General features: G+C 56.3%; 118 protein-coding genes, 1 tRNA gene and 1 other RNA gene (2 of these 120 cut by a window edge). 63 read left to right on the plus strand and 57 right to left on the minus strand.

Going from position 1 to position 115,021, the window contains the following annotated elements:
• A protein-coding gene (locus tag HY751_08235) for a transporter (protein MBI4666381.1) crosses the window boundary here: on the minus strand, nt 1-232 show its 5' end (the start). It extends 1,076 nt beyond the left edge of the window; 232 of the gene's 1,308 nt are visible here — the first part of the coding sequence; it begins with the start codon at nt 230-232; its stop codon lies beyond the left edge, outside the window.
• A gap of 421 nt (nt 233-653) precedes the next feature.
• Entirely contained in the window at nt 654-1,088 is a 435-nt protein-coding gene (locus tag HY751_08240; GenBank protein ID MBI4666382.1) for a hypothetical protein, read from the minus strand.
• A 135-nt stretch (nt 1,089-1,223) separates the two neighbouring features.
• Between HY751_08240 and HY751_08245 the strand changes: the two genes are divergently transcribed.
• The 5 genes from HY751_08245 (at nt 1,224) to HY751_08265 (ending at nt 4,602) form a co-directional block, all read left to right on the plus strand.
• Nucleotides 1,224-1,472 carry a hypothetical protein gene (locus HY751_08245; GenBank protein MBI4666383.1) on the plus strand — a complete coding sequence of 83 codons (249 nt, stop codon included), beginning with the start codon at nt 1,224-1,226 and terminating at the stop codon, nt 1,470-1,472.
• Between the two features lies 1 nt (nt 1,473).
• Nucleotides 1,474-2,346: a lipoyl synthase gene (lipA, locus tag HY751_08250; GenBank protein MBI4666384.1), complete on the plus strand. Its 873-nt coding sequence runs from the start codon at nt 1,474-1,476 to the stop codon at nt 2,344-2,346.
• A gap of 49 nt (nt 2,347-2,395) precedes the next feature.
• A complete protein-coding gene (locus HY751_08255) occupies nt 2,396-2,596 on the plus strand; it encodes a zinc ribbon domain-containing protein (GenBank protein ID MBI4666385.1) in 201 nt (66 codons plus the stop codon).
• A 418-nt stretch (nt 2,597-3,014) separates the two neighbouring features.
• A complete protein-coding gene (locus HY751_08260) occupies nt 3,015-3,971 on the plus strand; it encodes a histone deacetylase (GenBank protein ID MBI4666386.1) in 957 nt (318 codons plus the stop codon).
• A 400-nt stretch (nt 3,972-4,371) separates the two neighbouring features.
• Nucleotides 4,372-4,602: a hypothetical protein gene (locus HY751_08265; protein ID MBI4666387.1), complete on the plus strand. Its 231-nt coding sequence runs from the start codon at nt 4,372-4,374 to the stop codon at nt 4,600-4,602.
• A gap of 24 nt (nt 4,603-4,626) precedes the next feature.
• Here HY751_08265 and HY751_08270 read toward each other — a convergent pair whose 3' ends face one another.
• From HY751_08270 to HY751_08330, 13 genes are all read right to left on the minus strand, one after another.
• The gene (locus HY751_08270) at nt 4,627-5,193 is read right to left on the minus strand and encodes a hypothetical protein (protein MBI4666388.1); all 567 of its coding nucleotides are present in this window, start codon (nt 5,191-5,193) and stop codon (nt 4,627-4,629) included.
• Nucleotides 5,190-7,613, minus strand: a complete 2,424-nt coding sequence (locus tag HY751_08275; protein MBI4666389.1) for a homocysteine S-methyltransferase family protein — start codon at nt 7,611-7,613, stop codon at nt 5,190-5,192. The genes HY751_08270 and HY751_08275 overlap by 4 nt, the downstream gene beginning before the upstream one ends.
• A gap of 130 nt (nt 7,614-7,743) precedes the next feature.
• Nucleotides 7,744-8,133 (minus strand): hypothetical protein, encoded by a 390-nt coding sequence (locus HY751_08280; protein ID MBI4666390.1) that lies wholly within the window; start codon nt 8,131-8,133, stop codon nt 7,744-7,746.
• Nucleotides 8,134-8,278: 145 nt separating this feature from the next.
• Nucleotides 8,279-9,376, minus strand: coding sequence for a polysaccharide pyruvyl transferase family protein (locus tag HY751_08285; protein ID MBI4666391.1), 1,098 nt, complete (start codon nt 9,374-9,376; stop codon nt 8,279-8,281).
• 37 nt (nt 9,377-9,413) lie between these two features.
• Nucleotides 9,414-10,331 carry a DUF115 domain-containing protein gene (locus tag HY751_08290; protein ID MBI4666392.1) on the minus strand — a complete coding sequence of 306 codons (918 nt, stop codon included), beginning with the start codon at nt 10,329-10,331 and terminating at the stop codon, nt 9,414-9,416.
• Nucleotides 10,332-10,337: 6 nt separating this feature from the next.
• The gene (locus tag HY751_08295) at nt 10,338-11,738 is read right to left on the minus strand and encodes a GGDEF domain-containing protein (protein ID MBI4666393.1); all 1,401 of its coding nucleotides are present in this window, start codon (nt 11,736-11,738) and stop codon (nt 10,338-10,340) included.
• A 66-nt stretch (nt 11,739-11,804) separates the two neighbouring features.
• Nucleotides 11,805-13,385 (minus strand): D-aminoacylase, encoded by a 1,581-nt coding sequence (locus HY751_08300; GenBank protein ID MBI4666394.1) that lies wholly within the window; start codon nt 13,383-13,385, stop codon nt 11,805-11,807.
• A gap of 2 nt (nt 13,386-13,387) precedes the next feature.
• The gene (locus HY751_08305; GenBank protein MBI4666395.1) at nt 13,388-15,541 is read right to left on the minus strand and encodes a transglycosylase SLT domain-containing protein; all 2,154 of its coding nucleotides are present in this window, start codon (nt 15,539-15,541) and stop codon (nt 13,388-13,390) included.
• Nucleotides 15,495-16,472 (minus strand): tRNA (adenosine(37)-N6)-dimethylallyltransferase MiaA, encoded by a 978-nt coding sequence (gene miaA, locus HY751_08310; GenBank protein MBI4666396.1) that lies wholly within the window; start codon nt 16,470-16,472, stop codon nt 15,495-15,497. The genes HY751_08305 and miaA overlap by 47 nt, the downstream gene beginning before the upstream one ends.
• A 15-nt stretch (nt 16,473-16,487) precedes the next feature.
• A complete protein-coding gene (locus tag HY751_08315; protein MBI4666397.1) occupies nt 16,488-17,195 on the minus strand; it encodes a methyltransferase in 708 nt (235 codons plus the stop codon).
• Between the two features lie 101 nt (nt 17,196-17,296).
• The gene (locus HY751_08320) at nt 17,297-17,791 is read right to left on the minus strand and encodes a flagellar protein FlaG (protein MBI4666398.1); all 495 of its coding nucleotides are present in this window, start codon (nt 17,789-17,791) and stop codon (nt 17,297-17,299) included.
• A gap of 422 nt (nt 17,792-18,213) precedes the next feature.
• Nucleotides 18,214-18,459, minus strand: a complete 246-nt coding sequence (locus HY751_08325; GenBank protein ID MBI4666399.1) for a hypothetical protein — start codon at nt 18,457-18,459, stop codon at nt 18,214-18,216.
• A 328-nt stretch (nt 18,460-18,787) separates the two neighbouring features.
• The gene (locus tag HY751_08330; GenBank protein ID MBI4666400.1) at nt 18,788-19,930 is read right to left on the minus strand and encodes a DegT/DnrJ/EryC1/StrS aminotransferase family protein; all 1,143 of its coding nucleotides are present in this window, start codon (nt 19,928-19,930) and stop codon (nt 18,788-18,790) included.
• Nucleotides 19,931-19,969: 39 nt separating this feature from the next.
• On the opposite strand from HY751_08330, the gene HY751_08335 reads away from it, so the two are divergent.
• From HY751_08335 to folE, 14 genes are all read left to right on the plus strand, one after another.
• Complete coding sequence (locus tag HY751_08335) at nt 19,970-20,770, plus strand: alpha/beta hydrolase (GenBank protein MBI4666401.1); 801 nt, start codon at nt 19,970-19,972, stop codon at nt 20,768-20,770.
• A gap of 6 nt (nt 20,771-20,776) precedes the next feature.
• Nucleotides 20,777-21,595: a methyltransferase domain-containing protein gene (locus tag HY751_08340; protein MBI4666402.1), complete on the plus strand. Its 819-nt coding sequence runs from the start codon at nt 20,777-20,779 to the stop codon at nt 21,593-21,595.
• A gap of 2 nt (nt 21,596-21,597) precedes the next feature.
• Nucleotides 21,598-23,679: an adenosylmethionine--8-amino-7-oxononanoate transaminase gene (gene bioA / locus HY751_08345; protein MBI4666403.1), complete on the plus strand. Its 2,082-nt coding sequence runs from the start codon at nt 21,598-21,600 to the stop codon at nt 23,677-23,679.
• A gap of 3 nt (nt 23,680-23,682) precedes the next feature.
• Nucleotides 23,683-24,129, plus strand: a complete 447-nt coding sequence (gene ruvX / locus HY751_08350; protein MBI4666404.1) for a Holliday junction resolvase RuvX — start codon at nt 23,683-23,685, stop codon at nt 24,127-24,129.
• Nucleotides 24,126-25,109 (plus strand): endolytic transglycosylase MltG, encoded by a 984-nt coding sequence (gene mltG, locus HY751_08355; protein MBI4666405.1) that lies wholly within the window; start codon nt 24,126-24,128, stop codon nt 25,107-25,109. Before ruvX ends, mltG begins: the two co-directional genes overlap by 4 nt.
• Before the next feature lie 46 nt (nt 25,110-25,155).
• Nucleotides 25,156-26,286: a fused response regulator/phosphatase gene (locus tag HY751_08360; protein ID MBI4666406.1), complete on the plus strand. Its 1,131-nt coding sequence runs from the start codon at nt 25,156-25,158 to the stop codon at nt 26,284-26,286.
• Complete coding sequence (locus tag HY751_08365) at nt 26,283-27,206, plus strand: P1 family peptidase (GenBank protein MBI4666407.1); 924 nt, start codon at nt 26,283-26,285, stop codon at nt 27,204-27,206. The genes HY751_08360 and HY751_08365 overlap by 4 nt, the downstream gene beginning before the upstream one ends.
• Nucleotides 27,207-27,285: 79 nt before the next feature.
• Nucleotides 27,286-28,236: a glycosyltransferase family 2 protein gene (locus tag HY751_08370; protein ID MBI4666408.1), complete on the plus strand. Its 951-nt coding sequence runs from the start codon at nt 27,286-27,288 to the stop codon at nt 28,234-28,236.
• Between the two features lie 33 nt (nt 28,237-28,269).
• Nucleotides 28,270-29,505 carry a flippase gene (locus tag HY751_08375; protein MBI4666409.1) on the plus strand — a complete coding sequence of 412 codons (1,236 nt, stop codon included), beginning with the start codon at nt 28,270-28,272 and terminating at the stop codon, nt 29,503-29,505.
• A complete protein-coding gene (locus tag HY751_08380) occupies nt 29,502-30,041 on the plus strand; it encodes a methyltransferase domain-containing protein (protein MBI4666410.1) in 540 nt (179 codons plus the stop codon). Before HY751_08375 ends, HY751_08380 begins: the two co-directional genes overlap by 4 nt.
• Nucleotides 30,042-30,239: 198 nt before the next feature.
• A complete protein-coding gene (locus tag HY751_08385; GenBank protein ID MBI4666411.1) occupies nt 30,240-31,298 on the plus strand; it encodes a glycosyltransferase family 4 protein in 1,059 nt (352 codons plus the stop codon).
• Nucleotides 31,299-31,312: 14 nt separating this feature from the next.
• Nucleotides 31,313-32,377: an exo-alpha-sialidase gene (locus tag HY751_08390; protein MBI4666412.1), complete on the plus strand. Its 1,065-nt coding sequence runs from the start codon at nt 31,313-31,315 to the stop codon at nt 32,375-32,377.
• A 127-nt stretch (nt 32,378-32,504) separates the two neighbouring features.
• Nucleotides 32,505-32,798, plus strand: a complete 294-nt coding sequence (locus HY751_08395) for an HU family DNA-binding protein (protein MBI4666413.1) — start codon at nt 32,505-32,507, stop codon at nt 32,796-32,798.
• Nucleotides 32,799-32,924: 126 nt separating this feature from the next.
• Nucleotides 32,925-33,470 (plus strand): GTP cyclohydrolase I FolE, encoded by a 546-nt coding sequence (gene folE / locus HY751_08400; protein ID MBI4666414.1) that lies wholly within the window; start codon nt 32,925-32,927, stop codon nt 33,468-33,470.
• A gap of 44 nt (nt 33,471-33,514) precedes the next feature.
• Here the strand turns inward: folE and HY751_08405 are convergent, their stop codons facing one another.
• From HY751_08405 to HY751_08420, 4 genes are all read right to left on the minus strand, one after another.
• Nucleotides 33,515-34,003, minus strand: a complete 489-nt coding sequence (locus tag HY751_08405) for a hypothetical protein (protein MBI4666415.1) — start codon at nt 34,001-34,003, stop codon at nt 33,515-33,517.
• A 44-nt stretch (nt 34,004-34,047) separates the two neighbouring features.
• Nucleotides 34,048-34,749 carry a cytochrome b N-terminal domain-containing protein gene (locus tag HY751_08410; GenBank protein MBI4666416.1) on the minus strand — a complete coding sequence of 234 codons (702 nt, stop codon included), beginning with the start codon at nt 34,747-34,749 and terminating at the stop codon, nt 34,048-34,050.
• A gap of 8 nt (nt 34,750-34,757) precedes the next feature.
• Nucleotides 34,758-35,099: a Rieske 2Fe-2S domain-containing protein gene (locus HY751_08415; GenBank protein MBI4666417.1), complete on the minus strand. Its 342-nt coding sequence runs from the start codon at nt 35,097-35,099 to the stop codon at nt 34,758-34,760.
• 146 nt (nt 35,100-35,245) lie between these two features.
• Entirely contained in the window at nt 35,246-36,436 is a 1,191-nt protein-coding gene (locus HY751_08420; protein MBI4666418.1) for a hypothetical protein, read from the minus strand.
• Between the two features lie 193 nt (nt 36,437-36,629).
• Between HY751_08420 and metG the strand changes: the two genes are divergently transcribed.
• Nucleotides 36,630-38,669 carry a methionine--tRNA ligase gene (metG, locus tag HY751_08425; GenBank protein ID MBI4666419.1) on the plus strand — a complete coding sequence of 680 codons (2,040 nt, stop codon included), beginning with the start codon at nt 36,630-36,632 and terminating at the stop codon, nt 38,667-38,669.
• A 311-nt stretch (nt 38,670-38,980) separates the two neighbouring features.
• Here the strand turns inward: metG and HY751_08430 are convergent, their stop codons facing one another.
• Together HY751_08430 and HY751_08435 are read right to left on the minus strand one after the other, a co-directional pair.
• Nucleotides 38,981-40,240, minus strand: a complete 1,260-nt coding sequence (locus HY751_08430; GenBank protein MBI4666420.1) for an adenosylhomocysteinase — start codon at nt 40,238-40,240, stop codon at nt 38,981-38,983.
• A gap of 41 nt (nt 40,241-40,281) precedes the next feature.
• Nucleotides 40,282-41,454 carry a methionine adenosyltransferase gene (locus tag HY751_08435; GenBank protein MBI4666421.1) on the minus strand — a complete coding sequence of 391 codons (1,173 nt, stop codon included), beginning with the start codon at nt 41,452-41,454 and terminating at the stop codon, nt 40,282-40,284.
• Between the two features lie 492 nt (nt 41,455-41,946).
• Between HY751_08435 and HY751_08440 the strand changes: the two genes are divergently transcribed.
• Entirely contained in the window at nt 41,947-42,366 is a 420-nt protein-coding gene (locus HY751_08440) for a cytochrome c-type biogenesis protein CcmH (GenBank protein ID MBI4666422.1), read from the plus strand.
• 5 nt (nt 42,367-42,371) lie between these two features.
• Nucleotides 42,372-42,791, plus strand: a complete 420-nt coding sequence (locus HY751_08445) for a hypothetical protein (GenBank protein ID MBI4666423.1) — start codon at nt 42,372-42,374, stop codon at nt 42,789-42,791.
• A 15-nt stretch (nt 42,792-42,806) separates the two neighbouring features.
• Here the strand turns inward: HY751_08445 and HY751_08450 are convergent, their stop codons facing one another.
• The 3 genes from HY751_08450 to HY751_08460 are packed head-to-tail and all read right to left on the minus strand — an operon-like array spanning nt 42,807 to nt 44,534.
• Entirely contained in the window at nt 42,807-43,298 is a 492-nt protein-coding gene (locus HY751_08450; protein MBI4666424.1) for a hypothetical protein, read from the minus strand.
• Nucleotides 43,299-43,308: 10 nt separating this feature from the next.
• Nucleotides 43,309-43,977: a Crp/Fnr family transcriptional regulator gene (locus HY751_08455; GenBank protein MBI4666425.1), complete on the minus strand. Its 669-nt coding sequence runs from the start codon at nt 43,975-43,977 to the stop codon at nt 43,309-43,311.
• Nucleotides 43,978-44,030: 53 nt separating this feature from the next.
• Nucleotides 44,031-44,534: a CarD family transcriptional regulator gene (locus HY751_08460; GenBank protein ID MBI4666426.1), complete on the minus strand. Its 504-nt coding sequence runs from the start codon at nt 44,532-44,534 to the stop codon at nt 44,031-44,033.
• Between the two features lie 159 nt (nt 44,535-44,693).
• Between HY751_08460 and HY751_08465 the strand changes: the two genes are divergently transcribed.
• Both HY751_08465 and HY751_08470 read left to right on the plus strand, forming a co-directional pair.
• Entirely contained in the window at nt 44,694-45,548 is an 855-nt protein-coding gene (locus HY751_08465; protein MBI4666427.1) for a 50S ribosomal protein L11 methyltransferase, read from the plus strand.
• Nucleotides 45,549-45,551: 3 nt separating this feature from the next.
• Nucleotides 45,552-46,238, plus strand: coding sequence for an LON peptidase substrate-binding domain-containing protein (locus HY751_08470; GenBank protein ID MBI4666428.1), 687 nt, complete (start codon nt 45,552-45,554; stop codon nt 46,236-46,238).
• Between the two features lie 5 nt (nt 46,239-46,243).
• Here HY751_08470 and HY751_08475 read toward each other — a convergent pair whose 3' ends face one another.
• Nucleotides 46,244-46,612 carry a hypothetical protein gene (locus HY751_08475; protein ID MBI4666429.1) on the minus strand — a complete coding sequence of 123 codons (369 nt, stop codon included), beginning with the start codon at nt 46,610-46,612 and terminating at the stop codon, nt 46,244-46,246.
• Between the two features lie 197 nt (nt 46,613-46,809).
• Between HY751_08475 and HY751_08480 the strand changes: the two genes are divergently transcribed.
• Nucleotides 46,810-47,400: a peroxiredoxin gene (locus HY751_08480; GenBank protein MBI4666430.1), complete on the plus strand. Its 591-nt coding sequence runs from the start codon at nt 46,810-46,812 to the stop codon at nt 47,398-47,400.
• Nucleotides 47,401-47,529: 129 nt separating this feature from the next.
• On the plus strand, nt 47,530-48,378 hold the full coding sequence (locus HY751_08485) for a deoxyribonuclease IV (protein MBI4666431.1): 849 nt from the start codon (nt 47,530-47,532) through the stop codon (nt 48,376-48,378).
• Between the two features lie 20 nt (nt 48,379-48,398).
• Here the strand turns inward: HY751_08485 and recN are convergent, their stop codons facing one another.
• From recN to xerD, 16 genes are all read right to left on the minus strand, one after another.
• Nucleotides 48,399-50,102, minus strand: a complete 1,704-nt coding sequence (gene recN, locus HY751_08490; protein ID MBI4666432.1) for a DNA repair protein RecN — start codon at nt 50,100-50,102, stop codon at nt 48,399-48,401.
• Nucleotides 50,102-51,178 (minus strand): GGDEF domain-containing protein, encoded by a 1,077-nt coding sequence (locus tag HY751_08495; protein MBI4666433.1) that lies wholly within the window; start codon nt 51,176-51,178, stop codon nt 50,102-50,104. The genes recN and HY751_08495 overlap by 1 nt, the downstream gene beginning before the upstream one ends.
• The gene (locus HY751_08500) at nt 51,165-52,040 is read right to left on the minus strand and encodes an NAD(+)/NADH kinase (protein ID MBI4666434.1); all 876 of its coding nucleotides are present in this window, start codon (nt 52,038-52,040) and stop codon (nt 51,165-51,167) included. The genes HY751_08495 and HY751_08500 overlap by 14 nt, the downstream gene beginning before the upstream one ends.
• Nucleotides 52,041-52,142: 102 nt before the next feature.
• Nucleotides 52,143-53,222, minus strand: a complete 1,080-nt coding sequence (gene selD / locus HY751_08505) for a selenide, water dikinase SelD (GenBank protein MBI4666435.1) — start codon at nt 53,220-53,222, stop codon at nt 52,143-52,145.
• Between the two features lie 101 nt (nt 53,223-53,323).
• Nucleotides 53,324-54,721, minus strand: a complete 1,398-nt coding sequence (locus HY751_08510; protein MBI4666436.1) for a TolC family outer membrane protein — start codon at nt 54,719-54,721, stop codon at nt 53,324-53,326.
• 6 nt (nt 54,722-54,727) lie between these two features.
• Nucleotides 54,728-57,793 carry an efflux RND transporter permease subunit gene (locus HY751_08515; protein MBI4666437.1) on the minus strand — a complete coding sequence of 1,022 codons (3,066 nt, stop codon included), beginning with the start codon at nt 57,791-57,793 and terminating at the stop codon, nt 54,728-54,730.
• A gap of 1 nt (nt 57,794) precedes the next feature.
• The gene (locus tag HY751_08520) at nt 57,795-58,904 is read right to left on the minus strand and encodes an efflux RND transporter periplasmic adaptor subunit (protein MBI4666438.1); all 1,110 of its coding nucleotides are present in this window, start codon (nt 58,902-58,904) and stop codon (nt 57,795-57,797) included.
• Nucleotides 58,901-59,620, minus strand: a complete 720-nt coding sequence (locus HY751_08525) for a TetR/AcrR family transcriptional regulator (protein MBI4666439.1) — start codon at nt 59,618-59,620, stop codon at nt 58,901-58,903. Before HY751_08525 ends, HY751_08520 begins: the two co-directional genes overlap by 4 nt.
• 104 nt (nt 59,621-59,724) lie before the next feature.
• Entirely contained in the window at nt 59,725-60,192 is a 468-nt protein-coding gene (locus HY751_08530) for a hypothetical protein (protein ID MBI4666440.1), read from the minus strand.
• Between the two features lie 156 nt (nt 60,193-60,348).
• Nucleotides 60,349-60,906: a hypothetical protein gene (locus HY751_08535; protein MBI4666441.1), complete on the minus strand. Its 558-nt coding sequence runs from the start codon at nt 60,904-60,906 to the stop codon at nt 60,349-60,351.
• A gap of 133 nt (nt 60,907-61,039) precedes the next feature.
• Nucleotides 61,040-61,540 (minus strand): hypothetical protein, encoded by a 501-nt coding sequence (locus HY751_08540; GenBank protein ID MBI4666442.1) that lies wholly within the window; start codon nt 61,538-61,540, stop codon nt 61,040-61,042.
• Nucleotides 61,533-62,423: a ParA family protein gene (locus HY751_08545; protein MBI4666443.1), complete on the minus strand. Its 891-nt coding sequence runs from the start codon at nt 62,421-62,423 to the stop codon at nt 61,533-61,535. Before HY751_08545 ends, HY751_08540 begins: the two co-directional genes overlap by 8 nt.
• Nucleotides 62,424-62,600: 177 nt before the next feature.
• Nucleotides 62,601-63,896, minus strand: a complete 1,296-nt coding sequence (locus HY751_08550; protein ID MBI4666444.1) for a class I SAM-dependent RNA methyltransferase — start codon at nt 63,894-63,896, stop codon at nt 62,601-62,603.
• 14 nt (nt 63,897-63,910) lie between these two features.
• A complete protein-coding gene (locus HY751_08555; GenBank protein MBI4666445.1) occupies nt 63,911-64,420 on the minus strand; it encodes an N-acetyltransferase in 510 nt (169 codons plus the stop codon).
• A complete protein-coding gene (locus HY751_08560; GenBank protein ID MBI4666446.1) occupies nt 64,420-64,728 on the minus strand; it encodes a hypothetical protein in 309 nt (102 codons plus the stop codon). The genes HY751_08555 and HY751_08560 overlap by 1 nt, the downstream gene beginning before the upstream one ends.
• A 50-nt stretch (nt 64,729-64,778) precedes the next feature.
• Nucleotides 64,779-65,684 (minus strand): site-specific tyrosine recombinase XerD, encoded by a 906-nt coding sequence (gene xerD, locus HY751_08565; protein MBI4666447.1) that lies wholly within the window; start codon nt 65,682-65,684, stop codon nt 64,779-64,781.
• 118 nt (nt 65,685-65,802) lie between these two features.
• Between xerD and HY751_08570 the strand changes: the two genes are divergently transcribed.
• The 20 genes from HY751_08570 (at nt 65,803) to HY751_08665 (ending at nt 82,884) form a co-directional block, all read left to right on the plus strand.
• The gene (locus HY751_08570) at nt 65,803-66,804 is read left to right on the plus strand and encodes an ABC transporter substrate-binding protein (GenBank protein MBI4666448.1); all 1,002 of its coding nucleotides are present in this window, start codon (nt 65,803-65,805) and stop codon (nt 66,802-66,804) included.
• Complete coding sequence (locus tag HY751_08575; GenBank protein MBI4666449.1) at nt 66,801-68,654, plus strand: PAS domain-containing protein; 1,854 nt, start codon at nt 66,801-66,803, stop codon at nt 68,652-68,654. Before HY751_08570 ends, HY751_08575 begins: the two co-directional genes overlap by 4 nt.
• Before the next feature lie 51 nt (nt 68,655-68,705).
• Nucleotides 68,706-69,155, plus strand: coding sequence for a response regulator (locus HY751_08580; GenBank protein MBI4666450.1), 450 nt, complete (start codon nt 68,706-68,708; stop codon nt 69,153-69,155).
• Between the two features lie 146 nt (nt 69,156-69,301).
• Entirely contained in the window at nt 69,302-70,093 is a 792-nt protein-coding gene (locus HY751_08585; protein ID MBI4666451.1) for a hypothetical protein, read from the plus strand.
• Nucleotides 70,094-70,355: 262 nt separating this feature from the next.
• Nucleotides 70,356-70,716, plus strand: a transfer-messenger RNA (tmRNA) gene (gene ssrA / locus HY751_08590).
• 117 nt (nt 70,717-70,833) lie between these two features.
• Entirely contained in the window at nt 70,834-71,124 is a 291-nt protein-coding gene (locus HY751_08595; GenBank protein ID MBI4666452.1) for a type II toxin-antitoxin system RelE/ParE family toxin, read from the plus strand.
• A gap of 13 nt (nt 71,125-71,137) precedes the next feature.
• On the plus strand, nt 71,138-71,434 hold the full coding sequence (locus tag HY751_08600) for a HigA family addiction module antidote protein (GenBank protein ID MBI4666453.1): 297 nt from the start codon (nt 71,138-71,140) through the stop codon (nt 71,432-71,434).
• Between the two features lie 531 nt (nt 71,435-71,965).
• Complete coding sequence (locus HY751_08605) at nt 71,966-72,307, plus strand: hypothetical protein (protein MBI4666454.1); 342 nt, start codon at nt 71,966-71,968, stop codon at nt 72,305-72,307.
• A 522-nt stretch (nt 72,308-72,829) separates the two neighbouring features.
• Nucleotides 72,830-73,336: an SRPBCC domain-containing protein gene (locus HY751_08610; protein ID MBI4666455.1), complete on the plus strand. Its 507-nt coding sequence runs from the start codon at nt 72,830-72,832 to the stop codon at nt 73,334-73,336.
• 112 nt (nt 73,337-73,448) lie between these two features.
• Complete coding sequence (locus tag HY751_08615; protein ID MBI4666456.1) at nt 73,449-73,961, plus strand: dihydrofolate reductase; 513 nt, start codon at nt 73,449-73,451, stop codon at nt 73,959-73,961.
• 49 nt (nt 73,962-74,010) lie between these two features.
• Nucleotides 74,011-75,063: a flavodoxin-dependent (E)-4-hydroxy-3-methylbut-2-enyl-diphosphate synthase gene (gene ispG / locus HY751_08620; protein ID MBI4666457.1), complete on the plus strand. Its 1,053-nt coding sequence runs from the start codon at nt 74,011-74,013 to the stop codon at nt 75,061-75,063.
• Between the two features lie 23 nt (nt 75,064-75,086).
• On the plus strand, nt 75,087-75,335 hold the full coding sequence (locus HY751_08625) for a type II toxin-antitoxin system RelE/ParE family toxin (GenBank protein ID MBI4666458.1): 249 nt from the start codon (nt 75,087-75,089) through the stop codon (nt 75,333-75,335).
• 11 nt (nt 75,336-75,346) lie between these two features.
• Complete coding sequence (locus HY751_08630) at nt 75,347-75,544, plus strand: type II toxin-antitoxin system Phd/YefM family antitoxin (GenBank protein MBI4666459.1); 198 nt, start codon at nt 75,347-75,349, stop codon at nt 75,542-75,544.
• A 92-nt stretch (nt 75,545-75,636) separates the two neighbouring features.
• The gene (locus HY751_08635) at nt 75,637-75,882 is read left to right on the plus strand and encodes a DUF4926 domain-containing protein (GenBank protein MBI4666460.1); all 246 of its coding nucleotides are present in this window, start codon (nt 75,637-75,639) and stop codon (nt 75,880-75,882) included.
• Nucleotides 75,883-75,919: 37 nt separating this feature from the next.
• The gene (locus HY751_08640; GenBank protein MBI4666461.1) at nt 75,920-77,887 is read left to right on the plus strand and encodes a DUF262 domain-containing protein; all 1,968 of its coding nucleotides are present in this window, start codon (nt 75,920-75,922) and stop codon (nt 77,885-77,887) included.
• A gap of 126 nt (nt 77,888-78,013) precedes the next feature.
• Nucleotides 78,014-78,154 (plus strand): hypothetical protein, encoded by a 141-nt coding sequence (locus HY751_08645; protein MBI4666462.1) that lies wholly within the window; start codon nt 78,014-78,016, stop codon nt 78,152-78,154.
• A 211-nt stretch (nt 78,155-78,365) separates the two neighbouring features.
• Nucleotides 78,366-79,640 (plus strand): phosphoribosylamine--glycine ligase, encoded by a 1,275-nt coding sequence (purD, locus tag HY751_08650; protein ID MBI4666463.1) that lies wholly within the window; start codon nt 78,366-78,368, stop codon nt 79,638-79,640.
• Entirely contained in the window at nt 79,637-81,148 is a 1,512-nt protein-coding gene (locus HY751_08655; protein MBI4666464.1) for an ABC transporter substrate-binding protein, read from the plus strand. The genes purD and HY751_08655 overlap by 4 nt, the downstream gene beginning before the upstream one ends.
• Nucleotides 81,149-82,069 (plus strand): ABC transporter permease, encoded by a 921-nt coding sequence (locus HY751_08660; GenBank protein MBI4666465.1) that lies wholly within the window; start codon nt 81,149-81,151, stop codon nt 82,067-82,069. It begins immediately after the preceding gene.
• A complete protein-coding gene (locus HY751_08665; GenBank protein ID MBI4666466.1) occupies nt 82,066-82,884 on the plus strand; it encodes an ABC transporter permease in 819 nt (272 codons plus the stop codon). The genes HY751_08660 and HY751_08665 overlap by 4 nt, the downstream gene beginning before the upstream one ends.
• Here HY751_08665 and HY751_08670 read toward each other — a convergent pair whose 3' ends face one another.
• On the minus strand, nt 82,885-84,000 hold the full coding sequence (locus tag HY751_08670) for a hypothetical protein (protein MBI4666467.1): 1,116 nt from the start codon (nt 83,998-84,000) through the stop codon (nt 82,885-82,887). It abuts the gene before it with no gap.
• A 138-nt stretch (nt 84,001-84,138) separates the two neighbouring features.
• On the opposite strand from HY751_08670, the gene HY751_08675 reads away from it, so the two are divergent.
• Together HY751_08675 and HY751_08680 are read left to right on the plus strand one after the other, a co-directional pair.
• Entirely contained in the window at nt 84,139-85,821 is a 1,683-nt protein-coding gene (locus tag HY751_08675; GenBank protein MBI4666468.1) for a hypothetical protein, read from the plus strand.
• A gap of 21 nt (nt 85,822-85,842) precedes the next feature.
• On the plus strand, nt 85,843-86,313 hold the full coding sequence (locus HY751_08680) for a cyclic nucleotide-binding domain-containing protein (GenBank protein ID MBI4666469.1): 471 nt from the start codon (nt 85,843-85,845) through the stop codon (nt 86,311-86,313).
• Nucleotides 86,314-86,333: 20 nt separating this feature from the next.
• Here HY751_08680 and HY751_08685 read toward each other — a convergent pair whose 3' ends face one another.
• The 7 genes from HY751_08685 to HY751_08715 all read right to left on the minus strand — a co-directional run bounded on the left by HY751_08685 (nt 86,334) and on the right by HY751_08715 (nt 91,231).
• Entirely contained in the window at nt 86,334-86,624 is a 291-nt protein-coding gene (locus HY751_08685; protein ID MBI4666470.1) for a HEPN domain-containing protein, read from the minus strand.
• Nucleotides 86,625-86,709: 85 nt separating this feature from the next.
• On the minus strand, nt 86,710-87,039 hold the full coding sequence (locus HY751_08690) for a nucleotidyltransferase domain-containing protein (protein ID MBI4666471.1): 330 nt from the start codon (nt 87,037-87,039) through the stop codon (nt 86,710-86,712).
• Between the two features lie 123 nt (nt 87,040-87,162).
• Nucleotides 87,163-88,467, minus strand: a complete 1,305-nt coding sequence (locus tag HY751_08695; GenBank protein MBI4666472.1) for a homoserine dehydrogenase — start codon at nt 88,465-88,467, stop codon at nt 87,163-87,165.
• Nucleotides 88,468-88,472: 5 nt separating this feature from the next.
• On the minus strand, nt 88,473-89,684 hold the full coding sequence (gene alaC, locus HY751_08700; protein MBI4666473.1) for an alanine transaminase: 1,212 nt from the start codon (nt 89,682-89,684) through the stop codon (nt 88,473-88,475).
• 259 nt (nt 89,685-89,943) lie between these two features.
• Nucleotides 89,944-90,216, minus strand: coding sequence for a helix-turn-helix transcriptional regulator (locus tag HY751_08705; protein MBI4666474.1), 273 nt, complete (start codon nt 90,214-90,216; stop codon nt 89,944-89,946).
• A 51-nt stretch (nt 90,217-90,267) separates the two neighbouring features.
• Nucleotides 90,268-90,343: transfer RNA gene (locus tag HY751_08710), tRNA-Val, on the minus strand.
• 129 nt (nt 90,344-90,472) lie between these two features.
• Complete coding sequence (locus HY751_08715; GenBank protein ID MBI4666475.1) at nt 90,473-91,231, minus strand: hypothetical protein; 759 nt, start codon at nt 91,229-91,231, stop codon at nt 90,473-90,475.
• A 125-nt stretch (nt 91,232-91,356) separates the two neighbouring features.
• Between HY751_08715 and HY751_08720 the strand changes: the two genes are divergently transcribed.
• From HY751_08720 to HY751_08750, 7 genes are all read left to right on the plus strand, one after another.
• Nucleotides 91,357-92,130: a thiazole synthase gene (locus HY751_08720; GenBank protein MBI4666476.1), complete on the plus strand. Its 774-nt coding sequence runs from the start codon at nt 91,357-91,359 to the stop codon at nt 92,128-92,130.
• A gap of 4 nt (nt 92,131-92,134) precedes the next feature.
• Nucleotides 92,135-93,292 carry a 2-iminoacetate synthase ThiH gene (thiH, locus tag HY751_08725; protein MBI4666477.1) on the plus strand — a complete coding sequence of 386 codons (1,158 nt, stop codon included), beginning with the start codon at nt 92,135-92,137 and terminating at the stop codon, nt 93,290-93,292.
• Nucleotide 93,293: 1 nt separating this feature from the next.
• Nucleotides 93,294-93,491 (plus strand): sulfur carrier protein ThiS, encoded by a 198-nt coding sequence (thiS, locus tag HY751_08730; GenBank protein MBI4666478.1) that lies wholly within the window; start codon nt 93,294-93,296, stop codon nt 93,489-93,491.
• Nucleotides 93,492-93,506: 15 nt separating this feature from the next.
• Nucleotides 93,507-94,139 (plus strand): thiamine phosphate synthase, encoded by a 633-nt coding sequence (gene thiE, locus HY751_08735; GenBank protein MBI4666479.1) that lies wholly within the window; start codon nt 93,507-93,509, stop codon nt 94,137-94,139.
• Between the two features lie 215 nt (nt 94,140-94,354).
• Entirely contained in the window at nt 94,355-94,711 is a 357-nt protein-coding gene (locus tag HY751_08740) for a hypothetical protein (GenBank protein MBI4666480.1), read from the plus strand.
• Between the two features lie 3 nt (nt 94,712-94,714).
• Nucleotides 94,715-95,185, plus strand: a complete 471-nt coding sequence (locus HY751_08745; protein MBI4666481.1) for an FxsA family protein — start codon at nt 94,715-94,717, stop codon at nt 95,183-95,185.
• A 2-nt stretch (nt 95,186-95,187) separates the two neighbouring features.
• Entirely contained in the window at nt 95,188-95,571 is a 384-nt protein-coding gene (locus HY751_08750) for a CbiX/SirB N-terminal domain-containing protein (GenBank protein MBI4666482.1), read from the plus strand.
• 7 nt (nt 95,572-95,578) lie between these two features.
• Here HY751_08750 and HY751_08755 read toward each other — a convergent pair whose 3' ends face one another.
• Nucleotides 95,579-96,997 carry an ATP-binding protein gene (locus tag HY751_08755; GenBank protein ID MBI4666483.1) on the minus strand — a complete coding sequence of 473 codons (1,419 nt, stop codon included), beginning with the start codon at nt 96,995-96,997 and terminating at the stop codon, nt 95,579-95,581.
• Nucleotides 96,998-97,300: 303 nt separating this feature from the next.
• Between HY751_08755 and HY751_08760 the strand changes: the two genes are divergently transcribed.
• From HY751_08760 to HY751_08780, 5 genes are read left to right on the plus strand one after another with little or no spacing between them, the layout of a single operon-like run.
• On the plus strand, nt 97,301-98,272 hold the full coding sequence (locus HY751_08760) for a glycosyltransferase family 4 protein (GenBank protein MBI4666484.1): 972 nt from the start codon (nt 97,301-97,303) through the stop codon (nt 98,270-98,272).
• Between the two features lie 13 nt (nt 98,273-98,285).
• On the plus strand, nt 98,286-100,169 hold the full coding sequence (locus HY751_08765) for a motility associated factor glycosyltransferase family protein (protein ID MBI4666485.1): 1,884 nt from the start codon (nt 98,286-98,288) through the stop codon (nt 100,167-100,169).
• Nucleotides 100,166-101,956 (plus strand): glycosyltransferase, encoded by a 1,791-nt coding sequence (locus HY751_08770; GenBank protein MBI4666486.1) that lies wholly within the window; start codon nt 100,166-100,168, stop codon nt 101,954-101,956. The genes HY751_08765 and HY751_08770 overlap by 4 nt, the downstream gene beginning before the upstream one ends.
• A gap of 3 nt (nt 101,957-101,959) precedes the next feature.
• Nucleotides 101,960-103,693, plus strand: coding sequence for a glycosyltransferase family 9 protein (locus HY751_08775; protein ID MBI4666487.1), 1,734 nt, complete (start codon nt 101,960-101,962; stop codon nt 103,691-103,693).
• A gap of 8 nt (nt 103,694-103,701) precedes the next feature.
• Nucleotides 103,702-104,388, plus strand: coding sequence for a PKD domain-containing protein (locus tag HY751_08780; GenBank protein MBI4666488.1), 687 nt, complete (start codon nt 103,702-103,704; stop codon nt 104,386-104,388).
• A 649-nt stretch (nt 104,389-105,037) separates the two neighbouring features.
• Here the strand turns inward: HY751_08780 and HY751_08785 are convergent.
• The 3 genes from HY751_08785 to tilS form a co-directional block, all read right to left on the minus strand.
• Nucleotides 105,038-106,867, minus strand: coding sequence for an ATP citrate lyase (locus HY751_08785; protein ID MBI4666489.1), 1,830 nt, complete (start codon nt 106,865-106,867; stop codon nt 105,038-105,040).
• 4 nt (nt 106,868-106,871) lie between these two features.
• On the minus strand, nt 106,872-108,077 hold the full coding sequence (locus HY751_08790; protein MBI4666490.1) for an ATP citrate lyase: 1,206 nt from the start codon (nt 108,075-108,077) through the stop codon (nt 106,872-106,874).
• Between the two features lie 302 nt (nt 108,078-108,379).
• A complete protein-coding gene (tilS, locus tag HY751_08795; protein MBI4666491.1) occupies nt 108,380-109,726 on the minus strand; it encodes a tRNA lysidine(34) synthetase TilS in 1,347 nt (448 codons plus the stop codon).
• 315 nt (nt 109,727-110,041) lie between these two features.
• On the opposite strand from tilS, the gene HY751_08800 reads away from it, so the two are divergent.
• Entirely contained in the window at nt 110,042-110,629 is a 588-nt protein-coding gene (locus HY751_08800) for a nitroreductase family protein (protein ID MBI4666492.1), read from the plus strand.
• Between the two features lie 21 nt (nt 110,630-110,650).
• Here the strand turns inward: HY751_08800 and HY751_08805 are convergent, their stop codons facing one another.
• Both HY751_08805 and HY751_08810 read right to left on the minus strand, forming a co-directional pair.
• Nucleotides 110,651-111,346 carry a DUF2461 domain-containing protein gene (locus HY751_08805; GenBank protein ID MBI4666493.1) on the minus strand — a complete coding sequence of 232 codons (696 nt, stop codon included), beginning with the start codon at nt 111,344-111,346 and terminating at the stop codon, nt 110,651-110,653.
• Between the two features lie 74 nt (nt 111,347-111,420).
• The gene (locus tag HY751_08810; protein MBI4666494.1) at nt 111,421-112,140 is read right to left on the minus strand and encodes a CsgG/HfaB family protein; all 720 of its coding nucleotides are present in this window, start codon (nt 112,138-112,140) and stop codon (nt 111,421-111,423) included.
• A gap of 175 nt (nt 112,141-112,315) precedes the next feature.
• Between HY751_08810 and rpsT the strand changes: the two genes are divergently transcribed.
• Entirely contained in the window at nt 112,316-112,582 is a 267-nt protein-coding gene (gene rpsT, locus HY751_08815) for a 30S ribosomal protein S20 (protein ID MBI4666495.1), read from the plus strand.
• Nucleotides 112,583-112,657: 75 nt separating this feature from the next.
• On the opposite strand, the gene holA is transcribed toward rpsT, so the two are convergent.
• Together holA and HY751_08825 are read right to left on the minus strand one after the other, a co-directional pair.
• On the minus strand, nt 112,658-113,701 hold the full coding sequence (gene holA / locus HY751_08820) for a DNA polymerase III subunit delta (GenBank protein MBI4666496.1): 1,044 nt from the start codon (nt 113,699-113,701) through the stop codon (nt 112,658-112,660).
• Nucleotides 113,702-113,713: 12 nt separating this feature from the next.
• Nucleotides 113,714-114,442 (minus strand): metallophosphoesterase family protein, encoded by a 729-nt coding sequence (locus HY751_08825; GenBank protein MBI4666497.1) that lies wholly within the window; start codon nt 114,440-114,442, stop codon nt 113,714-113,716.
• Between the two features lie 160 nt (nt 114,443-114,602).
• On the opposite strand from HY751_08825, the gene HY751_08830 reads away from it, so the two are divergent.
• A protein-coding gene (locus tag HY751_08830) for a hypothetical protein (GenBank protein MBI4666498.1) crosses the window boundary here: on the plus strand, nt 114,603-115,021 show its 5' portion. The gene runs 169 nt beyond the window's last position; only the first 419 of its 588 coding nucleotides appear in the window; its start codon is at nt 114,603-114,605; its stop codon lies off the right edge, out of view.

Consider the following 115,021-nt stretch of genomic DNA (forward strand, 5'->3'; position numbering starts at 1 on the left):
CGGTTCTCGGGTCGATAAACTGCATACCCACCTTGGCGGAGTACCCGCCCAGGTCCGTCATGGCGGCGGGATTGTAATAAACCGCGGCGGCGTCATTCACCGACGCTGTAATGGCATGAGCCTGGCCCTGACCGCCGTTGTCCGTTTCCACCAGGCGGAAGCCCGAGGCGTGGGCGGAAAATGGGGTAGTGGCGAAGATAAATGTCGCTAACGCTCCAACCAGTCGTTTCATATGGACATCCCTTTTAAAAAGAGGCGAGTTACCCAGTGTTTACTTTTGAATTTTTATCAGTTTTGGTTGGGCGCGTCAATACACAACTGGCCTTGACTTGTTTGGTTTGTCTGTTAATTTAAAGAGGCGCGGGGCGGGGGAGCCCCGCGCCTTGGGGTGTTCTTCCTGAAAGGGGGTTTCAGGAAGGAGGGAACTTGTGAATGAGCCGTCTGGCCCGTCCCGGAAATTTCTATCGCGCTATTGGTCCCCGCAAAAAGGGGATGGCGATGACAGTGCGTTTCCGGGTTTTCCAGAGAGGCTTTGCCGCCGGGGTCTCGAAGGACCTGTAAAGGTGAAGCCAAGATACAGCTTTGGCGCGCCTTTATTGTCACTCGGGAGGCGATAACCAGCCGCGAAGCCGCCCTGGAAAAGGGACGACGGCTTAAAGGGCTATCGGAGGGGGTGTGCCGGGTTTGGCCGCGCCGCTGATAACCAGTTCGGCTTCCGTAAAAGCGGAACCTGCGGCCTGGCCCATGTCAGGCATTTCGTATGATACGGGGATGAACAGTAATTCCCCCCCGTTCAATGTAAGATCGGTTTGCTCCAGCCCGTTGCCAACACAACAATGAAACGTGTGGGTTCTCGACCCGGCATGGCAGATGTTCATCCCGCAGGGGGTGGCAGTGGAATCCGCCCCGTATTCATTTATGTAATCCTGCCCGCCATCCATCGCCACCATCTCGGCGGAGCCTGAATCGGGGTTTACTATACGCTCCAACCCGCAGATAATGTCTGCAGGAGACGCAGGTATAGCGGCCCGGGATATGGCCGGGAAGGTTATGATGAGCGAAATTGTTACAAGAAGTATGCGAATCATTTTGAAATCAATTTTACATGGTTTTGATGCTGGATTCCAGACAAAGGCTCAATGTTTCTACAATTATTTTATAATGCCACACGTTAGCCCATTTAATACAACAAGATACACCACCATAAAACCTGGTATAAAAAAATGGAACTAGACATGCAAACGGCGAAAATCCTTACAACCCTGGTGGTTGGAGGGGTGGCCACGCTTATTATGTCCCTATTCTGGGGGCCTCTTTCCAAGGTCTCGGAACGCTTCTTTAAAGACCCGGAAAAAGGTTTTAAAAAACTGGTTATTGGCGGGATAGCCTTGTGGGTTATAGTTGGAATCATTATGTCCATTGCAGTGATGCTAAGGTTTCTGGGGGTCATTCCCGTGGAGAAAGCTTTATAAAATGACCATCAAGCCAGCCTGGCTCCACAAGCAATCTGCCATTAGATATCAAACATCCTCCGCCGGGCAGGTTTTGAGGCAATGGTCGCTCCATACCGTTTGTGAGGAGGCCAGGTGCCCCAATAAGGGGGAATGTTTCCAGAACAAAGTGGCCACGATCATGATATTGGGCTCCACCTGTTCCCGCGCCTGCCGGTTTTGCTCCGTCACGCCGGGGAGGGATCTGCCCGCCCCGGACCATGATGAGCCGGAACGGGTGGCGCAAGCGGCGTTGAACCTGGGGCTGTCCCATGTGGTAATAACCTCCGTCACCCGGGACGACCTGCCGGACGGGGGAGCATCCCATTTCGCCCAGACCATTTCCGCGGTGCGCCAAAAACTGCCCGGCGCCACGGTGGAAGTCCTCACCCCGGATTTCCAGGGGAACACGGACGCCATCGAAACGGTGATCGCCGCCGGGCCGGATGTGTTCAACCACAACGTGGAAACCGTGCCAGCGCTATACGCCAAAGTGCGTCCCCAGGCAAACTATCCAAGGTCTTTGGCCTTTTTAGCCCATATAAAAAACATGGCCCCCGACATGCTGACTAAAAGCGGAATCATGGTGGGGCTGGGTGAAACTTTCGAACAGGTGGTAAAGGTGATGGAAGAGCTGGCCGGTATCGGGCTGGACATGATGACCATAGGCCAATACCTGCAACCCACCCGCCGCAACCTGGAAGTGGCCGGATACATTGAACCCGGGTTGTTCGAGGAATACGCCCGGGCGGGTGAAAACCTGGGCATACGGAAAGTTTTCGCCGGGCCTTATGTGCGTTCCTCATACCAGGCCGGGGAGGCGCTCTTGAAAACCCGGTTAGAACCTGTTGAATAAGAACCGCATCTAAATAAAGAACTGATAGTTATAAGGCGCAAAACTGCTTATGCCAATGTACGAATATGTCTGCAAATCCTGCGGACACACGTTTGAAAAGCTTACTCCGCTGGCGCTGGCCCACGCCGCCCAGGATTGCCCCAAATGCGGTAAACCTGCGGGGGAGAGGGTGATGTCCGCCCCAAGCCTGGGCCACTCGGCCACAGGATCATCTTCAGGCCACTCCTGCGGCTCGTCCCGGTTTGGTTGAGCCCATTGATCTTGAAACCCGTGGGGTTTCTTTAAATCAAAGCTGTGGAGTTGTAAAACAATCATGTCCTGGGGCGATTTCCTTGTAGCCGGGATTTTTGTGGTCCTGATATTCCTGGTCAATTCCGGCGGCGGGGGTGGCTGAAGCCCAAAAAGCGGATGCTGACGCCGGCCGGGGGCCGGTTTGTTAAAATACATTGAGTTTGGCGCCGTAATCACCGGCGCCGTTTTTTAGGTAGTGTCTCAGTTTGAAAGTGCAGGGGAGATTCTTCACTTACGCTCAGAATGACAATATAAAAGCCGTTGATAACATTGTCATCCTGGGCGAAGCGCCAGCGAAGTGAAGGATCTGTCTATTATTTGAGATTCAAACTGAGACACCACCGTTTTTTAGCGACCGGGAGAAGGGACGAATACCCATGGGTTCCACGGCCATTTTTTACGACCCCGTCTTTCTCTCGCACGACACCGGCCCGGGCCATCCGGAAAACCCAAAACGGCTTGAGGCCATCGTAAACCGGCTGTCCAACGCCCCGTTCCATCAAAACCTCACCTGGATAAAACCGGAACCCGCCACCCCCACCGACGCGGAGCTTGTCCATTCCGTCCCATACGTCCGGGGGCTGGAGGAGTCTATCCTGCGCGGCGTGACTTATCTGGATGCGGACACGGTGGTGTGTCACGACTCCTGGGAGGCGGCGCTGATGGCCGCCGGGGCTGTGACAGGGGCGGTAAAAGATGTGGCCGAAGGGCGTTTCTCCAACGCGTTCTGCGCCGTGCGGCCGCCGGGGCATCACGCCGAGCGTTCCAGGGCCATGGGGTTCTGCCTGCTCAACAACGTGGCCATCGGGGCCCGTTACGCCATTCAAAAGCTGGGCATGAGAAAAGCCGCCATCGTGGATTTCGACGTGCATCACGGCAACGGGACGCAGGACATTTTTTACGACGACCCGTCGGTTCTCTACATATCCCTCCATATGTGGCCCCATTATCCCGGCACCGGATTGGCGTCGGATCTGGGCGAAGGCGCGGCCATTGGGACAAACCTGAACTTCCCCATGAACGCCGGGGCGGGGGACGCGGACTATCTAAATATCTTCGATGGCGCCATCATCCCGGCCTTACGCGCCTTCGGGCCGGAAATAATCCTTGTGTCCGCCGGGTTTGACGGCCACCGGGAAGACCCTTTGGGCGGGCTTGAGCTTACCGAAAAGGGCTATGCGGCCATGACTTCGAGGATATGCGGCCTGGCCTGGGAACTGGGGCATGGCAGGGTGGTTTCGGCCCTTGAAGGGGGGTACAACCTTTCCGCTCTGGCCCGGAGCGTGGAGGCGCATGTGGGTGAACTGGTTCGGGCCGCCCGGATAAAGAAATAATCCATACCCCCCCCTGAACGCCACCAGTTGACTTGAAACGGTTCATGACATATTCTTAATAGTAGGAAAGTGGGGATTATTGTTATGCCCACAGTAGATACTGTAAGAGAAGCGCCCCCGGCAAGACGGGTGCGGGAACGGCCTCCTCCCCGAGAGGAAGCTCCACCGCCTCCGCCACCAGAGGAAAATGCGCCTCCTCCGCCTCGTGAAGCGCCTCCTCCTCCCAGGGAGGAAGCCCCGCCGCCTAACAGGCCGGTGGCCGAAAAAGAGGTGGGAGGAACTGTAAACGTGGAAATTTGATTATTGGGTTTCCCGTTTAAAGGGGACGGGTTTTTTTGCTCTTTAATCTACTTATATAACTCGTTAAATTTCAATCGGCAATCCTACGGAAGGGAATATCATGGCTAATGTCATTAAAGTGAAAACTCCGTCTTTAAAAACTCTGGCCTCTCCCCCGGCCATGTCTAAAAGCAAATTGAACGCCATTGTGGACAGTTCCAGGGCAAAGGCGATTGCCAAGCCGAAAATCCCCGCCAAGGCCACGCAGGATATGAACCCGGCGGAAATAAACCCGGTAAAAGCTGGAGCCTCCGCATCCAGTTCGGGCGGGAAGATCAGCGCAAAAGGGTAACAGGCTATTTAAGGCAGGTGGTGGTCAGCGGAGCATTTGCACCGCCGGGGCCACGTGGGTTACCTGGAACCGGAAAGCGTAAGCGCGCCATTCGTCTTTCACTTTAACCGGCAAATCCACCCCCAGGGTTTTCCCTTTATTATCGTAAGCCTCTTCGTCTTTCAGGTTGAAAAGGGGGTAGACGTACCAGGTCCACTCCTCCAGTTTCTCCACGTTCTTCACCGGGGCCATGAAACTTATCATGGTTTTGCCCGGCTCCACGGTGGTGGGGGTTGGGTCTTGCCCCCGGGAGGAGAAAAGGGATTTGTTGTCCGCCAATGAGTGTTTCACCCCGTCCACATTTACGAACACGGCCCTGCCCCAATCGAAAACCAGCGGCTTGTCCGTAAGGTTTCTCACTTCGAAATGGATCTTCTTTTCATCTATCCAGAAGTTTATTTCCATGGCGTCGTCCATGAACGACCTGTCGGACGAGGGTTTTGGGGCAGTCATGGTGTAAACGTTCTGGTAACGGTACGCCGAGATGTCCGCGCAGGAGGCGGTAAACAGCGCCACCGGCGCCGCCATGGCAATCATGATCCAGCGTTTCATCTGACTATCCCCCGGATTTTGTCCATGAGCCCCTCGGTGACCGGCACCACATCCCCTACGTCTTTGCCATAAGCGTCGGCCCCTATCTCTTCGGCAAATGTGTGGGTGACCACCGCGCCTCCCACCATTACCTTATAGGGTAACGAGCTTTTCCTGATTTCGTCCACCACCACTTTCATCTGCATCATGGTGGTGGTCATAAGCGCCGACAGGCCGATGATGTCGGCGTTGTTGGCCCGGGCGGCGTTCATTATATCCTCGGCGGGCACGTTGCGCCCCAGGTCAATCACGTTGAACCCGAAGTTCTGGAGCATGATGACGCAAACGTTCTTGCCGATGTCGTGGATATCCCCCTTCACCGTGGCGAAAACTATTGTGCCTTTGCCCTGCCCCGCGCTCCGCTCTTTCAGGATGGGATCCAGCACCGCCACGCCCCGTTTCATGGTGTCGGCGGCGGCCACCAGGTGGGGGATGAATTTTTTGCGCTGGGCGAACAGATCACCCAAATGGCGGATGGCCGGGGTCATCACGTCCACAAACAGGTCCATGGCGTCGACCCCTTCGGTCAACGCCTGTCTGGTGAGGCCTTCGATGGAGTCCTTATCCCCCTCCACAATCGCTTCATTTATTTTTTGCGCGGTGGTTTTCGGAGCCGCAGGCTCCCCGGCGGCTTTTTGCCTGTCTGGCTCCGCCTTGTCCTGCATCATGTCTATGTAAACCCTGCAACCCGGGTCCCGCCCGCTGAACAGCGAAGCGGCGGCCACGGTTTTCCCCATCTCCTCGTCATAAGGGTTTACGATAGCCGCGTCCATCCCGGCGCCCATGCACATGGCCAGGAATGCGTTGTTTATTGATTTGCGCTGGGGCAGGCCGAACGACACGTTTGAGACCCCCGCCATGGCCGGGCATCCGAAAACCCGGTGGATTTCGCTTATAGTGGTAAGGGTTTGTCGGGCTCCCTCCTGCATGGCGGACACCACCAGGGCCAGACAGTCGAATATAACCCTGTCCTTGGGAATCCCATGGTCTTCCAGATGGCGCAAAATCTTTTCGGCTATCTTCAGCCGGTCCACCGCCCGCTCCGGAATAAAATCCGCCGCCAGCAGGGCCACCACAGACGCGCCGTAGCGTTTTATTATGGGCGTTATCTCCTCCAGCCGCTCCCGCTCACCGTTGATGGAGTTCACCAGCGCCCGGCCCGGATAAACCTTGAGCCCCGCCTCTATGGCCGATGCGTAAGAGCTGTCTATCACCAGAGGCAGGGGCGTTACGTTCTGCACCGCCACCACCGCTTTTTCCATCATGGCCGCCTCGTTGATGAGCGGCACCCCAACGTTCACGTCCAGCGCCATGGCGCCGTTCTCGAACTGTTTGCGCGCGTCGCCCACCACCATGTCCATACGGCCTTCCTTGATGGACTCGGCGAAGGCTTTACGGCCGGTGGGGTTTATCTTCTCGCCGATCTTCACGAAAGGCTGGCCCTCTCCGGCGAAAACGGTCATCATCCGGCTGGAGAACGCCATGCCCTGCCCGCCGCCGTCCCTCGACTTGGGTTTTACGCCTTTGAGCGATTGCGCTATCAGCCTGATATAGTCCGGCGTGGTGCCGCAACAACCGCCCACGATGTTGGCCCCGGCGTCCACGAACGGCTTTGCGAAAGATGCCACTTTTTCCATGGGCATTTCAAACACCGTTTTGCCGCCCCGGTTCACCGGCAGGCCCGCGTTGGGCTGGGCGGCCACGGCGCGCCCGGTGGCGGCGGCCAGAAGCTCCACCACCTCCACCATGGCCTCGGGCCCGGTGGAGCAGTTGACGGCGATTATCTCCACCCCCAGCGCGTCCAGCGTGACTGCGGCGGTGACAGGATCGGTCCCCGTATCCGTCAGCCCGTCGCCGGTAAATGTCATGGAGGCCATCAGCGGAACGCTACCCCGCACGTCGTTGGCGGCGATAACGGCGGCCTTCATCTCCATAAGGTCGAACATGGTCTCGATGACAATAAGGTCCACCCCGGCTTGCACCAGGGCGCTTATCTGCTCCCGGAATATGGCCACCCCTTCATCGAAGGTTATTTCGCCCGCCGGGGCCATGATGCCCCCCACCGGCCCCACATCGCCAGCAATAAAACAATTGGGCGCGGCCCTGCGCGCAATGCCCACCGCCGCGTGGTTTAACTCTTTCACCCGGTTCTGGGCTCCATACTCACCCAGCCTCAACCGCGACGCTCCGAAGGTGTTGGTAAGGATGATGTCCGACCCGGCGTTGGCGTATTCCCTGTGGACCTCGGCGATGGCGCCGGGATTTTCGGTGTTCCAAAGGTCCGGCGCGTATCCGGCCGGCAGGTTCCTGTTCTGGAGCAAGGCCCCCATGGAGCCGTCCAGTATCAGTATCCTCTTTTTAATTTCGTCAATCAGCGCCATGTGTCCTGTAATGGAATCGCCAGCCTTCAGGCTGGCGGGGTTGATTTTCGTGAATGGCTATTATAACCGCTGGAAAACGCCGGGTCATGCGGAATCAGCCCGGCCGACTCGGCAAAGTTTTCTTAAAGGCTCACCTTTTAATCACTACGTCCGCTCCGTCTCCAGACTGCCGCTTCAAGATTAACTGGGCTATCTCGCGGACAAAGGCGCATTCGCACATGGCGTCACAGCGCGCAAGCTGTTTTTCGTCCACGCAATACCGGGGGCAATCAGGGCCGAGGGTTTTGCGTTCGGTATATCTCACGCCTGTGTAAAGGTCGTTGAAGTCATTCACCTCAAAGGCCAAAGTTGAATGACAACCATCCGCCCCATGGGTGATAAAGAACATCCCGTATTCCAGGCGCTCAAAATCGGCCTTGTACCCATTGAGCTTAAGAGAGGTGTCGTTAAGAAAATCGTCCCTCGACTGCCAGACTTGTCCGCATGTCGAACAGACCTTGAACGCTTTTTTAGTGTCCATTACCCGGCTTCCTTATTTTCCCGTCAATGACGCTAGAATTTTTCCGTTAAAAACCCCAACTTCGCTTTCCTGCCCTTGCTTTCAGCGCTGGATAACTTCTTGCCGGATTATATCCGATGAAATGGGTAAAGTGGCAAGACAGGCATTAAGAAACGCCGGAAAAGATTTGTCCCGCCGCGTCCATCAGCCTGGCTCTGTAAATGCGCCTGAATGCCGACAGCCGCTCCACTATCTCCTCCCGCCGGGCTACTGCCCTGGCGGTCAATTCCACCACACGCCCGGCCAAATCCGGGTCTCCGGTGGACAGCGTATAATCCATGGAGTCTGTCGAAGCGGCGAAATCGAAACATTTCGCCCGGTACGCCAGACCCACAAAAGGCGCGCCCGCCGTGGCCGCCAGTACCTGGGCGTGGAGCTTGCGCCCGATAACCGCCACGCTTTTGGACATCAGCCCCGCCACCCTGGAGGCCGGGCCCACCGTTTCATCCACCTCCACCTGGGCGCCTTGCGCCGAAAGCTCTTGCGCCCAGCGTTCATGAAGCTGGTTGTCCCTGGGTATCATCGGGAACAGGAGCAAGGCATATTCTCCCGCCAACCGGCGCAGGGCTTCAAAAAACCTTTCCGCCTGTACCAGTCCATCGCCGCCGCCATACCCTGCGCCCTCGTTGTCTATAACGCCCCAGTTGACCATCAGGACGGGCCTGCCTGCATGGAATATGGGGTGGTCCGCCGAGCGCTCAGGTTCCACAAGAAAACCGGGGTCTCCCGCTATACGCGCCCGGATAAACGATGGGTGAATGAGGGTAAGGATATCTCTTGTAACAGGGCCGCGCACGAAAATGCCCGTGGCGTTATCCACGGCGGTTTTCAACAGCTCCACATTAACCGCCCCGATGGACGCGTCTTCTAGCCTGTCGCCATTGGCGATGCTCATTGCCGTGTTTTCGGAAGCGCCGTCTATACCCGATCCCCAGAAATAAACAGGCTTGCCCTGTTTCCCGGCCTCCACGGCCACGGTTAGGTAGAAATCGTAGGTTAGAAGCGAGCCGCCGCCAACCACCACCGCGTCCGCGCCAGCCACGTTCTCCACTATGAACCGGCGCTGGTCCGTCCCGGCGCGATCGGGAACCAATGGCATGACCTCCACACCGCCACGGTTATTTGCGATAGAGGCGAATTCTTCCAGGCACAGGTCGTCCCCCAGGTTGGAAAACCCGAGGTATGAGGTGTAAAGAATCCGCATTTGCGTTACCCTTCGCGCGCTTTTCCCGTGGAAAAGCTCATTTGCGTTTTTTCTGCAGGGCTTTTTTTACCTGCCATTCGATGTTCTTTTTCTCCCCGGCGAACCGGGCCGCCCATTCCGCCAGCGGAACGATATTACAGTTTTTCGTGACAATACCCCCCTCGGTGCAGTTATAGAACCTGGCGGGGCCTTCGTCACGTTTGAGATTCGTGAACGCCCACTCCATCCACTGTTTGGTCACGTGGAAATTCTTCCTGGTGGGCATGTTCCGTCCGAATATGTCCGAGTCTGTCACCATCTCGCCGGAGTCCTGCCCGGCCACGCCCGCGCTGTTTCCATATATGGTTCCACCGGCGTATGACGGAGTGTTCGCCGGGAAACAAAGGTCTTGCCCAATAAAGGCCACCTGCGGCGCGCCCATGCGAAACGCCAGGTCCAGCCCCACGGACAGCACCGACCCGCCGGGTATGAGGTATCCCGCCGCCGGCTCCATTTGGGCGATCCTTGTGAGGGCGGGAATGTCCGGCGCGAACTTGTTGTAGAACATCACATCGCCTTTCCACTGGCCCAGCGCCTTGGGATGGGCGATGGTTGGCGCCACTAATATGCGGCGCGATGTGTCCACCCCGTGGAAAAAATGGCCGATGTCCTCCTGCGGATCGAGAGTCACGGTAAGGGTGGGTGGAACCCCCTGCATTTCCAGCGCGCGATGTATGGTGTCCACCGCGATGATTATCACCCGGCCATGAAGGGCGTCCAGCCAATGGATGTTCTTGTCCAGCGACGGCCCCGCGCCCACCACCAGCGCCGGAATCCCGGTAAACCGGCCGAACAGCCGGGACACCCCGGGCGACCTGGCTATGACAGGTTTTATATTTTGGTAGTTCCCCATCCACAACCGCTCGAAGTTGTGGATGGTGGCGGTTTTGACTTCGTAGATCCGCTCCAGATCCATCGGCGGTCAGGAATCCTGGAGGGTTACCACCCTGTTGCGCCCCTGCCGCTTGGCCTCGTACAGGCCCTTGTCGGCCTTTTGAATCAGGCTTTCGGGCGAGTCGCCGGGTTTAAATTCCGCCACGCCGAACGACGCGGTAACGCTTATGGTTTTGGCCTGGCCCTCGCTTTTAAGGACAAACTCGTGGGCGTGCAAAGCCTCCCGGATGTTATCCGCCGCTTTCACCCCGGCGTCCAGCGCCGTTTTATAGGCTATAACGGCGAACTCCTCCCCGCCGTAACGCGCCACGGTATCGGCGGCCCGCACGGTTTCCTTGCCAACCGCGGCCACGGTGGCCAGCACCTTATCCCCCACCTGGTGGCCATAGGTGTCGTTGAATTTCTTGAAATGGTCAATATCGAACATGATCAGGCAGAAAGGCTCCTGGTAACGACTATAAGCCCCCGCCGCCTCTTTAAGTTTTTCATCGAAATAAGCGCGGTTGTAAACCTTGGTCAGATGGTCCACAAACCGGGCGCTCCGGGCCATTTCCAGCTCCACCTCCAGCTTGGCTATGCGCTCGGCGGACTCCAAAAGCTTCTTCTCCGAATCCGCCAGCCGTACCCGCGTGGCGGCGTTCTCCTTCTGGATGCTCATGGTCTCGCTGATGATGGCCCGCTGTATCTTCTTTATTTCGTCTATGCTTTCTGCGGCGGCCACCTGGCGGGAATAACTTTCCAGTTTCACGCCGAAGGTCTCGCTGGAGATGGCCAGGGATTTAAGCTGGTTCGTCAGGGCGCTGATGACCTTCTTTAACTCCTCCCGCTCCCGCCCCACTACAACAGACTCGTTGCTCTTGTTGATGAAGAAGTTATAAAGCGAGTGGCTCAGGCTCTCCACATCGGGGGATCTCAAGTCGGCGTATTTCCTGTCCCGGAGCGTGCTTAGGGTTTCGTAGAAAGGCTCCTTCTCGTCCGCCAGCACCAGCACACCCTTGGAGAAACAATCTATCAGCGCCATATATGGCGTCATCAGTTCCCGCGTCATCTCCTCCACGTCGCCCGCCATCGCGGACTGGCCGCCGGTAGCGCCCTGCTCGCCCTTGGAGAAAAGCGAGCCCAGGCTGGAGAGGAACCCGCCGCCTCCGGCTCCCCCAGGCGCGCCTTTGGCTCCCCCTTTTTCCCGGATGAAATAATCCACATGTTTTATCAGGGCGGCGTATTCCTTGTTGATTTGCTGGATCTGGAACAGGTTGTTGGCGCCCTTGATGCGCTGGAGCAGAACGTCCATCGCCTTGTCCAGGGTTTCGTTTTCTTTAACGTGGCCGCGGACCTGGCTGATCAAGGCGCCGGACAGCGTCTTGTAACCCTCTATCACCTGCTGGAGGATTTCGGCTTTTTCGCGGTATCGCTGGAGAAGCTCACTCATGCTTAAATCCCGTTTTCAATATTGGGAGCGCCTGTTCGGCCGGTTAAGGATTATATCACCACGACGTTATGCGGTTATCACCCGGCCCGGGCGCCGCTCGGTGGGCGCTCCGTCCAGCACCGCGAAAACCCCGTTCACCATGACATGGGCGATTCCGGAGGGATAGGCCAGCGGCTGGGAGTAAGTGGAGTTGTCGCCGATGGTTTCCGGGTTGAACGCCACGATGTCGGCGAAATAACCCTCTTTCAATTTGCCCCGGCCCGCGATCCCGAAAAATTCGCAGGCTTGCGCGGAGGTTTTCCGCACAGCCTCGGGAATGCTGACAAGTTTCTTCTCAAACACGTATTCCCGGAAAAACCTGGGGAACGAGCCGAAGGTGCGTGGATGGGGTTTACCCAGGGCCAGCGGCCCGTCCACAGCCCGGGCGCCCGCGTCGGAACCCACCACCACCCATGGCTTGCCAAGGATTCTTGAAAGGTTGTCTTCACTCATGCAGAAATATATGGCCTCCACATCGGTTTTCTCTTCCAAAAGAAGGTCGAACACGAATTCCAGCGGCTCTTTGCCCCTTTTAACGGCGCCTTCGGCCACGGTGAGCCCTTCGATATCCTTGTTTTTCTCCGTCACCACCTGCGACACCATCACCGTTTGCCAATATTCCGGTTCGGGATGGTTGCGCAATATCTCCTCGCGGAAAGAGGCCCGCTCCCGCTTGTCACCCAGCATGGCCACCAGGTTGTCTTTGCCCCCGTCGAAAGCCCTGTCGGGCAGGATAACCTGCAACCCCGTGTTGGACGCCAGGTATGGATAACGGTCCGCCATGATCTGTACCCCTTCCGCCATGGCGCCCTCCAGTATCCCGAAGGCTTTGTCCAGCTTGCGCCAGTTGTCTTTACCGGCGGTTTTCAAATGGCTCACCTGAAGCTTTGCCCCGGAGCCTTTTGCGATGGCCGTAACCTCCTCCAGCGACTCCAGCAGGCGCGGCCCTTCCGACCGGATATGGGACGTGAACACCTTGCCCCGCTCGGCCACTGGCCGGAAAGCTTCGATAAACTCCGCCGTCTCGGCGAAACAGGCTGGCGGATAAACCACCCCCACAGACATCCCCAGCGCGCCGTGATCCAAAGCCTGCGCCACGGTCTTCTGGATCTCTGTCATCCGTTCCGGGCCGGGTTTGCTGGAGTTGAACCCCAACACCGAGCCCCGCACGGTATTGTAACCAATAAGAGCTCCGTAATTCACCGCGGGCCGGGCCCGGTCCAGCGACTCGAAATACTCGTCCATGTTGGCCCAGTCCACCCGGACGCCGAACTGCTCCTCGTAATCCTTCGCCCGGCGGGCCAAAACCTCGCCGCCCATGGGCGCCGCCGAATAACCGCAGTTGCCCCCCACCTCGGTGGTAACCCCCTGCAGGACCTTGGAGCGGGCGCGGGGGTCTATTATCAGGTAATAGTCGGAATGGGAATGGATGTCCACAAAACCGGGGGCCACCACAAGGCCCTCGGCGTTTACCACTACATCCGCGCCCCGGCTGATATCAGGGGCAATGGCTGAGATTTTGTCCCCTTTCACCGCCACGTCCATTTTCTTCAGCTGGGGCGATTCCCCGTCGGCCACCAGGCCGTTTTTGATGATTGCGTCGTACACTTTTATTTCTTTCCCGTATCCGCGGCGGCCAAAGCGCCGGTTCCCGAATAGATACGCCGGTACATCACGGCGTTCCGGGTTACTTTTTTCACGTAATCCCGCGTTTCGGCGTATGGGATGAGTTCAACGAACTCGTCGTCTTCCACGCCGGCGAAACGCGTCATCCAGCGGTTTGCCACGGCGCCCGCGTTATACGCGGCCACAAGATATACAAGTTTACCATCGTATTTGCGCGCCAGTTCCGAAAGATGGGCCACGCCCAGCGTAATATTCACCGCCGGGTCGAAAAGCAATTCCTCGTCGAACCGGTTCTGCCCATCCTTCTCGGGCCCGAACAGCCCCTCATACATCGTCTTTCCGGTGGCGGGCATCAACTGCATGAGTCCCCTAGCCCCAGCCGGGGAAAGGGCTGAAGGGTTGAAGGCCGACTCCTGCCGGATAAGAGCCAGGGCCAGATACTGGTTCATACTATCGCGGGTGGCGGCGCAAAGCTCATCCCAATACCCCGCCGGGTAAAGAAGCCGCCACACCTCCCCGTTCATCCCCTCGCCTGTCTCCGCCTGTATCAATCTGGCCCGGCTGGCCAGCCGCATTGCCTCTCCGGCGTTACCCGCCTTGACGGACATCCAGCCCGCCCAAAGCATCCTTTCCGCGCTGGGTGGAGCGGCGTTTATAAAATAATCCAGTTCCGCTTTCACTCCCGGGCCGTGCCCTACCTCCAGCAGGGCCATTACCCGGTTAATCCTGTCCTCTTCCAGCTTATCCGTAGCCTGTGGGGTGGGGACATCCGGCATGGGCGGCGGCTGGGTTGCGGCCTCTTCCCAGCCCGCCGAAACCGCCGATACTTCGCCAGACAACAGAACCCCGTAATATGAGTTGGGGAATTTCCTTGATGTCTCCCCTCGCCATTGTTCCGCCTGCGGCCCGGCGCCAGCCCTGGCCCAGGCCCTTGCCGCCCAATACGTAAATTTTCCGTCTTGCCGGGTTAAAGGTATTTTTTGATGGGCTTCAATGAAATTTGCCGCGGCGTTTTCAAAACTCCCCCGCCGGTACTCCAGCCAACCCAGCCGCCATAACAGGTCATCATGCTCGTTGTCTGAAGGCGAAAGTTCCAGCGCTTTGCGATAATGGGCGGCGGCGGTTTCCCATTCGGCATTGGCTTCGGCTATCTTGCCCGCCAATATATGCGCCTGCCTTGCGATGGCCGGTTCTTTACCATCTTTCACCAATGTGTCCAGCCGGGCCCGCGCCTCGTCCGCCCGGTCGAAATTCCAGTCAATAACCGACATCTGCCGCAGGGCCATCTCGCCAAGCTGGCCGGACTCCGGATCCTCCGACAACATCGCAAAGGTGTTTTTAGCTTCTTCCCGGTTCCGGGCTTTGTATTGGGCCATGCCCAGCTTGTACATGATGTCCGCCTGGTCGCCCGAAGGGTTCTGGAGCATTAATTTCAGCTCGGCCTCCGCTTCTTTGTACCGGAACGCCGCCATCAGCTTTTGCGCGCGCCGCTCCAACATCTGCCGGTCCGGTTCGGGCGCTGTTTGTTCATGCTCGTAAAGTTTCTGGGCGAGCCTTTCCATGTTTTCCCGGGCGCGCCACGCCGAAGCGGCCGTGGGATAGTCGTAATACACCCTCTGATATCCCGCCGCCGCCTGCGCCAGCGCCCCTTGCGCCTCATGCCGGGCCGATTCGATCATCACCCGTTCCGGGATGAATTGGGGATTAACGTCGCTCTCGCTTATCTTTTCCAGCTCAACGCCGCACGCCTCCGGCGCCGGGTCCGCGCAGGCGGCCCGCAAAGTTTGCTCTTTGAGTTTTTTGATGATTGGCGAATCCGGGAACCGGGCTGTTACGGAATTTAATACTGTTTTTGCGAAGCCGGGTCTGCCATCCAGAAACTCCATTTGGGCCAGATCCAGCGCCGCATAGTCTTCCAGAATATAATCCCGCCCGATTAGCGGTAGCAGTTTTTCCCGCGCCTTCACTCTGTCGCCGGATTTCACATAATGCCTGGCCTCTTTATAAAGAAGCTGGTATTCCCCATGGGTAAGCTTTTGGGGCGCTGAGGGCGCAACCTGGGCGCCTGGCGCGCAAGCCCCCAAAATAATGCTAGCCGACGCTAACGCCGTGGCTATGTAAAAACCTGACCACTTCATCTTTCGTCAATATTGCCTTGGCCACATCTTCGGCCCCCTGATTTTCGCCAACTGATATTTTTACCGCGCCCCGGATACCGTTGAACCAGGTCACCTGCCGTTTGGCGTAGGCGCGGGTTTGCTGTTTTATTATACGTTCCGTCTCGCCGGGTTCTATCAGCCCGGCCAGCTCCTCGCATATCGTGCGGTACCCAAGGGAACGCATGGGCTTGATGTCCATATTATACCCTCTGCCCAATAGCCGCCTAACCTCTTCCCGCCACCCGGTAGCCATCATGGCTTCCACCCGGGTATCTATCCTCAAATTAAGGATGTGCCGGGGAACGTCCAGCGCCACCATCAGTGTGTCCCACTCGGGCCTGTTGGGATTCTCCCTGTAAATGTCCGACAGTTTGCGCCCCACGGTCCAATAAACCCCCAACGCCCGGCGAACCCTGAACCGGTCATTGGGATGGATTTTTTGCATCCATTCAGGATCGGCCTCCGAAGCCAGCCGGAACAACGTGGTAAGCCCATCCGTTGCCTCCACCTCGTCCATCTTCAATTCAGCCTCGTGGCTGGTCTTGGCGCCACAGTGCAACCCTTCCGTCAGCGCTTTCAGATATAGCCCCGTGCCACCCACCACCAGCGGCAGACGTTTTGCGCTCCACAGCTTTGCGGCTATGGCGCCCGCGTCGGTTTTATAACGGGACACGGTGTAATCCTCCTCCGGCTCCACGGCGTCCATCAGGTGATGGGGGACGCGCTGGAGAAGCTCTTTCGGCGGTTTGGCGGAACCGATGTCAAAATGCCTGTACACCTGCACCGAATCGGCTGAAATCACATGGGTATTAAGCCGCTCGGCCAGTATCACGCCGGTCTCGCTTTTACCCGAGGCGGTAGGCCCGGCCAGGATTAAAAGGGGGGGGAGGTTTTCGACTATGGCGGTCATGGGTTCACTTTTCCCTCACGGCCCCACGAACCGGGCCATGATGGCGTTAAACTCTTCCGAGTCTCCACCATCGGTGGATTTTAAGATCATCGGCGGTTCTTCCACTACTGTTCCCGGAGCCGGGGAGAGCCGCGCTTCACTAAGAAACAGGGACGGGGCGCTAAGGGGAAATGAACATACCAGCCGGTACCGCCGTTCGCTAAACCCGTAGGCTTGAATGAGCGCAAGGTATTCGTCCCTTCTCTCGTACAGCATGGTTATGTACAGCGCCCCCTCGTTTTTCAGGATGGCGGAGGAGGCTTTCACCAATCCTTCCAGTGTCATTTTTATCTCGTGCCGGGCCATAGCCTTTCCGGGATCAGGGTTTATCCTGCCCGTGCCGGCTTTTCTGTATGGCGGGTTTGAGATTACCGCATCGAACGCCCTTCCCGGAAAAAGCCTGTCCGCTTGGGTCATGTCCCCAGCTACCGCGTAGAACCTTTTGATTCTGTTGCTCTCGGCGTTTTTCCTGGCTGTGGAAAGAAGTTTGTGGTCCAGTTCCAGCGCCACAATAGAAATATCCGGCTGGCTCAACCCGGCCAGGATGGATAGCGCGCCAACTCCCGCGCCCATGTCAATTACACTACTGCCGCCCTTGATTTGTAAAAAACCCGCCAGAATAAAGGAATCCCGGTTGTACCTGTAACCGGCCTTGTCCTGATCCAGCCTGGTGATCTTGCGCATGGGAGCATTGTAACGGCGGGCGCCGGAAGGAAGCAATCGGCGCAAAACGAAAAAAGCCCGGCTTTTACAGCCGGGCGTATAACCTTCGGCAAGCTACCTGGTCATTTCTTGGAGCCTGACATGATGTTTCCGCCGGAATCGATGTATTTCTGCACCGTGTCCCGGATGTGCCGCTCCTGCTCGGCCGGGATTTCCTTCACCACCTGGGAGTCCTGCCTGTTGACCACTTTTATGACCAGTTCCTTGTTCTCCACCAGGTAATCCATTTTCAGGTTTGGGTTGGACACGGCGTAATTGGCCTGGATGGCCTGGGCCGCCAGATCGTCTCCCGCCTGCTGGTCGTTCCCCTTGGCGCGCTCTTTGGCCTGGGCGGTTTTTTCCTGGGCGGTGCGCTGGGCCTGGGCGGAATGGCTGGCGGAGCCATGGTTTTCCACCACGCTTCCGGCGTCAGTGGATATGGAAACCTTGTAGTCCGCCGAAGAGCCGGAAGACTCCCCCATAACCGGAGCTTCCTGCCTTGGAGCAGGAGCCCGCTTGGGCGCAGACGCTCCCCTTGCAACCGCTGGAGCAGGCGCTGTTACATTCGGGGTTTCCATGATATATGCGCACCCACCTTTCAACCGGGCCAAGGCCTTGTGTTACCGCATGGCCTTTATGGCCCATATCTTGTCATCATCGTATTGCTTACGCTTGTTATATCGCAATACCTTTTATAAACACTATCGCTAATTGTCTTATCGGTAGCCATAACTTAAACTTTAGCCATTTTACGAATTTTTTATGGCGTTTTCAGTTTGCGTAAAATCCTACTTAAAATATCAATCAAATCAATCAAATAGGCAAGATCATCTGTAAAAATATTTTCAGCGGCTTGGGCTTGCGGCCCGGAGAATGGGATTAAACAGGTCGTTTTACGAGGCTACCCGCTATGTCGGGGCAAAAAAATCTTCCGGCGCCGTCAGGAACCTGGCGGCAACCGGAAGTGTAGTACGTTGGTCGAAGTAGCTGAAAAGAAAAGTTATTTCTTGGTCTCTTCTTTCTTGGGCTCTTCTTTCTTCTTGGAATCTTTCTTCTTCTCCTCTTTCTTCGGAGCTTCGGCGGCCGGAGCGGCAGCAGGAGCAGCGGCAGGAGCGGCGGCGGCCGGAGCGGCAGCAGGAGCGGCCGGAGCGGCGGCTTTCTTCTCTTCAGCGGAAGCGAAAGAGCTACCAGCCACGGTGAACATAAAACCAGCAACCATCAACGCAACAACAGTCCGAATAGTCATCTTGACCCCCAAAAAGGTGTTAAGGAAAAACATGGAATAGAAGATTAGCAAAATTGCAGGAAAAATCCAGCTTTTTTATTTTTCGGTGGTGTCTCAGTTTGAATCTCAAATAACAGACAGATCCTTCACTTCGCTTGCGCTTCGCTCAGGATGACAATGTGATCAACGGCTTTTATATTGTCATCCTGAGCGTAAGTGAAGAATCTCCCCTGTACTTTCAAACTGAGACACTACCTATTTTTCGCGGTAAAAGGCGCCATTTTTTTTCCGGGGAAGGTTTATACCAACTCCGGTCCGGAAAGGGTAAGCAATGTTTTACTTCGGAGTATCACCTGCCGTTCAGCGCTTCCTTAAGCGAGACTGATACATATTCAATCTCCGCGGGTTTTAACGTGGGGTAGAAGGGAAGCGTGATGGTTTTGCGCCCGATGGCCTCGGCCACGGGGAACATGCCCTTGTGGAACCCGAAGTTCTTTTGATAAAAGCCCATCAGGTGGATGGGCTTGAAATGGACCGACACGCCGATGCCACGGGCGGCCAAGCCAGCCAACGCCACGTCCCGTTTTCTTTCTGGAACCCACACCGTGAAAAGGTGCATTGCGGACCGGGATCCGGGCGATATGGTCGGAAACCCCACTCCCTGAGCCCCTTCCAGCTTCTTTAAATATGTTTTCCAGAGCCGCGCCCGTTTTTGAAGGTTGTCCTCCACCCTGTCCAGCTGGTTCAGCAGAAGTGCCGCCTGGATGTTGGACATGTTGTATTTCCAGCCATACTCTTTCATGTCGTACTGGCTGAAGGTGACACCGTACCTTTTAGCCGCGTCTTTGGTCATCCCATGGGCTCGGGTGCGCAATAGTATGTCCCGGACCTTTTTGGACTTCACCACCAAGGCTCCCCCCTCGCCGCAAGTTACGTTTTTCGTGGCGTAGAATGAAAACGCCGCCGCGTCCGCCAGCTGGCCCGGGCCGTACCCGTCCCGTTTTCCTTCCAGGGCGTGGGCCGCGTCTTCCACTATCTTCAGTTTCCGTCCTTTTGCTATGGAGGCGATGGCGCGCATGTCGCAAAGCTGGCCGTATAAATGGACCGGGATGATGGCCCGGGTGCGTTTTGTGATGGCTTTTTCAATTTGCGCGGGGTCTATGTTACCGGTATCCGGCTCCACGTCGGCGAACACCGGTTTGGCCCCGGCGTGCAATATGGCGTTGGCCGTGGCGATGAACGACATGGGGGTGGTTATAACCTCATCCCCCCTGCCCACGCCCAAAGCCTCCAGGGCCAGGTGGAGGGCCGCCGTGGCGCTGGTGACCCCCACGGCGTACGGGGCGCCCATGTGCCGCGCCAGTTTTTCCTCGAAAACCGCCACTTCGGAGCCGGTGGATATGAAAAGCCCCCTAAGGGTTTTATCCAGCGCCCGCCGGTCCACCGGTGTTATGTTGTGACGGCAGAACTCCACTTTCATATAATCGCTCATTAAATACTTTATCGAATCATAACAGGGTTTTCTTTAAACATGGTTTGGACAAAAGGGGATGGCCCCGGCAAACGCCATAATATATTAATGCTCCATGGATGGGGAGGCACAAACCTGTCTTTGGCTCCCCTCAAGGAGGCGCTGGGGCCTGCATTCAATGCAATAACGCCGGACTTCCCCGGGTATGGGGAGAACCATTCCGGCCCGGGCCCATATACATTCGAAAGGTATCGCGCTTTCATCCGCGAAACTGTTTTGAAAGAGGGGCCGGATAGTTTCCATCTCTTGGGCTGGTCCATGGGAGGCGCCGTGGCGGCCTCGTATTGTCTTGAAGGTATCACGCCTCAACCCAGGTCGTTAATCCTTCTGGACGCTACACCCCGGTTCGTGTGCCCGGAGAAAAACCTGGGGATAGGGCAACATCCGGCGGCGGTGATGAAACTGGAAAGGATGATACGGGAGAATCCGGAAACCGGCCTTGAGGATTTCATAAGCCGTATTTTCAAAGCCGGGGAAGAGATACCCGAAGAGAATAGGACGATGATAGAGCGGCATTTGAAAGGTGTGCCTTTCCCGCCGGGTAAACAGGCGCTAGTGGAAAGTTTGAAAGAGCTGGCGCGCGCCGATCTTCTTGCATATGAAAAGCGGCTGGGCTTGCCCGTGTTGATAATATATGGCGCCATTGATAAAATTACCCCTAGTGGCGGGCAGAGGCTGTGGACCTGCCTGTTTGAAAACATCACGGAAGCCCCGGTATCTTCCGCCGGGCATGCCCCGCACCTCACCAGGACGGGCGAAGTGGCCGGGCTGGTGACCGATTTTCTTGATTCGTTGGAGTGACTGTCCTTGCGATCTTCCATTGAAAAATCCAAAGTCCGCCGCGGGTTCGACTTCGGCGCGGCTTATTACGACCAGACCGCGAGGTTCCAGGACGAAATGGCGGCGGACCTGGCCCGCCGGTTTCTGGCGAAATCCGGCGATATGTCCACCGTGCTTGATTTGGGATGCGGCGCGGGCGGGGTTTTGGCCAGGCTGGCGTTGTCTTGCCGGGGACTGGTTTGCGCCGGGGCGGATATTTCTTCGGGCATGCTGAAAAAAGCGCATGGCAAGATAAAGGGCACGGAAGGATTCGCCGCGATCCAGGCGGACGCGGAAAGCCTGCCTTTCAAAAGTGGCTCCATGGACGCGGTGGTTTCAAACCTGATGTTCCAATGGCTCCCGGATCCGGCCAGGGGTTTTAAACAGGTTGCCGGAGTATTGCGCCAAGGGGGGCTACTAATGATGAACACCTTGGGGCCGGAAACTTTCATGGAGATCCGGGAATCCCTTTCGGCGGCCATGGGTTCCGCCAGGATCCCATCCAGCGATGGCATGTTCCACCCATTCCCGCCTGTGGAGGAATTGCGGCAAAATGCGGAATCCGCCGGGTTTGGTGATATGGAGATCGGTTCCCGTCAATCCCGCAGATATTACCAGGACATCCATACTCTGCTCCGGTCGTTAAAAAAACAGGGGGTGCAAAACAGCGCAGGGCTTTCCTCCATGGGTTTGGGGCGGCGAAGGATAATGACCCTTTTCGCCGAGGAATACACCCGCCGGTTCGGATCGGCGCAGGGGGTTAGAGTGACATACGAGGTAATCCACCTGGCCGCCCGGAAAGCATGAGCATGAAAAACGAAAACCCACCATTTCACCCACCGGCCGTTTTCGTGACCGGGGTGGACACCGGCGTGGGAAAAACCGTGGTGGCCGGGGGGCTTGCGGCGGCGCTGAAATCGCAAGGATTAAATGTGGGGGTTCTAAAACCCGTGGAAACCGGGGTTACCCAACCGGATACCGGAGACGCCGTTTGTCTCGCCAAAATGGCAGGGCTGGATGGGTTTGTGGAGGATGTGGCCCCCTATAGATTGAAAACCCCTGTTTCTCCATATCATGCCGGGCTGGAAGAAGGGGTAGCCATCAATCTTGATGTCATCGAACAGGCTTACCTGAAAATGGCCGGGGGACGGGACTTTGTGGTGGTGGAAGGGGCGGGGGGGATATTAACGCCCCTCACACGGGAAGACACGGTAGCGTCTATCGCCGTGAAGCTGAACCTGCCGGTGATTATCGTCACCCATTCAAAACTCGGGTATCTCAACCACACTCTGCTCACCATCCGCGCCGTGGAAGACATGGGGCTGGACATTGTGGGGATAATCTTTTGCGATGGCGAAAAAGGCGCCGCCGTAAAGCCGGACATCCGCCTTATAGAGGAACTGACCGGCGCGCCGGTATTAGGCCATCTGCCATTTGTGGAGCGTGTGGATGACCCGCAAAGCATGGCCAAGGCTTTCATCGAAAACGTGGATCTGGATTTGATAACATCCGCCGCCCGGTTGAAAGCCGACTGGCCCGGACGCCAGAAGACGCTGGAACAGATGGATAAAGGGCATGTGTGGCACCCGTTCACCCAAATGAAGGATTGGCTGGGCAAGCCGGTGACATTTATAGAGTCGGGCCATGGCCTGGCCGTGCGGGACATTTCAGGCCGGGAATATCTGGACGGGTTCGCCAGCTACTGGTGCAACGTCCACGGCCACGGGGAGAAGAACATCAACCGCGCCATCCGCCGTCAGTTGGGCAAGATAGCCCATTCCACGTTCCTGGGTTTCTCCAGCGCCCCTGCGGTGGAGCTGGCCGGGCGGCTGGTGGAACTGGCCCCCGCCGGGCTGGAAAAGGTTTTTTATTCCGACGACGGCTCCACTGCGGTGGAGGTGGCTGTAAAAATGAGCTACCAGTATTGGAAACAGAAAGAGCCCGATTCGCAGAGAAACCGGTTCCTGGCGTTGTCCTCCGCATATCATGGAGACACCGTGGGCGCCATGGCCGTGGGAGGGATAGACCTGTATCACGCCGCATACCGCGAGCTTCTGCCGGAGGTGGATTTTATCCCCGCTCCTTACTGTTACCGGTGCCCTTACGGTCTTTCAAAGCCCCTTTGCGAGATGTTCTGCGCCGCCCAGCTGGAGAAAAAACTGGATGAAAATCCCGGCAGGTACGCCGCGTTTATCATAGAACCCGTGGTGCAATGCCCCGCCGGGATAATCACCTCGCCGGAAGGGTTTTTATCGCGTGTGGCGGGCGCCTGTAAAAAACACTCTACGCTGTTAATAGCCGACGAGGTGGCTACGGGATTCGGGCGGACGGGCAAAATGTTCGCCTGCGAGCATGAGAGCGTCTTGCCGGACATCATGACCCTCAGCAAGTCCATAACCTCCGGCGTCATGCCTTTCGCCGCCACGCTTGCCACGAGGGAAGTGTTCGATGCGTTTCTTGGGGATTACGCCGGGAAGAAAACGTTTTTCCACGGCCACACATACACCGGCAACCAGCTGGGCGCCGCCACGGCGCTTGCGAACCTGCGATTGATGGAGGAACGCGGCATGGTGGAGATGGTCCGGCAAAGGGGTGAGCTATTAGGCGCATTGCTGGAAAAGTTTTATAATCTGCCCGCTGTTGGAGACATACGGCGCATAGGGCTGATAAGCGGCGTGGAGCTGGTGAAGGATAGAGCCACCGCCGAACCTTTCCCGTGGGAGGAAAGGGTTGGCGTTAAAATTTGCGAGGATGTTTTGAGGCGAGGGGTGATATTGCGCCCGCTGGGGAACGTTATCCCGGTTTTCCCGGCGATGGCGGTGTCAGAAAACGAACTTAAAAAAATCACCGGCGCGCTATACGATTCTATAGCCGCCGTTACTGGAGCATGATAAATGGGCAGGATACTGGCCCTTGACCTGGGCGAAAGGCGCACCGGCGCGGCGGTGAGCGACGAGCTGGGGTACACCGCCCAGCCTGCCGGTATGTGGGAGCGGGTGGGTTACAAGGACGATCTGGCCGGTGTTAAAAAACTGATGGCGGAATACCAGATAGAACGCATAGTGGTGGGGCATCCTCTGAACATGGATGGAACCCGTGGAGAACGGGCCATGGCCTGTGAAAGGATCGCCGAAAAGCTTAAAAAAGATTTGGGGATAGAAGTTTCCCTGTGGGACGAGCGGATGACCACCATGGGCGCCGAACGGATGATGATAGACGCCGGGGTGCGCCGGGATAAAAGAAAAAAGGTGATAGACCAGATGGCCGCGCAACTTATCCTCTCCGGCTGGCTTACCGCCCGGCCAGACAAAAAACCGGGAAAGGATGTTTCCGGAGAATGAACAAGGCCGGGTTTTTCGGGCTAATAGCCCTCGCCATCTTCGCGGTGATTTTTTATGAGGAGGGGGTTTCCACCCCGAACGCCGGCGAAGGTGAGGCGGTGGTGGAGATTCGCAAAGGTGAGTCGGTGAAAACCATAGCCACCGCCCTGGAAAAGGCCGGGGTCATTTCCAGCCCGGCGCTATTCCGGCTGGAATCGCGGCTTGCGGGGACATCGGGTAAACTGCGGGCGGGTGAATACCTTTTGAGGCGAGACCAGTCCATACGGCAGACCATTCTGGCGCTGGTGGAAGGGAAAAGCATGCTACGCAAGATAACCATCCCCGAAGGGCTCAGCGTCCGGCAGATAGCCCAGCTGTTGGAAAAAGAGGGGGTGGCTTCCGCCAAGGATTTCGAACAGGCGGCCATGAACCCGGAGTTGCTGAAAAAGCATAACGTGCCCGCGGTATCGGCCGAAGGGTACCTTTTCCCGGACACGTACCATTTTGTGAAAAACACTTCCGCCGGTATGGTGGCCGGAGTAATGGTGGAAACGTTCTTCGAGAAGATACCCACAGCCTTGCCAGAAACAGTATGGAAAGACCCGGAGAAGCTTCACAAGACGCTGACCTTGGCTTCCATCATAGAAAAGGAGACCGGCGCGGACGCCGAAAGAAGCATGGTGGCGGCGGTTTTCATGAACCGGCTGGAAATGGGGATGCCCTTGCAGTCCGACCCCACGGTGATATACGCAATCCCGGATTTCGACGGGGACATCAGGAAGAAAGACCTGCGGCATGACTCGCCATACAACACATATACCCGCCGTGGTTTGCCGCCGGGGCCCATTGCAAATCCCGGCCTGGCCAGTTTACAGGCCGTTTTAAATCCGGCGCCGGGGGGGTATCTTTATTTTGTTTCTAAAAATGACGGGACCCATAAGTTCTCCGAAACGCTCGATGAGCATAATTCGGCGGTGCGCAAATACCAGTTGGCTAAGTAGAACCCCGGTGTAAAATAGTTTACTGTCATCATTTTCATAATCCCCTATGGCGAATATCCTTGTAGTTGACGACATCGAAGACAACGTTTTCCTCCTGCGGCTTATTTTGGAAAAACTGGGCCACAGCGTCATCCCCGCGTATAACGGGCTGGAAGCCCTTGGCGTGGCCATGAAGGGAGGGGTGGACCTGGTCCTGCTGGACGTGATGATGCCGGTGATGAACGGGCTGGAAGCCGCCGCGCGCTTGAAAGGCTCCGAGGTTACAAGGCACATCCCCATAATCCTGCTCACGGCGAAGAAGAACGACGTTAAGGACATCGTGGAAGGGCTGGCCGCCGGGGCCAACGAGTACATCACCAAACCCTTCCATGAAACGGAGCTGGTGGCCCGGGTAAATTCCATGCTCCAGATGAAAGCGTTGTATGATGAAGTATCATCCGCCCGAACCCTCATGATGGAGGAACTGCGTATGGCCCAGGCGGTCCAACAGTCTTTATTGCCCTCGAAATTCCCCTGCTCAGACAGGGTGAAATACGCCGCCAAATATGAGGCCACTTCGTCGCTGGGTGGGGATTTCTACGATTTTATCGATTACGGCTCGGGCCGCGTGGGGCTTGTGTTGGCGGACGTGTCGGGCCATGGGCCGTCGGCGGCGCTGATCGTGTCTATGATAAAGGCCATCCTCGGCGCCGTGGAAGACAAAGACGGCTCGCCGAAAGCTGTGCTGGAGAAGCTGAACGAAACCCTTCTTAAAATGATTCCCGAGGAGCGGTTTGTGACCATCTTCTACGGGATTCTGGACTCCAGGTCCGGAAGGCTGGTTTATTCCCGCGGGGGGCATCCGCACCCGATGGTGCTAAGAAAAAAGGATAAGGCGGTGGTTCCGCTGGACGCTCCCGGAGACATAGTGGGCATGTTCGAGACGATATACATGGACGAGGTTGAAATAACCCTGGAGAAGGGGGACAGGCTGTTAGCCTATTCCGATGGGCTGGTGGAGGCCATGAACGCCGGAGGAGACCAGTACGGGGTGGCCAACCTGGTAAATCACATAAAATCCAGCTGGAGCATGGATGGCGATGCGCTGGTGAACGGCATCTTCGATGGCGTGCGGGAATTCCTGGCCGGGGAACCCATCACCGATGACGCGGCGCTTTTCGTAGTGGAGATGATGTGACGCCCCGCCCGGGTCCCGGCGCCGCTTCGCGCATCACCGGCGTGCCGGGGGTGCATGTGGGCCACTGGGGTTCCGCCCAGTTCCATACCGGATGCACGGTGGTGATATTCGACAAACAGTCCACCGCCTCTTGCCATGTGGCTGGCGGGGCGCCTGGCTCGCAGGAAACAGACCTGTTAGACCCTTCTTGCCTTGTGGGCGGGGTGGACGCCATTCTGCTCACCGGAGGTTCGGCCTTCGGGCTGGCCGCCGCTGATGGGGTGCGGCGTTATCTGCTGGAGCGCGGCCGTGGGTTTGACGCGGTGGGATACAAAGTGCCCATTGTGCCCGCCGCGGTGATTTTTGATCTGGCCGTAAGCGGCGGCGTTAAAAAACCCGGACCGGAGGAAGGGTATCTTGCGTGCGTGGATTCCGAGCGCTTTTCGGACCAGGAAGGGCGCGTGGGCGTTGGGGCTGGCGCCAGCGTGGGAAAATACATGGGGCAGGACAAAAGAAGTCCCGGCGGGCTGGCGTCCTGTTCGGTTCCATTGCCCGGCGGGGCCATGATCGGGGCGCTGATGGTGGCTAACTGTTACGGGGCCGTAATTAATCCGGCTGATGGCCAGCCGGTGTCCGGCCCCATAGGGGCCGATGGAAAGCATATCCCGTATCTTGAATGTGAACCCGCCCCAGTCACTTTCGGCTCCACCGCCATAGGCGTTGTGGCCACCGATTGCAAACTGTCCAAGGCGGACGCCAAGAGGGTGGCCATCATGGCCCACGACGGGCTGGCCCGGGCCGTCTCGCCATCCCATACCCCTTATGACGGCGACCTGATTTTCGTCGTCTCCACCGGGGATAAGGAGGGGGACATCACCCGGCTTGGCGCCTGGGCGGCGCGGCTTGTGGAAGAGTGCATCGTGGCCGCCGCCCTGGGATGAAGCGGCGCCCGCCTTGCCTTGCGCCTTCGCTATGAAGTAAGATTGACCGCCAATTGCCCGTAACTAACGATAGAGGCCAATGACCGATAGCCCCAGGATTTCCCTCGTGGTTCCCATATACAACGAGGAGGACAATATAGAGCCTTTCATGGCGGAAGTTGTCTCCGTTCTCGAACGCCTTGAAGGCGGATTCGAGATTGTGGCCGTGGACGACGGCTCCAAAGACGGCACCTACGAAAAGCTCGTGGCGCTTCATAAGAAAGACAGGCGCATCCGGGTGATAAAGTTCCGGGGCAATTTCGGGCAGACCGCCGCTTTCGCCGCCGGGTTCGACCATGCCCGGGGTGAAATAATCATCACCATAGACGCCGACCTGCAGAACGACCCGAAAGACATCCCCGCCATGGTGGCCAAACTGGAGGAGGGGTTCGACATTGTGGCGGGGTGGCGCAAGGACAGGAAAGACAAGTTTGTAAGCCGCCGTCTTCCTTCGATAATCGCCAACCGCATAATCTCCAGCACCACAAACGTGCATCTGCACGATTACGGGTGTTCCCTGAAAGTTTTCCGCCGCGAGGTGATAAAGAACATAAAACTTTACGGCGAAATGCACCGGTTCATCCCGGCCATAGCCTCGTGGATGGGGGTGAGCGTGGCGGAAATGCCGGTGAACCACCGCCCCCGGGTGGCGGGCAAGTCCAAATACGGCATCGGCAGGACCATCAGGGTTTTGCTGGACCTTTTAACGGTGAAGTTCCTGCTGAGTTACTCCACCAGGCCAATCCAGATTTTCGGCCTTATCGGAATGATTTCCGGCCTGATGGGTTTTCTTATAGCCCTGTGGGTGACGTACCAGCGGCTTTTTATGGACATCCCGCTTTCCAACCGGCCCATCCTGCAACTGGCCATCCTGCTGATCTTCATCGGGGTCCAGTTCGTTTCCATGGGGCTGTTGGCGGAACTGCAGTCGCGCACCTATCACGAGTCACAAGGGAAAGCCATCTATGTCATCAAGGAAACGCTGGGCTAGCCGCCTGCGGCTGATGGTCTGGCGATGCTCCTTGTGAACAGGGTCACCAGAAACCTGGCATTCAAAGCGCTCACGGAAATCTTCAGCCGGGCGCTCTCTTTCTTCTTTTACATGGCCATGGCCCGGTGGCTGGGCGCCGAGCCTTTCGGACTGTTCTCCACGTTAAACTCCCTGGCGGCCATCGCCGTGTTCCTGGTGGATCCGGGCCTGAACCTGTTATTGGTCCGCAACGGGGCCAGGTCTCCCGAATACCTGGAACAGGCCGCCGGCGCGGCGTTAAAACTGAAACTTATCCTTTCAGCCCTCACAATAACCCTGCTTATCCTGTACGGCATGGCCGCCGGGTACGAAGGGGGCCACATGGCCCTGCTGGCCCTTATGGGTGTTTACATGGCCGGGTTTTCCCTTATGGAATACGCCGGGGCGCTTTTCCAGGCGCGGCAGGAACTGCACGTGGAAACTTTCCTGCTGACCATCGGCAAGGTGGCGGTGACGGCGCTGGCCATAGTCTCCATGTACCTGGGGGCGGGGCTGGGCCCCACCCTGGCGGTGATGGCCACGGCCCAGCTGGCCGCCGTGGCATGGGGGTTCACCTGGGCCATGGGCCGGGGCATAAAGCTGGGCGGCGGATGGGACCTTTCGCTGTGGGGCTACATGCTGAAAGAATCGGCCCCGCTGGCGGCGGTGACGTTTTTGACCATAGCCTTCTACCGGCTGGACGTGGCCATGGCGCCCCTTCTGGGGTTGACCCTGGCCGACGTGGGGTATTACTCGGCTGGCATAAAAATACTGGATGTGTGGCTTGCCGCGCCTACGCTTATTTACTCCGCGGTTTTCCCGGCCCTGTCGGAGCTTGCCGGGCGGGACAGGGCCGCGTTCCGCTCCTGGGCGTGGCGTTCGGCCATGCTGGTGGGTCTGCTTGGGGTAATCGGGGCTTCGGCCGGTGTTGCGCTGGCGGGGGATATCGTCCGTCTCATTTATACGGAATCGTTCGAACCGGCCATAAGCTCCTTGCGGTGGCTATTGGTGGCGTCGGTGGCCATGTTCTTGCGACATGCGCTGATGATGGCGTTCATCATAGACGGCAAGGCCAGAATAGCCGCCCGGCTTCTTTCGGGGGCCATAGTGATAAATATCCTGCTCAACATCTTTCTGGCCCCGGCGTTTTCGGGAACCGGAATGGCTCTGGCGAAACTCATTTGCGACGGAGCCCTTTGCGCGGGTTTTGCGTACCTGTGGCTTTCCGCCGGGAAAGAAGAGGCGGCATGAGCCTGAAACCCGCGCTGGACCTGGGATGCGGCCGGGCCAAAAGACCCGGCGCCATTGGTATGGACAAACATGGCCGCACTATGGCCGACGTGGTGGCCGACATGGACGCGCCCCATTTGCCTTTCGCCGACGGGTCGTTCGGCTCGGTGTATCTGACGGACTCGCTGGAGCACGCCGGCGACGTATGGGCGCTTATGGCGGAGGTGGAGCGGATTCTTGAGGATGGGGGCGAGGTTTTCGTGAGGGTGCCCCATTTCTCGTCGCTCCACGCTTTTTCAGACTTTACGCACAGGCATTTTTTCTCCTACGAGTCCATAGCCGGCCTTACGGGCGCAAGGGAGGTTTACGGCCATTACCAGCGGAGCGGGTTTGAGCTGAAAAGCGCCAGGATATTGATGTGGCGCGCCTGGCGGGTGATGGGGCTGGAGTGGCTTTTTAACAAGGTTCCCGGCGTTTACGAGAAGCTTTTCGCCTTCAGGTTCCCCGCGATGGCGCTGGAATTTTGTTTGACTAAACGGGGTAAATCGTATATTTAATCAAGTGTCCATCAGGTGTTCAATTCATCCGATTAAAAGCAAGCCACGGCAATTAAAACCAGTTTCTTGAAACTTGGCGTCACTCCGGGGACATGGCGGCACTGTTGGTGAGACGCGGGGGAATAAAATTTGAATATAGCCATTGATATTCGCACGATTAATAAACCCAGGTCGGGTGTTGGCTATTACGTAACAAATTTGATCAAAAAGCTTCAGGACATAGACCTGGAGAACAATTACTGCCTCATCTCCAACAACGGCGAATACGAGCATACTTTCCGGCAACAGCCCAATTTCGAGAACCACCGCACATGGGTTTCCAATGAAAACCATTTAATCGGGGATTTTTGGGAAAATTTCTGTTTGCCGTCGGTCCTGAAAAAAAAGGGGGTGGACGTGTTCCACGGCCCGGCATTCATGGTGCCGCTGAAAAAATACCCCAAAACCGTGGTTACCATCCACGACATCGTGTCGTTCATAATGCCCGACACCATCCCAAGAAAATACGCCTTTTACATGCGTATGCTCATAAGCCTTGTGGCCCGGAGGGCGGACAGGATCATATCGGTGTCCGAGTCCACCAAGAAGGACCTTATGGAGTGGCTCAGGGTTCCCGAAAACAAAATATCGGTGGTGCACCAGGCGGTGAGCGACCGGTTTCGACCCCCGGCTCCCGGCGAGGACAGCCTGCGGGGTTTGCGGGAAAAATTCGGCATCCGCGGCAAATACATGCTTTTCGTTGGCAACCTGGAGCCGCGCAAGAACCTTACCCGGCTCATGGAAGCCTTCGCTTCCTCCAAAAACAGGCTGGGGGACGATTATCAGCTTGTGATATGCGGCAAAAAGGGCTGGTTGTATAACGACATTCTGAACGCCTGCGACCAGCTTAAGGGCGCCAACGACATCGTTATTACAAACTACGCCAGCGAAGATGACCTGCTCCACCTTTACCAGAACTCAGACATGTTCGTTTTCCCTACCCGTTACGAGGGGTTCGGCCTGCCGGTGCTGGAGGCCATGGCCTGCGGGGCGCCGGTGATAACCTCCAACATTTCCTCTTTGCCCGAAATCGCCGGAGACGCGGCCCTGCTGATAGACCCTTTGAGCGTGGATGAAATAAGCCGGGCCATGATAAAGCTTTCCAACAATCCCGGCCTCCGGGCGGAGATGAGGGAAAAAGGCTTTAAACAGGCCGCCAAATTCTCATGGATGGACACCGCCAGGCAAACCCTGGAAGTCTATCGCTCCATAGCCTGACTTCCATCCCCCCCATGGGCGCCATCAGAGCCGCTATTTTGCTCCTGGCGCTGAGCGCCGGAATGTCGTGGGGAGAGCCTGCATTCACCACGTCCCTGGTGTTCCCTCCGAAATCTTTCGGAAGGCCCCACGGCGCGTCCCTGGTGGAGCTGAAAAACGGGGACATCATGGCCAGCTGGTTCTCCGCCAAAGAGGAAACCCACGCCGACGCGGAAATATACGGCGCCGTGTTAAATAAAAAAACCGGGGTGTGGGGCGCGCCTTTCACCATAATCCCCAAGGGGTATTCCAAATCCGTGGGAAACACGGCCCTGTTCCGGGATGACGACGGGTTGATATGGATGTTTTTCGCCTCGGTGCGCATCGGGGGGTGGAGCGGGGCGATGGTGGACTATGTCACCTCAGCCGATGAGGGGAAAACCTGGACCAGCGGCGCCACTTTCACCGCATGGCCCGGCAACCTGCCGCGAAACATCCCCATAAAAACCGGCGACCACCAGATGCTCATCCCTCTATTCGTGGATTTCTGGTACGAGGCCAACCTGGTGGGGGCCTATACCGCGCTGGTGGATTACAGGGATGGGGCGGTTGTCTCCAAAAAATACGCCTCGCTGGAGGATACCGACGCCATCCAGCCCACCCTTGTAAAACTGCCCGATGGAAAAATCTTGATGCTGGCCCGGGACAAGTCTGACCGGTTCATCCGCCGGGCTTATTCATCGGACGGGGGGTTAACCTGGGGTCCCTCCACCATGACAACCCTGCCCAACCCCGGCGCGGGGATATGCGCCATTTATGTAGAGGAGCTAAAGGCCGTCCTTTTGGCGTACAACCATTCCCGCAAGGGGCGCAACCCGTTGTCGCTGGCGGTGTCCACCGACAACGGCCGCCGGTTCAGGAAAATAACCGACCTGGAGAGCAAGCCCGGGGATACGGAGGCCTCTTTCGACTACCCGGCCATGATAAGAGCGGCGGATGGGACCATACACCTGATATGGACCCACGACAACCGCGCCACCCTGAAACACGCCCGGTTCAACGTGGAATGGCTCCGCTCACGGATTTCCGGGGCGCGGTAAAAATCGGGCGGAGGAATTGGAAATTAGTTTTCTACACCGGGCGGTGTGAATTATAATAGTTCAACGCGCCGAGTGGTGGTTCGGCAATGAGAAGTTTCCCATGAAATTCGATATGAGGTGATCAGTCATGACCAAGATTGACATAATCAACCGCGTCGCGGAGACGACAGGGCTCTCCAAACAGGATGCGGACATGGCGGTGGAAACTATCATTGCGCTCGTAAAAGAGTCGTTGAGCAGGGATGAGGAAGTCATCCTGCGCCGGTTCGGCTCGTTCCAGACCAAGGCGAAACGGCCCCGGGTGGGGCGCAACCCGAAAACCGGTGAGGAAGCGGAGATCACCGCGCGCACAGTGGTCCGGTTCAAGGCGGGCAAAAGGTTCAAGCAAATGGTTGACGGCCAGCCTGTGGATGAGGACTGATATCCCAATTTAACCCAGGCCGCGCTTTTATTGGCCCCTCCCCGCCGCAAACCATCGGCGTCTGAAACCTTCGGCTGTTAAGCCGGCCTCTTTTTTCACGCGGGAATTAGGAGTTTTACCCAGAAGATGAAAGCCGCCGTTTACGAGCTTCTTACGGAAATAGGTGAAGACCCGAAACGGGAAGGTTTGAAAAAAACCCCTGAACGGGTGGAGCAATCCCTGCGCCAGCTCACCGCCGGTTACAAGATGGACCCCATGAAGGTGATGGAAGGGGCCATATTCCACGAAGCCTGCGACGAGATGGTCATCGTGAGGGACATAGACATATTTTCCCTCTGCGAGCATCACATGCTCCCCTTTTACGGCAAAGCCCACGTGGCCTACGTTCCTTCGGGCAAAATTGTTGGTTTGTCGAAAATACCAAGGGTTGTGGAGGTTTTCGCCAGGCGGCTTCAGGTGCAGGAGCGGCTCACAAACCAGGTGGCCAACGCCATTATGGACGCCCTGCATCCAAAAGGGGTTGGGGTTGTGGTGGAGGCTTTGCACCTTTGCATGGCCATGCGCGGGGTGGAGAAACAAAACTCTGTGACAGTCACATCATCCATGCTGGGTAATTTCAAGACAGACCCGCGGACGCGGCAGGAATTTTTGTCGCTCATAAGAAAAGCGTAGCCGGGCGGCCCATCCGGGCCAACGTTTCCGGATTGGGCTGTTTTTTAAGTAACGGCGCCCAATATCGAAAACAGCACAACAATAAACGCTCCCACGCCGCCTATTATCATGGCCACCGGGCGTTTGCGATAGTCCCGCTCCTTGCCGCCCCGGTCTATGAAGGGCGCCGCCAGCAACACCATCACCGCAACCCCTTGCATCACGATGCCTAAAAGCTTGGGAGCCCACGACCCCAGGAACTCCAGATACTGGGCCACTTTCAGGCTGTAGAAAGCCGCCAGAAAATACCATTCGGGCTTGATGTGGGCTGGCGTATCGAAGGGGTCGGCCTTTGGCCCCAAATGGGCTGGAACCACCGTGGAAAGGGTGACCAGTATCATCAGCACCACACCGCAGATTATCACCTGCTCCAGCACGTGATGGGGGAAGAACCAATGCGCCTTACCCTCGGCTATAAGGCGCTTTTTCTCCTCCATGGGGAGAGCCTTCACCTCGAACTCTTTCTTCTGGGAAAATCCGCTTTCGCCGCTCATGGCAATGCAGTCCTAATCAACGAGTGTCTCCATTCAATCAACTGTCATAGGGGGCCGGATATGCCCTGTCTTCTGATCTGCAAAAGATGCAGGCCCACCACCCCGGCGGTCACTATGGGTAAAATCATAATGTGGATCGCGAAAAACCTGGTAAGTGTAACCTGTGAAATCTCCTCGCCGCCCCGCATGGCGTACCTTAATGACTCCCCGATATAGGGCAGGGCCGCCGGTGTCTCCGTGCCCACCACGGTGGCCCAATAGGCCAGCTGTGTCCATGGAAGCAGGTAGCCGGTGAACGACAGCCCAAGGGTAAGAAGCAGAAGGGTAACCCCCACCACCCAGTTCAGTTCCCTTGGCGCCTTGTATATGCCGTAAACGTATATCTTCGCCATGTGGATAATAATGGCGATTATCATCAGGTTGGATCCCCAGGCGTGCAAGCCCCGGATAAGCCAGCCGAACGGCACCTCGTTCATGACCTGGGCCACCGAAGCGTGGGCGCTTTCTATGGTTGGCTGGTAGTAAATCAGCAATAGCGCTCCGGTGACAATCTGGTTTAGGAACAGGAAAAAGCTTATCCCCCCGAAACACGACCACAGCCCAAGATACGCCGGGGATATTTTTTCAAATACCTCATCGTTCATTATCTCTTTTATGGCCAGCCTGTCGTCCACAGCCGAAAAAAGCCGGATTGCCAGCTTGTTGCGGATCTTGATGGGCCCCAGTTTCAGAACGCTTATTTCCATAACGGCCTTCAGGCCTCCTCTATCACTATGTATTCGTTTTCCAGCCGCGCCGAGTACGAGGGGAGCGGCTTGGGGGGCGGGCCGCCGAGCACCACACCTTTGGTGTCGAACCTGCCGCCATGGCAGGGGCACAGAAGCTCTTGGGTGGAGTCGTTCCATTTCACCACGCAACCCAGGTGGGTGCAGATGGCGGACAAGGCGTAAAGCTCCTGCTCGTTGGGGCGGATAATCACCGCGGGTTTGTTGAGGAACCGCACGAACTTGGCCTCGCCAATGGGCACTTCGGCCGATGATATCTTCATGGACTTGGCGGCGGCCTCTTTCTTCCCCTCCCGTGGCCACAGGAACATCCCCAATGGGTAAACGAAGCCGAATGCCGCAAGCGCGCCAGACACCCACAGGCTTATGTTGAGAACCCTGCGGCGGGTCTCGCCGTTTCCGTCGGCCGCAAGGCCGGTTTGCGTGGTCATTACCCTTTTAAACCTCTTTACCGCCGCTATTTATAACCTTGAGAGGATTCCGCCTGGTCCCGGTTCATTTCAACCCGCATCTCGGTTTCCTGCATTATGACCGGTGTGTAAAGGTAGTCCACCCATACCGATAAGGAAACTTTTTTACCCTCTGGCACGTAGAAGGTGAACCGCTCCTTGCGGGTCTCTTTCGGGTAAATGCGGTTGTCCTTGGCCACGGTGAAGCCATAGCCCAGCATTATCTCCGCGTCGGAAGTCAGCTCCGCTCCGCTTTTGTCGAATATGGCCTTTTCGTAAACCACCTTGTCTTTATAAACCTTGCCGCCGGGCACCCGCACCTCGCAATACAGTATCAGCTTCCTGGTGGGAATCCCGGTGGGAACCCGGTGGCCGGAACCCACGTTGGTCACATCCACCAATACCGTCATCCTGTCGGCGGAACGCTCAACCTTGGCGATCTTCAGCGCCAGCGCTTTCTGGAGCTGGGTCAATGAATGCGCCCCGGCCAGATGGTGGCTGAATATCTTCGGCCCCCGCTCGCTAATCACGTTGTTGGATATTTCTCCGGGGGCCTCCTGCATGTGGCAATACTGGCATGGCCTGCCTTCTTTGGAATAGGAGCTTTCCATCCACTCGCTGTAGGTGGATATGATGGGCACGCCGTTCAGCGAGTACTCGTGGCAAGTGGCGCAGAACGCGGCCTCCCCCTGTATTTTTGAATAGGCCACCTTGTGCTGTTTTACATCGCCTTTTTTGTTCGGGCCGTATTTGACAGGCCCGGCGTCCACCACAAACGGATTGTCCTTCTTCTTTAAATCCACACTTTTAACGCTGTGGCAGAAGTCGCAAGTGATGCCTTCGGAGGTGGGAGCCTCGTCAAGATTCAGTATATTGTTCCCTTTGGCGGATGGGGCGTGGCATCGCAGGCATATCTTCGCCGCGCCGCCGCCGCTTTTATAGTGGGCCTCCAGGTATGAAGCGCGGAATATGGGGTCTTCCGTGGCCTTGGCGTGCATGGATTCCTTCCACATGTTGTACAGCCTGGTGTGGCATTTTCCGCACACCTCGCTCCCGGTGAACCCCTTTTCGTTTATCTTTATGGATTCCGGGGCCGCCTGCCCCACAGCCTGCCGCATTGGAAACAGCGTGACCGCCAACCCCAGGGCTATCAAAGACAGAAGCTTTAAACCGCGCATAAATCCCGGAGCTTTAGGCAAACCTGGCCCCCCTCTTTTGTAGATTGTCCCCACGACTATATGGCCGCGTATACCCGGATTATCAGGAAAAGCCCCAATGCTGTCAATCCCGTTGAAAATTAAAGGCGGCAATCACTCAAAAAGGCTTCCGCCGCCATACCCCATGTTACAATTACCGTTCAATGCAGTTAATGATGCTTTTGGAGTGAAAAGGATGCCGGATTCCCCGCTGGTGATAACCGCCGCCTTGCCATACGCCAACGGCTCCATCCACTTGGGGCACATGGTGGAGTATATACAGGCGGACATTTTCGCGCGGTATCACCGCATGGCCGGTCACAAGGCCCTGTTCTTCTGCGCCGACGATACCCACGGCGCCCCGATTATGATCCGCGCCCGCAACGAGGGAACCACGCCGGAAGCGGTGATAGAGCGTTTCCATAAGGAACATCTGGAGGATTTCTCCGCGTTCAACATAAAGTTCGACAATTACCATTCCACAAACTCCGAAGAGAACCGCGTGTTGTCCGAGGAGATTTATCTTAAATTGAAATCCGGCGGCCACATCACCACCCGCAACGTGGAGCAGGCCTATTGCGACACGGACAAGATGTTCCTGCCGGACAGGTTCGTGCGCGGCGTGTGCCCCCGCTGTGGCGCGGAGAACCAGTATGGGGACTCCTGCGACGTGTGCGGCGCCCACTACGCCTCCACGGAGCTTAAAGAGGCCAGGTGTTCCCTTTGCGGCGCTCCGCCGTCACGGAAAATGTCGTCCCACTATTTCTTCAGGGTGTCGGATTTCATCCCGGCCCTGGAAAACTATCTGGAGGGGGACGCGCTCCAGCCGGAGATTAAGAACTTCCTGGCCACCTGGCTTAAGGAAGGATTGAGGGATTGGGACATCTCCCGCGACGGGCCTTATTTCGGGTTCAAGATACCCGGCGAGGAAGACAAATATTTCTACGTGTGGCTGGACGCGCCCATCGGCTATATCTCCGCCGCCAAAAACTGGGCCGGTAAGACCGGGGGGAACTTTGACGCGCTCTGGAAATCCGGTGACGCCAAAATCCACCACTTCATCGGGAAGGATATCGTATATTTCCACACGCTGTTCTGGATACCCATGCTGGAAGGCTCCGGTTATAAGAAACCGGACAAGATCCACGTGCACGGTTTCCTCACCATCAACGGCGAGAAAATGTCCAAGTCCAAAGGGACTTTCCTGAATGCGCGGGACTATTTGAGCGCTGGCGTCAACCCGGAGCTTTTACGCTACTATTACGCCACCAAGCTAAAACATACGGTGGACGACCTGGACCTGAATTTTCAGGATTTCGTTTTCCGCGTGAACGCCGAACTGGTGAACAAGGTCGCAAACCTGGGCTCCCGGACCATCACCATACTCAACAAGAACGCCACGCTGGACAACCGGCTGGCCGGTGAACTTGGAGAATCGCAACGGGGGTTTTTAAACGAGTTCATCGCCGAAAGCGGGGACATCGCCAAAGAATACGAGGCTTGCGATTTCTCACTGGCCATAAAAAGGGTCTGCCGCCTGGCGGACAAGGCCAACCAGTATATTGACGAAAAAAAACCCTGGGATTTGAAGAATGACCCGGCGGCGTTGAGCGAAGTCCTGGCCGTTGGGATAAACGCGTTCCGCCTGCTGGCCATATATTTAAAGCCCGTGGTTCCCGCCTTTGTGGAGAAGGTGGAGCGGATATTGAAAGTGGAGCCTTTCGAATGGGCCGACAGCCTGCGATACCTTACAGGGCATCAAATCGGCCAGTTCGAACGGCTGATGGATAGAGTGGACATGAAAGACGTGGAGAAGGTTATGGCCGCCGCCCAGAAGGTTGAGGCGCCAGCCAAACCCGCTCCCGCGAAAAAAGCCAAAGAGGTAAAAGTGGAAGAGAAACCGGAAGAAAAAGGGCTGATAGATTTTGACGATTTTTCGAAAGTGGACCTGCGCACGGCAAAAGTGGTGGCCGCCGAAAAAATCGAAAAAGCCGAAAAGCTGTTAAAACTCACCATAGACGTGGGTGGCGTTCAGCGGCCGCTGGTGGCGGGCATCGCCAAACATTACACCGCCGAGGAAATGGTTGGAAAGACCATCGTTATAGTGGCGAACTTGAAACCCCGGAAGCTGATGGGTATTGAATCGCAAGGGATGTTGCTTGCCGTGAATGACGGCGAGAGGCTGGCGATAGTGTCGCCGGTATCGGAAATGCCCAGCGGGATCAAGGTGTCGTAAAAATACTGGAGGGGCCGGTTCGCTTGCGCCTTGATTGCTTGTCACCCTGAGCTTGTCGAAGGGTGACAAAAAAAGGGCGGGTTTGAAACCCGCCCCTATGAAGATAGTTGCTTCCCCCCGTCACCCTGAGTCCCGCCTTACGGGACGAAGGGTCTCCCACTTTGTCACCCCGGACTTGATCCGGGGTCTTCTTTTGTCATGCCGGGCTTACCTGGCATCTCGATAAAAAAAGCGATCCCGGATATCCCTACTGCGTCGGGATTCCGGGATGACAGGAAAGATTGCTTCGATACGCTCAGAACGACGATAAATTACGTGCCGTGTTGCCAGCTGGTGAGATATTCCTTCTGGGCGTCGGTGAGCTTCTCGATGGAGATGCCCATGGCGGCAAGTTTCAGGTTGGCCACCCACTGGTCTATCTCTTTAGGCACATCGTGGACTTTCACCGACAGGTTCCCCTTGTTCTTCACGGCCCATTCGGAAGCCAGAGCCTGCGTGGCGAAGCTCATGTCCATAACGGACGCTGGGTGACCTTCGGCGGCGGCCAGGTTGATTAGCCTGCCTTCGCCCAATATGTACACTTTGCGGCCGTTTGACAACTCGTACTCATCCACAAAGTTGCGGATGTTTTTACGTTTCTTCACCGCCATGGCCTCCAGCGACTTGATGTCTATCTCAACATCGAAGTGGCCGCTGTTGCACATCATGGCGCCGCTCTTCAGCAACGGAAAATGCTGTTTGCCGATGGCGTCCATCCCGCCGGTTACGGTGATGAACAGGTCGCCCACTTTCGCCGCGTCGTTCATGGGCATAACTTCAAACCCGTCCATGGCCGCTTCCAGCGCCCGGATAGGATCCACCTCGACAACAACCACCTGGGCGCCCATCCCTTTGGCGCGGGAGGCGCAACCCTTGCCGCACCAGCCATAGCCGGAGACGACAACCTTTTTGCCGGCGATGAGCATATCCGTGGCGCGGATTATGCCGTCCAGCGTGGACTGGCCTGTGCCGTAGCGGTTATCGAAAAGGTGTTTTGTGTCCGCGTCGTTGACGGCGATCACCGGGAACTTCAATATCCCGTCTTTTTCCATCGCCTTCAGACGGATGACGCCGGTGGTGGTCTCTTCCATGCTGGCCATCACCTGGCTGGCAAGCTCGGTGCGTTTGGTGAGGATCATCGTCACCAGGTCGGCCCCGTCGTCCATGGTCATGTTGGGGTTGTGATCCAGCGCCGTTGTGAGATGCCGGTAATAGGTATCGTTATCCTCGCCCTTGATGGCGTTGGTGGGCACGCCGTAATGCTTGGTAAGCGCGGCGGCCACGTCGTCCTGCGTGGACAGGGGGTTGGAGGCGCACAGGGTCAAGTCCGCGCCACCGGCCACCAAGGCGCGGCAGAGGTTGGCGGTTTCGGCCGTAACGTGCAAACAGGCGGACATGCGGATGCCAGCCAGCGGTTTCTCTTTTGCGAACCGTTCGCGGATCTGCCGGAGCACCGGCATATCCTGATCGGCCCATTCGATGCGGGCGCGGCCCTTGTCGGCCAGCCCCATGTCTTTAACATCGTAGTTCATCGTTGCCTGTCCTGACATTTAAGTTTGTTCCTTTCCGCCTTTTAAATTCCGGCGGCCTTGCGCAGGGTTTCGGCCATGTCGGTTTTCTCCCAGTGGAATTCCGGAAGCTCCCTGCCGAAATGCCCGTAAGCCGCTGTCTTGCGGAATATGGGTTTGCGCAGACCCAAGGTCTTTATGATGCCGTAGGGGCGCAGGTCGAAATGCTCCCTCACGATCTTCTGTATCTTTTCCTGGTCTATCTTGCGGGTGCCGAAAGAGTCCACCAGCACCGAAACAGGCTCCGCCACGCCGATGGCGTAGGCCAGCTGGACCTCGCACTTGTCCATAATCCCAGCCGCCACCAGGTTCTTGGCGATGTAACGGGCCATGTAGGAGGCCGACCGGTCCACCTTGCTAGGGTCTTTCCCCGAGAAAGCTCCGCCGCCGTGGGAGCCCACGCCGCCGTAGGTGTCCACTATAATCTTGCGCCCCGTCAACCCCGTGTCGCCGTGGGGGCCGCCGATAACGAACCGCCCGGTGGGATTGATATGGAACTTCACCTTTTTCTCGTCGAAAAGGTTATGGGGCATGATAGGTTTTATTATTTGCTCGATGACCTCTTTTTTCAGATCGGCCTCGGAAACGTCCTCGCTATGCTGGGTGGAGAGGACCACCGTGTCTATCCTGTGGGGGTTGCGGTTGACGTATTCGATGGTCACCTGCGCCTTGGCGTCGGGCCTAAGGTAGGGCATCTTGCCGTTCTTGCGAAGCTCCGTGGTGCGCGCCATCAGCTTGTGGGCCAGCAGGATGGGCATGGGCATATATTCCGGGGTCTCGTTGGTGGCGAAACCGAACATAAGCCCCTGGTCGCCGGCGCCCTGGTTCTCCGGTATTTCCCGGACAACGCCCATGGCTATATCCGCCGACTGGCCGTGCATCACGTTGAGCACGCCGCAGGATTTATAGTCGAACCCCATGGCCGACTCGTTATAGCCGATATCCTTCACCACGTCGCGAGCTATCTGGGCCACATCCACTTTCACGGAGGGGTCGCAGGTAAACTCGCCGCCGATAAGCACAAGGCCGGTGGTGCAGAAGGTTTCACAAGCCACGCGGGCCATAGGGTCTTGCCCTATGATGGTGTCCAGCACCGCGTCGGATATCTGGTCGCAAATTTTATCGGGATGACCTTCCGAAACTGACTCGGAAGTGAACAGGTAATTGATCCGGCCCATACAAAGTCCTCAAAAATGACGGTTTACAAAGACTTCCCCAAAATAAACAAGAAAGTGATATTTCAGTATAACCCACTGCAATGCTATTACAAAGGCATTTTTGCACCGCGGTGCATCGGCGCCTTGGGGCGGAAAAGCCCATGTGAAAGCGCATAAACGGGCAAACGCGGTGGTAGTGTCTCAGTTTGAAAGTGCAGGGGAGATTCTTCACTTACGCTCAGAATGACAACATAAAAGCCGTTGATAACACTGTCATCCTGGGCGAAGCGCAGGCGAAGTGAAGGATCTGTCTGTTATTTGAGATTCAAACTGAGGCCCACCAACACGGTGGCGGTCATGCCGACTTGGCAGGGTTATGTTATCATTTAATATGTAGTCCAATTTGGCCGGATAAAAATGAAACCATTTATCAGCGCCGCCTTTTTATTTCTGGCGGTTTTTTTGTTTTCAGCCCCCGCCTGGGCCCAAGGGGAAGGGGGGCCTCCGCCCGGCGTGACCGACGCGGTTTATGAAAGGGCCGCCCGGGACCTTATGTGCCTGTGCGGTTGCAACCAGACCATAAAAAACTGCCCGCACATAAATTGCGAGTTCGCGGTGCCAGCGAGGGTTAAAATCCGGCAGATGTCGCTTTCCGGCAAGTCTTACGACGAAATAGTAGTGAATTTTGTCCAGGAAAACGGTGAGAAGATTCTGGCCCAGCCTAAAAAGGAAGGGTTCAACCTGGTGGGTTATATCCTTCCCTTCATTGCCATCAGCTTCGTGGGATTTATGGTTTATAGGATAGTGCGGGTATGGTCAATTAAAGGCGAAGCTTTAAGCGCGCCCGCCAAGACCACCGCCGCGCCCCAGGCGCAGGCCGGTGGGGAGCTTATGGAGCGGCTTAAAAAAGAACTTTCCGAATTCGAGGATTAATCAGCATGCTTGTCCTGGTGGAGCTTATTCTTCTGGCGGCCGTATTGTTCGCCGTGGCGTACCCCTTGTTGAACCCCAGGATAGCCGAGGCCCCCGGCGCCCTGCTGGAAAATGAGTTGACCGGCCTCCTGTACCGGCGGGACTCCCTGTACGCCGCTCTTAAGGATCTGGATTTCGACCAAAAGACAGGCAAGCTGGACGACGCTGATTACGCCGAGATGAAGACCCGGTTTGAGTCGGACGCAATGGCCATCTTGGCCCAGATAGAGGAAATCGAGAAAGGGGCCAAAACCCCTTCTGCCACAAAAGCGGGGGAGAGCCGGACGAAATCTTCAAAAACCGCGTTCTGCGTAAAATGCGGCGCCAGGATTGGAGCGGATCACAATTTCTGCCAAAGCTGTGGCGCGCCCGTGAGCCGGAGTTAATAAGGGCCGTATCGTTTAATAAGCCATCACCAGCGTAACCTGACTTTTCCCGGCGCCCGCCGAATAGGCGTAAACCGCCACCGCCGTGGAGCCTGGTTTCCCAACCCATCGGCCCGAATACATCCCTTTGGACATCACCGAGGGGCCCATCGCCAACCCCTGCCCGGCGAATTGCGCCTCGTAAAAACTCCTGACGCCGTCCAGGTCCTGGGGTGTGGTGATCATGAAAGTAACGTCGTCCACTCCATCTATACGGCTGGGCTCCGAGGCTCCTTGGGGTAAGGGAGGGGTTTTAGCCTGGCGCTGGTGGTTGTCCGCTCCGGCGGTCACCGTAACGGTTGAGCCATCGCCGGTTTTTACGCTGGCTCCGGAGCCGGTTATGGTTACGCCCAGTTCCTCCAGCGCGTTTTTCTTGTTGGTTTTACCGGAATCATCCCCTGTAAGGGAACAAGCGGCGCAAGCAAGGGAGATTGATAGCGATATCGCCAGCAGGCCAAGGCGGGTCATAAAAGACCGGTCACCCGATAAAGAGGCTTTTATTCACTAAAAGCCCTCTGCCTTTCATCGCTATTTTGCCCTCTTCGATGAGTTTGTGGATGGTGCGGTAAACCGTTTTTTCGGAAACGCCCAGCCGGTGCGACACCTGGTTGTAGGTGGGGCGTTTTTCCAGCAGGTAGCCATCTTCAAGGCGCCGCCCTTCCCGCTGGGCGGCGGCGCGGAGAAAATCCACCACACGCCCGGTTCCATCCATGGCGCCCAAACGCTCAATCATCTCGTTGGCGGCCAATAACCTGTTTATCAGAACCTTAGCCAGGTTTTCCCCGACGGCGGGGTACTGTTTGATTATTTCCTGGAACTTGTCGCCGGGGATCTTGTATAACCTGCATTCCTCCAGGGCCACCGCCGTGGCGGAACGTAACCGGTTCTCGAAAAGGGAGAGTTCCCCAAGTATGTCTCCGGCTGGCACGGTATAAACGATGATTTCCCGGTTCTCGTCGTTATCTATGATTATCTGTATGGAGCCTTTGGCGACAAAATAGATGCCGTCGCTCAAATCGTTCCGGTAGAAAATGAAGGAGCCTTTTTCAAACCTCACCGGCGCCAGGCGGCGGGATATCTCCAGAAGCCGGGCGTCGTCCAGCCCCGCGAACACGTTGATCCGTCTTAAAAATTCTATTTCACCCATGGCTATTCATATTCAGGGCAGGATGACCGGGGAATGGCGCTGTTCTGGTGCGGTTAGTTGGTGAGGACATCCTTGATCATCTCCACCACCTTCTCCTCCCGAACGCCCTTGGACTCCGCGATCTCGCTTACAATGAGCTTGTGGGCGTTGTCGAACACCTGTTGCTCGCCAAAAGAAAGCCCCTTGGTGTTCCTGAGGAAATACAGGTCACGGTAAACGGAAGCCACCTCGAATAGCGAACCGCTTTTTATTTTCTCCAGGTAAAGCTTCTGGCGTTTGTTCCAGTTGGACTCCACAGCTTCGGAGCGGTCGTCTTTCAGGATTTTCATTATCTTGGAGACTTCCCGCTTGTTAATCACCCCGCGAAGGCCCACCGTGTCCGCAGACCGGATAGGGGCGGTGATAACCATGCCGCTTTTCTGGAACCTTATGATATAACAGGCTTCGAACGCGCCGCCGAACTCCCGTTTCTCAATCCGCTCCACCACGCCTATGCCATGGGCCGGATAAATTACCTTGGTTCCAACCGTGAACGCAGATTGACCACCGCTCTTCATTGTTTCGACCCCCATTTAGCATACTGTGTACGGCCCGCGGCCGTGAAAGGAACTGCCATGAAAATATGGTAGATTATACCTTTTTCTACCGCTTCTGTCATATTTTTATCTGAACGCCGGTAACGCTCACAGATATTAAAGAGCCGTTGGAGACGATTGATGAACCAGGTTTGGGTGAAAATAACCTTTACGCTTTCAGGGGCGGACCCAGATGAGGCCGCCGGCGCCCTGGCATACGACTGGGACGCCACCACCGAGGTGGGGGAAGCCTCCATACAAGGGACAGAGATTTCCATCTGGCTGAAAGAATCCGATTTCTCGCCGGAAAAAGCCCAATCCATCTCCCAACTGATAACAGCGCAATTTCCCACGGCCTCCGTAAGCTCCCCGATTGTGGAAAGACAGCCCAGCGAAGACTGGCTGGCCCGGTGGAAAGAGTCTTTCACGCCGTTGGAGCTAGGAAACAAAATTGTGGTCATCCCATCCTGGTGGGTAAAGGATGTCCCGGAAGGAAGGGCCCGTATTATATTGGACCCGGGCATGGCTTTCGGCACCGGGCATCACGGCACCACTTCGGCCTGCGTGGAGTTCATCGAGCGCAAAACCCCTCCCACACTTCTGGACATAGGATGCGGCTCGGGCATATTATCCATAGTGGCGGCAAAGATGGGAGCCGCGCTTACGGTGGGGATAGATAACGACGCCGAAGCCACGCCCATAGCGGTGGAAAACGCCCGGAGAAACATGGTTAACACCCTTTTCGCCACGGGGGAGGCCGACTGCGTGGACAAACAATTCCACATGGTGGTGGCCAACCTGTTCTTAGGCCCGCTTGTGGCCAACGCCGCCAGGTTTTATGGGCTGGTGGCCCCCGGTGGGGAGCTGGTCGCCTCTGGTATGCGGTTGGATCAGGCCCCGGCCGCGTTGACAGCGTTTGAAACCGCCGGGTTCATTTTGAATGAACAGGTTATAAAGGAAGGATGGGTCACCATGGCCCTTCGCAAGAGCGCTTAGATAATGACCGATTTTAGCGAAGATTTCGACTCCCCCGTATTCCCATTGCCGGAAACGGTGTTTTACCCGAAGACCACTTTGTCATTGCTGGTGTTCGAACCGCGCTACCTGGCCATGGTGGATACCGCTTTAAAGGGGGACCGGCTCGTTTCCATGGCCAATTTCCAGCCAGGCTGGGAAGAGGAATACTTCGGCAATCCCGCCATACGGGAGATGGTATGCGTGGGAAAGATAGTAAACCACCAGCGGCTTGCCGATGGAAACGTGCACATTACCCTGCTGGGCCTTACCCGGGCCAGGGTGTTAAGCGAGGATTTCAGCAGGGATTACCGCATGGCCAGGCTAAAGGCCATTCCAGACGCCAGCCCCGGGGAAGACGAGTGGGCCCTGACCCTCCGCAAAGCCCGCGAGGTTTTGAAATTGTGGCGGGCAACCGCCACGCCTGAAAAATTAAAAACGGTGACCGTTTCCAACTGGGAAAATCCGGTGGAAGATGAGCTGGTTTCGTTCTCCTACAAGCTGGCGGATACTTTAAAGGTGGACATCAACGCGAAAATCGGCTTGCGGGAGGCCCAATCCACGCTGGAACGTCTTGAAATGGAACGGTCTATACTTTCAGAGGTGGCCGAAGTCCTCTCGAAGGGGATTCGCAGGCTGGGTGGTATTTTCTACGGGTTTTCACTGAACTAGGCCTATCAGGCCGAGGTAGTCAGCGCCCCGCCTTTGGACTCCAGCTGGTTCATAGCCGCTTTCCCGGCTTCATCGTCCTGGGTTTTATTTTGTTCCTTGACGGTTTCCCTGATTTCGGATGTGGAACGGGCAATGGCTCGTTTAACATTGTCCAAAGCGGCGTCCACATTTCCCAGATGGGCCTGTTTCAGCACACCCTTGGGCTGGGCTTTCACCGGCTGGCTGTTGTACCCGATCATTGGCGTGTCCCCCACAGGGCCGTTCTTCTCCGAAAACCTCACCCCGCCGGAGGTGTTTAGAGACCTGAAAACCCTCTCCGCCGTGGAATTAGAACTCAATCCCGCCCGGAACTTGCCTGTCATTTCCACTGCCATGATTTTACGCCGATAATTTTGTAACAAACCGAGCCGCTTACAATGGACTCCCAATTACATACTATCTTCATGGATTGGCTTTTTCAAAACATTTCTAATCCGCCACGCAGGAATTTTCCTATGGTAATCGGGGTTAGATTCATTATAATTCCCATTTTCTAGACCGTTGCGATCTTTATTACTGGGAGGTTAACGATATGGCTACTTTAGTTCAGCAGGCGGCCCCGGATTTTTCCGCCGACGCGGTGATGCCGGATAAAACTTTCAAGCAAATACGGCTTTCCGATTACAGAGGTAAATGGCTGGTATTGTTCTTCTATCCTCTGGACTACACCTTCGTATGCCCCACCGAAATCACGGCCCTTTCCGACAGGGCTTCGGATTTCACCAAGCTGGGCGCCGAAGTGGTGGGTTGCTCGGTGGACTCCAAGTTCACCCATCTGGCCTGGATGGAAACCCCGCGCGCTAAAGGCGGCCTGGGTAGCATCAGCTTCCCGCTGTTAGCCGACCTCACCAAAAAAATCAGCAGTGACTACGGCGTGCTTATCCCCGCCGGCATAGCCCTGCGCGGCCTGTTCATCATAGACCCCGACGGCAAGGTGGCCTACGAAGTGGTCCACGACCTGGGCATCGGCCGGAACGTGAACGAGACCCTGCGGGTTCTGGAGGCGATCCAGACCACAAGGAAAACTGGCGAGGTTTGCCCGGCGGACTGGAAACCCGGCGCCGACACCATGAAAGGCGATCCCAAGGGTTCCCAGGAGTATTTTTCGAAACACGGCAAATAACCGCGTTTCACAAGATTTGTCTCCGGGCGGCCCGTCTAAAACGGCGGGCCGTTTTTTTATGGCTGTAACATGATTCAACGTAAACCGTCATCAAGCGCCGCCGGTAAAACCACAGGCGTATCACGCCCCATGGGCGCCCACATGTCCATAGCCGGGGGAGTGGCCACGGCGCCCGCCCGGGCCGTGGCTGTGGGGGCAAACACCATCCAGATTTTTACGCGGAACAATACCCAATGGAAAACCAAGCCGCTGACAGGCGAAGAAGCGCTCCTCTTCGCGGAAAACGCCAGGCGGACGGGTGTAAGCGTATTCGCCGTCCACTCCTGCTACCTGATAAACCTGGCCTCGCCGGATAAAGAGATACTCTCCAAGTCCCGAGAGGCGTTTATAGACGAGATGGACAGGGCCGACGCGCTAGATATCCCATGCCTGGTGTTCCACCCAGGCGCGCATATGGGGGCTGGGGAGGAGAAGGGCATCCAACGGATCGCCGACTCCCTCAACTGGGCGCTGGATAAAAGGCCTCGTTCGAAAGTGACTTTGACGCTGGAGACCACCGCGGGCCAAGGCACAAGCCTGGGGCACAGGTTCGACCAACTGGCGGCGATACTGGAGAAAATGGCGCCGCCGGAGCGGTTGGCCATTTGCGTGGACACCTGCCACATCTTCGCCGCAGGTTATGACATCAGCGCTGAAGCGGGATACAACGAAACGTTCAGAAGCTTCGATTCCACCCTGGGCGCTGGCCGGATAAAACTTTTCCATGTCAACGACAGCAAGACCCCGCTGAACTCCCGGGTTGACCGGCACGAACACATCGGCAAAGGCAAAATCGGGCTTGAGGGTTTTCGACTGCTTATGAACGACCAGCGGTTCGTAAACACCCCGATGATTTTAGAAACGCCCAAAGGGCCGGATGGCAAGGAAGACATCGTGAATTTGAAGACGCTGAGGAAGTTGACGGGCAGGCGGAATTAAAACCGGTTGATCCAGGATATTCAACCCACGTCGTTCAGCGCCTCTTCCGCCCATTTCAAGGCGCTTTCCCTGGCGCCGTCGCCACCGGCCATGCGGGCGAGGTCTCGAATCCTCCCATCGCGGTCCAGCGGGATAACCGCCACGGCCACCCGGTTTTTCTTCACCGATTTTTCGACGAGGTAATGGCCGTGCGCCTGCCGCGCAACCTGCGCCAGATGGGTTACACAGAACACCTGGCAGTTCCTGGCCAGTTTCCTCAGCTTCTCCCCAAGCCTGTCGCCGGTAACGCCGCCTATGCCCGCGTCCACCTCGTCGAATATCATCACCGGCACAGGCTGGTCCCCGGCCATGACGGTTTTTAAGGCCAGCATCAGCCTGCTTATCTCGCCGCCGGAGGCTATTTTCACTATGGGTTTTTCCGGCTCGCCCGGATTGACGCTGAAAAGTATCTCCGCCTTCCCCGCGCCGGTGGGCCCCAGCTTCACTCCCTTGGAGCCGATAACGCAGGGGCTTTCCGCCTCCTCCTCGTAATCGAATGCCATTTTCACCCGCGCCTTGGGCATGCTCAAATCCTTCAGCTCTTTCTCCACCTTGCGGGCGAAATCCCCGGCGCCTTCTTTTCGTTTGCGGTCAAGGCTCCCGGCCATCTCCGCCGCCTGGCCCCAAAGCTGTTTTACGCGGGCCTCCAGGGTTTCCATGTGGCTCCGGTCGAACTCTATGCTTTCCAGCTCGGCGCGGGCTTTTTCCAGATAGGCCAGAATCTCTTCTATGGTGTCTCCATATTTTTTCTTGAGCGTGTGGACGAGGTTGAGCCGGTCATCCACCTCCGCCAGCCTGTTAGGGTCGGTCTCCAGCGTATCGGCGTAGCGGCGCACGTTCCCGGCCAGTTCCACCATGGCGAAAATGGCGCCGGTTATTTCTTCGGCCATGGAGTTTGTGGAATCGTCGAGCTCGGCGATCTGTTCAATGGCCCCCCGGGCCCGCTGGGCTATGCCAGTTACGTTATCGTCTCCGTCTTCCAGCGCGTTCACCGCCAGGGCGCAAAGCTCCGCCAGTTTCTCGGAGTTCACAAGCCGCTTTTTCTCCCGCTCCAGCGCCTCGTCCTCCCCCGGCGCAAGCTCCGCCTTGCCTATTTCGTCCACCTGGAACTTCAGCAGGTCCAGCCGCCGCTCAATTTCCTTCTGGTTCTCTTTGAGGCCGGAAAGCCTGCGCCGCGCGGCGCCAAGCTCGTCATACACCTGCCGGTAGTCTCCCAATTCCGGTTTCAGCTTTAAAAAACTGTCGAGAAATGGAAGGTGTGATTGGGGGTTTATAAGCGTCTGGCTTTCGTGCTGGCCATGCAGGTCCATAAGCCGGGCGCCCAGCGCCTTCAATTGAGTTACCGTGGCCTGGGAGCCGTTTATGAAGGCCTTGCCCCGGCCGGAGCGGGAGACAACCCGGCGGATGATTACTTGGCCGCTGTCGTCTTCCAGCCCCTGCTCCGAAAGCCACATGGCCACGCCGCCCGCGTCTTGCGCGTTGAAGACCGCTTCTATCACCGCTTGTTCGGCCCCGGCCCGGATTACCTCTTCCGGCGCCCGGCCGCCCAGGGCCACCTCCAGCGCTTCTATAAGGATGGATTTACCGGCGCCGGTTTCACCGGTGAGGACGTTGAGACCCGGCCCGAACTCCACCGTGATTTCCTCAACGATGGCGAAATCTTTTACGCGAAGCCCGGTGAGCATTATTTTTTGCCGGGGCCGGCCAGGTTCAGCTCGGTCTTTACATTGTTCCTGCCGTTGTCCTTGGCCATATACAAAGCCTCATCAGCCATCAGCTGGCTTTGCTCGCCGGCGCGGCCGGGGCGCAAGGTGGCCAGCCCGCAGGACACGGTCATTTTCTCCACCTTGTCGCGCACGATGAACTCATGCTCTTCCACCGCCAGCCTGGCTTTTTCCACTATGGCCAGGGCTTGCTCCAGTTTGGCGCCGGAAACGACAATGGCGAACTCCTCTCCCCCGTAACGGTACACCTCGCCGTCAATGCCCACCATGTCCACCAAAATGGAGGCCAGCGCCCGCAGGGCCTTGTCCCCCACGGCGTGACCGTATTTGTCGTTGAGTTTTTTGAAGAAATCCAGGTCCACCATGGCCAGGCAGGAGATGGCGCCGTTGCGTTCCACCCACTTTATCTCCTCTTCCAGCGCCTCGTTGTAGGCCCTGCGGTTGCCAACCTGGGTCAGGTCGTCCAGCCGTGCTTCGGCCCGGGCCCGGGCCAGCGACTGACGCAGGTCGTTTATCTGCATCGAATAGCTGTCCAGCTGGGCGCTGATGTTCTTGTTGGCTCCGGCTATCTTCCGTGTGTCGTCCAGCAGGTTTACGATTATGTTCGACACCTGCTGGTAATCGGCCTTGTCTTCCATCTTCCCGGCGAACTCGCCCAGCTTTGCGCCATAATCCGCATTGGTTTCGGCGATCTTCTTCAGATCTTTGGCGATGGGATCGAGGATCTTCGAGGTGGCCAGGTTGGCCTCTTCCACCGCTTTTATCTCTTCGGCAAGCTTCTTTTCCTGCTCGGCGGAGAGCCCCATTACGACGTGCTTTTCGTATATCTGCTGGTTTACCCTGTCGCTGAACTTGGCGCCGCTGGCGATGAGGTTTTTGAGCGCCCTTACAAGATCCTGGTTTTCGCCCAGGAAAAACTCGTACCAGATAAAATAGTTCACCGGCGTCACGGGGATGCCCTTTTCGGCCATGAAAGGAATGGCCTTCCTGGCGATATCCGTGGCCAGATCCACCTTCACTCGGTCAGATTGCTCCATGTCGTAAGGTTTCCCCCCATTTAAGCTTTCCCCGCAGGAGCTGATAATAGTTCTTGTATGGCGAAAGTATTATCCTGCTCACGGAAGAAGCTTTCTTGACCACCAGCCTGTCCCTAAAACCTACTTGCAGGCTCACCTGCCCGTCCATAGTGGCCAGGCCGTCCCCTTGCGTGGAAGGGGCCAGCGCGATTTCCACCTTGAGGCCGTCCGGTATCACGATGGGCCGGTTGCTCAAGGTATGCGGGCATATAGGGCTTATTATAATGGCTCCCACCGAAGGATGCACTATGGGGCCCCCGGCGGACAGGTTGTACGCCGTGGAGCCGGTGGGGGTGGCCACTATAAGCCCGTCGGCTGTGTATTCGTTCACGAACACCCCGTCCACATAAACCAGAAGATGAAGCATCCGGGTGTGCGCGCCCCGGTTTATAACTATGTCGTTAAGCGCGGTGTAACTGGCTATGGTCTTCCCCTCGCGGGATATGCCCACGTCCAGCATTATGCGGTCTTCAAACGCGTAATCACCGGAAAGCACCTGTTCCAGCGCCGGGAACATCTCCTCGTAGGCGAACTCGGTTAAAAACCCCAGGGCGCCCAGGTTCACCCCCAGAATAGGCGCCATGCGCCCTTCCATCATCCGGGCCACGCTCAAGAATGTGCCATCGCCTCCCATCACCACCACCATGTCCGCCTCGCGGGCAAGGTCGCTCTTTGTTAGCATGGACTTAATGCCCGCCGCCTGGGCCGATTCGTTGTCCACAAGGCAGTTCATGCCCCGCTGGACCAGCCATGCGGAAAGGCTTTGCAACCCTTCAACGGCAAGGGGGCTCTGGGTTTTGGCGACTACTCCAATATTCTTCATATAACAGGTTGCATGGAAGTGCTTCTACGGAATTGCTATAACATTATCACACCTGAAAAAAGCGGGCAATGACGAGAGCGAATAAGCTTTATTAAGCCTATATCAGGGAGTGACGGTGACGCTTCCGGGCGGGCCGGGGTTGATTTCGCCTATCACGGAGGCCGCCTCGTCGCCCCCATTTTTCAGCCGGGCCAGAAGGCGTTCCGCTTTTTCTTCCGGCACAGCCATCAACAAGCCTCCGGAAGTTTGAGCGTCGCAAAGGATCAGAATTTCCACCCCGGCAATGCCCTCACCCGCCGTCACAATGGGTTTTACCCAGTTATGGTTCCGTTCCCCGCCTCCCTTTGTGCCGTTTACGGCGTAAGGCCCGATCCCGTCGTACCGGGGAACCCTGGAGAATGAAATGGTGGCGGAAACGCCGGAGGCTTCCAGCAGGTTTCTCAAATGCCCCAGCAGGCCGAACCCCGTAACATCGGTGCAGGCGCGGACGCCAAACTCCACCATGGCTTCAGACGCGTTCCGGTTGAGCCGGGTCATTTCCCGCTCGGCTTCGGCGAAGACACTGTCCGGGATGGCCGGGCCGCGCATCATTATGGAGCCTTTTATTGTGCCTTTCACCTTGGCCAGGTTGCTCAATATGCCCACGCCTATTTTCTTTGTGAGTATCAGGACATCGCCCGGCCTGGCGCCGCGGTTCGTGACCATTCTATCCGGATGTACCACCCCGGTGACCGCCAACCCGTACTTGGGCTCCGGATCCTCAATGCTATGGCCGCCCAGCAACACCGCACCGGCCTCCCTCACGGTATCCGCCCCGCCTTTGAGGATTTCGTTTATCACCTCGATACCCAATGAACACGACACGGCTATTATGTTAAGCGCCGTAATGGGCCGGGCTCCCACGGTGTAAACGTCGGAAATGGCGTTGGCGGCGGCTATCCTGCCGAAGGTGTACGGGTCGTCCACAATGGGGGTGAAAAAATCCACGGTCTGCACTATGGCCACGCTGTCGCTGATTTTGTACACACCGGTATCGTCACCGGTCCCCAACCCGTATAGGATTGCGGGGTCAGTGAACGGCTCGATGCCTTTTAACGCCTTGCGCAGGTCCTCCGGACCCAGCTTGGCGCCTCAACCGCCGGCTTTGGCCAGCGTGGACAGCCTCAGTGTTTCCTTGCCCATGGGTTTAATAATTGGTTCACGCTTTCACATTCAGCATAAGCGGGCATATTACCCGGCGGCAAGTCAAATAACCTGCCGCCGGGCATGGGGGGGGAGGGGTATCAGTCTTCTTTTGAAGTGGACAGAAGGTTGTTCACCAATTCCACATCCTTATCTTCCAGCAAACCCGCCGAAGCCTTGAGCCTTAGGTGGTTCAACAGGTAGTTATACTCGGCCTGGGCCAGGTCGCGCCGGGCGGCAAAAACCTGTTGTTGGGCGTTCAAAACATCCACCCCGGTGCGCAACCCCAGCTCGAACCCTTTCCGGGTGGAATCCAGCGACCGGAGGCTTGAAACCAGCGCCTGCCGCAAGGCCATGGCTTGGGACACCCCGGCTTTCACGCCAAGGTAGAGCGACCGGGTTTGAGCCCTGGTGGAACGCAACGATGTTTCCAAATCCTGCCGGGCTTTTTCTTCCAGCGCGGCGGCTTCCCGGGTTTTGGAAAGAGTGGCCCCACCGGCGAACAGCGGCAGTTGGGCCTGCACACCTACGACTTGGGCGGTGGTTTCACTGCCAACTCCAAAAGAGCCGTCGCTGGCGGTGGAGTATGAATAGGAGGCCACCAGGTCAACGGTGGGCAAATGTCCGGAGCGGTTCTTCTTCGTTTCCTCGCCAGCTACAGCCAGAGCCTGCCGAGCGATAATCAGCGCCGGATTGCCCTTTTCGGCCAGATCCAGCCATTGTTCAGCGTCGTCCGGCTCCGGAACCGTGAGGGGGATTTCCGGTTTCAGCGGAGCCAACTCCCCCGGATAAACCCCGGTGATTTTGGCCAGGGAATCCTTTTTCACCTCCAAGTCGTTCTGGACGGATATTTCCAGCGCCATGGCCAGGTCGCGCCGGGCCTGGGCCTCGTGGGTGTCGGTTATGGTTACCGTGCCCGCCTCGAAAGCTTTTTGGGCCTGCAAAAGCTGGTTCTCGATAGCCTCTTTATACGACTGGGTGAACCTCAGGCTGTCCTGGGCGAACAATACGTCGAAATAGGCCTGCGCCGTCCGCGTTATCAGGTCTTGCCTGGCGCCGTTATATTGGGTTTCGGCCTGTTCGCCGGCAATGACCCCCTGCCGGTAACTCTCATAGTTCTGGAACCTGAAAAGCGGCTGGGTAAGCGTTACGGACGCCGCCCGGGAATCGTATCTTTTAACGCCGCCCGAAAGGGGGAAATTCTCCCCCGCGCCTTTGTAAGTGACTTCCTGATCGTTGTATTTGGACTCCCCGGCGGCGGTCACCGTGGGCAGTAGTAACGAAAGCCCCTGGTTGAATTTCTGTTTGCCCGCTTCCATGCTGGCCCGGGCGGCGGCGATGGCCGGGTCTTGCTCCCTGGCCATGCTGTAAACCGCCGCCAGGTCTATGGTCTTTTGCGGCTCCCCGGCGGCGGAAAATCCGGCGGACACCGCCAGCATGGGCATGGCCATCAGAAAAACCCTGCCCAGATTGAATAAGCTTACGCCAGTTTTAATCATCGTCCGTCACCTCCCGGCCCGCCGGGCGTGAAACCGCTCCAGCCCGTTTTCCACCAATGAATAAACCGAAGGCACCACCACCAATGTAAGAAGGGTGGAGCTTACCATTCCTCCGATGACCGCTATGGCCAGGGGCGCGTTGGAGTCCGCCCCGGCGCCAACCCCCACCGCGGCGGGAAGCAGGGCCAGTATGATGGTCATCGAGGTCATTATCACCGGCCTCATCCTCACGGGGCACGCCTCCGTGAGGGCGTCCCGGATGGATTTGCCTTCCCCTCTCAACTGGTTTGTCATGTCTACCAGCAAGATGGAGTTTTTCGCCACCAGCCCCACCAGGAGCACAAGGCCTATCATGGAGTAAATGTTCAGCGTCTGGCCCGTGGCCCAAAGCGCCGCCACCCCGCCAATGATGGCCAGCGGCTGGGCCATCATGATTATCAACGGCTGGATGAACGAGTCGAACTGGCTGGCCAGCACCATGTACACAAGCACCATGGCCAGGGTGAACGCGAATATTATGTTCGCCATGGTCTTGCCGAACTCCTCGGCCTGGCCCACCATCTTCAGCGTGTAGCCCAGGGGCAGGATGGCGGCGGCCTCTTTCTGGACTGCGGCGATGGCGTCGCCCAGCGGTATCGAAGGGTTACCGAAGAAAGCGGCGGAATATTGCAGGTCGTACCTGCCTATCACCGCCGGGCCCAGTTCGCGTTCCACTTTGGCCAGGGTGTCCAGCCTTACAAGCGAGCCGTCTTTGGCGCGCAGGTAGAGCCGGGAGATATCCCCGCTTCCGGTTACGCTCCCTTCGGCGGCCTTCAGCCGCACGTCGTACCGTTCGCCGTCGCCGGGTATGTCATTATACTTGGCTATGTCCAGTCCTCCGGCCATGGCGTTCACGGCCATCCCCACATCCTGGGCGGACACGCCCATATCGGTAGCCCGTACCCGGTCCACATCCACGGAAAGCTGGGGCAGGTCCAGTTGCAGGTCCAGGTCCAGCCTGCCAATCCCCTCCACTTTGGCGAGCCTGGCGCGAAGCTCGTTGGCCAGCCTTCCCACCTCGTCCAAATCCAGCCCGCGAAGGATGAACTGCAACGGCTCGCCGCGCATGCCGCCCACCATGGGTATGGGCGCCGCAAAAGCCCGGACGCCGGGTATCTGCGAAAGCTCTTTGCTCAACACGGGGATGAATTCGTACTGGCGCAGTTTCCTGTCGTGTTTGGGGGTCATGCGCACAAAGGCCAGCCCCTGGTTCACCTGCCCGGCGGAGCCTAAACCTATCACGGTGAAATAACCTGCCACCTCTTCCTTGTGGGTGGCTATCACCTCCTCCACCTTCTTGAGCCGGTCGTCCGTATAGTTTATGGACGAGCCCAGCGGCGTGCGGAAGAACACCATGAACCGCCCCTCGTCCTCATCGGGCACGAAACCTTTGCCCGTGGCGTTGAAGAAGAACACGCTTGATGCCACAGTGATAACGGCCATGCCCACCACCGTCCACCGGTAACCCAATGCCAGCGCCAGGGTTTTTCGGTAAGCCCTGTCCATGGCCTTGAACACGGCGTCCAGGAACATGTACGCCCTGCCATGCTGGCTGGGTATGGAAAGGTAACGGGAGCAGAGCATGGGGGTGAGCGTCAGCGACACGAAAAGCGAGACTATCACGCCGAACGTGACCACCACGCCGAAAGACTGGAAGAATTTCCCGATGATGCCGCCCAAAAATATCACCGGCGCGAATATGGACACCAGCGTAAGGCTGGCCGCGATAACCGCGAAGGCCACCTGCGTGGAGCCGTTGACCGCGGCGCTCACCGGGTCCGGATCCAGATGCTCCCGGTGGCGGAAAATGTTTTCCAGCACCACTATGGCGTCGTCCACCACCACGCCGATGAGCAACAGCAGGGCCAGCAACGTGAGGGTGTTGAAAGTGTAGCCAGCCTGGTACATCACCGCCACCGCGCCCAGTAGCGACACGGGAATGGCCATGGATATGATTATGGTGGCCCTCAGGCTTTTGAGGAACAGCCACACCACTATCGCTGTAAGCAACGTGCCCAGGAGAAGATGCTCCAGCAGGCCGTCCACCATTTCCTGTATGAAAATGGCGTCGTTGGAGGAAAGGATCAGCGTCATTCCCGGCGGAAGCTGGGGCTCTATCTCGTCCTCCACCTTTTGCAAAACGCTGTTGGCGATGGCCACGGTGTTGGCGTTGGGTATCTTCACTATGCCTATGCCCACCGTGGGTTTGCCGTTGAACCGGGCCAGCTGGCGGTAGTCCGCCTGGCCGTCTTCCAGTCCGGCTATGTCTTTAAGCCTCACCGGCGCGCCGCTCCTGCTGGCCACCACCATGTTGGAAAGGGCGGCCATGTTGTGGAACTCCAGGTCCAGCTTCACCATGTCTTCGGTCTTGCCCGCCACAAGGAACCCGCCGGGGAGCATCAGATGTTCCGTATTGAACGCCCGCACGATGTCCTGGGTGGTCACGCCGAAAGCGGCCATCTTGCCGATGTCGGCGTTTACCCGGATAACCCGGCGCCGCTCGCCGCCTATGCGTATCTCGCCCACGCCGTTCACCGTCTCCAGCTTCTTCTTGATGACATTGCGGGCGTACACGTTAAGCTGTTGAAGGGTCCTGTCCCCCTGGAGCGCCAGCCACAGCATGGGGTTGGAGCCGGTCTGCACCTTGGCCACCACCGGCGGGTCTATATCCTTGGGCAGTTTGCGGAGGACCTGGTTCACCTTGGACTGCACCTCGTTGAACGCCACGTCTATGTTCTTGTCCAGCGTGAAATTTATGTTCACCTGGGAGACGCCCGGCGAAGAGGTGGACTGCACATGCTCGATGCCCGGAACGCTGTTCACGGCGCTTTCGATAATGTTGGTTATGGACGAGTCCACCACGTCGGGGTTTGCCCCGGCCTGGACGGTGGTCACCGATATCATCGGGAACTCAATGTACGGAAACCGGTCCACCCCGATGCGATGGTAGCTGATTATCCCGAACAGCACCAAAACGCCGCTTAACATCCACGCCAGCACGTGGCGGCGTATGGATAGGGTAGGGAGGTTCATCTTACTTCACTCCTGCCGCTGGGGCCTGCCCCACGGTTTTCGGGTTCTTCACCGTCACTTGCGCCTTGTCGGTAAGGTATGAGGCTCCGTCCAACGCCACGGTCTCGCCACCGGCCAGGCCTTCGAGGATCTGCGCGGCCCCGGTGGCCCTGTAACCGGTCTTCACCACCCGTTGGGACGCCTGTTCCTTTTCCACAACGTAAACCACCTCACCGGCTGGCCGTTTCACCACGCTCTGCTCGGGGACTATCACGGCGTTCTCAATAACGTGAAGGGTCACCCTGCCGGTCACCGAGGCGCCTGGTTTCCATACGCCGGGATTGTCCATCTCCACCGCCGCCACCACCGCCCGGTTGCTGGCTCCAACCATGGGGCGCACATCGCTTATCGCTCCCTCATATTCCCCGGAGGAATCCGACGGGGTGGACAGGGCCACCTTAAGGCCGGGTTTCACCTGGTCGGCCACGGTCTCCGGAAAGGGCAGATATGCGCGAATCTTGGAGCCGGACGAAAGCTGGAAGACGGGTTTGCCCATGTCTATATAGCTTCCCTCAGAGACAAACCTTTGATCCACCTGGCCGGTGATGGGCGCCACGATGCGGGTTTTATCCAGCTTCCGCTCCGCGGCGCTCCGCTGGGCGTTGGCCGCCTTGGCCTGCTCCTCCAGCGCCATAAGCTGGGACTCGGCGTTGTCCAGCGTGACCTTGGAAATGAAATTCTCCGCCGCCAGCCCCTGGTAACGCTCCACCAGCCTGCGCTGATTGCCAAGAAGCGCGTCCACCCGCATGGCCTCCGCCCGGGCGGCCTGGGCGGCTATCTCGTTGTCGGTTGGGTCCAGCGTGGCCAATAGCTGGCCCGCAGTCACCCGGGTTCCCGCGTCAACGTAAACTTTGGACACCCGGCCAGGCGTCTCCGCCGACACCACCGGGGCGTTCTTGCTTTCTATCCACCCCACCACCTCTTCTACAACCGGCATGGAGGCCACCTCGGCCTGAGTTACGGTTATCGGTGAGCCGGTCTGCTTTTTGGCCTCGTCTTTCCCGGCGCTTTTACCGCAAGCCGCCAAAGCCAGAAGAGCCAGGGCAAAAGCCGTAAACTTGAAACTTCTCATGCCGTTTTCCCTTTCCGCCGCTTTGCTTTTCCCGCCTTGTCCGCCGGCGCCTTGCCCGCAACACTTTCGCCGGGGTTGGCCACAACGCCGTTGAGCAGGATATCCATCAGTTTTTCGCTATACCGCGCCATGTCGTCCCCGAAATCCACCGAGGGGAAATGCCTGAATATGTTCCTGGCCTGAAAATAGAAAATGTTGGAGCCCACAATTACCAGCGCCAGCGCCGCCGGGTCTATGTCTGTTCTTAAATCCCCCCGCTTCTGCCCGGCGCGGATGAAATCCCGCATGGCCTGGAAATTCTCGCCAAAGACTTTTTCAGCCAGGTCCCTGCCCAGCCGCTCCCCGTCTTCCAGAAGGCCGCGCCAGACGAGACGGGTAACCCTTTCCTTGGCGAAGATGTTCTCCATGTGGTTCCTGGATATCATCCGCAGGCTTTCGCCCATGGATGCGCCGTTTTCCATGGATTGCCGCAGGTTGTCATGGCCGTCCTTGGCGCAACAGCGCATCACGGCCAGGTAAAGGTCCCGCTTGGATTTGTAGTGGTGGAAGATGTTGGCCTTGCTCATGCCCGACGCCTTGGCCACGTCGTTCATGGAGACCGCCTCAAACCCCGCCTTGGCGAAAAGCCGCTCCGCCGCCGCCAGTATCTTCGCGGCCCCGTCGCTCTCTTTCGGTTTGCCGCCCGTGCCGCCGCCGGCCCGTGTTCCCTTCGCCATGCGATAAATCTCCAAAACATAATATTGACCGACTGGTCAGTCAGCCAATTGCATTTTGCGCCAGCCCTGCCCGGGGCGCAAGAGTTTTTTTCACGCAATTTGATTTACGGTATCGAGGCGGCTCGCGGCCATAAAGGAACATATATGAGGTAATCCCGGCTGGCGGGCTGGCCAAGGGTTGTCCAGAACAGGGTGTCCGAACGGGTGGTGGAGCCGTCCTCCAAAAAGTAGGGGCCGCCGCCAAGAATGATGGTGTATGTGTAAAATCCGGGAAGTATGGATACGGCCCCGCCGGGCCCATCCCACACCTGGGCTAATGAAATGGTAAGGACACGAACACCGGTGGGCAGGTCCCGCAGATGACCAAGCTGTCCCAGGCTGTTTATCCCGAAACTTTCGCCGTCAATGAAAATCTCGAACCGCGCGCAGTCGCAAGAGCCGGCCCCGGTGGAGCCTTCAAACCAAGTGATGGTGGCTAAGGGGTTTAAATCCCGGCAGTCCAGGCACACCCCGCAGGAGGATGTAAAGAGGAACAACGAAACTGCCACGAACGATAACAGCCTGTTCTTCATGGCTCCGGCGCCTTTTACTCCATGGCCGTATAGCCGCAAGGCCGTCCGGCCTACTGTTTAATTTTACCTCTTCGCGTGTTTGGGGAAAAGGTGCGTTAAGGCAGATAAAGCCCCTCGAAGTTGAGGGGCTTTATCAAGGACTGGTTGATGTGCCTGCTACTTCAGGAGCGCCCTTAGCCGGTTGGAGAGGCCGCCGCCTTTGTTGCCTGTCTCTTCCTTGGGGCCGATATGGCGGTCAGTATAGTCATATGAAGCTCTCGTGACAGACTCCTTGAGCTTGGCAAACGGTATGACCTCTTCTGTCTCTGGCCTTCCTTTAATGGCCACCTTGATGCCCTTGTCGACCTTCTCGACAAGGAAGGTAACCCTCTCGCTCACATTGGCAAGGCGGCCGCCTCCGAATTCGCACTCCACCCCTGCCTTCTTGCAGGCATCCCGGTAGGGGATGAGCACTTTCAGGTACGCATCCTTCTCTCTGGCGACGAGTTGCCGGACGTTCTCTTCGACCTTCTTTGCCTCGGCCTGGGCATTGTCGAGCTTTGCCTTGGCCTCAAGAACCGTCCTCCTGAGTGCTTCAAGCTCGTCATTGCCGGGCTTTGCAGGTACCGGCTTCTCTACGGGCTTTTCACCTCCTCTTTTCGGTTTTTCAGCCTTGGCGCTCGGGGTCTTCTTGGCCTTTTCCTTAACCGTGGTCTGAGCCTTTTTCTTTCCCATGGCTTGACCTCCTTTCTTGCCCCCATGACGCCGTGGAACTCTGCTGGGTGTCAAGCTTTATGTTGAACTCAACATAACAAGCTCTTTGAATAAATTGTCCGGATTTTAATGAAGGTTTTAAATAAGTGTCGCGCTATTGCTTATCTTCGGAAGGCGGTGTTTCTGAAATAGGCGCTTCAGTTAGTAGCTGTTTTCGGTTAACATGCTGTGTTAGTTTTATGCTTTCATTGATGCGGCTTAGAATAGCATCCATAAGCGGTTTTTGAGATGGCTTTTTCTTTCCAAGAGAGACACCTATTTCTTTCCGTATCAGGTTTAAATCCGATGTGCTGAAAGAAGAAAGTCTTTCTTTTACTTGGTTGATATCTTCTTTCGCTTGATTTACGAGCTCATCATAAATGGAAATTGCCTGTTCCGGTGTTATTGTAGGTGTCTCCGTTCCAAGAGAAGACTTTTGCTTCCGATTAGAAGGCGTGGTTTTTGGATATGCTGACGGGAAAGCCCTTTTTACTCGCGTTTCAATATGTGATAACGTCCTTGACAAATCGCCGAGCACGTTCTTTATCTCAGCTATTTCGTTTGCAAGCCGCTTAACTTCTTCTTCGGGTGTATTGAAAATATCTTTTTCAGTCATTTAGAAATTCCACACATTCTCTCCATAGATTTTGAAAATCAGGGACTACTCCTCCGGGGACGCCACCGCCAGTTATAGCTCTTTTTATACCAACCCTTTCCCGGATATACGACTTAAAGAATCTTGCTTCAATCTTCTGAGTAGAAGTTGCTTCCCGACATACTCTTTCAACCTCACGCATATAAAATTGTACTTCTTTTGTCGGCTGATTACTCCATGTTTTTGCCTTATTCATAAATACGCCGATTTTAGGTAGGGGGTGCGGCTCTATACGCATTCTTAGCGAGTTTAGAATCAGGCTTGTTCCACGCGATGCAAAAAAGTCTGGATTGACGGGAATGAGCACCATGTCGCAACAGCTAAGCACGCTATATGAGAGCAAAGAAAATGATGGTGGGCAATCGAATAAAACATAGCTGTATCTGGGCATCTTGGGCGAATTCGTAATCTTTCCCAATAATCGCCTGATAAAATCTTTTACCGAGTCCCTGTCGAAAACCTCAAGCTCCAGCCAATATAAATCTTCAACAGAAGGAACGAAATGGAAATGTTCTGTTATTTCATAAACGAAATCTCGTTTTATTGAAAAGTCAAACTTCTGCTCAGGTCTGGCAAATGAGTCCAATGCATCAAAGATGGATTTTTTGTGCTGAAGTGCTTTTTCATACCACTTTGAAAATCTATCTTCCAAATGACCCGTATCCTCATTTAATGTGATAGCCTGAGTAAGTGACATCTGAGCATCGAGGTCAAACATTAAAACATCCTCATTCGTCATTGAAGAAAGAATATCGCCAAGACACCAAGTGACTGTCGTTTTCCCGACGCCACCCTTGAAATTAATGGTAGCTATTGTTTTAGGACTTTTATCAGCCGATGCCATTATGCCCTCCTAAACGAGATAGCTAAACTTCCTTAGTTTACTCAAAGCGGCTCATCCAAAGCAATGGCAAAGCCCGATGCATTCGAATTTTAAAAACCTAAATTTCTCCAGCCTCCAAAACCCGGCTCAAGCTTGCTTAAAATCTCCCGGAAGCACAGGTGCGTTAAGGCGGGCTGGCTAGACGAGACGGTTGAAAACGGCCACAACCTCCACGTGGGAGGTTTGCGGAAACATGTCCACCGGAACGGCTTTATGCAAATCAAAACCCTGGGCCACAAGATCGCCCGCGTCCCGGGCCAGCGACGGCGGGTCGCAAGACACATATATCACCCGGCGCCCGGCAAGCCTGGCCACCGTGGGCATAAGCCCCTTGGCGCCGCCCCGGGGCGGGTCTAAAACTATCACGTCGAACCGTTTCCCTTCCTCCGCCATTTTCGTGGCCATGTGGGCCGAGTCCCCCTGGATGAACCTGGCGGACGCTATTCCAAGCCTTACCCGGTTGATTTCGGCGTAACGTACGGCTTCGATTCCCGACTCCACGCCCGTAATGTCCGCTCCACCCATGGCCAGGGGGAGGGCGATGTTCCCATTGCCGCAATATAAATCCAGCGCGGTCTCGTAATTTTTAAGCTGGGCGAACCGGGTAACTTTCTCCACCAGTTTCAGGTTGCCCGCCGGGTTCACCTGGCTGAACACTCCCGGCCCGAACTTTAACGGCTCCGCCAGCCCCACCTCCATGGCAAGCTCCACAGCCCCCCAGGATTTCAGCGCTCCCCGGCCCTCCTTGACGGACACCCCGCCCACCGATGGGCAGGCGCTCAACATGCCCGGCGCGACCTCTTCCCCAACCGTCCCGAAGGATAGCAATGTAACCCGCCCTTTCTCCTCCGGCAGGCCGGTTTCTATCTCCACTTCGTAAACTTCCTTCACCTTCCCCGCCACGGTGGAAAGATATTGCCGGAGCTCGCCGAGAATGACGTTCACTTTTCCGTTGGACACGGGACATGCGGTTACCGGCGCCATGGAGCCGTATAGCCCTTTCACGCGGAACCCCAGGTAAACCGCCGAACCGTCGTTATCCATTTTCATCCGCACCCGGGAGCGGTACCCCAGCTCCAGCGGCGAAGGCTCCACCGGCGCCACAAAACACTCCACCTTTCCTATCCGGCGGAGCTGTTCGGTGACTATTTCGCGTTTCCATTCCAGCTGGGCGGGATATTCAAGGGAGATCCATGGACAACCGCCGCAGGAATTGGCGTGGGGGCACAAAGGCTCCCTGCGCGACGGGGATGGGGTGATAACCTGGGCCACGGAAGCCTCGGCGTGGCGCTTTTTGTCTTTTTCCACCCGGGCTAACACGGTGTCGCCGGGGAAAGCGCCGGTCACGAACACCGCCTTGCCTTCGTGACGGCCCACGCCGGCCCCGCCGAAAGCCAGCCTGTCTATGGTGATTGTTAAAAGGTCCGGGCTCACAAGAACTACTGCGCTTAAAGATCCACGAGCCGGGCCATTCCCGTTTCATCGCAATCGGGGAACTTGTGGCATCGCACGCAATCGCTCCATATCTTGTGGGGGAACTCGTGTTTCTCCACCACGGTGAACCCCAGCTTGGAGAAGAATCCGGGGACGTACGTCAGACAGAAAACCTTCGGTATGCCCAATTTTTTGGCTTCGGCGATGGCGCGGGTCACAAGCTGGGCGCCAATCCCCTTGCCGGAATGGGCCTGGTCCACCGCCAGGCCGCGCACTTCGGCCAGGTCTTCCCAGGCCACATGCAGGCCGCACACCCCCACCACTTCGCCGTTCTCTTCGTAGATTATGTACTGGCGGATTGCCTCGAACAGGTCGTTGAGGGAGCGGGGAAGCATAAGCCCCTTTTCCGCGTAACCGTTGATAAGGCTCTGGATTTTCCTGGCGTCGGCGATAACCGCCGGCCTGAAAATGCCTGGCAAGGCTGGCGCCTCTTTTTGCGCCGTTGGGGTAATATTAACTTCCATTATCCCAGTTTATCTTTTTCCTCCTTATCCGCCAGCCATTTTTTAACATGCGCCAACAGCTTTTTCTTGTCCACCTCCTCGAACAACGTTCCGAATATCCTGGCGTATGGAACAGCCTGGGCTCCGGCGGATTTGCGTTTTTCGCGGATAAGGCCCAGGGTGGCCTCTTTTGAAACGGGTTTTTTCGCCGGGACCGGCTCTTTGCCTTCGTAGAAAAGAGAGCCGCCCCATTTTAAAAGGAGCCAGACGAAGAAGGCCGCCAGCGCCAGCCAGGCGGCAATGATCACGGTGAGCAATATCAGGTTCATGGCCGTTTACCTCGCCTTCATACCATGGAGCCCCTGCTCAGGGCCGACCTTTATTTTGCCCGTGGGTGGGCGCTGTCGTAAACCTCCCTCATCTGTTTCTTGTTAACGTGGGTGTAAATCTGCGTGGTGGAGATGTCTGAATGGCCCAGCATCCTTTGTACCGAGCGCAGGTCCGCCCCGTGCTCAAGAAGATGGGTGGCGAACGAATGCCGGAGGGTGTGCGGGCTTATCTCCTTTATGACACCCGCCTTTACCGCGTGTTTTTTCACTATTTTCCAAAAACCCTGCCGGGTCATGGCGCCCCCGCGGCGGGTTACGAAAAGCATGTCGGACATCCGGCCCTTGAGAAGTTTCGGGCGGGCTTCTTTACGGTACTCTTTCACCCGTTCAAGGGCGGTTTCGCCCATGGGCGTCACCCGTTCCTTGGAGCCTTTGCCCATGGTGGACACAAATCCCATTTCGAAATTCACGTTCCCGGCGCCAAGCCCCACAAGCTCCGAAACCCTTAGCCCCGTGGCGTACATCGTCTCCAGCATGGCCTGGTCGCGCAGGCCCTCGGGTGTTGAGACGTCCGGCGCGGTCAACAGCCTGTCCACCTCTTCTATGGAAAGGGTGTCCGGCACGGACCTCCACAGTTTTGGAGCGCCCACGATATCCGCCGGATTGCCTTTTATCACCCCTTCGGCGTTAAGGTAGCGGAAGAATCCTTTTACCGCCGCCAGGAGCCGGGCCACAGAGGTGGGGGAAAGCCCCACGTCCCGCAGGGATTTTAAGAACCTGGTGATGTCCATGGAGGTCATCTCCACCACTCCCGGCAAACTTTTGGAGTGAATACGCTCCAGAAGTTTTCTAATGTCCCTGTTGTATCCCTCTATGGTGGCCGGCGAGCGGTTTTGCTCAACCAGCAAGTGGTTCAAGAATCCGTCCAGAAGGATTTCCAGGTTGGGAGCGCTCATTTATATCCGGTTAAAACAGGCTGGATGTGGATGTTTTATATCTCATTTTCAAAATGATATGTTAGCATACGTGGAACGAATTTAGCAGAGCATGCGTATGCTAGGCGTCTTATGCTTTATGTCCAGATTTGAAAAATCCTTGGTTCTTATCAGGGGAAAGTTGCGTCTTGCGGCTTTGTTTACGCTGGTTACGGGCGCCTTTTTCCTTCTTCCCGCCTGTGCGGACAAACCAACGCTTTTGCGGGTGGGAACCAATATTTGGCCCGGGTATGAATGCTTATACCTTGCCAGGAGCCTTGGCCAATACGATCCGGCGCGAATAAGGCTGGTGGAGTACCCGTCGGCCTCGGCTGTTATACGGGCTTACCGCAACGGGGCCATCGAGGCGGCGGCCGTCACCATGGACGAGGCGTTGCTTCTTGTAGAACAGCGTCAGGCGGGCGTGATGACGCTTATAATGGATGTTTCCGAGGGGGCCGATGTGATAATGGCCAAACCGGGCATTGGCTCCATTGCGGAGTTAAAAGGCAAAAAGGTGGGGGTGGAAACCGGAGCCCTTGGGGCTTACATGCTCACCCGGGCCCTGAATTACAAGAAGATGAGCCTTTATGATATCCATGTTGTGCCGCTGGAGCATAACGAGCATGAACGGGCGTACCTTGAGGGAAAGGTGGACGCGCTCGTGACGTTCGAGCCTGTAACCACGCGTCTTAAAAAAGCCGGGGGCAGGATCCTGTTCGATAGCGCAATGATACCCGAGGAAATCGTGGACGTGCTTGTGGTCCGGCAGGAGGTTTTAGAGGAACAGAATGAAAGCGTCCTGTCCCTCTTCCAGGGCTGGTTCTACGCGCTGGAGTATCTGAAAAAAAATCCGAAGGATGCGGCAAAGCGCATGGCCGCCCGGGAAAACATATCCCCTGAAGAACTCCTCCAGCTGTTGAAAGGGATTCGCTTCCCGGATATAAATGAAAACCTCGTCATGCTTTCGGGCGAAGATCCGTCATTTAGAAAAACCGTCGGCATGCTCTCGGATATAATGTACACAAACAAGATCCTTTTTTACCGGATGGATCCCAACCCCCTGGTAACATCCTCCGTAATTGAGCAGATGGTCGAATGAGAGGCTTCCCATTTCCCATGCGGGTCACCATCCCCCTGGCCCTTTTCGTATTGGTACTGGTTTCCGGTTTTGTGGAATATCAGCTTGCCATGTACGAGGCGGGCATAAAAATGGATAAAGATGTGAAAAACGAGGCCATGCTCCGGGGTTCCCGGCTGGCCTTTATTGTGGAACGCCTGTATCTGCACAACGATTTTGAAGGCGTCCAGACAGCGATCGCCTTTGAAGCCTCCGACCCGAGCTTGAACCATATCAGCCTTGTGGACGAGCATGATGTAACCCTTATCTCCACCCGTCTGGAAATGGTGGGCAAACACGCCATATCCGAATGGGGAGCGCTGGGAAAGGGGCTTTCCGAAGAAGGCAGGCGGTTTAACGCGGGCCAGTTCAATATCACCGGGGATGGAATGGTGGCCGCAACCTCGTTCCCTGTAAATATCGGGAATACGGAAAAGGAATTGAGGGCCAAGCACGTTGGCATGCTGTACATGGAGTACAGCCTTCAACCCCGCATAGACGCGGCCCATTATGAAGGCCTGCAACGGTTCAAACGGGACATCACCAGCATAGGTTTTATATGCCTCGGCGTGGCGGTGTTTTTCGCCTGGATAGTCACGGCCAGGGTGAGGGTTTTGGAGGAGGCCAGCGAGCGCATAGCCGAGGGGGACTTTAAGGCCCCCATCGAACTGTCCGGCAGTGACGAACTGGCCACCGTGGCCGCCGCTTTCAACCGGATGGTCATGAAACTCAAGGAAAACATGGATTCCTTCGCGGAGAGCGAAAGCAGGTTCCGCGCCATGGCCGACAGCGCCCCGATGCTCGTCTGGACAGCGCCGCAAGAGCCATCCCAGAGGGATTATTTCAACAAGACATGGTACATCTTCACCGGGCTTTCCCCTCAAAACTCCCACGGCGGCAGATGGTTAATGGCTGTACACCCGGAAGACGCGCCCAAACTCCAGAAAATCTTTGAAAACGCCGCCATGACCCTCAAACCGTGGCAGGCCGAATTCAGGATAAAAAGAAAAGACGGCAAGTACCGTTGGATACTGGAGCGGGGCGTGCCACGGCTGTTCCCCACCGGCGGGTTCGCGGGCTACATAGGCTCCTCTCTGGACGTCACCGAGATGAGAAACGCCCAGGAAACCGCCAAGTTGCACGCGCACAGGCTGGAGCTTGTGAACAAGGAGATGGAGGAATTCACCTACGCCGCAAGCCACGACATGCAGGAGCCCCTCCGCACCATCACCAGCTTCTGCTCCTTCCTTAAAAAGGATTTGGAGGATAACAACAGCGTCAAAATCACCGCGGACGTGAATTTCATTGTGGACGCGGCAAAGCGGATGAAACAGCTTATAGACGATTTGCTTCAACTTTCCCGCGCCGGGCGGATTGAACTTAAGTCGCAAGAGCTAAACCTTGAATCCCTGGCCCAGAAGGTTATAGTGGATTTACGGTCCCGCATAGACGAGACCGGCGGTACGGTTATTGTCGAAAAAATGCCAAATGTTATGGGCGACCCCATGTTCATAAGCCGGGTCCTGCAAAACCTTATCGCCAATTCCTTGAAATACCGTGGGCAAAATCCACCCATCGTGAAAATCAGCGCCATCGCAAATGGGGACGACACGGAAATCACCGTTGAGGATAATGGCATTGGCATCCGGCAAGAGTACATTGAACAGATATTCCTGCCGTTCAAGAAGCTCCACCCGGTGGCGCAATACGGGGGTACCGGCCTGGGTCTGTCGATAAGCAGGAAAATAATCGAGCGGCATGAGGGAAGAATCTGGGCCGAGTCAGAGGTTGGCAAGGGTAGCAAGTTTAAATTTACTCTAAAGTCCGTTTAACGCATAATTGAGACATGGCGGGGGTGGGTCATGGAGGTTAACGATATGGGAATGGCCTTGAAGAAGGCTGTAATCCTTCTGGCCGAAGACAATCCGGCGGACCAGGAGCTGACGCGAAGGGCGTTGATGGACTGGTCGTTCCCCAATACCTTGCATGTGGTGGACGATGGCGCTGAAACAATCAGCTACCTGAAGCGCGAGGGAAGGTTCTCCAATCCGGATACAAGCCCCAAACCGGATATTATCCTTATGGACATCAACATGCCCAGGATGGACGGGTTTTCGGCGCTAAAGGAAATCCGGAACGACCAGTCGCTTAAAACCATGCCCATTATAATGCTCACCACCTCCAACCAGGAACGGGATGTGGCATGCTCTTATTCTCTTGGCGCCAACGCCTTTATAACAAAACCGCTGGACTTCGAGCAGTTCCAGCGGGTTCTCCGCGTCTTGCAGGAATTTTGGCTTAGCGCCGCCACTTTGCCCCCGAAAAACGATTGACACCTCGCCGCAAACTATCGTCCCGTTCCGCCGGACCTCAAACCGTAAAACTCTCCGCGCCCGGCAATTTCGATCTTAAGCTTACGGTCCTATCCCACGGTTTTTTTCAAACACCACCTTTTTATTGGGATGGCGGTAGAGGTCAATTGACCTTGGCCATAGCCCGGCCCGGGGGCAAAGCCGGGCCTTTCGCCATAACTATCCGCCAGGCGGGGGCAAAATCCGTCCGCCTGGTTCCATCTGCGCCGATAGACTCGAAAAATCTTGATCATGCGGCCAGGGTGGCCACCCATTGCCTCCGGCTGGGTGAGGACTTGTCGGAGTTCCACGCGTTAATAGAAAAAGAGGCCGGTGATGGAAGTTACGATGGAGCGGGTGGAGGCAGGTTGTTACGGTCCCCCACGGCTTATGAGGACATTGTAAAGTCCATCCTGGGCACCAACGTGGCCTGGAGCCAGGCGGTAAAGATGATCCACTCCCTCTGCAAGCTGGGCGTGATGGAACCGGCCACCGGCATTATGTTGTTCCCCGCCCCGGCGGATATATTGAAGGCTGGCGGTGAGTGGTTGCGAACGGAAGCCAGGGTGGGTTACCGGGCGGACTATGTTTTGGAGCTTTGCCACCGGCTGGAATCTGGTGAGCTGGATTTGTCCCCGGTGGACCGGGGTGAGCTGGCCGGCCCGGAACTGAAAAAACTGTTTCTTTCCATAAAGGGAGTGGGCAAATCCACCACCCATTATCTACTCATGCTCCATGGGGACTACTCGCATTTATCTATAGACTCCGCCACCCGAGCCCTCATGCGGCAAGTTACCGGCCGGGAACTGAAAGACGAAGAGATAGAAAAAAGATACGCCCGCTGGGGGCGGTGGAAAGCCCTAGCGCTATGGCGGGAATGGTTCACCAGTTCCGGCTGGGTGGATAAGGTTGCGAAATAACCGGACGGGCCAGCCCTCTGCGTTGACATATATTGGCCTTGCATAACAACGTATTACGCAAAACCGTAGTGTCCCAGTTTGAAAGTGCGGGGGAGATTCTTCACTTACGCTCAGAATGACAATATAAAAGCCGTTGATAACATTGTCATCCTGGGCGAAGCGAAAGCGAAGTGATGGATCTGTCTATTATTCGAGATTCAAACCGAGGCAACACCCGCAAAACCTGCAAGACGCCGCGCCAACTGTGTTAACATAATCATGCGGGGGCGTTCCGGTTTCGACGGGAATGCCGGGATTTAAGGTCGCGCGCCGTGGAGGTTACAAGCCACGTAAATCCTTGTGACGTATGATAATCGCCAACGATTATCGCTACGCTGTCGCCGCCTAACTAAGCGGCTAAGCCGTTCTGCCGTTTGCCTCCCGCAAAACGGACAGGGCGCAATATCGCGGGATAGCCGAAGGGAGTGGCCGACCGGCCCAGAAGCGAAACAAAGGTTGGCTGGCGCCGTCAACGCCCGTTTCCGGGCAAACTGACGGGGCGAGACCTTAAAGCGGAAACTACGCGCGTAGAAGCCTTAGGTCAGGATTTTCGGACAGGGGTTCGACTCCCCTCGCCTCCACCATTCCTTACGCTTGATCCATGTCAAAAACAGCCTTTGTTATTGCTCGTTCCATCTCCATGGGTCAGCATGTAAAGCGTAACTTGACAGGCTACATTAATGCTGGTAACCTTATGCTTGATGAGGATCAGGAACGTTGTTCATCGAGGGTTGCGGCGTTTCATCGAAAACAATGAAACGTCCGGAATTGCATCCTCCAGCATTGAGAAAATCCGCAACATGGTCACCTTTCTGCTGGAAATGGGAAATGCGAAGGAACTGGAGGTATTTCCTGCCTGGAAAGCCCACCAGCTTACAGGCCCCCGCAAAGGAACCTGGAGCCTGTCAGTAACGAGAAACTGGAGAATCACATTCAGAATTGACCATAACAAAAATGAAATCCTGGATCTCGATTATGAGGACTACCACTGAAGGGAATTAATTCATGATTAAAATCGCCAAGCCGAGCCATCCTGGCCCGTTTCTGAAATCAGAGGTTATTGAACCTCACGGCCTTTCCGTTACGAAGGCCGCTTTGATCTTGGGTGTAAGCAGGCCGGCCTTGTCCACTCTTCTCAACGGCCGGGCGTCGTTATCCCCGGACATGGCCCTTAGGTTCGAAAAAGCCTTCGGGCTGAATATGGACACGCTCCTACGGATGCAGGCCGCATTCGATATAGCCACCGCACGGGCCAGGGAAAAGACCATCAAGGTCGAACGGTACAACGCCAAAACTTCATGACGGGATGTGGCGAGAACGGTTACTGTTGTAGTATCGTGGTTTTGGTGGCTGTGGTGGATTAGCCCCCCCTCGCCTCCACCAATCTTTTCCTTTCTTTCCGGTCTCTCCTCCCGCCTTCAACGGAATTTTCTCCGCAAATCGCTCGGCAGAATGTGGTTTGCAGGTTCTAACCACTCTTTCATCAGGATTTAAAACGGCAACTATTAAGGACATCCGCCTAACGGAGCTGGAGGCGCGCAATAATACAACCAGTCAAAATGTAATTAATTGAATCACAAATTCTAATTGTGTGCGTTTTTGTGTAAACATGTTGATTACAGCCGAAGAAAACGTCGGTCGCCTATGGTTTAACGCTGGAAAGTGGAAGCGTAGTTTATAAGTCCCGGAAATGTAGTGGCATTTGCCAAATCAACCCGGCTTTTTTGGGCGCCTCATTTTATCGTTTTCAACGTTTATTATTCTGGGGTAATATGCTGAACCGCAACATAGTGTTGCAACCACCTTATTTATTTTAGCGGAGGGAACTCTAAAATGGGGCTTAAACGGGGTGCGCTTTTCATATCAGCGCTGGTTATTGGATTGACTATAACTGCAGGCACGGCCTTTGCCGAGCAGTGGTACTTCTACGTCACGAATGCCACTGACGCCAAAATGACTGGTCTCTACGCCTCCGAAGATGGCCGCAAATGGGGCCGCTTCAACTTGGGCTCGGGTGTCAGCGCGGGCAAGACAGTTAAATTGATCTGGGACAGCTCTACCGAGGATGAATCCTGCGAGCAATATCTCAAAGCCACTTTTTCAGACGGTAGCGACAGTAAATCCGACAAATTCGATTTCTGCGAGGATCTGGACGATCCGATCGTGTTCGAATAAAGCATATTTGAGAGCAATATAAACGGCCGGGGCGGATCCAATTCCGCCCCGGCTGATTTTTTATGGCGCGGTAACGCGGAACGTTGTGGAACTACGCCCGTAGAAGCCTGGGATCAAGGCTCAACTTTCATCACCTCCACCTTTTCACCCCAATAGCCATTTCCCTGGCAGACATGATTTTCCCGCGCTCAAATAGTAAGGTATTAACCTAACTAGAGATCTGACCGGCGGAGCGCGCTTGGCGGGCGGTCACCGCGCTGATATGGCCTCGTACACAACGCGTGGAAAAGCAACCAGTTTGGATGACCAGGATTCGCCTCCGCCCTGCATCTATCCTCCCTCTTTATTCATATCGTCTTGTTTATCATAATCATGGATGACGGCTTTGACACAGGCCCTCATTAGATGCATTCTAAATATATCTAAAAGGATTGGTTTGTTTTATGCGGCGGCCTCACCTTAAAAGTGACCGGAATAATCCGGACAAAGCCCGCATAAATCTTTAACGCAGGAGAAACGAAAATGGCTTCAACAACTGCCATACTGTCGCCGGTGAGAGGCCGTGAGCTGGTCATCACCCGCATCCTCGACGCTCCACGGGACCTGGTGTTCAAGGCCTGGACGGACAGGGAACGCCTGTTGCGCTGGTGGGCGCCAAAGGGATTTACAACGCCTTCTGTGAGCGTGGACCTGCGCCCAGGCGGCTCTTTCAATTATTGCATGCGATCGCCCGAGGGGCGTGATTTCTGGGGCAAAGGCCAATACCAGGAGATCATAAAGCCCCTTCTCATTATCTATATGGATTCTTTTACGGACGAAAAGGGCAATACTGTCCCCGCCTCCTATTACGGCATGAATCCGGACTTCCCCCAGGAGACTCTGGTCACTGTAAGGTTCATTGAGGAGCCGGGAAAGACAAGGCTGACGTTGCGGCACACAGTAATAGGAGCCGCGGAAGAGCTGGAAGCCATGCGCCAGGGCTGGAACGAAATGCTGGACCGGCTGGAGGAACTTGTGACAAAGGGCTGAACAGGCCGCCGCCTCTGATTGCGCCAGAAGGACATGCGGGGTAAAGGAGGATTTTTTGCGCCCCGCACCCTAGTGGGGGAATATCATTGTGTAAGTCTAAACAAGGAAATCAATGAACCGTAAAATCCAGTTGTTCATCGCCATGAGCCTGGATGGATACATTACCGGCCCCGATGGTGACATAAGCTGGCTGTTCACTGACCAGGACTACGGCATTACGAAGTTCATAGAGGGGGTGGACACCCTGATAATGGGACGGAAAAGTTACGACGCCATGCTCGCGCTCGGCTGGATGTACGAAGGGAAGAAAATATTTGTTTACACCCGCCGCACCCAGAACCCGGACGGCCAAAACGTTACTTTTACCTCATTAGCGCCCGAAAAGCTGATGGAAGATATCCGGCGCCAGCCCGGTAAGAATATCTGGCTGTTCGGCGGCGGGGAGGTGGTGAAACTTTTTCTGGACGCCGCGCTGGTGGATGAGATGGTGGTGGCCATACATCCGGTGGTTTTGGGCGGCGGCGCGCCGCTTTTCCCCCAAGGCGTGAGTCGTACCAACTTGGGCCTTGTCCGTTCGGAATCTTTCGATTCCGGGCTTCTTATAGCCACCTATCTTGTTTCATAACTCCCTCCGGCGGGGATTAGATTGTTTTCGACTCGTCCGCCCGGCTAAAATGGCATCCATGCGTAAATCACGGCAAATAATCCTGGGCGGCGTAATAATCGGCGGCGGCGCGCCGGTGTCCGTCCAGTCCATGACCAATACGGATACCCGCGATGTTTCCGCCACGGTGGCGCAAATCGCCCGGCTGGTGGAAGCGGGGTGCGAGATTGTCAGGGTCTCGGCGCCAGACGAAGAGGCGGCCAGGGCGCTTTCGAAGATCCGAGCCGGGTCGTCAATCCCGGTAATCGCGGACATCCATTTCGACTACCGTCTGGCGCTGTTGGCGCTGGAATCCGGCGTGGACGCTCTGCGGCTGAATCCGGGCAACATCGGAGCGCGGTGGAAGGTGGAAGAGGTGGTTAAAGCCGCCAAGGGGCGCGGCGCGCCTATCCGCATAGGGGTGAACGCGGGCTCGCTGGAGCGGGAGCTTTTAATGAAACATGGCGGCCCAACGGCGGAGGCCATGGTGGAATCGGCCTTGGGCCATGTTGGAATATTGGAAGACCTGGGTTTCCACGAAACAAAAATATCGCTGAAAGCCTCCAACGTGCGGCTTACGGTTGAAGCGTACCGTATGCTGGCCGGGAAGGTTGATTACCCATTTCACGTTGGCGTGTCTGAAGCGGGCACAAGATGGGCCGGAACCATAAAATCAGCGGTGGGCATTGGAGCGCTTTTATACGACGGTTTAGGCGACACGGTACGGGTGTCCCTCACCGACGATCCGGTGGAAGAAGTGAAAGTGGCGTATGAAATATTGAAGGTTCTCGGTTTGCGAAACGCCGGGCCGGAGCTTATCTCGTGCCCCACCTGTTCCCGGTGCGAGATAGACCTGATAGGCATCGCAACGGAAGTTGAGAAAGAGCTTGCCACGATGAAGAAAAATATAAAAGTGGCGGTGATGGGATGCGTGGTGAACGGTCCCGGCGAAGCGCGCGAGGCGGACATCGGCCTTGCCGGCGGCAAGGGAGTGGGGCTGATATTCCGCAAAGGCGAAATCGTGCGGAAGGTGAAAGAAAGCGAATTGAAAGAAGCGCTGATGGAAGAAGCGAGGAAGCTGTAAAGAATGATTAATGACTACCCGGCATGAAATACAAAATTGAAATCAAGCCCAGGGCAATGAAAGATTTGCGTGGTATGCCGAGAGACCGGATAGAGAATATTTTGGCGAAAATTGAATGTTTGCAAGATAACATGGCCGGTGACGTGAAAAGGCTTACAAACCATACGCCCGAATACAGATTGCGGGCAGGGGATTACCGTGTCCTGTTCGAAGTGGCTGATGATATAATTACCGTGTGCCGGGTAAAACACAGAAAGGACGCGTATATCTAATGGCCAGCCAGTTGATTGAGCTTCATCCGGAAGTGCTCACCAAAAACGGCAGGAAGGAATTTGTGGTTCTTCCATACGAGGAGTTCGTGGCCCTTCAGCAGCTTCTGGAAGACATGGAGGATCTGCGTGATCTCCGCACGGCCAAGACAGAAGACACAGGCAAACCCGACATAAGCCTTGAGGACGCAAAAAAAGAATTGCTGAAATAGATGCTACTTGGGGGCGGCTATTCTTATTCCAGCTCAAAAAACCATCTCATTGCTCATTTTGTAACATTAAAACCGCTTAGGGGCAAAACATCATGAAGCTGGAATTGTATCAGCGGGTGGCGCTGACTGTTGACCAGCCCGCAATAGGGTTGAAAAAGGGGGACGTGGCCACATTAGTGGATTATGCGCCACATCCATCAGGCGGTGAAGCTGGATGCGTACTGAAAGTCTTTAACGCCCTCGGAGATTCAATCGCTGTAGTCACAGTGAAAGAATCCCATGTGGAGCCTTTGCAACAGGATGAAGTGCTGGCGATGAGGCATTTGGTGAAAGCGTAATTATAGAATGTCCGATAGCAATATGGAGCAATAGGATATGCAGGCTAAGGAAACTAAAGTTCAAGATATTATTGAAGGAACCAAGCAGTACGTTATTCCTCTTTTTCAGAGAACGTATAGTTGGACGAAAAAGGAGTGGGAGATTTTATGGAAAGACCTGATTGAGCTCTGCGAATCCGAAAATCCAAGGACTCATTTTATTGGCTCAATTGTAAATATGCCTACAGTCTCTGTGCCAGAAGGCGTGGCCAAATATCTCTTGATTGATGGTCAGCAACGGTTGACGACGCTATTTATTCTTTTAACTCTATTGCGCGACAAAGCCAAAGATAATCAAAATGAAGAATTAGCCGAGGAAATAAGCAATACATTACTGGTGAATCCATATAAAAAAGATAATGACTATTTCAAGTTAATGCCCACCCAAATTGATAGAGATGCATACAAGAGACTGATAAAAGGTGAAAAAGATAATGCAGAGAATCAACTAATTCAAGCATATACTTTTTTTGAAAAAAAGCTCAGGCAAGTTCAATTTAGTCACGAAAGGATAAAGGAAATCATCACCACCTATTTCTCGCTTGTAAGCATAGTGCTTGATGCTGATGACAATCCATACTTGGTTTTTGAAAGTCTAAATGCAAAAGGAAGGCCGCTTACGCAGGCTGATTTAATTAGGAATTATTTTTTCATGCGTATTCATGTCGATAAGCAAGAAAAAGTTTATCAAGAGTATTGGCAGCCAATGCAAGATGGGCTTAAGGATAATCTCACAGAGTACATCAGGCACTTTTTGATGAAAGACGGTAATATTGTAAAGCAAACTGACGTTTATTACGAACTTAAGGAAAAAGTAACATCGGCTAATGCAATTGACTACTTAAAGGAATTGCAGATATTTTCGGGTTATTATCAATGTTTGATTTCTCCGGAATTAGAACCCGAAGGAGATTTAAAAAAGTATTTTGATAGATTAAACAGAATTGAAGTCACAACAGCGTACCCGTTTCTTTTGAACATCTACGGTAACTACATTAGCCAGAAAATCAGCAAAAATGATTTTCTGGCTATTTTATGTACTATTGAGAATTATCTCATTAGGAGATTTGTTTGTAATGTGCCGACCAACCAACTCAACAAAATATTTCCAGCAGTTTATCCTCAATTAATTAAAAGTTACCCAGACCGTATTGTTGAAGGTGTTAAAACAATACTGCAAAGCAAAGGGTATCCCAAAGACAATGAGTTCTTATTGCGTTTTAAAGAAAATAAGTTTTATGGGGCCGGTGACAGGCAAATAAAAACTAAGCTCATTTTAGAAACTTTAGAAGCGCAATATGAACATAAGGAAGCAGTTTCGGTAGAAAACTTAACCATTGAGCATGTGATGCCGCAGACTCTATCAGAAGGGTGGAAAAAACATCTCGGTGAAGACTGGGAGGAAACTCATGAATTACTGATACATACAATTGGCAATCTAACTCTGACCGCCTATAACCAAGAGTTATCGAATGACGATTTTGAATCTAAGAAGCAAACCTATGGCCAAAGTCATTTAGAACTTAACGGATATTTTGCCAACTGCTCCTCCTGGACGCGCGATGAAATAGAGACAAGAGCAGAGGTTTTAGCCCAACAAGCACTTTCAACATGGAATTACTTCGGCCAGGAAAACCCTTCACAATCTGACATGATGGAGGTTACAGGGACAAAACCAATAGGGCTAAAGATTTTAGGACAAAAATTGAAGGTCCAATCGTGGCGAGATGTTTTAGAACAAACCCTCAATACAGTTGCCGACCTAGAGCCTGATAAATTTGACATTATTGCCAGAAGCTTTCCACGCTATCTTGGTAAGGAAAAAGGCAAATTCAGAGAGACAAGACAACTTCAAAATGGTTATTTCATTGAAGTCAACTTGTCCGCCCAAAATATTCAAAAATTTTGCTCCCAGGCGATTGAAACAATTGAATTAACATCCGATGAGTGGGAAGTAACGTATTGATCGGTAAAATGTATGTTCGCTACATGGACAATAAATGATGATTTGTCGAAAAAACACTCATTATTCGACATCCTATTAGCGCATGTTTTGGTAGCGAATATATATGGTAATAAAGGATCGTAAGTGATGACCAATAACTCTCTAAACATCCTTATCCTAGGCTCTGGCGGGCGGGAACATGCGCTGGCGTGGAAAATCGCCCAAAGCCCGGCAGTCGCCAGAATATATTGCGCTCCGGTAAAATATCCGGTTATCGAAATACTTTAACAAAATGAGCTACGATCCGGATAATCCCTATAACGATATGCGAGGTGCTGATTAAATGAGCGGAATATCAATGAGTTATAGATATGTGTGCGCCTTGAGCATATGGCTTTAATATGTCGAAATATATTGAATTTTTCGACATATCTGGCTTAAATGGCTATCAAGCGAACATTTAACACATGATTGATTATTGGCAATGACTGATAACTCTATTAATGTCCTGGTAATCGGCTCCGGCGGGCGGGAACACGCTTTGGTGTGGAAAATCGCCCAGAGCCCGCTGGTTAAAAAAGTTTACTGCGCGCCGGGCAACGCTGGAATGGAAGGGGTGGCAAAACTGGTTCCCATCGGGGCCGACGAGCTGGGGAATCTCCTGCTTTTCGCCGATGAGAACGATATAGACCTGACAGTTGTGGGCCCGGAGGCTCCGCTGGTGGCGGGGCTTGTGGACGCTTTCGAGAACGCTGGGCTCATGGTTGTGGGCCCGCGAAAAGCGGCGGCCATGCTGGAAGGCTCCAAAGTGTTCATGAAGGGTGTTCTCACCCGGGCGGGCGTGCCCACGGCCCGGTACGAGGTTCACACAAGCCGCTCCGAAGCCGTGGCGGCGTTACAGCGGTTCGGCGCCGCAGTGGTGATAAAGGCCGACGGGCTGGCGGCGGGCAAGGGGGTTGTGGTGGCCAAATCCCGGGACGAGGCGGTAACGGCTATAGACGACATGGTGGTGAAAAAGGTGTTCGGCCCCGCTGGCGAGAAGATCATCCTGGAAGAAACCCTGATAGGTGAAGAAGCGTCCATTCTCGCCTTCTGTGATGGCAAAAACGTGATAATGATGCCCTCGTCGCAAGACCATAAGAGAATAGGCGACGGCGACACCGGCCCAAACACCGGCGGCATGGGAGCATATTCGCCCGCCCCGGTGATAACGCCGGAGCTTTCGGACTGGATAGAGAAGAACGTGATGCTCGAGACGCTATCCACCATGGCTGGCGAGGGGAATCCGTACAAGGGCATCCTGTACGCGGGCATAATGATAACCGCCGAGGGGCCTAAGGTGCTGGAGTTCAACTGCCGGTTCGGCGACCCGGAATGCCAGCCGCTCATGCGCAGGATGAAAAGCGACATCGTGCCGGTTCTGTTTTCCATAGCCGAGGGGGATTTGTCCAACACCCAAGTGGAATGGACGGAAGAACCGGCGGTGGGCGTTGTGATGGCGTCGAAAGGTTATCCCGGCGATTACGAGAAGGGCAAACCCATCTCCGGCCTTGAGGAGGCCAACGGCTCGCCAGGGGCCGTGGTTTTCCACTCCGGCACAAAGAAAGGCCCGGCTGGCGAGATCGTCACCAACGGGGGCCGGGTGCTATGCGTAACCGCCACCGGAGTCACGGTGGGCCAGGCTATAAACCGGGCGTATGAAGCGGCGGGCAAAATAAAATTCGAAGGGGCTGTTTACAGAAAAGATATAGGACGCCGGGCGCTGGAGCGATGAGGCTTTCGTTTGCGGGGATTCTTCTAGCCTTGGCGGCGCTGGCCGGGTGCCAGAGGGCGGACAGGCCCCCGGCAGGTTTTACCGCCATCGCCATAGAGTCCGGCCCAGCCGTCATAAACCCCCTTCTTTCCACAGACGCCGCCGCCGCCAAGGTGGAAGGGCTTATATTCAACGGTCTTTTAAAAAGGGATGACGATTTTTCCCTCAAGCCCGACCTGGCGGAAAAATGGGATTACCAAACACCCCTTAAGCTCAGGATAACCCTCAGGCGCAATGTGAAATTCCACGATGGTTCCCCATTCACCTCTGCAGACGTGAAAGCCGCTTTCGATTTTATCCTGAACGAAAAGAACAGCTCGCCATTGCGAGGCTCTTTCTCCGAAATAAGTTCTGTGGATACGCTGGACGATTTCACCCTTATGCTGACGCTCAAACGCCAAAGCGCCCCGTTGCTGGGCAACCTCACTTTTGGCGTTCCAAAAGCGGGGACCGCGAACAGCGGAGCCCCCATGGGCACAGGGCCGTTTATCTTGAAAGAGAGCGTTCAGGATGAAAAGCTGGTTCTGGTCCGCAACGACCTGTATTTCGAGGGCGCCCCGAAGCTTGCCGGGGTGATTGTAAAAATAATCCCCGATGAAACTGTGAGGGTTTTGAGCCTGGAAAGCGGCGCGGTGAGCGCCATAATGAACCCCATCACGCCGGACATACTCCCCCGGTTCCAAAAGAACGCCAAGCTGAATGTGGCCACAACCCAAAGCGTCAGCTACTCATACCTGGGTTTCAACATGGAAGACCACCTCACGGGAAACATAGCCGTGCGCCGCGCCATAGCCTATGGAATAGACCGCGAGAGCATCATAAACTTCATCCTCAAGGGAATGGCCATCCCCGCCACCGGCCCATTGCCGCCGGGGTCGGAGTTTTACAGCGGCGCCGTGGCGCAATACCCTTACGACCCGGAAAAAGCCATGCGTATTCTGGACGAGGCGGGATTTGAAGACCCGGACGGGCCTGGGCCGCAATTACGGTTCACGTTGCGGTACAGCACTTCCCAGAACGAGCTTAGAAGGCGCATAGCCGAGGTGATGAAATGGCAGTTGGAGAAAATCGGCGTTGGGCTGGACGTGCGCTCCTATGAGTGGGGCGCGTTTTACGCGGACATCAGGAAAGGCGCCTTCCAGCTGTTTTCCCTGACATGGGTTGGCGTGGGGGATCCGGACATTCTCCATTACATGTTCCACTCCTCCTCAATGCCGCCAGACGGGGCGAACAGGGGACGCTATCGCAACCAGGAGCTGGACGGGCTTCTGGAGCGCGGCAGAGTGGCGGAAGGAACGGAGCGCAAAACCGCTTATAACGCGGCGCAGAAAATAATCGCAGTAGACCTGCCATATGTTTCCCTGTGGCATCCGCTGAATGTGGCCGTCACCGCTTCCAGCCTGAAAGGTTTCAAACTGGGGCCAGACGAGAATATAAAATCGTTGAAAACCGCGTTCATGGAAAACTGAGTGCGAGCATACATAATCCGCAGGCTCATGGTTGCCTTGCCGGTGATATTCGGCGTGGTCACCATGGTGTTTCTAATCGTCCACCTCACCCCCGGCGACCCGGTGGAGATAATGCTGGGCGAGTCCGCCGCCGTGGCGGACAGGGAAACGTTACGTCGGGAACTGGGGCTGGACAGGCCGCTGGTGGAGCAGTACGCGGCTTTTTTGGGCGGCGTGGCCACCTTTGACCTGGGTAAATCGCTATACACTAAAAAGGGCGTGTTTGCCTCCATCCGTGATAAATATCCGGCTACGCTGATTCTTGCGTTATGCTCCATGGCCGTAGCGGTTGCCATCGCCATACCCATGGGGGCGCTGGCCGCCGCTAAAAAAGACACGTGGGTGGACAGGGGCTCCATGTTCATGTCGCTCATCGGCGTCTCCATGCCTTCTTTCTGGCTGGGGCCTTTGTTGATACTCATCTTCGCGGTGGAGTTCAAATGGCTACCGGTATCCGGGATGGACAGCCCTGCAAGCATAATCCTGCCCGCGCTAACACTGGGCTCGGCCATGGCGGCCATACTCTCGCGCCTCACCCGCTCCACCATGATAGAGGCGTTGGGGGAGGATTTCATATCCACCGCCAGGGCCAAAGGGGTAAAAGAGCGCGCCGTGCTTTTCCGCCACGCCCTGGCCAACGCGCTATTGCCCGTTACCACCGTGGCGGGGCTTCAGTTAGGCGCCATGCTGGCCGGGGCGGTGATAACGGAAACCATCTTCGCGTGGCCCGGTCTGGGCAGGCTCACCATCCAGGCCATTAACGCCCGCGACTATCCGCTGATACAAGGTTGCGTGTTGACCATCGCCGTGTCTTACGTGCTGGTGAACCTGCTGGTGGATGTGATGTACGCGGTAATAGACCCCAGGGTGCGGCGCCGATGAAACCAAGGGTTCCGCTGACTCTGGCCCTTGGCGGCGCGCTTACCATGCTTTTACTTGCCATGGCTATCTTCGCCCCCTGGGTGGCCCCTTCATCCCCTTTCGACCAAAACCTGTACGCCGGGTTGGACGGCCCCGCCACCGGCCATGCGCTGGGGAACGACCGGCTGGGGCGGGACATGCTTAGCCGGATAATTTTCGGGTTCCGCGTCTCGTTCTCGGTTGGGTTTACGGTGGTCATAGTCTCCTCGCTTACAGGAACCGCCATAGGCGCCATCGCCGGATACGCCGGGGGGAAGGTGGATGAAGCACTGATGCGCGTCTGTGATGTGTTCATGGCCTTTCCAGGCATATTGCTGGCCATAGCTTTCATGGCCGCCACCGGGCCGGGGCTTGGAAACGTGGTGGCGGCGCTGTGTCTTATGGGGTGGACAAGTTACGCGCGGCTGGCGCGGGGCCAGGCGTTATCGTTGCGGGAGCGGGAGTTCGTCACCGCCGCCGAGGCGCTGGGCGCCGGGCCGGGAAGGATAGTTTTTCTGCACATTCTCCCGAACATGCTGGCGCCTCTCATAGTGGAGGGCACTTTCGGTCTGGCCTCGGCCATGGTGGCGGAAGCGGGTTTAAGCTTCCTCGGGCTGGGGGTTCAGCCGCCCAATCCCTCATTAGGCTCCATGCTGGCGGAAGGAAGACAGTTCATCCTTGTGGCGCCCCACATGGTGGCCTTCCCCGGGCTTGCCATAATGGCGGCGGTGATGGGGGTGAATTTCATGGGCGATGGTTTGCGGGACTGGCTGGATCCGAAAAATAACGGGCGCTGATCACTCCCCCCGGATGAACCGCATGCTCTTGCGGGCCACGTCCACGTCTTTGCGCCATTGGGAAAGAAGGTTCTTCTCGTCCTGGTATTCCAGCGTTATTTTCTTGTCGTTTTTCAGCCAGTCGTCTATCCGCATCAGCGTTTTTTCCGAGAATTCCCATTGTTGCCGCTCCATCCCCTCGCAAAGCTCCGCGAACTGGAGGGCCACGCCAACGTCACGGTAATTGCCGTCTGGCACGCCCCGTTTTTTAAGGATGTCCATGGCCCCTGAAAAATTGTGTTGGGCGGTGGAACAGTCCTTATACACCAGCGCCACCCGGCCCAGCACCCAGCGCGACCCTGCGTCTCTCGGGAATTTTACGGCGATATACTCCCCCAAATCCCGGGCGCGTGGATAATTTTTCTCGTACAGGCTTATCCACATCAGCGCCGCCCGGGCGTAATCCTCGGACAGCGATTTGCCTTCCACCGCCCGCCGGATCATCTCCACCCCCTCCTTGCGCATGTCCCTGCCGTTTGTGATGAATTTGGTTATCACCCAGGCGGTCATGCCGCCTTCCTCGGCGCTCTTCCTGCTGGCGAAATAGTAGATCATGCCCAGCCCGAAATATATGTCCGGTATGTCGGGCCGCTCGGCCATGGCCCGTTCCAGGTTTTTCTTCGCCTCCACCGCGTCCATAAACGCCTGGAGCATGTTTCGCTGGCGCGCCTCCAGAAGGCCCATGTAGCCGTACATCGCGCCAAGATACATCCGTGAGATGGTGTCATTAGGATTTTTGGCCAGGGCGCGCTCCAGAATTTCAATTCCGGTATTTGAGTGGTTGCTGAACCTCTTCAGGTCCGACAGGTCATTGAGCTTCTGTATTTTCTCCTGTACCCCGGCGGCGTAATAAAAATATCCGTCACCCCGGCCCGGGTTGGCCTTTATGTATTCGTCTATTATCTTCAGCCCATCTTCAAAATCGGTGTTGGATATCTTCACTATGGCCAGGCGGATACGGTCCTCCCACCCTTTGGCAACCATGTCCGGTGGCAAGGCCTGGCTCACGCCAGGCGCAAAATACCCCAGGGCCGCCGCAAATAAAGCGACACGAAACGCGTACATCTTAAACGTCATTCAATCCTTATTGCGTCCGGCGCCGCCGGGCGCTCCTATAATTAAAAAGTCTATCAATGCGCGTTGCAGGTTTGCAAGAATGCTAATGTGAATTTAAACTGGTTTCTAACGGCTTTGTTAAGGATGGTGTGGCTTTAAATGCTGTTTTATTCGTTCCGCAAGCTTGAAAAGGCGCGTATACGGCTTTTGATAAATTCCTTCCGCGCCATCAGCCTCGGGCGGCTTGCCATCCTGGGCGGGCTGGGCGCGTTGTTCGTGGCGGGGGATTATTTTTTCTTCCGCCGGATGCTCGGCTACATGGCCCACCTGCCATTCGAGGTCGGCGAGATCCTTATCATCCAGCTGTTAAACCTGCTGTGCCTCACTTTCTTTTCCATGCTGGTTTTCTCCAACATCATCACGGCCATATCCACGCTGTTCATGTCGAGGGACCTGGATCTGCTCATGTCCTCCCCCATGCCGGTGATGGGCGTGTTCGGCTCCAAAGGGCTCATCACGCTCATAAACTCATCCTGGATGGCGGCGCTTTTCGGCATACCCATTTTCGTGGCGTATGGTGAGGTGTATTTCGCTCCCTGGGAATATTACGCCATCTTCATGGCGGCCTTCGCGCCTTTCCTCCTCATCCCCTCGGCCATGGGCATACTGGTCACCATGGCGCTTATGCGCTTCTTCCCCGCCCGCAGGATCCACCAGATATTCTCGTTCGTAGGCCTTGTGTTCATCGCGGGGCTTGTGATGTTCTTCCGGTTCCTCCAGCCGGAAAAGTTTTTGGGCAAGAAAGATATTCCGGAGCAGGAGATACTGGCCTTCGTAAAAAAGCTGGAAGCGCCGGAGCATGAATGGCTCCCTTCTTCCATGCTGGCCCGGGCCCTGCAAGCTTCCGCCAGGGGTGAGTGGGACGTGTTCTGGACACAATCGGCATGGCTGTGGATTCTGGCGGCATCCGCCATGGCGGTGATGGCGGTGGCGGCGTGGAGGCTATATTACCAGGCCTGGGCGCTTTCCCAGGGGGCGCGGGAGCAGGGCGCGCCAAAAGAAGACAGGATATTTTATCGCGTCACAAAACGGCTCCTGAGGAAAGCGCCGGGGGAGGCCAGGGGCATAATTTTAAAAGACGTGAAAATATTCTGGCGCGACACCGGGCAATGGTCCCAGCTGTTCATGCTGGCGGCGCTTATCATCGTTTACATCTTCAACATACGCAACCTGCCGCTGGACACGCTTTTTCTGAAAAACATCGTGTCTGTAATGAACATCGGGCTGGCGGGGGTGGTGCTTGCTGCGGTGGCGGCGCGGTTCGTTTTCCCCACCACCAGCGTGGAGGGGCGCAGTTTCTGGAGCCTCCACTCGGCGCCGGTTGATTTCCGGGTGTTCCTGTGGTCAAAATTCTTCCTGTACCTTTTTCCCCTGGCGGCGCTGGCGGAGATACTGGTGGTGGTCTCCAACATCCTGCTGGGTGTGGACCGGTTCGTGATGACCGTGTCGGCCGCTTCCATCATGGCCATGACCGTGGCCATCACGGGGCTGGGAGTGGGGATGGGCGCCATGTACCCGAAATTCGATTACGAGAACATTGCCGAGGTGGGGGTTACCACCGGGGCCATTATTTACATGATCATCTCCATGGCGTACATCGGCGTCGCTGTGATGTTCGTTTCGGGGCCGGTGTATTCCCATCTTGCCAAAATCTATCTGGGAAGGGAAACTGGAAGCATCGCCATATGGGCGTCATACGCGGGCGTGTTGTTCACTTCGGGGGTTCTCACCATAATACCCATGCGAATGGGGGTGGCCGCGTTGAGGAAGATGGAAAGTTGACCTTGTGGGGGACGGGGGAAAATGAAGATAGATAACACGGACAAGGGCAAGTGGGTGGCCCTGCTTATGGGTGTAAAGTTCTTCTCCAATTGCACGGAAGAGGAACTGGCGGCGCTGTTGGACGTGGGGGAGGTGCGCCATTACAAACTGCACGACTACATAATCAAGGAGGACGACGGAACGGAAGACCACTCTTTTTTCGTGATCCTCAAAGGCTCCGCCAAGGTTTTAAAGAAGGCTCCAATGGCCATGAAAAAAGAGGTTGCGGCGCTTCCCGAAGGGGAATGTTTCGGCGAGATGGCCTTTTTGCTGAACACCGCCCGCACGGCCTATATCCTGGCCATGGAGGATTGCTACATGTTCTGCATAAACGCCGAGGATGTGGGCAAAATGAACGACGCCATAAAAGCCAAGATATACCACCAGTTCGCAATTTCCATGGCCAACAAGCTGAAGTACCTAACTGAGAGTTTGTTGAGACCGTATTATTGAGGGGAATCTTGTCTTTACAGCTACAAATTCAACCGTGAAACGATTGCCGCGCCGATTTTCCTGGCTAAAGTGACCATTCGCTCCATTTCTTCGGATTCTATAATAGCCCAGTCGTCTGGATACCTGCTTGCCACACCATGAGCAGTCAGTCTGTCGGACTCATCAATGAGGTTTTCTATTTCCGGGGCCTTTGTAGATGCCAATTGAATCAGTCGGCGCAAATTGTGTGTCCTGGGCGCTTCTATACCATGCAACGTCAAAAATGCTTTGAGAAGTTTTTCCGCATATTGCTGACAATGAAAACAGACAATATCGCTGGGTCATTCCGTATCCTTTAAAAGTATTTCAACGGCTCGAATAGCGCTTTCCGCCTTGGCCAGCCATTGGCGTGAGGCTTCAAGGTTCTTTTCGCTCATATACAACCGTGCCGTATTTGTCAGCGAAATAGACGATGTGATTAACCATAAACCTTGAGCGCTGGTACTCTTCCGGGGTTTTAACAATAACGTCGAATGCGAAAGGATAGTCAGCTAAGGATTTGCTTGCGGCGCAGAACCTTTCTTGCGGCGTCAAATTTGTTTCAGCCACTACCAGGATATCCACATCGCTGTCTTCGTCCGCTTCGCCTGCCACCTGTGAGCCAAAAAGGACGATTTTTTGGGGATGAAACTCGTCCACGAGGCGACGGGTGATTTCGTTTATGGTAATGGCAGGAATGGTTTTCATAACATATTAAACTGGTTACAGCATTTGCAATTGCTCATTAAATTACCATATACGCATCAATTGCTGGCCAATCAAGGATTACTTTGACATATTCCAGGATTAAGGTGGCTGTTTCCATCTTACCTACTCCCCCTCTATCCTTATCACCATGGTGGGCGCGGCGCAGACGTTGAGGGCGCCTATCTTCGCCAGGGCTTTTCGCAGGCTGGCTTCCACCGCCGTGTGGGTGGTGATAACCACGCTCACCGGTTTGTCCTCCGTCCGGCCACGCTGGATCATGGAGGCTATGGATATGCCGTTGTCTCCCAGCGCTCCGGCCAGTTGGGCCAGAACTCCGGGCCTGTCCGGCGCGGTGAACCGCAGATAATAACGGGATACGGTCTCGTCCACAGGGCGGGCCTTTATCTTCTTGCGCATGGCGCCCGGGGCGTTCATGGGCGGGCGTTTCCCCGCGCCGCCGTTAACCATCCGCTCGGCGATGTCCAGCGTGTCGCTCATCACCGCCGAGGCCGTTGGCCCAGCGCCCGCGCCCGGCCCCACCAGCATGTTCACCCCGGCGAAATCGCCAATCACCTCCACGGCGTTCAGCGCGCCGTTCACGTTGGCCATTGGGTGGCGTGAGGGTATCATGGCCGGATGCACCCGGATCTCGATGGAATCGTTCACCCGTTTGGCCACCGCCAGCAGTTTTATCCTGTAGCCGAACTCCCGCGCCATCTCAATGTCTTCCGGGGTGATGGCGGTGATGCCTTCGATATAAACGCCCTTGAAATCCACCGGCGTCTCGAACGCCAGCGAAGCCAGCACCGCCGCTTTGTGGGCCGCGTCTATCCCCTCCACGTCGAAAGTTGGATCCGCCTCGGCGTAACCAAGCGTTTGCGCGTCTTTCAAAATCTCGCCGAAAGATTTGCCCTCGTCGGCCATGCGGGAGAGGATGTAGTTGGAAGTGCCGTTGATGATGCCGTAAACCGCCTCGATACGGTTGGCGCGGAAACCCTCCCTTAGCGACCGGATGATGGGCACCGCCCCGGCCACCGCCGCCTCGAAACCCAGCTCCACCCCTGCGGCCTCCACGGCGGAATATATCTTCTCGCCATGGACGGCCAGCAGGCGCTTGTTGGCGGTAACTATGTGTTTGCCGTTCCGGGCGGCGGCAAGCGCCAGCTCCAGCGCCGGGGTTTCACCCCCCATTACCTCCACCACGATGTCCACATCGGGGGAGTTCACCACATCGAACGGATCGCCGGTGAGAATGGCCTGGTCCACCACCTCGGAACGTTTCTTCGAGATGTCCTTTGCGGCGGCTTTGGTTACTTTTATGGGCGCGCCGATTTTCCGGGCCAGCTCCTCGCCACGGACGCGAAGGACTTCCAGCACTCCACACCCCACCACGCCAAGGCCGATTATCCCAAGCCGGACGGTTCGCATCGGCGTTATTTAAGCGCGTCGCGGATGCCGCGGATGGCCTGCCGGGTGCGATGCTCGTTCTCCACCAGCGCAAACCGCACATAATCATCCCCGCCGTCGCCAAACCCGATTCCGGGGGTAACGGCGACCTTGGCCTCGGTGAGAAGCTTTTTGGAGAACTCCAGCGACCCCATGCTCCGGAACCGCTCTGGGATCCGCGCCCAGGCGAACATGGTGGCCCTTGGTTTCTCCAGCGGCCAGCCTATCCTGTTAAGCCCTTCCACCAGCACGTCGCGGCGGTCCTGATATGTCTTGCGTATCTCCTCCACGCAGTCCTGCGGGCCGTTTAGGGCTATGATGCTGGCTATCTGGATGGGCTGGAACATTCCGTAGTCCAGGTATCCCTTGATGCGTTGCAGGGCGTAAACAATCTCCGGATTCCCCACGCAGAAGCCCACGCGCCAGCCGGGCATGGCATAGGTTTTCGAGAGGGTGTACATCTCCACCGCCACGTCCTTGGCGCCGGGAACCTGAAGGATGGACGGGGCCTGATAACCGTCGAAGGCTATCTCTGCATAGGCCAGGTCGTGCACAACTATTATGTCGTGCGCCTTGGCGAAAGCCACCACCTTCTCGAAAAACGGGAGGTCCACACACACCGTGGTGGGGTTGTGCGGGAAATTCAGCATCATCGCCTTGGGCCGGGGCCACGCGCGCTCGTAAGCGTGGGTGAGGTTCTCGAAGAAATCCTCCCCCGTGGACAGGGGCACGTTTATCACATCACCGTTGGCGATTATCACCGCATAGGTGTGGATGGAGTAAGTGGGCGACGGCACCAGCACCGAATCCCCGGGCGAGGTGATGGCCAGCATGAGGTGGCTTATCCCCTCCTTGCTCCCGATGGTTACGATGGCCTCGCTCTCCGGATCCAGCTCCACGTCGAACTTGCGCTTATACCAGTCGCAAATGGCGTGGCGGAGCTTGGTTATGCCCCTGCTGGCCGAGTAGCGGTGGTTTTGCGGTTTTCGCGCCGCCTCCACCAGTTTGTCCACGATATGCGCGGGCGTGGCCATGTCCGGGTTGCCCATGCCGAAGTCTATTATGTCTTCCCCGGCCCGGCGCGCCTGGATGCGCATGTTGGTCACTTCCGCCAGCACATACGGCGGAAGGCGCTCTATCCTGGCGAATTTGCGTTTGGGCCCCGGTTCGGCTTTTGTCTCTTTCACTGCGTCGCTCATATTCAACTCTTAAAGATGCAAGTCAAGCTACATATTCTAGTTTTGGCTGGCCCGGTTTGCAACGGCGTATGCCGCGCAAGACCAAAAAACCTTTGTTGTCCGCTTCACGCTTATCGCCCGCTTCGGTAAATCCAAGGCCATGACAGCTTTCGTGGACGCCGGTGGAACTCGCCACCGCTGGCCAGCCCGGCGGGCCATTTACGGACGCATGGCTGTTGGCGGGAAAGGTGATGGGCCAAGATAAAGGCTTATCCTGGTTTTAGGCCACGCTTTCCTTGTCAATGTCCCAGGAAGGGAACAGCAAAACCGCCGGATGGCATTTCAAAGCCCTGGCCAGGACCTTCGCCCTGTCCACGCCAATGTTTACCCTGCCGTTCTCAATGGCGGAAATGGTTGATTGGGTAATTCCTGTGACTTTGGCCAGGGTTGTTTGGCTCATCTTCTGAAGCTCCCGGATGATCCTTACGGATTCCACCACGCTGACCTCCACATGCGTTTTGGCCGGGGAATACTCTTTTTTTAATTTGGTCATGCCCTGTAATGGGGAAAACAGGTCGCCCGTGGAAATAACGATGATTAGGAATGGTGGGCGGAGAGGGGATCGAACCCACGACATCCAGCTTGTAAGGCTGGCGCTCTCCCGGCTGAGCTATCCGCCCTTTGGTTTGCGTTAGGAATGATAACACAGCGCCGGTTCAAGAAATAGCGCGCGTGTTAAGCCTCTATAAAAAGAACCCCCCGTGGCTTGGCCGCCACTGGGAATTCTTATCGCAGGTTTAACTCTAAAATTATTGTTCCGACGGTAGCGGCACCGCCAGCTCTTTCTCCAGCCGGTCGAAAAGCCGGTTGGTTATCAATATACTGGCCTTGGCCCCTTCCCACCGCTGGCCTTTTATGGACTCGGCGAAGGGGACAACTTTCAACTGGGTAAGGTTGCCCCGGTCCAGAATACGGACGGTGTATTTATAACGTATCTTCCGCTCCATCCCCGCCAGCGGGTTCAAGGAGAGCATACCGTCGCCGCTCCGGCTTTCGTCATAAATCCAGCCGGTGATTATTACGCCGGATGACCTGTCCACCACTTCCAGCGGCAGGTCCAGTATGGACTCCACAACCCGGTTCCACGCCACGCCGAACCGCATGGGGTAATCTTTCTGCACGGAGTTGTTGTCGTAAGTGACCACGCGGATGGGCCGCGCCGCCGGGTCTATCACCGGGGCCAGGGCTGTTTGCGACCGTTCGTCCACCACGTCGAAATACTGCTTCTTGCTGTCCTGCGAAAGCTCCTCCACCTTTACCACCTTGGGCCGGGAGAGGGCGGTTTTAACGGCCTCCTCCTGGGTAATGGGGTTCACTTTCTCGCCGTTTAGGCTTACGGGGGTAATCTCCGCGTCCGGCTCATTGTCCGCCGGGCGTTTTGCCAAAGGCTGGGGCGCGCCGGTTTCGTCGTTTTTCCATATGAGCGAATCTGGCATCGAGGCGCAGGCCGGGAAAAAGGCCAAACCGCACACCATCGCCAACGCTATCGTTAAATTTTGTTTTTTCATCACATCCACCGGGAAATAAGAGCTTTAAGTTTAAGAAGCGTTGCCGCGCCGCGTCAAGCACAATTAAGAGGCGGTGTGGTAATATTGAATAATGTTGCCGGTTCGACATTAACAAAACGTCAATGATGGATAACGATTCGCTGGAGATCGCCGGGCGGAAATTTTCGTCCCGCCTGTTGCTGGGCACGGGCAAGTTCCGCTCGGGCCAGTTGATGGCCCAGGCCATAGAGGCCTCCGGCTCGCAGATTGTCACCGTGGCCTTGCGCCGGGTGGACATCAACAATCCGCGCGACCATATCATGGCCCACCTGGATCCTTCAAAATATTTGATTCTCCCCAACACATCCGGCGCCAGAAACGCCGAGGAGGCTGTGCGGCTGGCCCGGCTGGCCCGGGCGGCGGGTGTTTCGGACTGGGTGAAACTGGAAGTCACCCCCGAGCCGCGATACCTTCTGCCAGACCCGGTGGAAACACTTAAAGCCGCTGAGATCCTTGTGAAGGAAGGTTTTATTGTCCTGCCATATATAAACGCAGATCCTGTGCTGGCCCGGAGACTGGCCGATATCGGTACGGCGACGGTTATGCCGCTGGGCTCCCCCATTGGTTCCAACCAGGGCATCCGCACAAAAGAAAGCATCGCCATAATCATCGAGCAGTCGCCGGTGCCGGTGGTGGTGGACGCTGGGCTGGGCGCCCCCTCCCACGCGGCCGAGGCGCTGGAGATGGGCGCGGCGGCTGTGCTGGTGAACACCGCTATCGCCGTGGCCGGTGACCCGCCCGCCATGGCCCTGGCCTTTAAAAAAGGGGTTGAAGCGGGAAGGGCCGCATATCTGGCGGGGTTGGGCAAACCTTTGGAGCAGGCCGAGGCCTCCAGTCCGCTGGCCGGCCTGCCATGGTAGTTTCATGGAAACGCCGGATCAAAGTTTCTTTCACAGCTTAACCGCCATGGAAAGTTCCGGCGCCTTGAGCGAGGCGCTGGAGCGCATCACAAAATCCACGGTTTCAGACGTTAATAATGCCATGGAGCGCCTGCCGGTTGCGTGGCCGGGGTTTCTGGCCTTGTTATCCGGACCGGCGGAAAACCATCTGGATGAAATAAAATCCCTGGCCAAAAACCTTACCGCCCAACGGTTCGGCCATACGGTAAACCTTTACATCCCCATCTATCTTTCCAACGCCTGCATAAACCAGTGCGCTTATTGCGGGTTCAACAGCCGGATGGACATCCGCCGGAAGACGCTTTCGCTGGACGAGGTGGGGCTGGAGGGGGAACGCCTTTTCAACGAAGGGTTCAGGAACATACTGCTGGTGGCCGGAGAAAGCCGGAAAGACACTCCCCTAAGCCTGATGGAACAAAGCGTGCGGGCTTTAAAAGAGATGGGGTTTGTTTTCGTTGGGCTGGAGGCGGAGCCGTTGGGCGAGGATGAATACCGCATACTTGGCGAGGCCGGGCTGGACGGGGTTACGGTGTATCAGGAAACATACGACCGGGAGATGTACGCCAGGGTACACAAGGCAGGGCCGAAAAAAGATTATCAATGGCGGCTGGGCGCTCCCGAGCGGGTGGCCAAGGCCGGGATACGCTCGGTAAGCGTGGGGTTTCTCCTGGGTCTTGGGGAATTCTGCGCCGAAGCCGTGGCGCTGGCGGCCCACGTGAAATACTTGCAGAAACGGTTCTGGCAAACCTCCGTTTCGGTAAGTTTCCCCCGGATACATCAAGCGCCAGCCGGATTCGAACTGGCAAACGCCGTAAGCGACACCCGGCTTATAAAACTTATATCCGCCATGCGTCTGTTCAACCCGGACGTAACCCTTACCCTTTCCACCCGGGAAGCCCCGGCGTTGAGGGACGAGCTTTTCGGCGTAGGGATAAACCAGGTAAGCGCGGGCTCCAAAACCAGCCCGGGGGCATATACTGTTATCGGATCCGAAAGCTCCGCCGGGGAGCAGTTCCCCGTGGTGGACGAACGGCCTCCCCACGAAGTGGCCGAAGCCATAAAAAAAGCGGGGCTGGAATTCGTATGGAAAGACTGGGACAAAAACCTTCGCCCGGTGGCTTAAGATGAACATAACCGTTAACGGACAGGCGACCCAGGCCCATGAAGGGGAAACCCTGGAACAGCTTATCGCCCGTTTTCAGATAAAGGGGCCCGTGGCCGCCCAACTAAACGAGATAATAATCCGCCGTGAGGCTCTGGCCGCCCAACCGCTTAAGGAAGGCGACAGGATTGAGCTTCTCACCATGATGGGCGGCGGCTGACAGCAAGGCTTGAACATGCCTGATTTTTCGGAAATAGACATATATCCCGTCACGGGCCGGAGCCTGGCCAAAGGTTTGGGCGACGAGCAGATAATTTCAGCGCTGGCCCGGGGCGGCGCCAGGATTGTCCAACTGCGCGAGAAGAACCTTTCGGGCCGGGAATTCTACGAACTGGCCAGCCTTTACCGCCGGGAGACCCGCCGCCACGGCATGTTACTTGTCATAAACGACCGGGTGGACATGGCCCTGGCCGTGGAGGCCGACGGTGTGCATCTGGGCCGGGAAGACATGCCCATAACGGCGGCGAGGCGGGTGATGGGGCCTAAGGCCATCATAGGCGGGTCATCTCATTCCATTGAAGAGGCTTTGGGGGTGGAGTCTGCCGGAGCCTCTTATGTCAACCTCGGGCCAATATACCCAACCCCCACCAAGCCCGGCGCCACGGCCATCGGCCTCTCAGCCGTTAAACGGGCGGCGGCGGGGGCCATCCGTATTCCATTCACGGTCATGGGTGGCGTAACCATGGAAAACATCGGTGAAGTGGTTATGGCTGGGGCGCGGAAGATTGGCGTGGTATCAGCCATTTTCGGGGCCGAAGATCTGGAAATGGCCACCAAACGGCTCCGGGGGCGCATCCGGGGCTCCTGATAAACCGGTAGTGTCTCAGTTTGAAAGTGCAGGGGAGATTCTTCACTTACGCTCAGAATGACAATATAAAAGCCGTTGATAACATTGTCATCCTGGGCGAAGCGCAGGCGAAGTGAAGGATCTGTCTGTTATTTGAGATTCAAACTGGGACACCACCGATAAATCCTGCGCCGGACGGGTATGTTATATTTAGAATATTCTTTGTGAGTTGAACCGTGGACATCAAGGAAATCTTCTTCTACCTTCTGGGCGCGCTGACCATAGCCCTTATCGCCAACCATTATTTCGAGCTGGGCATAGAGGCGCTGGACAACATCGAGGAATCGCTGGTCTCCTCCGGTGAGCGGGGCGGCGGGGCCATCCGGGAGATTGGCGGCCAATCAAACGGCGGCGACACCGATAAAAACCAGAGCCGGGAATGCTTGTCGGTGAGGCGAAGGGCGGGGGACGCCCGGGTAATGATACGCAAAAACCTGGAAGCCGCAAAGAAGGAAAATGACATCGTGAAAGCCAGGGATCTTGAAGACCGTATCGCCTCACTAAACGAGGAGGAGCGGCAAGCCTGCCAGTAAAACATGTTGTTTAAACTTTTCCTTCTATTCACCGTAACGCCTATCATCGAGTTGTGGCTGATCATTAAAATCGGCCAACGCATCGGCGCGCTGGATACGGTGGCCCTGCTGTTGATCTCCGGGGCGCTGGGGGCATGGTTCGCCCGGCAACAGGGTTTGAAAACCCTAAAGGAATTTTTCATGGCCACCCAGGCGGGGCAGGTTCCCGCAAGCCAGCTTTTGGACGGCGCGCTGATAATCCTGGGCGGCGCGCTGATGGTGGCGCCAGGGTTCATGACCGATATCTTCGGGCTGTTTCTGGTGATTCCGTGGACGCGCGCCCTGATCCGTCCGCTGTTCCTGCGCTGGGTGACGCGTCAGATGAAAGGCGCCGTTTTCGTATCCCACGGGCCGGGCCAGTTTCATTTCACCGGGTTCCCCGGCGATCACAAGCCCGGCGGCAAACCTGAAGACGACAACGTGATAGACGTTTGAGCATGGTAAAAAAACCTTCCAGCGGACTTGTGCTTTTCGCCCATGGCAGTCGTGACGCCCGGTGGAAATCCCCTTTCATGGCGCTGGAGAAGAAAATGGCTTCCCGCCTGCCCGGCGCGCTGGTGAAGGCCGCGTTCCTTCAGGATTGCGAACCGAAGATCCACGATGTGGTGGACTCCATGGCGGCCAAGGGATTAAACCGGATCACCGTTATCCCCATGTTTCTCGCCGTGGGCGCCCATTCGGCCAATGATTTCCCGAAGATAGCGGAACGCCTGCGGGCCGCCCATCCGGGTGTGGAAATTGAGTGGACCGAGGTTATCGGCCAATGGGAGGAAGCTCAGGACGCCCTGGCCGAGACCATGACGGCGCAACTGGCCCGCTGACCGGCCGTTACGCCGACGCCTGTTTCCCCAGGTCGAACACCAGCGTGATCTCGTTGCCTTCCGCGTTGAACTCCAGGGAGGTTGCCATGGCCCTCATTATCATCACGCCCCTGCCGTGGATGGACTCGATATCCGTTTCTTCACCCAAAGCTTTGCGCCAGTTGAAACCCTTGCCCTCGTCGCGGATCCTGAACCGGGCATCTTTCCCCTTCATGGCGAATTGCACCTCCACACGCCGCGAGGCGTAAGGCTCCTGACCGGAACGCTCCGCGATAAGCTCGGAGTAGCTGTCCAGATCGTCGTCTTTCAGGGAGGAGGGTATTTCCAGGTTGCCGTGGATTATGGCGTTGCCCAGGGCTTCGTCCAGCGTAAGCTCAATGGCCCGTTTCTGTATATGATCGGCGTCAACGATGTTGGATAGATACGATGACACGGCCGGGATGGTGGCAAGGTCGTTGGGCAACATGAACCGGCTCTCCTCGCTCACCATGTATTTTAGCGCCTTGGACATTTGCACGGTCTGTTCGCCCGCATCCACCACCGCCGCCAGGCTGTTTATCACATCGGTCAGCTTGGAGTTGCAGTCTATCCCCAAATCCTGGGCGCGGCTCATGATGAACTTGCGCGCCTCCGTGTTCCGTTCCCGCTCCTCTTTTATCTCCAGCTCACGCCGCCCTTTCCTCTCCGCAAGCAGGAGGGCGGCCGCCCGCACCTCGTCGGCCATGATCTTGATTTCCGTGGTGGAATAAGCGGGCAGGTCCACGTTGAATCTTTCTTCCTGGAAACCGGTGATGGCGCTGGCGATGCTCTTTATGGGGGACACCACGGTTTTATGGATGAGGATAATCATCACCGCGGCCATGGCCACAAGGATGACTGAAACCACCAGCGCCACCTGCCCGGCCAGCGCCTCGGTGGCCATCTTGCGCCCGGTAAGGTCGAACTCCATCACCGCCGCACCGTTCACCATTCCGGCGGGCACAGGCTTGCCGTCCAGCCCCATGTGGCAGGCTCCGCACCGCTCGTCGGTAATGAACGGGTAGATGAATTTGAGCCTTGTGTCAGACTCCAGTATCTCTTTAATCTCCCCGTCGCGCAGGGCATCTTCTTCCTCAACGCTTTTGGGAATCTCACCCCTGCGGATGCCGTGTTGCTTTATCACATGCTTGGAACGCACCATGCGGAAGCTGAAATTCTGGCCGCTCTTAAGGAAGTTGATTATCCGGTCTATCTCGTCATAATCGTTGGTGCTCATCATTGTGGAAAGCAGACCGTACCTCACCAACAGGGCTTTTTCCCGGGCCTCTTTTCTGGCTGTGGCCTGGTAATCCGCCTTTAGCCGGGATGTCAAAATGGTGTTGGTGAGAAGGACGGCAAGCGCCGTGGACACCACGATGATGGCCGCAAACCGAGTTTCCAGTTTCATTGGAAAAGTGATGAACCCCTGATTTTTTGAAATTATAAACCAGAACACGCAAAGCCGGTGTTAATTATCTACACGGCAATTGCGCGTTTGGGCCGCCTGGGGCCTTCCGTTGAGCGCTTTTCTTCCGGTGGAAAACGGGCCGGGCCGGCCAGATGGGCTTTTTCAACTTTTTCACCTTTTTCAAACATGCCAGGTTCGCCAGGTTTCTCAAAAGGCACATTCGTTGCTACTTAAATTTCCCGGATGTCTGTTTCATGGTACCGTCAAAATAATGACGGAAACCGCTGGTATAACAGGGGCCAAATGGAAACGAGGATGCTGACTTTCAACTGGCACGAGCCTTACATCGCCATGTTGCTCAAGACCGGCCATACATTCGACATCGCGCGGCCGGACCTGGGCAGAAATGGCGGCAGGCACTGGGACGTGCGGTTGCGCCCCTTGCCCGCGCGCGCCACTATGGTGGACTGGCCTGCCGCTGTTCAACGTATGGATGAAGGAGCTTATTCGGTTATCCTCTGCCACAATTTCGCTGACATGGCGCGGGTCGCAAACAGCAAAACCCGCAAAATACTTTTATTCCACAATAAATTGGCGGCGGAGCTAAAAAGCGGCGCCGATACGGTAAGCCGGGCGGATTACCTGGACAAGGTAGCTCCTTTGGCCCAGGCGGCGGATCGTTTGGTGTTTGTCTCCAAATCCAAAATGGATGATTGGGGGTTTGGCCGGGGGGAAGTGATAGGACCCGGAATAAACGTTTTGGATTTCGGCCCTTACATAGGCGATATAAAGGGCGTTTTGCGGGTGGCCAGTTATTTCAAGGAACGGGGTTTCATGTTGGGCTACGAAACCTCGCAACAGGCCGTGGAGGGTTTCGAGAACCTTCTGCTGGGATTCAACCCCTCCATTCCCGGAGTGGCCCCGGCGGAGAGCTACGAAAAACTTTTGAATTATTATTCCAGATACCGGGTTTTTCTCCACACCACCTGTCACCCTTACGAGGATGGCCACAATATGGCCCTGCTGGAGGCCATGGCCGCCGGGATGCCGGTGGTGGCCTTAAAACATCCCGCGTCAATCATCATCCACGGGCATAATGGTTTGGTGGGGGAGAGCGTGGAATCGCTCCGGGAACATATAGCGGTTTTGCTGGGTGACGAAACGCTGGCCAGGACGCTGGGCGCAAACGCCAGGAATTCGGTGGCGGAAAGATTCCCGATCGAAAAGTTCACCGGAGCGTGGAACAATGTTTTCACAGCGGCCCATGAGACTTAAGAAAGCCGGTTAGATGAACGGAAAACAGGAAAGCGTGTTTCAGCGGAACCTGGCGGCCATCAGGGAGCGGGACAAGGCATTGGCCGAACGGCTGGAGTCTCTTGCCCCGTCACCCAGGATAACCCGTGAAAAGGGAGCCGGGCGGCGGGTTTTGATAACAGTAAACGCCCCGGGCGGTGAGGGGAAGCTTACCATGCCCGACCTGGGCAAACCCCATCTGGACTCCATGGGTGAAGCCCTTTCCATGTCCCGCATGGTGGCGGCGCTGGGGTTGGGCTCGGGCAGGTTGTTCGCCGAAATTGTGGAGCGCACCGGGCCGCAGACTTTTGTTCTGCTCATCGAGCCGGACATAGACCTTTTCGCCGCCGTCATCGCCGAGGAGGATTTTTCAAAAGCGTTCAGGCAACCTAAGGTATGTCTTGCGGTGGGGGAAAAACCCCACGCGGCCACTATTATAAAGGCCGAGTCGGAGCTTTCGGTGTTCACTATCACCGATTGTTCGGTGATCGAAAACCCATGGTCGGCCCCGCTTTATATCGAATATTTCAACGAAGTGAAAGACCGGATTTCCCACCTTATGAAGATGGGCGGGCAAAACGCGGCCACCCTGGCGCAAATGGATGACAGCTGGCGGGACAACGTGTTGGAAAATCTGCCCGCAATCATCAAATCAGCGCCGGTGATGAGCCTTTTCGGCCGTTTTTCCGGAATGCCCGGGGTGGTGGTGGCCGCAGGGCCGTCACTGTCGAAAAACATCTGGTGGCTGGGCGCGTTGAAGGGGCGGGGGGTGATTATTGCGGTGGATACCGCCGTCAGGGCCCTTTTGTCCGCGGGAATCACGCCCGATATTGTGGTGTCCCTGGATTCCCAGTTCAACAATTACCTGCATTTAAAGGGGGTGAAATTGCCGGACACGTTAATGGCGTTTAACCCCGTATCCTTTCCGCAAATCGTTAAAGAGCACGAGGGCCCCATGGTGTTCACTGGCTATACCTACCCGCTGGTGGAATGGCTGGAAACGGTCATAGGCGAGCTGGGCTCGGTGCGGGCTGGCGGCTCGGTGGCCACGTCTGCGTTCGACCTGGCGGTGAAAATGGGATGCTCGCCGGTGGTTTTGATCGGGCAGGACCTTTGTTACTCCACCCGCGCCACCCACGCTGAAGGAACGCTTTATGAGACCGAGACGCGGGCCGGGCTGAACACCCGGCTGGATGACGCCATCGTAGCCGGAGCCACCGGGGTGGTTGACCTGTTTGGAAGAGAGGCCCTGGCGTTGGGTAAAATGGAGGCATGGCGGCAATGGTTCGAGCTTGTCATCTTAGGCGTGGACCAACCGGTGTTTAACGCCACCGAGGGGGGAACGCCCATTCAGGGAGCTTCCCCGGTTTCCATGGCGGAGGTTGTGGCGCGGCACGGCAAGCCGGGCGGCGGGGAACCGGCGCTGGCCTGCATGGATTTCACCATGACGGGCGCCAGGGAGAAAGAGGTGGCGGAAGCGTTGCATTCCGCCAGGGAGGAGGCTCGCGCCGCCAAGTCCATCTGCGGGAAAGGGATGAATGCGCTGAAATCCGCCATTTCGTATATTACCGATGAGCTCTCCATTTCCAAGGCCGACAGCGCCATGGGCGAGGTAAAAAACCTGGCCAGGGAAATCCTGGAAAAGTCGCTGTTCGCGGAGTTGAACCGGTTCGCCGTGGAAAGCGCCCTGGACAGGGTGGAGAACATCCGCCGCAAAAGCGAGGCGCTGGAGAATAAAAAGGACCGGTTCACCATGAGCCTGGAGGCGTACCGCGCGCTTTTCACCGAAATTTACGAGATCGCCGCCAAGTTCGACAAGTCCGTCAGCCAGGCCATCAGGTCCATCAGCGGCGCGCGGGAGGGAGGGGCCGGACAATGAACGGTAATTATGAAAGGAACCTTAAAGCCCTGGGCGCAAAAAACCCGGCGCTGGCGCAGACGCTGGCGCAAATGCCCTCTGGGGCTCCGCTGGAAATCGTGGTGGGCAAATCGGGCCAGCCTGTGCCGAAAAGGGATGGCGTGTTCATCCATTCGGCCTACCATCCCGAAAAAGAAGCCGAACTGTTCATCCAGCCCGATGGCGGCAAAGCCGGAACGCTGGCCGTGTTCGGGTTCGGCTTCGGGTATCATCTCGCCCGCGCCGGAGAATTGGCCGATCAGGTTTATGTTATCGAGCCATCGCTCGATGTTTTAAGGAGCGCGTTTGAACATCGGGATCTCTCGGCGGTATTGGAACGGGTTACGCCCGTTACGCCGGACCAGTTCCGGGAACTGGCTAAAACCTTGGATTATAAAAACGCCGCATGGCTCGACCTGGAGCCTGTGGCCAGAATGTTCGCCAAAGAACGCCAGTTGCTCCACGAACCGTTCTATTCAAGGGCCGTAAACGCCCATAGGCGATACAAGGTGATGGTTGTCGGCCCGGTTTACGGCGGCTCTGTGCCCACTGCGGTTTCCTGCGTCCGCGGTTTGCGGGAGCTGGGATTCGACGTGGATTTTGTGGACCACACCCCAAAAGCCGGTGAACTTTTCGGGATAGACGAGGTAACCGGCAACGCCTCGCACCGGCAGACGCTAAAAGCCATGTTCAACAATTACCTGGCGGAACGGGTGGCCGCCCGGGCGGATTTTTGGAAGCCTGACTTTATTCTTGTGATGGCCCAGGCTCCGCTGGCCCCGGCGGGCATAGAAAAACTCAAAGCGCTGGGAATTCCGGTGATGTTCTGGTTCGTGGAGAACTACCGGGTTATCCCTTACTGGCGGCTGGTGGCCCCGCATTATGACTATTTCTTCACCCTGCAAAAGGGGGAGTTTCTGGACATGGTCACGCAGGCCGGGGCGCCTTTCGCCAAGTACATTCCCCAGGCGGCGGACCCCTACGTTCACAAACCCGCCCCCCTTTCGCCGGAGGAAGCGGCGCAATATGGGGCGCAGGTTTCTTTTATGGGCGCGGGCTATCCAAACCGGCAGGGTTTCTTCGCTGGTCTGCTGGACCTGCCGCTGAAAATATGGGGCACCGAGTGGAACCTTTCCACGCCACTTGGCGCCCGTGTCCAAAACGCCAACCGGCGGATGACTCCGGAAGAGTACGTAAAAATATTCAGGGGTACGCAAATAAATTTAAACCTCCACTCCTCCATCTCCAACACGGGGATAGACGCCATCCGCGATTTCGTCAATCCCCGGGTTTACGAGATATGCGCCTGCGGGGCGTTCCAGCTTGTGGACGAGCGGGACGAACTCCCGGAAATGTTCGAAACCGGCAAGGAGCTTATAACCTTCTCCTCGCAGGAGGACCTGCGGGAGAAGATAGCCTATTACCTGGCCCATCCCGAAGAGCGCCATGCCGTGGCCACAGCCGGCATGCGCCGTGTATTGCGGGAGCATACATTCGAAAACCGGCTGGCGTCCATGATGGCGGCTGTTATCCCAAGGGAGGAGGCGCGTATCGAAAACGCCCGGGCGGCGCTCCGGGGGAAAAACGACGTGGATTCCATCATCGCCCGGTCCAAAAGCCCGGGGTTAAAAGAATTCCTGGCGCCTTTAGCGGGACAGGGGAACCTGTCGCTAAAGAAGGTGATGGGCTCCATAGCTCGAGGCGAAGGGGCCTTGTCCAGGCCGGAGGCGTTGTTCGTGATTATTGATCAAATAGCGTCACAGGGATAACCCATGGGCAGAAACATCCTTGTGTTAAACCTTACCCGGATGGGGGACCTCATCCAGACCACTCCGCTTATCCGTGGCCTGCGGGAGAAGGAGCCGGGTTGCAGGATAACCATGCTGGCCAACGACAGGTTCGCTGGAATATTAAAGTTTGTCGACGGCATAGACGAGCTGGTGACTTTCGACATCCATGGGTTTGGCGCGCCCGGCGGCGGCGAGGAACTGGACGTTCTGGCGCTGTACGAATATCTGGACGGGCTCATACATAACCTTATGGAGCGCGGGTTCGACATCATAATCAACCTCAGCCATTCAAAAATATCCGCGGTGCTTTCCATGCTCATCGGCGCGCCGGACGTGCGGGGGTTCCTTTCCACACCGCGCGGCGAGCGGCTGGTGAAAAACCCGTGGCTTGTATATTTCACCGCGTTTTTGGCCTTCCGCCGGTACAACCGGTTCAACCTGGTGGACATGTACATGCGCGGCGCCGGGGTGGAGCCTTCCGCCGGTACAAGGCTCCACTTGAATCCGGACACTTCCGTTGATGAGTCTGTAAAGGCGGAGATGGTCATTCATGACATCAAACCCGGCCAGATCGTAATAGGGTTGCAAGCCGGGGCCAGCCGGGAGGAGAGGCGATGGGAACCGGCGAATTTCGCGAAGGTGGGGGATGCGCTGGCGGAAAAGTATGGCGCCAAAATTGTCCTTTTCGGCGCCGCCCAGGAGAAAAAACTGGGGGACGAAATTACCTCAACTATGAAATACCCGGCCGTAAATCTCATGGGCCAAACCAGCCTTCCCCAATTGGTGGCGTGGGTCAAACACATAAACCTCCTGGTCACCAACGACACCGGCACCATGCACATCGCCGCCGCATTAGGCACGCCCATCGTGTCGCTGTTCTTCGTCCACGCCCGTTGCGAGGAAACAGGGCCTTATTGCGCCGGGGCTATGGCGCTTCAGGCGGACATCCCTTGCGCCCCATGCTCCCACCAGGCTACGTGTGATCATTACTCATGCCTTAAATACATTACGGCGGAAGATGTGACGGCTGTCTGTGAAAGCGCTATTACAAAGTCGGGCGCGCCTCTGGATGCGGCGGGCCTTTTCGGCCGAGTCAGACTTTATGCAAGCTCATTGGGGGAAAGCGGCGGGGTGGAGTTTGTCCCGCTGAAAAAATACCCCATGGATAAATATGAACTATTCGCCTATTTGTATGAACCACTGTTCCTGCAAGGGCTTGGGCATTGGGATTCGCCGGAGAAGATTGCTTCTGGTTCCGGTTTGTTCAACGACGCCGTATTAAAACTGCAGGAGCGGTTTAAGGCTCCAGACGGGGAACAATTGAAAATATGGCTAAACCGCGCGAGGGAAGGCGCCGAAAAGTTAATAACGCTGGCGGAGGAGACTGTCTCTATCACCGGTTCAATTGTGAAAGGGGACGTTGGAAAAAACTCCATGGATCCGGCGAAAATGGCGGAAACGATCCAGAGGATTGATACACAGGCGGGAATTATGGCCAGAACATACGACGCGGTAAGCCCCCTGATTTACACATACCGGCGAAGGCAGGAAAACTTCGAGGGGGAAGACCCGAAAAATATCGCCCGGCAGGCCAGCCTGGCCGCCCGGTGGCTTATGGCCATGGCTGGAGCTTTTAATGTCGGGTTGTCCGCCGTTGAGAGGGGTTTTTTAGTGACTGGAACTGACAAGAATATTTCGACGCCGATCGGAGGATGACAAGTTATATGGAGCCCGTAAAAAATAAACTGTTGGCGGCGGTTATGGCGATGACGCTGTCATTGGCCGGGTGCGGCCTGGAAAACAAGATAAACGAAACCTTGAATCCCCCCGTGGCGGACACCAGCCCCAAGGCGGTGTTCGCCGTGGATGGCGGAGTGTCCAAGGTGGGCGCCCAGATAACCCTGGACGGCTCTTACAGCTACGACCCGCAGGCCAAAAGCATTACATACGCGTGGACTTTGGAGCCCCCCAGGGGGAGCGTGGCGGCGCTGGGTTCAGCCACATCCACCATTACATCCTTCACCGCCGATAAAGGGGGCTATTATTTGGTTTCCCTCCAGGTTACCAACAGCGGCGGCGCGGTTAGCGAGGTGGAATCTTACACGGTGTCCATCGAAGGTACGGATTCCAACCACCCGCCCGTGGCCCAGGCCGGAGCCGACCTGACCGTTACCGCCCCCGATGTGGCTATCCTTGACGGCTCTCTGAGCTATGACGCCGACGGGGACAATCTGCGATACACCTGGACGCTGATCAGCCAGCCATCCACCTCCACCGCGGCTACGGTAAGCGACACTTCGTCGCACACGGCGTTCCTGTACCCGGACGTGGCTGGCACATACACCATGCGCCTGGTGGTGGACGACGGTACGGACAGCGACCAGGATTTCGTGGTGGTGACGGCGAATTAGAAAACCGCGCCCACAGCGAGAAACCATTATATATCAACGGGGTGGCTTTTAGCGTTTATCCGGCGGCTATTATCTCAATTTCATCTCAACTTTTCTCAAATTGAGATATACATGCCTTAGAATATAAATATGCCTGCTAGATGAACTGTAAGCGGAATAAAAAACAATCGAGGCTCCCGGACGACCCCCATCAATGCTCTCTTCCGCCGCCTACAAGGACGGCCTTATAAGCCCCAACCGGGGCCGGACCATGATGCCCGTCCGCGCGCCTCGAAACGAGGGTTACTTTGACAATTAGATGTTTTGCTTCTTCCGGCCACCCCTGACCTCTCGGGGTTCCTGCCTCCGGCTGTCCTCTACTTTCACCCTCAACTTTAATGTAAGACTTGGCTCACTACATGTCAAATTGACAAACAAAAAGGTAGTGTCTCAGTTTGAAAGTACAGGGGAGATTCTTCACTTACGCTCAGAATGACAATATAAAAGCCGTTGATCACATTGTCATCCTGAGCGAAGCGCAAGCGAAGTGAAGGATCTGTCTATTATTTGAGATTCAAACTGAGACACCACCAACAAAAAGCCGCCGGATTTTTTCCGGCGGCTTTTTGCGATTCAACCTGGCGCCCGTCAAAAGCGCCAGCCTTGGAAGTTACTTCCTGTTGGGCACTTCCCGCCTGCGGGGGGTGGCGAAGTTCACCAGGTAGTTATACATCCTGATAAGCCTGCCGCCTTCGCGTTTCTGGTCGGTCCAGTGGCCGATCATGCCGATGGTGCGGGCCAATACGAAGAACCCGTTCAGCGACTCTTCCGGGAACCCAAGGTCCACCAGCACGCAGGCCATGCAACCGTCCACGTTCAGGATAAGGTTATCCTTCTTCGTGGTGGTGATGGCCTCCACCGCCAGCGCGTAATCCAGCGTGGGGGTTCTAAGCCCCAGCTCTTTTACGCTCTGCTTGAGCACCTGCACCCGCTTGTCGGGATTTTTAAGGGACTTCACCCTGTGGCCGATACCGGGGACCGGGCCCACGTTCTGCTTCATATGGGCCAGGAAGCCGGGGATGTCGTTGGGATAGCTATTGAGCCCGAAACGGAAATACTTGGCCGCGTCGGTCACCGCGCCGCCGAACCTGGGCCCGATCATGATAAGCCCCGCCGCCACGGACTGCGAAAGGCCGATGCCCGCGCAGGCGGCTATGATCGTGCCCAGCGCGCCGGAGACGCAGGGGCCATGGTCCGCCGCCAGCATGAGGATGCGTTTGATTATCTCCGCTTCCTTGTCGCTCACCAGCTTCTTGTTCCACAGCAGGCCGATGATGTGCGTAATGTCGTACCCCTTCTCGATAAGCTCGGAAGCGGCGTAACCGCAGTAGAGCGGCTCGTCCCCCCGGTCGTCGGAGATGGTGGTCTTGAACAGGGGCTGTACCATGATGTCGCCTTCCTTTATGGCGTCCTCGGCCCTCTTGGGAAGGTCGGGTAGCCGGGAGGCGGGAATCTCGTCGATCTCCTTTATCTGGCCGGTGGCTTTCAGGTCTTCGTAAACCTGCTTTATGGTGGCCCCCAGGTCGCCGAAAGTGGGGGGCACGATGGCCCCGGCTCTCCGGAGCTTGTCGCTCTTGGAACGGGCCGAGCCTTCCCCGTGCATGCCTTCCTTCGCGCCTGCGTGGCCGAACTTCATGCCCTTGGGCAGGTGTTCCTGGCAATAACCCGACACCACACCCACAAGCTTTATCCGGCGCGGTTTCGCCGCGTACCATTCAGCCGCCTTGTCTTCCAGGTCTCCGCCCATTTCGCCGACGATCACCACCGCCTTGGTCTGCGGGTCGTTCTCGAACATGTCGAGGTAGGTGATAAAATCGGTGACGGGGTAAGCGTCGCCGCCAACGCCGATAGTGGTTGTAATACCATCGGCGAACTGGGAGCACAGCCACATGATCTCGTTGGAAAGCCCGCCGGACTTGGTGATTACGCCAAAAGAGCCGGGCCTGTAAAGTTTGGAGAGTTTCAGGTTGTTGTACTCGCCGCCGATAACGCCCAACCGGCATTTCCCGGCGGACAGCACGCCTATGGACGACGGGCCGTTTAGCACCTTCCCCAGCTTGCGGGAGTTCTTTATGAGAAGCTTCGCGTCCCGCTCCGGCACCCCTTCGGTGATCATGGAGACGAACTTTATCTTCTCGTTCTCCAGCGCCTCCATACAGCCCTGGTATGCGCGGTTGGCCCCGATGTACACCAGCGCCGTGTTCGTCTCCGGATGGTTGTCGGTGACCTCTTTCACCGACTTGTATATCGGCACGGCCAGGAACTGCGAGCCGTAGTTTATCTCGGCGGTCTTGCCCGCGTCCGGCGGATAAACGAACGCCGTTACGTTATATGGTATGGAGCTGAGGTAGCAGAACTCCGCCATGCGCTTGGCGGCGTTCACGCCGGCCACCCCGCCCATGATCACTACCCTGGTATTCTCGTCGGCGACAATGCTCATCGGCTTACTTGCCCTCCCCTTGCAAAGCGAACTTCACGATGTCGGTAAGCGGAGTGTAACGGTCGTACACGTGGATGTCGAAACCCTCGTCGGCCAGGTTCCTCATGTACTCCAGCCCCACGGCCTCGTTGGGGCCGCCCCTGCGGACCCATATCTTCACACCGTTGAGCTTGCCTTCCTCTTTGGCCTTCCGGAAACCCGCTATAATGCCGGTAAAGGTGGCCTTCACGTCGGTGAAGTTGGCTATGGCGCCGCCCACTATGATGTGCTTTATGCCGGGTAGGGAGCATACCTTGTCCGTCAGCGCCTCCACCGCCCACGCGGGGGGATCGCCGGAATACTCCGCGTAATTGGCTATGGAGCCGCCGGTGGCTATCACCGCGTCGGAATAGAACACCGATGCGCCGCCGCCCGCTGGTAACAGCGCCACCGTGCCGCCGGGGATCTCGATGAGTTTCACCGAGCCCTTCACGCGGCTGTCTATCTCCATTATGGTCTTCTCGTTGTCGGTGTATGCCCGGCCGAACTCCGAGGCGAAAGAGAAGTTCCAGTCCGAATGGCGGAACCTGGCGTCGTTATCCAGCAGGATGACCGCGTCCAGGGCGCAAAGCTTGCCATCGGCGGGATTGATGGTAAGAGGGTTTATCTCCATGTAGGAGCCGTCCTCGTTGTCGTAACACTCGAAGAGGCGGGAGGCGAACTTTTTCATCTTCTCCACCATCTCCCCGGTAAAACCGGCCTCTTTGGCCAGTTTCTCCAGCTGATCGTCTGTGGCCTTGTCGCCCACCTCTACGAAGGTGCGTTTCACCTTGTCCCAGTTGGACTCCACCTCGATGCCGCCGAACTTGGCCATCAGTATCTCGGCGCCCTCGCGGGTGGATTTTACCGCAAGGTAGTACTCTTCCTTGTGCGGTATCATTTCGGAGATGATCACCTGGGATATGATGAGGCCGTTCACGTCCCTGCCCAGGATATCCTTGGCGGCGGCCATGGCGCCATCAATATCCAAATCAACTTTCACAAGCCCCAGCTTCATGCGGGAGCCGATGGCCTCGTGAGCTTTCACCACCATCTTGCATTCGCGCATCCATTTGTTGGAATGGACCAGCGAATCAATCTGGTCCAGCGAGGAGATGACAACGTGACGCGGGGTGTATATGCCCCACTTGTTGAACAACTCCATTCCGGGGCCTTCCAAGACCTTGCCCATGGGAACCCTCCTAGTAGAACCGGTAAAGTTTTTAACTATAAGACAACCGTAACCACCGGCGCCTCATCCATAGCGATCCCGCGGCCGCGCTGGCGCCCTTCCTTCGCAACCACCGCCTTTTTAAAGCGGCGAAAACCGGCGGAATGGGGAAAGAAACCCGCGTCGTCGTGGAACCTTATGCGTGGCGCGCAAGCAGGAAAGTTTAATTTGCCCAGGAAAAAAAGTCAACTTTACCGCGAAAACAGCTTTACGGGGATTTGTTCAATAACTGGAACAATATTACCGGTGAGCGTTTGGCCAACTCATCCCCAACAAATTTCCGCTGGGCTTCCGGCGCCGGTGAATTTAACCTCCGCCGCCATAAAATTTCCCGGTACCCAAAGTATCTGGCTACCCACGGCCAATACGGGCATCTGCTCCCGCTCACTTAAAGGAACTTTCCTGTCTATCAGGAACGTTTTTAGAGTTTTGCGGCCGGTCGTGTTGGGCAGTCTCAAGTAATCGCCCGTCATCCGCAATCTGAACACCGCCCCTTCGGGAACCGCCGGTGGATTGATAACCTGCGCCGCCTCCGGCCCGGCCGGGCTTCGAACCAATAGCGGCTTTCCGGAAACTTCCGCGATTAACGGGAATGTGAAAGGTATCGGCCCCATCGCGGGTTTCGCGCTTTTTGGCGCGATATGAAGCCCGCCGTGATCCAGCCTGGCCTGATAATCCCCCGGCAACGATGTGTATGAACCCAGTTTTCGAGACATAACCAGATGGGCCACCGCTTCCACATGAGTGATAGCCAGTTGTGTAATGTCCAGCCCGGCCATGGATGCCGCCAGCCGGATGACGCAGTTTCGAACCGCTTCCGGCTCCAGGGATAATGCGCCAGCGTCCAGCGTCACAGGGTCTTTCTTGCGCAGGATGACGCGCTGAAGCTTTTCAGCGGCGATGGACTCTATCACCTCGTTCTGGCTTTTAACGATCCCCATGAATCTGGATATCGCCTCCACCGCCGATGGCTCCACCGATAATAGCGCCGGAACCAGATGATGCCGCACACGGTTTCTCAGATAATCGTCCCCTTCGTTGGTCGGGTCCTGAACGCATTTATGACCGTTTATGGCAAGCCAATCCAGAATCTCACCCTTGCGGGTTTCTATAAGGGGCCTGATGAACCGCCCCCGGGCGGGGGGGATGCCGCCGAAGGCTCCCGGCCCTGCGCCGCGCAGAAGGCGCATCAGGGCTGTCTCCACGTTATCGTCTTTTGTGTGGCCGGTGGCGATTACGTCGGCGAACCCCTCGTCCACCAACCTTTCGAAAAAACCGTAACGCCATTTCCTGGCCGTGTCCTGAATTGCCTTATACGGCTTTGGAGACTGGTTTCTTTCCGCGGCGAAGGGCATGGACATCTCAGCGGCCAAATTCCGCGCGAAAGCGGCGTCGTCCACCGATGATGGACGAAGGGCATGGTCGTAATGGCATGCTTTCAGCGCGATGTCCAGCGCCCCGGCCAATCCCGCCAATACATGCAGGAGCGCCACAGAGTCCGGCCCGCCGGAGAGGGCCACGCACACCCGCTGGCCGGGTTTTACCATGCCGTGTTTTTTGATAACCCTCAGGGCCGTCGAGACGAACGGATCAAGCCGAGATTTTTCCATCCGCTAATTCTAAGGCTTTTTGAACCGCCACCGCCAGTAGGGGCCGGTTATGGTGGTGTATCAGTTTGAATCTCAAATAAATAATAGACAGATCCCTCACTTCGCTTGCGCTTCTCTCAGGATGACAATGTTATCAACGGCTTTTATATTGTCATTCTGAGCGTAAGTGAAGAATCTCCCCTGAACTTTCAAACCGGGACACTACCCTATTTATGAATATCCTTATAACAGGATAACAAGCCAACCCTGACAGGCGCGGAATAGTACTATAAAATATGAAATATATGGCCAGCATAAAAGGGAGGTGAGCCGCCCATGAGCCCGATCGAAAATCAACGCAAGGCCGGTTACCCGATTGACCCCATGTTTCTGGACCGCTGGTCGCCACGGGCTATGGAGCCCGCGCCCATCACCCGGGAAGAGATTTACACCCTGTTCGAAGCGGCCCGGTGGGCTCCATCCTGTTTCAACGAACAGCCCTGGAGGTTTATCTATGCAATGCGCGATGAAAACGGGTTCGGCAAGCTTCTGGGCCTTCTAACCGAAGGCAACAAAGTGTGGGCGAAGAACGCCTCGGCACTGATATTCGTCGCGTCCAGCAAGATTTTCGCCCACAACGGCAAACCCAACCGTAGCCACATGCTGGACGCGGGCGCGGCCTGGATGTCTTTGGCGTTGCAGGCGCGGAAAATGGGGATGTACGCCCACGCCATGGCCGGGTTCGACGTGGAGCGCTCCTACGGTGAGCTTAACGTTCCCCGCGACGGGTACGATATGGGATGCGCCATAGCCGTGGGGAGATATGGCGACGCGTCTGCCTTGCCGCCGGATTTGCGGGAGCGGGAAAAACCGAGCCAAAGAAATCCGTTGGAAACCCTGGTTTTCGAGGGGGCCATGCCCTGACAATCTAAAGCCGCCATAATGTCACATGGTGGCGGCGTGCATGACCTTCACGAAATCCAGCGCCGGGGTGAATTCCTTCGCCAGAAACGCAATCAAGTCCCCCTTTGTGGCCATGGCGGCGGGATATTCCCTGGTCACAAAAAAACCTTTCTGTTTTAAAAGAGCGGCGTGTTTATGGTTCGGATCGAACCCGCCAGGAACTTTTTTCAAAGCCTCGCCACCGGCGGTAAATCCCGCATCCACAGCCTTTTTCAGCGCCACCGAAAGTTTGCCACCCATTTTTTCCGCCACGTTCCTGCGGTATGCGGAAAGCTCCGGTTCCTGCATCAGGTATATCCCGCAACCTATCAGAACTTGACGCGCGTCCATCTGGAAATATAGCCCGGAAGCGCGTAGTTTCTCCCGCCCGCCCAGCCATAAATATGCCCCGGCGTGGGTTTTATAGGGGCTTTTATCCTTGGAAAACCGGGTGTCGCGGTTTATGCGGAAAATGGAGCCGTTCACCCTGGGGTCGGCATTTAGCCCCGGCAGTTTTTTACCGCCCAGCCGGGCGCCCAAAGCCATCACCATGAATTTTAGGGGCTCCAGCACATTCTGGTCGTAATCTTTCCTGTGGGCGTCGAACCATGCTTTGCTGTTGTCTTTCTCAAGCCCCCGGAAGAAGGTTAAAGCCTCCTTGGGAAAGGCGAACGGAGCGCTCTCTTTTTTCGCGGCCATATTTTATATACCCCCAAAAAGAAAAGGCCGCGTTTATTCAACACGGCCTTTTTCCATGTTCCGGTTTACTCCCGTCACTCGTCCAGCTTCAAAGACTCCTTGGTCTTCTTCTTCCGCTTGACCTCTTTGGCCTTGTAATCGGCTATGCAGGAGTCCTTGTCCACCATCATGCACTCCAGGTATTCGGTGATCTCTATGATGCAGGCGCGGATGGCCTTGCCCGCCGGGGTCTTCTCTTTGCCCCCCAAGGCGCCGGAGAAACCGCCCTTGGAAATCCCCAGCGACAGCCCGCCGCCGGAAGACTTGCCCTCTATGGTGCGGGAGAACTCCACATCGCCGGTGGTGGTGTTCACCACGCGCAGGTCCACCGCCATATACGCGTCTTCCTTGCTTCCGCCCAGCGAAATGCCGCCGAAAGACATGGCGCCGCCGGTCTCGGCCACATCTTCCTCATACGCCGAAACGGTGGCTATCACCAGGTAATCGGCCCCGGTTATCTTGCCTATCTTGGCGGCCTTCTTGGGGGCCACGCGGCCCGAGGCGCCCAGGTCCTGCTCCCGGAGGACCGAGTCCAGCTTTTTGCGCTCCACAACCTTGAACTTGCCGGTGGAGGATAGTTCGTTGGAGAGCATGCCCGAAAGCTCATGCCCCACGCCGCCACGCCACCAGGCGGCGTGCGTGTCGTTCCGGAACTCGTCCACGCCTATGGATATTTTCTCCTCAGCCAAAGCCGCCCCCGCCACAACAAACACCGCCGCGCAGGCGATAACAATGGCCCTGATAGACGCTGTCATAACCACCCTCCCAGTATAAGTTTGTAAGCCCCTTAAGGCCTTAAATTGGCTGGAATTATATCACGCTCCACTTTAGATAAGCATTTATCCATGGCGCGAATTCCGGATTTTGGTTGACACTTACGGCCCCGCGAATAATAATTATTGTTTTTGTAATTTTCTGGAGCTACATACTGTGCCGAATCACAAGTCCGCAGAGAAAAGGGACCGGCAGAATAAAAAGCGTAAACTGCGCAACACCGTGGCCCGCGCCTCCGCCCGCACGGCCGTAAAAAAGGCCCGCACGGCCATAGACGCCGGACAGAAGGAAGAGGGTTTCGCCGCTTTGAAAGAGGCGATGAAAACCTTGCAGACCGCCGCGTCCAAAGGTGTTATCCACAAGAATAACGCCGCCCGCAGGATTTCCCGGCTGGCCCAAAAGCTGGCGACCGCCGGAAAATAACCGGAGGTTTTGCGCCTGGCCTCCGGCTTTACCTGGCCGGGGGCGAGGGGTCAACCTTGCCTCGTTTAACGGCTATCAGCCGTTCTTTATCATTTTGGCCGTCATCGCCGGCAATATAACCTCCGGACCGGCTTTGGCCAGCATCATATTCATGTTGGCCTCCAGTATCCCTCTCAAAGCGCTCAGGGCATGTTCCTGGGGCCATTTATCGGCGTCTTTCCACAGGTCGCCCAACAACTTTTTCTGAAACGGGGTGGCCGGGCCGGGCATGGCGTCGGCAAAAGCGTCGAAAGGCTCTTTCTTGACTTTGGCGTCCCGCGCGGCGGAGAGCCGCAAAACCTCCGTGGTCAGCGTTTTTAATATCACCTGGGCGGGCTGGTTGTGGTTTAACAGGTTTTCAAGCAAACCCGCGCTTTCTACAATGTCCCGTTTTCTCACCGCCCTCAAAAAATCCCACAGGCTCTCCTCGCGCTGGTCGCCCACCATGGACTCCACCATCTCCATGGTTATCTCCTCCCCATCGCCAGCGTAGAGCGACAGTTTTTCGATCTCCCCCTCCAGCCGCGCCAAATCCCCATCCATAAGCTCGCCCAGTGTTTGCGCGGCCTGGGGGGTTATTGCGCAACCCCGCCGCTGGACGCCTGCGCGGATCCATTTCACCAGTTCCTCCCCCTTGGGGCTGGTGAATTCCACCACCGGCCCGCATTTCGCCGCCTCGCTGAACAACTTTGATTTTTTAAAGGTCTGCGATGTGATGGTGACGATGAGGGCGCATTGCTGGTTTGGATTCGACAGATAGCCGGACAGGATTTCGTCTGATTCCTTGTCCAGCGATTCAATCGTCCCCAGCCAAACCACCTTGCCCCCGCCGAACATGGAAATGGTGTTCAACTGGGCCACGATATTGCCAGCGGTGGTTTCCTCCGGCCCGTCGCCCAGTTTAAAGCTTCTGAAATAATTGTCCGGCCCGCCCACCAGGGGCAAAAGAAGCTCCTTCACCCTCATGGCGGCGTCTTCCATCCGTTTGGAGTCCGGGCCGTGGAAGACGTAAACGGGCTCCATCCGGAACTTTTGGCCTTCGATGGCCGCCGCCAGCGCCGTGGGTGTGATTTGGGCCATCGGGTTTGGCCCTTAACGGCCCAATGCCAGCCGGTCTATAAGATAGCGGGGCAGGTCCACATCCGCCATTTTCTTCTGCACGGCGGCGATGTCGTAAGGAACCCTGTTGTAAGTTACCAGGCTGTTCTCGGAGTCGAAAAGTACCCAGCAGGCCTGGGTGTTGGAATCCCTCGGCTGGCCCACCGAGCCTATGTTGATGATGTATTTCTTGTCCGGTTTTAGCTGGTATTGCTTCTCCCGGTAAACCCGCACGCGGGTCGCGTCGTCATATTCCAGGATCAGCGGTTGATGGGAGTGGCCTATAAAACACAACTGCCCGTCTATGCTGTCGTAATTCTCCAGCGCTTCCTTCTGGGACATGATGTAATGCCATTCCTCCGGGCGGTACGGCGTGGAATGCGCCACCTGGAACCCGTCGAAACGGTCCACAGCCTTGGTGCGTTTCAAAAACTCCTTGTGCTCGTCCAGCAGGACGCTGGCTGTCCAGTCCACGGCCTGTTTGGCGTATGGATTGAAATAGTCGTCCGGGGTTTTGCCCACCACGGCCCAGTCGTGGTTGCCGCCCAGGGAAAGGTTGGCGGTATGAAGTAGCTTTTCAACACATTCGTTGGGGCTGGGGCCATATCCCACGATATCGCCTAAAAACAGAAGCCTGTCCGCCTCATTCCGGTCTATATCGGCCAGCACGGCCTCGAACGCTTCGATGTTGGAGTGGATATCCGAAAAAAGGGCGTACCGCATAGTTTTCGCCGTTATCCTTATGCTTTTCTTCTTCTGGTTCTAGACTAACATCACGCCGCCAAATTATACAATGCCGGGCGCCGCCATTCCATTTCAAAGGCCTTATGGGGTTTGCCACTAATAAGCTATAATACAGCGCCAGTTCCATTTAAGCAGTTTCATGAAGAGAAACATAAAAGTAAAAGCCCGGCGGGACAGCGCCGAAAAAAAACTTGTCCAGGTTATCGAAGGCACCATAATCCACCAGCGCCAGCGGGAGCTTTCCCCGGGCCGGTGGGACATGGCCGTGTTCGGCCCCTCGCGGGACGGCAAAGAGGCCGTTCTGCGGGTATGCGTGGCGGAGCACATGCTTATCCAGAAGGCCCCCGCTTACCTGGCCGCCGTCGGCGACCCTGAAATGGTGGGCTATTCGGGCATGATGCCCATTGAAGAGCTGGCCGGGGGCGACCTGCCGGAAGACCTTATGGGGCTGGACATTTACCATATGGCCCCCCTGCGGCCTTTAAACATCATAGAACGGAGGGTGGCCCCCGGCCTAGCCGCCATGAGGGACATGGCGATGGAGGAGTTCGGCGGCAA

The organism is Nitrospinota bacterium, from assembly GCA_016208975.1.
Taxonomy (GTDB): domain Bacteria; phylum Nitrospinota_A; class UBA7883; order UBA7883; family JACRLM01; genus JACQXA01.

Coding starts and splice junctions, on each gene's coding strand:
- HY751_08240 (MBI4666382.1), bottom strand. CDS start 1,088: ATGATTCGCATACTTCTTGTAACAATTTCGCTCATCATAACCTTCCCG.
- HY751_08245 (MBI4666383.1), top strand. CDS start 1,224: ATGGAACTAGACATGCAAACGGCGAAAATCCTTACAACCCTGGTGGTT.
- lipA (MBI4666384.1), top strand. CDS start 1,474: ATGACCATCAAGCCAGCCTGGCTCCACAAGCAATCTGCCATTAGATAT.
- HY751_08255 (MBI4666385.1), top strand. CDS start 2,396: ATGCCAATGTACGAATATGTCTGCAAATCCTGCGGACACACGTTTGAA.
- HY751_08260 (MBI4666386.1), top strand. CDS start 3,015: ATGGGTTCCACGGCCATTTTTTACGACCCCGTCTTTCTCTCGCACGAC.
- HY751_08265 (MBI4666387.1), top strand. CDS start 4,372: ATGGCTAATGTCATTAAAGTGAAAACTCCGTCTTTAAAAACTCTGGCC.
- HY751_08270 (MBI4666388.1), bottom strand. CDS start 5,193: ATGAAACGCTGGATCATGATTGCCATGGCGGCGCCGGTGGCGCTGTTT.
- HY751_08275 (MBI4666389.1), bottom strand. CDS start 7,613: ATGGCGCTGATTGACGAAATTAAAAAGAGGATACTGATACTGGACGGC.
- HY751_08280 (MBI4666390.1), bottom strand. CDS start 8,133: ATGGACACTAAAAAAGCGTTCAAGGTCTGTTCGACATGCGGACAAGTC.
- HY751_08285 (MBI4666391.1), bottom strand. CDS start 9,376: ATGCGGATTCTTTACACCTCATACCTCGGGTTTTCCAACCTGGGGGAC.
- HY751_08290 (MBI4666392.1), bottom strand. CDS start 10,331: ATGGATCTGGAGCGGATCTACGAAGTCAAAACCGCCACCATCCACAAC.
- HY751_08295 (MBI4666393.1), bottom strand. CDS start 11,738: ATGAGTGAGCTTCTCCAGCGATACCGCGAAAAAGCCGAAATCCTCCAG.
- HY751_08305 (MBI4666395.1), bottom strand. CDS start 15,541: ATGAAGTGGTCAGGTTTTTACATAGCCACGGCGTTAGCGTCGGCTAGC.
- miaA (MBI4666396.1), bottom strand. CDS start 16,472: ATGACCGCCATAGTCGAAAACCTCCCCCCCCTTTTAATCCTGGCCGGG.
- HY751_08315 (MBI4666397.1), bottom strand. CDS start 17,195: ATGCGCAAGATCACCAGGCTGGATCAGGACAAGGCCGGTTACAGGTAC.
- HY751_08320 (MBI4666398.1), bottom strand. CDS start 17,791: ATGGAAACCCCGAATGTAACAGCGCCTGCTCCAGCGGTTGCAAGGGGA.
- HY751_08325 (MBI4666399.1), bottom strand. CDS start 18,459: ATGACTATTCGGACTGTTGTTGCGTTGATGGTTGCTGGTTTTATGTTC.
- HY751_08330 (MBI4666400.1), bottom strand. CDS start 19,930: ATGAGCGATTATATGAAAGTGGAGTTCTGCCGTCACAACATAACACCG.
- HY751_08335 (MBI4666401.1), top strand. CDS start 19,970: ATGGTTTGGACAAAAGGGGATGGCCCCGGCAAACGCCATAATATATTA.
- bioA (MBI4666403.1), top strand. CDS start 21,598: ATGAAAAACGAAAACCCACCATTTCACCCACCGGCCGTTTTCGTGACC.
- ruvX (MBI4666404.1), top strand. CDS start 23,683: ATGGGCAGGATACTGGCCCTTGACCTGGGCGAAAGGCGCACCGGCGCG.
- mltG (MBI4666405.1), top strand. CDS start 24,126: ATGAACAAGGCCGGGTTTTTCGGGCTAATAGCCCTCGCCATCTTCGCG.
- HY751_08360 (MBI4666406.1), top strand. CDS start 25,156: ATGGCGAATATCCTTGTAGTTGACGACATCGAAGACAACGTTTTCCTC.
- HY751_08370 (MBI4666408.1), top strand. CDS start 27,286: ATGACCGATAGCCCCAGGATTTCCCTCGTGGTTCCCATATACAACGAG.
- HY751_08380 (MBI4666410.1), top strand. CDS start 29,502: ATGAGCCTGAAACCCGCGCTGGACCTGGGATGCGGCCGGGCCAAAAGA.
- HY751_08390 (MBI4666412.1), top strand. CDS start 31,313: ATGGGCGCCATCAGAGCCGCTATTTTGCTCCTGGCGCTGAGCGCCGGA.
- HY751_08395 (MBI4666413.1), top strand. CDS start 32,505: ATGACCAAGATTGACATAATCAACCGCGTCGCGGAGACGACAGGGCTC.
- folE (MBI4666414.1), top strand. CDS start 32,925: ATGAAAGCCGCCGTTTACGAGCTTCTTACGGAAATAGGTGAAGACCCG.
- HY751_08405 (MBI4666415.1), bottom strand. CDS start 34,003: ATGAGCGGCGAAAGCGGATTTTCCCAGAAGAAAGAGTTCGAGGTGAAG.
- HY751_08410 (MBI4666416.1), bottom strand. CDS start 34,749: ATGGAAATAAGCGTTCTGAAACTGGGGCCCATCAAGATCCGCAACAAG.
- HY751_08415 (MBI4666417.1), bottom strand. CDS start 35,099: ATGTTCCTGTGGCCACGGGAGGGGAAGAAAGAGGCCGCCGCCAAGTCC.
- metG (MBI4666419.1), top strand. CDS start 36,630: ATGCCGGATTCCCCGCTGGTGATAACCGCCGCCTTGCCATACGCCAAC.
- HY751_08430 (MBI4666420.1), bottom strand. CDS start 40,240: ATGAACTACGATGTTAAAGACATGGGGCTGGCCGACAAGGGCCGCGCC.
- HY751_08435 (MBI4666421.1), bottom strand. CDS start 41,454: ATGGGCCGGATCAATTACCTGTTCACTTCCGAGTCAGTTTCGGAAGGT.
- HY751_08445 (MBI4666423.1), top strand. CDS start 42,372: ATGCTTGTCCTGGTGGAGCTTATTCTTCTGGCGGCCGTATTGTTCGCC.
- HY751_08450 (MBI4666424.1), bottom strand. CDS start 43,298: ATGACCCGCCTTGGCCTGCTGGCGATATCGCTATCAATCTCCCTTGCT.
- HY751_08455 (MBI4666425.1), bottom strand. CDS start 43,977: ATGGGTGAAATAGAATTTTTAAGACGGATCAACGTGTTCGCGGGGCTG.
- HY751_08460 (MBI4666426.1), bottom strand. CDS start 44,534: ATGAAGAGCGGTGGTCAATCTGCGTTCACGGTTGGAACCAAGGTAATT.
- HY751_08465 (MBI4666427.1), top strand. CDS start 44,694: ATGAACCAGGTTTGGGTGAAAATAACCTTTACGCTTTCAGGGGCGGAC.
- HY751_08470 (MBI4666428.1), top strand. CDS start 45,552: ATGACCGATTTTAGCGAAGATTTCGACTCCCCCGTATTCCCATTGCCG.
- HY751_08475 (MBI4666429.1), bottom strand. CDS start 46,612: ATGGCAGTGGAAATGACAGGCAAGTTCCGGGCGGGATTGAGTTCTAAT.
- HY751_08480 (MBI4666430.1), top strand. CDS start 46,810: ATGGCTACTTTAGTTCAGCAGGCGGCCCCGGATTTTTCCGCCGACGCG.
- HY751_08485 (MBI4666431.1), top strand. CDS start 47,530: ATGGGCGCCCACATGTCCATAGCCGGGGGAGTGGCCACGGCGCCCGCC.
- recN (MBI4666432.1), bottom strand. CDS start 50,102: ATGCTCACCGGGCTTCGCGTAAAAGATTTCGCCATCGTTGAGGAAATC.
- HY751_08495 (MBI4666433.1), bottom strand. CDS start 51,178: ATGGAGCAATCTGACCGAGTGAAGGTGGATCTGGCCACGGATATCGCC.
- HY751_08500 (MBI4666434.1), bottom strand. CDS start 52,040: ATGAAGAATATTGGAGTAGTCGCCAAAACCCAGAGCCCCCTTGCCGTT.
- HY751_08510 (MBI4666436.1), bottom strand. CDS start 54,721: ATGATTAAAACTGGCGTAAGCTTATTCAATCTGGGCAGGGTTTTTCTG.
- HY751_08515 (MBI4666437.1), bottom strand. CDS start 57,793: ATGAACCTCCCTACCCTATCCATACGCCGCCACGTGCTGGCGTGGATG.
- HY751_08520 (MBI4666438.1), bottom strand. CDS start 58,904: ATGAGAAGTTTCAAGTTTACGGCTTTTGCCCTGGCTCTTCTGGCTTTG.
- HY751_08525 (MBI4666439.1), bottom strand. CDS start 59,620: ATGGCGAAGGGAACACGGGCCGGCGGCGGCACGGGCGGCAAACCGAAA.
- HY751_08530 (MBI4666440.1), bottom strand. CDS start 60,192: ATGAAGAACAGGCTGTTATCGTTCGTGGCAGTTTCGTTGTTCCTCTTT.
- HY751_08535 (MBI4666441.1), bottom strand. CDS start 60,906: ATGGGAAAGAAAAAGGCTCAGACCACGGTTAAGGAAAAGGCCAAGAAG.
- HY751_08540 (MBI4666442.1), bottom strand. CDS start 61,540: ATGACTGAAAAAGATATTTTCAATACACCCGAAGAAGAAGTTAAGCGG.
- HY751_08545 (MBI4666443.1), bottom strand. CDS start 62,423: ATGGCATCGGCTGATAAAAGTCCTAAAACAATAGCTACCATTAATTTC.
- HY751_08555 (MBI4666445.1), bottom strand. CDS start 64,420: ATGGAAGTTAATATTACCCCAACGGCGCAAAAAGAGGCGCCAGCCTTG.
- HY751_08560 (MBI4666446.1), bottom strand. CDS start 64,728: ATGAACCTGATATTGCTCACCGTGATCATTGCCGCCTGGCTGGCGCTG.
- xerD (MBI4666447.1), bottom strand. CDS start 65,684: ATGAGCGCTCCCAACCTGGAAATCCTTCTGGACGGATTCTTGAACCAC.
- HY751_08570 (MBI4666448.1), top strand. CDS start 65,803: ATGTCCAGATTTGAAAAATCCTTGGTTCTTATCAGGGGAAAGTTGCGT.
- HY751_08575 (MBI4666449.1), top strand. CDS start 66,801: ATGAGAGGCTTCCCATTTCCCATGCGGGTCACCATCCCCCTGGCCCTT.
- HY751_08580 (MBI4666450.1), top strand. CDS start 68,706: ATGGCCTTGAAGAAGGCTGTAATCCTTCTGGCCGAAGACAATCCGGCG.
- HY751_08595 (MBI4666452.1), top strand. CDS start 70,834: ATGAGGATCAGGAACGTTGTTCATCGAGGGTTGCGGCGTTTCATCGAA.
- HY751_08600 (MBI4666453.1), top strand. CDS start 71,138: ATGATTAAAATCGCCAAGCCGAGCCATCCTGGCCCGTTTCTGAAATCA.
- HY751_08605 (MBI4666454.1), top strand. CDS start 71,966: ATGGGGCTTAAACGGGGTGCGCTTTTCATATCAGCGCTGGTTATTGGA.
- HY751_08610 (MBI4666455.1), top strand. CDS start 72,830: ATGGCTTCAACAACTGCCATACTGTCGCCGGTGAGAGGCCGTGAGCTG.
- HY751_08615 (MBI4666456.1), top strand. CDS start 73,449: ATGAACCGTAAAATCCAGTTGTTCATCGCCATGAGCCTGGATGGATAC.
- ispG (MBI4666457.1), top strand. CDS start 74,011: ATGGCATCCATGCGTAAATCACGGCAAATAATCCTGGGCGGCGTAATA.
- HY751_08625 (MBI4666458.1), top strand. CDS start 75,087: ATGAAATACAAAATTGAAATCAAGCCCAGGGCAATGAAAGATTTGCGT.
- HY751_08635 (MBI4666460.1), top strand. CDS start 75,637: ATGAAGCTGGAATTGTATCAGCGGGTGGCGCTGACTGTTGACCAGCCC.
- HY751_08640 (MBI4666461.1), top strand. CDS start 75,920: ATGCAGGCTAAGGAAACTAAAGTTCAAGATATTATTGAAGGAACCAAG.
- HY751_08645 (MBI4666462.1), top strand. CDS start 78,014: ATGACCAATAACTCTCTAAACATCCTTATCCTAGGCTCTGGCGGGCGG.
- HY751_08655 (MBI4666464.1), top strand. CDS start 79,637: ATGAGGCTTTCGTTTGCGGGGATTCTTCTAGCCTTGGCGGCGCTGGCC.
- HY751_08665 (MBI4666466.1), top strand. CDS start 82,066: ATGAAACCAAGGGTTCCGCTGACTCTGGCCCTTGGCGGCGCGCTTACC.
- HY751_08670 (MBI4666467.1), bottom strand. CDS start 84,000: ATGACGTTTAAGATGTACGCGTTTCGTGTCGCTTTATTTGCGGCGGCC.
- HY751_08675 (MBI4666468.1), top strand. CDS start 84,139: ATGCTGTTTTATTCGTTCCGCAAGCTTGAAAAGGCGCGTATACGGCTT.
- HY751_08680 (MBI4666469.1), top strand. CDS start 85,843: ATGAAGATAGATAACACGGACAAGGGCAAGTGGGTGGCCCTGCTTATG.
- HY751_08690 (MBI4666471.1), bottom strand. CDS start 87,039: ATGAAAACCATTCCTGCCATTACCATAAACGAAATCACCCGTCGCCTC.
- HY751_08695 (MBI4666472.1), bottom strand. CDS start 88,467: ATGCGAACCGTCCGGCTTGGGATAATCGGCCTTGGCGTGGTGGGGTGT.
- alaC (MBI4666473.1), bottom strand. CDS start 89,684: ATGAGCGACGCAGTGAAAGAGACAAAAGCCGAACCGGGGCCCAAACGC.
- HY751_08705 (MBI4666474.1), bottom strand. CDS start 90,216: ATGACCAAATTAAAAAAAGAGTATTCCCCGGCCAAAACGCATGTGGAG.
- HY751_08715 (MBI4666475.1), bottom strand. CDS start 91,231: ATGAAAAAACAAAATTTAACGATAGCGTTGGCGATGGTGTGCGGTTTG.
- HY751_08720 (MBI4666476.1), top strand. CDS start 91,357: ATGGATAACGATTCGCTGGAGATCGCCGGGCGGAAATTTTCGTCCCGC.
- thiH (MBI4666477.1), top strand. CDS start 92,135: ATGGAAACGCCGGATCAAAGTTTCTTTCACAGCTTAACCGCCATGGAA.
- thiS (MBI4666478.1), top strand. CDS start 93,294: ATGAACATAACCGTTAACGGACAGGCGACCCAGGCCCATGAAGGGGAA.
- thiE (MBI4666479.1), top strand. CDS start 93,507: ATGCCTGATTTTTCGGAAATAGACATATATCCCGTCACGGGCCGGAGC.
- HY751_08745 (MBI4666481.1), top strand. CDS start 94,715: ATGTTGTTTAAACTTTTCCTTCTATTCACCGTAACGCCTATCATCGAG.
- HY751_08750 (MBI4666482.1), top strand. CDS start 95,188: ATGGTAAAAAAACCTTCCAGCGGACTTGTGCTTTTCGCCCATGGCAGT.
- HY751_08755 (MBI4666483.1), bottom strand. CDS start 96,997: ATGAAACTGGAAACTCGGTTTGCGGCCATCATCGTGGTGTCCACGGCG.
- HY751_08760 (MBI4666484.1), top strand. CDS start 97,301: ATGGAAACGAGGATGCTGACTTTCAACTGGCACGAGCCTTACATCGCC.
- HY751_08765 (MBI4666485.1), top strand. CDS start 98,286: ATGAACGGAAAACAGGAAAGCGTGTTTCAGCGGAACCTGGCGGCCATC.
- HY751_08770 (MBI4666486.1), top strand. CDS start 100,166: ATGAACGGTAATTATGAAAGGAACCTTAAAGCCCTGGGCGCAAAAAAC.
- HY751_08775 (MBI4666487.1), top strand. CDS start 101,960: ATGGGCAGAAACATCCTTGTGTTAAACCTTACCCGGATGGGGGACCTC.
- HY751_08780 (MBI4666488.1), top strand. CDS start 103,702: ATGGAGCCCGTAAAAAATAAACTGTTGGCGGCGGTTATGGCGATGACG.
- HY751_08785 (MBI4666489.1), bottom strand. CDS start 106,867: ATGAGCATTGTCGCCGACGAGAATACCAGGGTAGTGATCATGGGCGGG.
- HY751_08790 (MBI4666490.1), bottom strand. CDS start 108,077: ATGGGCAAGGTCTTGGAAGGCCCCGGAATGGAGTTGTTCAACAAGTGG.
- tilS (MBI4666491.1), bottom strand. CDS start 109,726: ATGGAAAAATCTCGGCTTGATCCGTTCGTCTCGACGGCCCTGAGGGTT.
- HY751_08800 (MBI4666492.1), top strand. CDS start 110,042: ATGAGCCCGATCGAAAATCAACGCAAGGCCGGTTACCCGATTGACCCC.
- HY751_08805 (MBI4666493.1), bottom strand. CDS start 111,346: ATGGCCGCGAAAAAAGAGAGCGCTCCGTTCGCCTTTCCCAAGGAGGCT.
- HY751_08810 (MBI4666494.1), bottom strand. CDS start 112,140: ATGACAGCGTCTATCAGGGCCATTGTTATCGCCTGCGCGGCGGTGTTT.
- holA (MBI4666496.1), bottom strand. CDS start 113,701: ATGGCCCAAATCACACCCACGGCGCTGGCGGCGGCCATCGAAGGCCAA.
- HY751_08825 (MBI4666497.1), bottom strand. CDS start 114,442: ATGCGGTACGCCCTTTTTTCGGATATCCACTCCAACATCGAAGCGTTC.